This is a genomic window from Paraburkholderia sp. SECH4, assembly GCF_030511745.1.
Taxonomy (GTDB): Bacteria; Pseudomonadota; Gammaproteobacteria; order Burkholderiales; family Burkholderiaceae; genus Paraburkholderia; species Paraburkholderia madseniana.
This window is the reverse complement of record NZ_JALOCP010000007.1, coordinates 170,887-280,392: the sequence shown is the minus strand read 5'-3', so window position 1 is coordinate 280,392 and position 109,506 is coordinate 170,887. Positions and strand designations below refer to the sequence as shown.

The 109,506-nt window shown below is 62.7% G+C and carries 93 protein-coding genes, 2 pseudogenes and 1 riboswitch (1 of these 96 only partly in view); of the genes and pseudogenes, 55 read left to right on the top strand and 40 right to left on the bottom strand.

Translation table 11 applies throughout. The features are described from left to right. Together M0D67_RS13405 and M0D67_RS13400 are read right to left on the bottom strand one after the other, a co-directional pair. Window positions 1-254: transposase (locus M0D67_RS13405; RefSeq protein ID WP_266238910.1), on the bottom strand; the 254-nt coding region annotated here is incomplete at its 3' end. A 229-nt stretch (window positions 255-483) separates the two neighbouring features. Beyond that, window positions 484-690, bottom strand: a pseudogene (locus M0D67_RS13400) (LysR substrate-binding domain-containing protein); the annotation flags it as partial. A 133-nt stretch (window positions 691-823) separates the two neighbouring features. On the opposite strand from M0D67_RS13400, the gene M0D67_RS13395 reads away from it, so the two are divergent. The 6 genes from M0D67_RS13395 (at window position 824) to M0D67_RS13370 (ending at window position 6,128) form a co-directional block, all read left to right on the top strand. Further along, window positions 824-1,072 (top strand): hypothetical protein, encoded by a 249-nt coding sequence (locus M0D67_RS13395; protein ID WP_154560118.1) that lies wholly within the window; start codon window positions 824-826, stop codon window positions 1,070-1,072. A 220-nt stretch (window positions 1,073-1,292) separates the two neighbouring features. Then, complete coding sequence (locus tag M0D67_RS13390; RefSeq protein WP_171926898.1) at window positions 1,293-1,760, top strand: rhodanese-like domain-containing protein; 468 nt, start codon at window positions 1,293-1,295, stop codon at window positions 1,758-1,760. Between the two features lie 42 nt (window positions 1,761-1,802). Beyond that, window positions 1,803-2,780, top strand: a complete 978-nt coding sequence (gene epsC / locus M0D67_RS13385) for a serine O-acetyltransferase EpsC (RefSeq protein WP_168435667.1) — start codon at window positions 1,803-1,805, stop codon at window positions 2,778-2,780. After that, a complete protein-coding gene (locus M0D67_RS13380) occupies window positions 2,777-3,052 on the top strand; it encodes a helix-turn-helix domain-containing protein (RefSeq protein ID WP_154560116.1) in 276 nt (91 codons plus the stop codon). The genes epsC and M0D67_RS13380 overlap by 4 nt, the downstream gene beginning before the upstream one ends. A 108-nt stretch (window positions 3,053-3,160) precedes the next feature. Then, window positions 3,161-4,093 (top strand): family 2A encapsulin nanocompartment shell protein, encoded by a 933-nt coding sequence (locus M0D67_RS13375; RefSeq protein ID WP_054040017.1) that lies wholly within the window; start codon window positions 3,161-3,163, stop codon window positions 4,091-4,093. Next, the gene (locus M0D67_RS13370) at window positions 4,068-6,128 is read left to right on the top strand and encodes a family 2A encapsulin nanocompartment cargo protein cysteine desulfurase (RefSeq protein ID WP_266238909.1); all 2,061 of its coding nucleotides are present in this window, start codon (window positions 4,068-4,070) and stop codon (window positions 6,126-6,128) included. Before M0D67_RS13375 ends, M0D67_RS13370 begins: the two co-directional genes overlap by 26 nt. A gap of 49 nt (window positions 6,129-6,177) precedes the next feature. Here the strand turns inward: M0D67_RS13370 and M0D67_RS13365 are convergent, their stop codons facing one another. Genes M0D67_RS13365 through M0D67_RS13345 form a run of 5 tightly spaced genes read right to left on the bottom strand, consistent with a single transcriptional unit; the run spans window position 6,178 to window position 10,251 of the window. Beyond that, window positions 6,178-6,456 carry a DUF971 domain-containing protein gene (locus tag M0D67_RS13365; RefSeq protein WP_154560113.1) on the bottom strand — a complete coding sequence of 93 codons (279 nt, stop codon included), beginning with the start codon at window positions 6,454-6,456 and terminating at the stop codon, window positions 6,178-6,180. Continuing rightward, window positions 6,456-7,457 carry a HEAT repeat domain-containing protein gene (locus M0D67_RS13360; RefSeq protein ID WP_171926896.1) on the bottom strand — a complete coding sequence of 334 codons (1,002 nt, stop codon included), beginning with the start codon at window positions 7,455-7,457 and terminating at the stop codon, window positions 6,456-6,458. The genes M0D67_RS13365 and M0D67_RS13360 overlap by 1 nt, the downstream gene beginning before the upstream one ends. A gap of 29 nt (window positions 7,458-7,486) precedes the next feature. Further along, on the bottom strand, window positions 7,487-7,732 hold the full coding sequence (locus M0D67_RS13355) for a ferredoxin family protein (protein WP_030102639.1): 246 nt from the start codon (window positions 7,730-7,732) through the stop codon (window positions 7,487-7,489). A gap of 9 nt (window positions 7,733-7,741) precedes the next feature. Next, entirely contained in the window at window positions 7,742-9,475 is a 1,734-nt protein-coding gene (locus tag M0D67_RS13350) for a fumarate reductase/succinate dehydrogenase flavoprotein subunit (RefSeq protein WP_154560111.1), read from the bottom strand. Further along, the gene (locus tag M0D67_RS13345; protein ID WP_171926895.1) at window positions 9,472-10,251 is read right to left on the bottom strand and encodes a GntR family transcriptional regulator; all 780 of its coding nucleotides are present in this window, start codon (window positions 10,249-10,251) and stop codon (window positions 9,472-9,474) included. The genes M0D67_RS13350 and M0D67_RS13345 overlap by 4 nt, the downstream gene beginning before the upstream one ends. A 241-nt stretch (window positions 10,252-10,492) precedes the next feature. Here M0D67_RS13345 and M0D67_RS13340 point away from each other — a divergent pair, with 241 nt between their 5' ends. Further along, window positions 10,493-11,821 carry an LLM class flavin-dependent oxidoreductase gene (locus tag M0D67_RS13340; RefSeq protein WP_266238908.1) on the top strand — a complete coding sequence of 443 codons (1,329 nt, stop codon included), beginning with the start codon at window positions 10,493-10,495 and terminating at the stop codon, window positions 11,819-11,821. 110 nt (window positions 11,822-11,931) lie between these two features. On the opposite strand, the gene M0D67_RS13335 is transcribed toward M0D67_RS13340, so the two are convergent. Further along, the gene (locus M0D67_RS13335) at window positions 11,932-13,287 is read right to left on the bottom strand and encodes an LLM class flavin-dependent oxidoreductase (RefSeq protein ID WP_171926893.1); all 1,356 of its coding nucleotides are present in this window, start codon (window positions 13,285-13,287) and stop codon (window positions 11,932-11,934) included. A 368-nt stretch (window positions 13,288-13,655) separates the two neighbouring features. On the opposite strand from M0D67_RS13335, the gene M0D67_RS13330 reads away from it, so the two are divergent. The 9 genes from M0D67_RS13330 to M0D67_RS13290 all read left to right on the top strand — a co-directional run bounded on the left by M0D67_RS13330 (window position 13,656) and on the right by M0D67_RS13290 (window position 25,632). After that, window positions 13,656-15,194, top strand: coding sequence for a sugar ABC transporter ATP-binding protein (locus M0D67_RS13330; RefSeq protein ID WP_266238907.1), 1,539 nt, complete (start codon window positions 13,656-13,658; stop codon window positions 15,192-15,194). Between the two features lie 83 nt (window positions 15,195-15,277). Then, complete coding sequence (locus M0D67_RS13325; protein WP_233464823.1) at window positions 15,278-16,249, top strand: ABC transporter permease; 972 nt, start codon at window positions 15,278-15,280, stop codon at window positions 16,247-16,249. A gap of 122 nt (window positions 16,250-16,371) precedes the next feature. Beyond that, complete coding sequence (locus M0D67_RS13320; protein WP_171926891.1) at window positions 16,372-17,610, top strand: SfnB family sulfur acquisition oxidoreductase; 1,239 nt, start codon at window positions 16,372-16,374, stop codon at window positions 17,608-17,610. A 31-nt stretch (window positions 17,611-17,641) separates the two neighbouring features. Then, complete coding sequence (locus tag M0D67_RS13315) at window positions 17,642-19,024, top strand: LLM class flavin-dependent oxidoreductase (RefSeq protein WP_154560104.1); 1,383 nt, start codon at window positions 17,642-17,644, stop codon at window positions 19,022-19,024. A gap of 119 nt (window positions 19,025-19,143) precedes the next feature. Continuing rightward, a complete protein-coding gene (locus M0D67_RS13310; protein WP_266238913.1) occupies window positions 19,144-20,142 on the top strand; it encodes a substrate-binding domain-containing protein in 999 nt (332 codons plus the stop codon). A 141-nt stretch (window positions 20,143-20,283) separates the two neighbouring features. Beyond that, window positions 20,284-21,642: an LLM class flavin-dependent oxidoreductase gene (locus M0D67_RS13305; RefSeq protein ID WP_154560102.1), complete on the top strand. Its 1,359-nt coding sequence runs from the start codon at window positions 20,284-20,286 to the stop codon at window positions 21,640-21,642. 200 nt (window positions 21,643-21,842) lie between these two features. Continuing rightward, a complete protein-coding gene (locus M0D67_RS13300; protein ID WP_266238906.1) occupies window positions 21,843-22,682 on the top strand; it encodes a CmcJ/NvfI family oxidoreductase in 840 nt (279 codons plus the stop codon). Window positions 22,683-22,933: 251 nt separating this feature from the next. Next, a complete protein-coding gene (locus M0D67_RS13295) occupies window positions 22,934-24,307 on the top strand; it encodes an MmgE/PrpD family protein (RefSeq protein WP_171926887.1) in 1,374 nt (457 codons plus the stop codon). Beyond that, complete coding sequence (locus M0D67_RS13290) at window positions 24,304-25,632, top strand: LLM class flavin-dependent oxidoreductase (RefSeq protein ID WP_171926886.1); 1,329 nt, start codon at window positions 24,304-24,306, stop codon at window positions 25,630-25,632. Before M0D67_RS13295 ends, M0D67_RS13290 begins: the two co-directional genes overlap by 4 nt. 109 nt (window positions 25,633-25,741) lie before the next feature. Here M0D67_RS13290 and M0D67_RS13285 read toward each other — a convergent pair whose 3' ends face one another. The 6 genes from M0D67_RS13285 to M0D67_RS13260 all read right to left on the bottom strand — a co-directional run bounded on the left by M0D67_RS13285 (window position 25,742) and on the right by M0D67_RS13260 (window position 31,301). Beyond that, entirely contained in the window at window positions 25,742-26,596 is an 855-nt protein-coding gene (locus M0D67_RS13285; RefSeq protein WP_154560098.1) for an amino acid ABC transporter ATP-binding protein, read from the bottom strand. Next, a complete protein-coding gene (locus M0D67_RS13280) occupies window positions 26,583-27,389 on the bottom strand; it encodes an amino acid ABC transporter permease (protein ID WP_154560097.1) in 807 nt (268 codons plus the stop codon). The genes M0D67_RS13285 and M0D67_RS13280 overlap by 14 nt, the downstream gene beginning before the upstream one ends. Further along, window positions 27,379-28,140 (bottom strand): amino acid ABC transporter permease, encoded by a 762-nt coding sequence (locus tag M0D67_RS13275; protein ID WP_171926884.1) that lies wholly within the window; start codon window positions 28,138-28,140, stop codon window positions 27,379-27,381. Before M0D67_RS13275 ends, M0D67_RS13280 begins: the two co-directional genes overlap by 11 nt. Next, window positions 28,137-28,982 carry a transporter substrate-binding domain-containing protein gene (locus M0D67_RS13270; RefSeq protein ID WP_154560095.1) on the bottom strand — a complete coding sequence of 282 codons (846 nt, stop codon included), beginning with the start codon at window positions 28,980-28,982 and terminating at the stop codon, window positions 28,137-28,139. The genes M0D67_RS13275 and M0D67_RS13270 overlap by 4 nt, the downstream gene beginning before the upstream one ends. Window positions 28,983-29,351: 369 nt before the next feature. After that, a complete protein-coding gene (groL, locus tag M0D67_RS13265; RefSeq protein WP_154560094.1) occupies window positions 29,352-30,992 on the bottom strand; it encodes a chaperonin GroEL in 1,641 nt (546 codons plus the stop codon). Window positions 30,993-31,010: 18 nt separating this feature from the next. Continuing rightward, on the bottom strand, window positions 31,011-31,301 hold the full coding sequence (locus M0D67_RS13260) for a co-chaperone GroES (protein WP_007177123.1): 291 nt from the start codon (window positions 31,299-31,301) through the stop codon (window positions 31,011-31,013). Between the two features lie 290 nt (window positions 31,302-31,591). On the opposite strand from M0D67_RS13260, the gene M0D67_RS13255 reads away from it, so the two are divergent. Together M0D67_RS13255 and M0D67_RS13250 are read left to right on the top strand one after the other, a co-directional pair. Continuing rightward, entirely contained in the window at window positions 31,592-32,809 is a 1,218-nt protein-coding gene (locus M0D67_RS13255; RefSeq protein ID WP_171926883.1) for an acyl-CoA dehydrogenase family protein, read from the top strand. A gap of 55 nt (window positions 32,810-32,864) precedes the next feature. Beyond that, window positions 32,865-33,209 carry a DUF3088 domain-containing protein gene (locus M0D67_RS13250; RefSeq protein WP_266238905.1) on the top strand — a complete coding sequence of 115 codons (345 nt, stop codon included), beginning with the start codon at window positions 32,865-32,867 and terminating at the stop codon, window positions 33,207-33,209. Between the two features lie 147 nt (window positions 33,210-33,356). On the opposite strand, the gene M0D67_RS13245 is transcribed toward M0D67_RS13250, so the two are convergent. From M0D67_RS13245 to M0D67_RS13220, 6 genes are all read right to left on the bottom strand, one after another. Beyond that, window positions 33,357-34,304, bottom strand: a complete 948-nt coding sequence (locus M0D67_RS13245) for a TauD/TfdA family dioxygenase (RefSeq protein ID WP_154560091.1) — start codon at window positions 34,302-34,304, stop codon at window positions 33,357-33,359. Between the two features lie 31 nt (window positions 34,305-34,335). After that, complete coding sequence (locus M0D67_RS13240) at window positions 34,336-35,712, bottom strand: LLM class flavin-dependent oxidoreductase (protein WP_266238904.1); 1,377 nt, start codon at window positions 35,710-35,712, stop codon at window positions 34,336-34,338. Window positions 35,713-35,758: 46 nt separating this feature from the next. Then, entirely contained in the window at window positions 35,759-36,625 is an 867-nt protein-coding gene (locus M0D67_RS13235) for an ABC transporter ATP-binding protein (RefSeq protein WP_154560089.1), read from the bottom strand. Between the two features lie 71 nt (window positions 36,626-36,696). Continuing rightward, the gene (locus M0D67_RS13230) at window positions 36,697-37,581 is read right to left on the bottom strand and encodes an ABC transporter permease (RefSeq protein ID WP_171926880.1); all 885 of its coding nucleotides are present in this window, start codon (window positions 37,579-37,581) and stop codon (window positions 36,697-36,699) included. Between the two features lie 48 nt (window positions 37,582-37,629). Continuing rightward, window positions 37,630-38,484 carry an ABC transporter permease gene (locus tag M0D67_RS13225; RefSeq protein WP_171926879.1) on the bottom strand — a complete coding sequence of 285 codons (855 nt, stop codon included), beginning with the start codon at window positions 38,482-38,484 and terminating at the stop codon, window positions 37,630-37,632. 16 nt (window positions 38,485-38,500) lie between these two features. Continuing rightward, on the bottom strand, window positions 38,501-39,568 hold the full coding sequence (locus tag M0D67_RS13220) for an ABC transporter substrate-binding protein (protein WP_171926878.1): 1,068 nt from the start codon (window positions 39,566-39,568) through the stop codon (window positions 38,501-38,503). A gap of 277 nt (window positions 39,569-39,845) precedes the next feature. On the opposite strand from M0D67_RS13220, the gene M0D67_RS13215 reads away from it, so the two are divergent. The 7 genes from M0D67_RS13215 (at window position 39,846) to M0D67_RS13185 (ending at window position 47,917) form a co-directional block, all read left to right on the top strand. Next, window positions 39,846-41,336 carry an MFS transporter gene (locus M0D67_RS13215; RefSeq protein WP_171926877.1) on the top strand — a complete coding sequence of 497 codons (1,491 nt, stop codon included), beginning with the start codon at window positions 39,846-39,848 and terminating at the stop codon, window positions 41,334-41,336. A gap of 142 nt (window positions 41,337-41,478) precedes the next feature. Continuing rightward, window positions 41,479-42,927 carry a SidA/IucD/PvdA family monooxygenase gene (locus M0D67_RS13210; protein WP_171926876.1) on the top strand — a complete coding sequence of 483 codons (1,449 nt, stop codon included), beginning with the start codon at window positions 41,479-41,481 and terminating at the stop codon, window positions 42,925-42,927. Window positions 42,928-42,987: 60 nt separating this feature from the next. Next, window positions 42,988-44,046 carry an ABC transporter permease gene (locus tag M0D67_RS13205; protein WP_171926875.1) on the top strand — a complete coding sequence of 353 codons (1,059 nt, stop codon included), beginning with the start codon at window positions 42,988-42,990 and terminating at the stop codon, window positions 44,044-44,046. Further along, window positions 44,040-44,870, top strand: a complete 831-nt coding sequence (locus tag M0D67_RS13200) for an ABC transporter ATP-binding protein (protein WP_154560082.1) — start codon at window positions 44,040-44,042, stop codon at window positions 44,868-44,870. Before M0D67_RS13205 ends, M0D67_RS13200 begins: the two co-directional genes overlap by 7 nt. Window positions 44,871-44,911: 41 nt before the next feature. Next, entirely contained in the window at window positions 44,912-45,949 is a 1,038-nt protein-coding gene (locus tag M0D67_RS13195; protein WP_154560081.1) for an ABC transporter substrate-binding protein, read from the top strand. A 116-nt stretch (window positions 45,950-46,065) separates the two neighbouring features. Continuing rightward, window positions 46,066-47,334, top strand: a complete 1,269-nt coding sequence (gene soxC / locus M0D67_RS13190; protein WP_171926874.1) for a sulfite dehydrogenase — start codon at window positions 46,066-46,068, stop codon at window positions 47,332-47,334. After that, the gene (locus M0D67_RS13185; RefSeq protein WP_154560079.1) at window positions 47,327-47,917 is read left to right on the top strand and encodes a c-type cytochrome; all 591 of its coding nucleotides are present in this window, start codon (window positions 47,327-47,329) and stop codon (window positions 47,915-47,917) included. Before soxC ends, M0D67_RS13185 begins: the two co-directional genes overlap by 8 nt. Window positions 47,918-48,011: 94 nt before the next feature. Here M0D67_RS13185 and M0D67_RS13180 read toward each other — a convergent pair whose 3' ends face one another. Further along, window positions 48,012-49,160, bottom strand: a complete 1,149-nt coding sequence (locus tag M0D67_RS13180; RefSeq protein ID WP_154560078.1) for an acyltransferase — start codon at window positions 49,158-49,160, stop codon at window positions 48,012-48,014. Window positions 49,161-49,421: 261 nt separating this feature from the next. Here M0D67_RS13180 and M0D67_RS13175 point away from each other — a divergent pair, with 261 nt between their 5' ends. Beyond that, window positions 49,422-49,841 (top strand): DUF1801 domain-containing protein, encoded by a 420-nt coding sequence (locus M0D67_RS13175; RefSeq protein WP_171926873.1) that lies wholly within the window; start codon window positions 49,422-49,424, stop codon window positions 49,839-49,841. A 63-nt stretch (window positions 49,842-49,904) separates the two neighbouring features. Here M0D67_RS13175 and crcB read toward each other — a convergent pair whose 3' ends face one another. After that, a complete protein-coding gene (gene crcB, locus M0D67_RS13170; protein ID WP_154560076.1) occupies window positions 49,905-50,285 on the bottom strand; it encodes a fluoride efflux transporter CrcB in 381 nt (126 codons plus the stop codon). A gap of 80 nt (window positions 50,286-50,365) precedes the next feature. Beyond that, window positions 50,366-50,428, bottom strand: a riboswitch (Fluoride riboswitch). 152 nt (window positions 50,429-50,580) lie between these two features. Between crcB and M0D67_RS13165 the strand changes: the two genes are divergently transcribed. Continuing rightward, a complete protein-coding gene (locus tag M0D67_RS13165) occupies window positions 50,581-50,928 on the top strand; it encodes a DUF190 domain-containing protein (protein WP_154560075.1) in 348 nt (115 codons plus the stop codon). Window positions 50,929-51,334: 406 nt separating this feature from the next. Then, a complete protein-coding gene (locus M0D67_RS13160; RefSeq protein ID WP_266238903.1) occupies window positions 51,335-53,098 on the top strand; it encodes an ATP-binding protein in 1,764 nt (587 codons plus the stop codon). Here the strand turns inward: M0D67_RS13160 and M0D67_RS13155 are convergent. Together M0D67_RS13155 and M0D67_RS13150 are read right to left on the bottom strand one after the other, a co-directional pair. Then, window positions 53,085-53,411 (bottom strand): hypothetical protein, encoded by a 327-nt coding sequence (locus tag M0D67_RS13155; RefSeq protein ID WP_054034668.1) that lies wholly within the window; start codon window positions 53,409-53,411, stop codon window positions 53,085-53,087. The two genes, M0D67_RS13160 and M0D67_RS13155, sit on opposite strands and share 14 nt — an antisense overlap. Before the next feature lie 128 nt (window positions 53,412-53,539). Next, window positions 53,540-54,121: a DJ-1/PfpI family protein gene (locus tag M0D67_RS13150; protein ID WP_154560073.1), complete on the bottom strand. Its 582-nt coding sequence runs from the start codon at window positions 54,119-54,121 to the stop codon at window positions 53,540-53,542. A gap of 279 nt (window positions 54,122-54,400) precedes the next feature. Between M0D67_RS13150 and M0D67_RS13145 the strand changes: the two genes are divergently transcribed. The 4 genes from M0D67_RS13145 to M0D67_RS13130 all read left to right on the top strand — a co-directional run bounded on the left by M0D67_RS13145 (window position 54,401) and on the right by M0D67_RS13130 (window position 59,071). Further along, the gene (locus M0D67_RS13145; RefSeq protein ID WP_171926871.1) at window positions 54,401-54,874 is read left to right on the top strand and encodes a hypothetical protein; all 474 of its coding nucleotides are present in this window, start codon (window positions 54,401-54,403) and stop codon (window positions 54,872-54,874) included. Window positions 54,875-54,973: 99 nt separating this feature from the next. Further along, entirely contained in the window at window positions 54,974-55,429 is a 456-nt protein-coding gene (locus M0D67_RS13140) for an Rrf2 family transcriptional regulator (protein ID WP_168435666.1), read from the top strand. A 181-nt stretch (window positions 55,430-55,610) separates the two neighbouring features. Next, window positions 55,611-56,258: an NAD(P)-dependent oxidoreductase gene (locus M0D67_RS13135; protein WP_171926870.1), complete on the top strand. Its 648-nt coding sequence runs from the start codon at window positions 55,611-55,613 to the stop codon at window positions 56,256-56,258. A gap of 200 nt (window positions 56,259-56,458) precedes the next feature. Next, window positions 56,459-59,071 carry a mechanosensitive ion channel family protein gene (locus M0D67_RS13130; protein WP_171926869.1) on the top strand — a complete coding sequence of 871 codons (2,613 nt, stop codon included), beginning with the start codon at window positions 56,459-56,461 and terminating at the stop codon, window positions 59,069-59,071. Window positions 59,072-59,154: 83 nt separating this feature from the next. On the opposite strand, the gene M0D67_RS13125 is transcribed toward M0D67_RS13130, so the two are convergent. Further along, entirely contained in the window at window positions 59,155-59,664 is a 510-nt protein-coding gene (locus M0D67_RS13125) for a cysteine dioxygenase family protein (RefSeq protein ID WP_233464831.1), read from the bottom strand. A 273-nt stretch (window positions 59,665-59,937) separates the two neighbouring features. On the opposite strand from M0D67_RS13125, the gene M0D67_RS13120 reads away from it, so the two are divergent. Together M0D67_RS13120 and M0D67_RS13115 are read left to right on the top strand one after the other, a co-directional pair. Next, entirely contained in the window at window positions 59,938-60,420 is a 483-nt protein-coding gene (locus M0D67_RS13120; RefSeq protein WP_054034665.1) for an Lrp/AsnC family transcriptional regulator, read from the top strand. An 86-nt stretch (window positions 60,421-60,506) separates the two neighbouring features. After that, window positions 60,507-60,725 (top strand): hypothetical protein, encoded by a 219-nt coding sequence (locus M0D67_RS13115; protein WP_154560069.1) that lies wholly within the window; start codon window positions 60,507-60,509, stop codon window positions 60,723-60,725. Window positions 60,726-60,740: 15 nt separating this feature from the next. On the opposite strand, the gene M0D67_RS13110 is transcribed toward M0D67_RS13115, so the two are convergent. Further along, entirely contained in the window at window positions 60,741-63,254 is a 2,514-nt protein-coding gene (locus M0D67_RS13110) for an FUSC family protein (RefSeq protein ID WP_171926868.1), read from the bottom strand. Between the two features lie 216 nt (window positions 63,255-63,470). Here M0D67_RS13110 and recC point away from each other — a divergent pair, with 216 nt between their 5' ends. Genes recC through M0D67_RS13095 form a run of 3 tightly spaced genes read left to right on the top strand, consistent with a single transcriptional unit; the run spans window position 63,471 to window position 72,567 of the window. Further along, window positions 63,471-66,845 carry an exodeoxyribonuclease V subunit gamma gene (gene recC / locus M0D67_RS13105; RefSeq protein WP_171926867.1) on the top strand — a complete coding sequence of 1,125 codons (3,375 nt, stop codon included), beginning with the start codon at window positions 63,471-63,473 and terminating at the stop codon, window positions 66,843-66,845. Further along, on the top strand, window positions 66,842-70,534 hold the full coding sequence (recB, locus tag M0D67_RS13100) for an exodeoxyribonuclease V subunit beta (protein ID WP_171926866.1): 3,693 nt from the start codon (window positions 66,842-66,844) through the stop codon (window positions 70,532-70,534). The genes recC and recB overlap by 4 nt, the downstream gene beginning before the upstream one ends. Continuing rightward, window positions 70,531-72,567: an AAA family ATPase gene (locus M0D67_RS13095; RefSeq protein WP_266238902.1), complete on the top strand. Its 2,037-nt coding sequence runs from the start codon at window positions 70,531-70,533 to the stop codon at window positions 72,565-72,567. Before recB ends, M0D67_RS13095 begins: the two co-directional genes overlap by 4 nt. 51 nt (window positions 72,568-72,618) lie before the next feature. Here the strand turns inward: M0D67_RS13095 and M0D67_RS13090 are convergent, their stop codons facing one another. Next, window positions 72,619-73,260, bottom strand: a complete 642-nt coding sequence (locus M0D67_RS13090; RefSeq protein ID WP_171926864.1) for a VC0807 family protein — start codon at window positions 73,258-73,260, stop codon at window positions 72,619-72,621. A gap of 150 nt (window positions 73,261-73,410) precedes the next feature. Between M0D67_RS13090 and arfB the strand changes: the two genes are divergently transcribed. Beyond that, a complete protein-coding gene (gene arfB, locus M0D67_RS13085) occupies window positions 73,411-73,815 on the top strand; it encodes an alternative ribosome rescue aminoacyl-tRNA hydrolase ArfB (protein ID WP_054034662.1) in 405 nt (134 codons plus the stop codon). Window positions 73,816-73,929: 114 nt separating this feature from the next. On the opposite strand, the gene M0D67_RS13080 is transcribed toward arfB, so the two are convergent. Beyond that, complete coding sequence (locus M0D67_RS13080) at window positions 73,930-75,225, bottom strand: EAL domain-containing protein (RefSeq protein WP_171926863.1); 1,296 nt, start codon at window positions 75,223-75,225, stop codon at window positions 73,930-73,932. A 563-nt stretch (window positions 75,226-75,788) separates the two neighbouring features. Here M0D67_RS13080 and M0D67_RS13075 point away from each other — a divergent pair. Continuing rightward, entirely contained in the window at window positions 75,789-76,079 is a 291-nt protein-coding gene (locus tag M0D67_RS13075; protein WP_154565246.1) for a putative quinol monooxygenase, read from the top strand. 139 nt (window positions 76,080-76,218) lie between these two features. Here M0D67_RS13075 and M0D67_RS13070 read toward each other — a convergent pair whose 3' ends face one another. From M0D67_RS13070 to M0D67_RS13060, 3 genes are all read right to left on the bottom strand, one after another. Further along, window positions 76,219-76,476: a hypothetical protein gene (locus M0D67_RS13070; protein WP_007182306.1), complete on the bottom strand. Its 258-nt coding sequence runs from the start codon at window positions 76,474-76,476 to the stop codon at window positions 76,219-76,221. Window positions 76,477-76,690: 214 nt separating this feature from the next. Continuing rightward, window positions 76,691-76,933 (bottom strand): hypothetical protein, encoded by a 243-nt coding sequence (locus M0D67_RS13065; RefSeq protein ID WP_093632441.1) that lies wholly within the window; start codon window positions 76,931-76,933, stop codon window positions 76,691-76,693. A gap of 245 nt (window positions 76,934-77,178) precedes the next feature. Next, the gene (locus tag M0D67_RS13060) at window positions 77,179-77,967 is read right to left on the bottom strand and encodes a YdcF family protein (RefSeq protein WP_154565245.1); all 789 of its coding nucleotides are present in this window, start codon (window positions 77,965-77,967) and stop codon (window positions 77,179-77,181) included. A 197-nt stretch (window positions 77,968-78,164) separates the two neighbouring features. Here M0D67_RS13060 and M0D67_RS13055 point away from each other — a divergent pair, with 197 nt between their 5' ends. Beyond that, a complete protein-coding gene (locus M0D67_RS13055) occupies window positions 78,165-78,488 on the top strand; it encodes a hypothetical protein (RefSeq protein WP_097392170.1) in 324 nt (107 codons plus the stop codon). 356 nt (window positions 78,489-78,844) lie between these two features. On the opposite strand, the gene M0D67_RS13050 is transcribed toward M0D67_RS13055, so the two are convergent. Together M0D67_RS13050 and M0D67_RS13045 are read right to left on the bottom strand one after the other, a co-directional pair. Then, window positions 78,845-79,099, bottom strand: a complete 255-nt coding sequence (locus tag M0D67_RS13050) for a hypothetical protein (RefSeq protein ID WP_154565244.1) — start codon at window positions 79,097-79,099, stop codon at window positions 78,845-78,847. Between the two features lie 318 nt (window positions 79,100-79,417). Then, a pseudogene (locus M0D67_RS13045) lies at window positions 79,418-79,804 on the bottom strand (transposase); the annotation flags it as partial. Window positions 79,805-80,213: 409 nt separating this feature from the next. On the opposite strand from M0D67_RS13045, the gene M0D67_RS13040 reads away from it, so the two are divergent. The 4 genes from M0D67_RS13040 (at window position 80,214) to rluB (ending at window position 85,905) form a co-directional block, all read left to right on the top strand. Further along, window positions 80,214-81,116 carry a LysR family transcriptional regulator gene (locus M0D67_RS13040; RefSeq protein WP_154565243.1) on the top strand — a complete coding sequence of 301 codons (903 nt, stop codon included), beginning with the start codon at window positions 80,214-80,216 and terminating at the stop codon, window positions 81,114-81,116. A 223-nt stretch (window positions 81,117-81,339) separates the two neighbouring features. Beyond that, a complete protein-coding gene (locus M0D67_RS13035) occupies window positions 81,340-82,563 on the top strand; it encodes a pyridoxal phosphate-dependent aminotransferase (RefSeq protein WP_171926862.1) in 1,224 nt (407 codons plus the stop codon). Between the two features lie 374 nt (window positions 82,564-82,937). Beyond that, window positions 82,938-83,936: an SMC-Scp complex subunit ScpB gene (scpB, locus tag M0D67_RS13030; RefSeq protein WP_154565241.1), complete on the top strand. Its 999-nt coding sequence runs from the start codon at window positions 82,938-82,940 to the stop codon at window positions 83,934-83,936. Between the two features lie 64 nt (window positions 83,937-84,000). Next, window positions 84,001-85,905 carry a 23S rRNA pseudouridine(2605) synthase RluB gene (rluB, locus tag M0D67_RS13025; RefSeq protein ID WP_171926861.1) on the top strand — a complete coding sequence of 635 codons (1,905 nt, stop codon included), beginning with the start codon at window positions 84,001-84,003 and terminating at the stop codon, window positions 85,903-85,905. On the opposite strand, the gene M0D67_RS13020 is transcribed toward rluB, so the two are convergent. After that, the gene (locus tag M0D67_RS13020) at window positions 85,902-86,240 is read right to left on the bottom strand and encodes a hypothetical protein (protein ID WP_154565239.1); all 339 of its coding nucleotides are present in this window, start codon (window positions 86,238-86,240) and stop codon (window positions 85,902-85,904) included. The two genes, rluB and M0D67_RS13020, sit on opposite strands and share 4 nt — an antisense overlap. 186 nt (window positions 86,241-86,426) lie before the next feature. Between M0D67_RS13020 and rimP the strand changes: the two genes are divergently transcribed. From rimP to truB, 5 genes are all read left to right on the top strand, one after another. Continuing rightward, a complete protein-coding gene (gene rimP, locus M0D67_RS13015; RefSeq protein ID WP_028199738.1) occupies window positions 86,427-86,885 on the top strand; it encodes a ribosome maturation factor RimP in 459 nt (152 codons plus the stop codon). Continuing rightward, entirely contained in the window at window positions 86,882-88,357 is a 1,476-nt protein-coding gene (gene nusA / locus M0D67_RS13010) for a transcription termination factor NusA (protein ID WP_054034655.1), read from the top strand. Before rimP ends, nusA begins: the two co-directional genes overlap by 4 nt. 94 nt (window positions 88,358-88,451) lie before the next feature. Beyond that, window positions 88,452-91,415: a translation initiation factor IF-2 gene (gene infB / locus M0D67_RS13005; protein WP_154565238.1), complete on the top strand. Its 2,964-nt coding sequence runs from the start codon at window positions 88,452-88,454 to the stop codon at window positions 91,413-91,415. A gap of 204 nt (window positions 91,416-91,619) precedes the next feature. Further along, window positions 91,620-91,985: a 30S ribosome-binding factor RbfA gene (gene rbfA / locus M0D67_RS13000; RefSeq protein ID WP_028199735.1), complete on the top strand. Its 366-nt coding sequence runs from the start codon at window positions 91,620-91,622 to the stop codon at window positions 91,983-91,985. Between the two features lie 92 nt (window positions 91,986-92,077). Beyond that, window positions 92,078-93,013 (top strand): tRNA pseudouridine(55) synthase TruB, encoded by a 936-nt coding sequence (gene truB, locus M0D67_RS12995; protein WP_154565237.1) that lies wholly within the window; start codon window positions 92,078-92,080, stop codon window positions 93,011-93,013. Between the two features lie 121 nt (window positions 93,014-93,134). Here truB and M0D67_RS12990 read toward each other — a convergent pair whose 3' ends face one another. From M0D67_RS12990 to M0D67_RS12975, 4 genes are all read right to left on the bottom strand, one after another. Continuing rightward, entirely contained in the window at window positions 93,135-94,697 is a 1,563-nt protein-coding gene (locus tag M0D67_RS12990) for a DHA2 family efflux MFS transporter permease subunit (RefSeq protein WP_154565236.1), read from the bottom strand. Between the two features lie 31 nt (window positions 94,698-94,728). Further along, window positions 94,729-96,000, bottom strand: a complete 1,272-nt coding sequence (locus tag M0D67_RS12985; RefSeq protein WP_171926860.1) for an EmrA/EmrK family multidrug efflux transporter periplasmic adaptor subunit — start codon at window positions 95,998-96,000, stop codon at window positions 94,729-94,731. 76 nt (window positions 96,001-96,076) lie between these two features. Further along, the gene (locus tag M0D67_RS12980) at window positions 96,077-97,600 is read right to left on the bottom strand and encodes an efflux transporter outer membrane subunit (RefSeq protein WP_154565235.1); all 1,524 of its coding nucleotides are present in this window, start codon (window positions 97,598-97,600) and stop codon (window positions 96,077-96,079) included. 49 nt (window positions 97,601-97,649) lie between these two features. Then, window positions 97,650-98,165 carry a MarR family winged helix-turn-helix transcriptional regulator gene (locus M0D67_RS12975; protein ID WP_154565234.1) on the bottom strand — a complete coding sequence of 172 codons (516 nt, stop codon included), beginning with the start codon at window positions 98,163-98,165 and terminating at the stop codon, window positions 97,650-97,652. A gap of 318 nt (window positions 98,166-98,483) precedes the next feature. On the opposite strand from M0D67_RS12975, the gene typA reads away from it, so the two are divergent. From typA to M0D67_RS12945, 6 genes are all read left to right on the top strand, one after another. Further along, window positions 98,484-100,310, top strand: coding sequence for a translational GTPase TypA (gene typA, locus M0D67_RS12970; protein ID WP_154565233.1), 1,827 nt, complete (start codon window positions 98,484-98,486; stop codon window positions 100,308-100,310). Between the two features lie 382 nt (window positions 100,311-100,692). Then, window positions 100,693-103,554 carry a 2-oxoglutarate dehydrogenase E1 component gene (locus tag M0D67_RS12965; RefSeq protein WP_154565232.1) on the top strand — a complete coding sequence of 954 codons (2,862 nt, stop codon included), beginning with the start codon at window positions 100,693-100,695 and terminating at the stop codon, window positions 103,552-103,554. A 152-nt stretch (window positions 103,555-103,706) separates the two neighbouring features. After that, on the top strand, window positions 103,707-104,996 hold the full coding sequence (gene odhB / locus M0D67_RS12960) for a 2-oxoglutarate dehydrogenase complex dihydrolipoyllysine-residue succinyltransferase (protein WP_154565231.1): 1,290 nt from the start codon (window positions 103,707-103,709) through the stop codon (window positions 104,994-104,996). 139 nt (window positions 104,997-105,135) lie between these two features. Next, window positions 105,136-106,566, top strand: coding sequence for a dihydrolipoyl dehydrogenase (gene lpdA, locus M0D67_RS12955; protein ID WP_154565230.1), 1,431 nt, complete (start codon window positions 105,136-105,138; stop codon window positions 106,564-106,566). Window positions 106,567-106,654: 88 nt separating this feature from the next. Beyond that, the gene (zapE, locus tag M0D67_RS12950; RefSeq protein ID WP_171926859.1) at window positions 106,655-107,752 is read left to right on the top strand and encodes a cell division protein ZapE; all 1,098 of its coding nucleotides are present in this window, start codon (window positions 106,655-106,657) and stop codon (window positions 107,750-107,752) included. 162 nt (window positions 107,753-107,914) lie between these two features. Further along, on the top strand, window positions 107,915-108,364 hold the full coding sequence (locus M0D67_RS12945) for a transposase (RefSeq protein WP_171926858.1): 450 nt from the start codon (window positions 107,915-107,917) through the stop codon (window positions 108,362-108,364). A 160-nt stretch (window positions 108,365-108,524) separates the two neighbouring features. Here the strand turns inward: M0D67_RS12945 and M0D67_RS12940 are convergent, their stop codons facing one another. Both M0D67_RS12940 and M0D67_RS12935 read right to left on the bottom strand, forming a co-directional pair. Further along, window positions 108,525-109,010 carry a DUF2147 domain-containing protein gene (locus M0D67_RS12940; RefSeq protein ID WP_171926857.1) on the bottom strand — a complete coding sequence of 162 codons (486 nt, stop codon included), beginning with the start codon at window positions 109,008-109,010 and terminating at the stop codon, window positions 108,525-108,527. A gap of 245 nt (window positions 109,011-109,255) precedes the next feature. Beyond that, on the bottom strand, window positions 109,256-109,506 hold the final stretch of the coding sequence (locus M0D67_RS12935) for a ShlB/FhaC/HecB family hemolysin secretion/activation protein (protein ID WP_154565226.1). It continues 1,459 nt past the right edge of the window; the window shows 251 of its 1,710 coding nt (coding positions 1,460-1,710); its start codon lies off the right edge, out of view; the stop codon is at window positions 109,256-109,258.

Genomic DNA, 109,506 nt, shown 5'->3' with positions numbered 1-109,506 from the left:
TGAGAGAGTATGTCGCGCTCCATCTTCAGTTGCCGGACTTCACGACGCAACCGTGTGAGCTCCTGCCGTTCGGCTGTGGTCAGACCGTCATGCCGCACGCCTGTGTCGCGATCAGCCTGCGCCACCCAGTTGTAGATGGTCTGTGCAGTCGGCTCGAACTCCTTTTCCAGTTCCTCCGGCCTGCGTCCAGCCTTCACCAGCTCGACCATTTGCGCCCGGAATTCCGCCGGGTACGGGGTACGATGCTTGCCCATAATCGGCACCTCCTTCTCCAAAGGATAGATGTCCGTTTTTCTGGGTCAACTTCAGTTCTGGTCGCCTCAGTGCATTGGTATCGCCAAAGGCACGACGCATATGCCGTGCCCGACGATACATCGCGGAGTTTGCCATGAACCGCGTCGATGCTTTACCGGCAAGGCGCGATGGAGCGTCGCAGCCGTTAAGAACCTATTGTCCTACAGATCGGCCCCGATAATCGAGTCGTCAGCGTTCGCGATAGTGCCCGGCCATATGGTCGACGAAAGCTCGCACCTTGGGCGCGACATACCGCGTTTGCGGGTAAAGGGCGTAATAGTGGCGCATGCCGAGAGAGTAGCCGGGCAGCAGGTGGACGAGGCGGCCGCGAGCCAGATCGGTCTGAACGGTATGCCGCGTGAACGCGGCGATGCCCACACCTGCCAGCGCAGCGGAGTAAAGCGCGGAGCCGTCAAGGTCTGGCTACGGTCCGATCCGTTCTCCGAAAACCATTCCACAAAAGCTTGTTTGCGATTCCGTATCCAAGTCGCTAGATTCATTAGTATCGCAATGAATCGACGGAGGTCGCATGGTCACACTTTCAGCGACGCTAATCTGGAGCGGACTGCGGCATCCCGTGCGAAGCCTGCAGAAGCAATTGTCAAAACGCGCGCCTGTTACGTCTGAGCAATCCTCCGACGTGAGCGCTGCCGCGACCTATACGTCCCCATCGCCCGAACGACTCGAACGCATTGCGGCTTACGCGCGCTGCGGCTATTTCCATATGGAATACACCGCTGGCATGTTTGTCGTGCCGCTCGAGATCCCACGGGAATAACGCGCGTGCCGGCGGTGGCGCGGCAAATCCGCGGCGCACGGACATAGCCTGGTTGCTTCAAGCCGGAGCATCCGAACCGATGCTTCTTTAGAAATGACAATTAATTGGTTCGGCTTCGGCTGGCTCTCTTTCATAGTGTCTCCTGATGGCTATAGGCGGTTGCAATCGCAGATGGCTTTGACCAGCGCGTACTGATTCGCGCCATATCGAAGGAGACGTCATGACGCTTGAACTCGCAGAACGACCCACCCACGCGCTGCTTGAAGCCGCCCGTTCGAGAGCCGCGGAAGCCGGTTTGCCCTATGCCGGTGGCCTGTCGCCACAGGATGCGTGGGCACTCGTCCAGGCCGGCGACGCCGTGCTGGTGGACGTGCGCACCGCCGAAGAACGCAAATTCGTCGGACTAGTACCGGACAGCCTGCATGTCGCGTGGGCGACGGGCACGAGCCTGACGCGCAATCCGCGCTTCGTGCGTGAACTGGAAGCGAAAGCCGGCAAGGACGCCGTCGTGCTGCTGCTGTGCCGCAGCGGCAACCGCTCGGCACTGGCCGCCGAGGCCGCGGCGAAAGCCGGCTTCACGCAGGTATTCAATGTTCTGGAAGGCTTTGAAGGGGAGCTGGACGGCGCGCAACGGCGCGGCGCCAGCAATGGTTGGCGCTTTCATGGGCTGCCATGGATTCAGGACTGACAGCCTGATCGTTCGCACTGCACTTTACGGGGAGTAACCGCTGTGGCTGTGTTTGATGTCGATGAGATTGTTCACGCGCTTCAGACGGTCCGCCAGCAATGGCGCGAAGTGCAGAAGCGCTCGCTCGAGCCGGGCGGGCGTGAATTGCCGGGGCGCGAAGCGCTCTCGGAGATTATTGAAACGCTGAAGGGCGTGCTTTTTCCGATGCGGCTCGGACCGCCCGATCTGCGTCAGGAAAGCGAAAATTTCTACGTCGGCCATGCGCTCGACGCCGCGCTGCATGCATTGCTGAGTCAGGCGCGTCTGGAGTTTCACTACCGCAGCCGCCATCAACCGCCGCCCGCCGCCACGATCGAGGCGCAGGCTGGCGTCGCGGTGCGCGCTTTCGCGGCGCGCTTGCCGGCGATACGCAGCTTGCTCGATAGCGACGTATTAGCCGCGTTTCACGGCGATCCGGCGGCGGGCAGCGTGGATGAAGTCCTGCTGTGCTACCCCGGCGTGCTGGCAATGATCCACCATCGGCTCGCGCATGAGTTGTATGGGTTGGGGCTGCCGCTGCTGGCGCGCATCATCGCCGAGCTCGCGCATGCGCAGACCGGTATCGACATTCATCCTGGGGCGCGGATCGGCGCGGGGTTCTTCATCGATCATGGGACGGGCGTGGTGATCGGCGAAACGGCCATCATCGGCGAACGCGTGCGGGTCTATCAGGCCGTCACGCTGGGCGCGAAGCGTTTTCCGCGCGACGCACAGGGACATCTGGAAAAGGGCCATGCACGGCATCCGATCGTCGAGGACGACGTCGTGATTTACGCGGGCGCCACCATTCTTGGACGCGTCACGCTCGGGCAGGGCGCGGTAATCGGCGGCAATGTGTGGGTCACGCAAGACGTTGCGCCCGGTTCGCACGTGACGCAGGCCGTGTCGCGCAACGAAGGCACCGGCGCCGCCGCGGTCCGCGAGCGGCCGCCGCGCGATCAGGCAGTCGCGGAGCCCGCCACGGCCGGGTCGGCTCGATGAGCGTGCTCGTCAGGGACTTCGGCGCCGCGGTGCGGCGCTTTCGTGAGGCGTCCGGCTGGTCGCAGGAGCAATTGGCCGAGCACGCCGGACTCAACCGGTCTTATGTCGGCGAGATCGAGCGCGGTTCTGCGATCGCGTCGATTGTCACGCTCGACAAGCTGGCCCGTGCTTTCAACGTGCCGGTCGAACGCCTGCTCAGCCATTCGTCCGATGGCGTGAGCGTTGCCGCACGCCCGCATTCCACACTCATCGATCCTGCGTCCGCCCGTTAGACCGCTGCGTTGCCGTCTATAGCATGTTGAACGGCCAGGGGCGTCTTCCCATAATCGCTCTCGTTCATAAGCTTTCCTGTTTTTCTTCTATCAATCCTGGAGCTTCAGATGACAGCAACAGTCGGCGGCCTGACGGCGCTCGGCGATACCGCAGCACGGCAACTAGCCAATGCCACCAAAACCGTTCCGCAACTCGCCACGATCACGCCCCGCTGGCTCACGCATCTGCTGCAATGGCTGCCGGTCGAGGCAGGCATCTATCGTCTGAACCAGGTGAAGAATCCTGAAGCCGTCAAGGCGGCCTGCACCGCGCGTGAAGATGAAAGCATTCTGCCGCGCACATTCGTGCCGTACGAAGAGCAACCGCGCGAGTACTTCCTGAATGCCGTCAGCACGGTGCTCGACGTGCACACGCGGATCTCGGATCTGTACAGCAGCCCGCACGACCAGATCAAGGAACAATTGCGGCTCACGATCGAAACGATCAAGGAGTTGCAGGAAAGCCAACTGATCAACAATCCGGACTACGGCCTGCTCGCGAACGTGGCCGAAGAGCAGCGCGTGTTTCCGCTGACCGGTGCGCCGACGCCCGACGATCTCGACGAGTTGCTGACCAAGGTATGGAAAGAACCGGCGTTCTTCCTGACGCATCCGCTCGCGATTGCCGCCTTCGGTCGTGAATGCACGCGCCGTGGCGTGCCGCCGCCGACGGTCAGCCTGTTCGGCTCGCAGTTCCTGACGTGGCGTGGCATTCCGCTGATTCCGTCGGACAAGGTGCCGGTTGCCGACGGCAAGACCAAGATCCTGCTGCTGCGCGTGGGCGACAAGCGCCAGGGCGTGGTCGGTCTGTTCCAGCCGGGCGTGGCCGGCGAACAGGGTCCGGGTCTGTCGGTCCGCTTCATGGGCATCAACAATCATGCGATCGCGTCGTATCTGATCTCGCTTTATTGCTCGCTCGCGGTGCATTCGCCGGACGCGCTGGCAGTTCTCGATGACGTGGAGATCGGCAAGTACCATGACTACCCAGACACCTACAAGTAAGCCCATGGATAGCGTCCTGCCGCACGATGTGCCGACGGGTCCGCCCGCGGGTTTGCCTGATCCGGCGACGTTAGCGTCGCTGGCCAATGCGTTCTTCTCGGCGCTGCCGGGCAACGCGCCGCAGGTAGGCGGTGCGCCCGACGTGGCCGCCACGCTGCCGTTCACGGCGCCTGTGACCAGCGAGATCAGCAATCCGGCCCCGGCCGGTTCGCCGCTCGCGGGTCCCGGCGGCGCGGGCACTGGCGTGCCTGGTGCAGCGTTGCCGCAGGGGCATGTGCCGGGAGGCAACTTGTTGCCTTCAGCACCTACGCATGCGCTGTCGTTGGGGAATCGCGCGCCTGCGTTGGCTCCCCATGCAGTTGCGCAGAACGGCTTGCCGGATAGCGCGGTGACCGTTGCGCCGGCACTCGATCCGCGCTTTGGCGGGGCGGCGCTGGGCGTGCCTGAAGCACACGGTGCGCAGCGTCCGTCCGCGGGTGGTGCAGCGCCTGCGTCGCCCGTCTCAGCGTCGCCTTATTATTTTCTTGGCGAAACGGCACAAGCCCGGACATCGACAGTTGCGTCGCCGGATATCGTCGTGCCGGGTTGGAACGAAGTCAACGCACAATCGCTCGGACTCCCTGGTGTCGATCAGCCGCTCGCCGAGCAGCGCTTCCCGTACGACAGGCCGGCAGCATCGCATGCGGCGCCGGGCGTCGCACCGGCGCAGCACACCGCCGGTTCGCACTATTTCCTGAATCTGAATGAGGGATCGCAATTTCCCGGGCACTCTTCCGCTAAGACAGATGGCGTGCCGCATGCCGGGCCGTCAGCGCATCCGCCGTTCGATGTGAATGCGATTCGCCGGGACTTTCCGATTCTGCAGGAACGCGTGAATGGCCGTCAGCTCGTGTGGTTCGACAATGCCGCGACCACGCACAAACCGCAGGCGGTGATCGATCGGCTCGCGTATTTCTACGCACATGAGAACTCGAACATCCATCGGGCTGCCCATGCGCTGGCCGGCCGCGCCACGGATGCGTACGAAGCCGCACGCAGCAAGGTGCAGCGTTTCATTGGCGCGGCATCGCCGGAGGAAATCATCTTCGTGCGCGGCACCACCGAAGCGATCAACCTGATCGCGAAGACGTGGGGCGTGAAGCATGTCGGCGAGGGTGATGAGATCATCGTCTCGCATCTGGAGCATCACGCCAACATCGTGCCGTGGCAGCAGCTTGCCGCACAAACCGGTGCCAAGCTGCGCGTGATTCCGGTCGACGACAGTGGTCAGGTTCTGCTCGACGAATATCGGCGGCTGCTCAATGACCGAACGAAGATTGTGTCGGTCACGCAGGTGTCGAATGCGTTGGGCACGGTGGTGCCGGTCAAGGAGATCGTCGAGCTGGCGCATCGGGCAGGGGCGAAGGCGTTGGTCGACGGTGCTCAGTCTGTGTCGCACATGCGGGTAGACGTGCAGGCGCTCGACGCGGATTTCTTCGTGTTCTCGGGTCACAAGGTGTTCGGTCCGACCGGCATCGGCGTGGTCTACGGCAAGCGCGCGATTCTGGAGGATATGCCGCCCTGGCAGGGTGGCGGCAACATGATCGCGGACGTCACCTTCGAGCGCACCGTATTCCAGCCTCCGCCGAATCGTTTCGAAGCGGGCACGGGCAATATCGCCGATGCGGTAGGACTGGGTGCTGCGATCGATTACGTTCAGCGCGTGGGCATCGAGAATATCGCGCGCTATGAACACGATCTGCTGGCCTATGCGACGAGCGTGCTGCAGCCCGTGCCCGGTGTGCGCCTGATTGGCACGGCGCGCGACAAGGCCAGCGTGCTGTCCTTTGTGTTGAAGGGCTACGAGACCGAGGAAGTAGGGCAGGCGCTGAACGAAGAGGGCATCGCCGTGCGCTCGGGGCATCATTGCGCGCAGCCGATCTTGCGGCGCTTTGGCGTGGAAGCCACGGTGAGGCCGTCGCTTGCGTTCTACAACACCTGCGATGAAGTCGATGCGCTGGTGTCGGTTGTGCGTCGGCTGTCTTCGCGACGCTAATGAAAAGCGGCGGCCGTTTATTGCGGTCGCCGCTTTCCTACGCCTGCATTCAGGCAATTCCCGCCAGATAATCCCACGGATAAATTCCCTGCGCGTGTCCGTCGCTGAACACGATCTGCACGCCGTAGCCCATCGGCTGCACGTCGACAATCGCGAGGCGCGGCTCGATTCGCGCCACCTGGCCCGAACGCGTCAAGCGACGGCATGTCGAGCAAGGGCACCGCTCCCTCAGCGTGGCGTTGTCGATCCACTGCGTTTGGCCATCGCGCCACGTCAGGGACAGTCGCCCCGTCGCGGCATGAATCGTCACGTGTTCGGGCGCGTTCATCAGTGCGCCTTTTCAATCTGCGCCAACGCTATACGTGCGGCCTTGCGTACTTCCGGGTCGGGATCGGTCGCGGTTGCGTGCAAGGCCGGCAACGAGGCTGTGTCGCCCAGTTCGCCAAGCGACAATGCCGCTTCCTTGCGCAGATTGCTGATCGCATGCGTGAGCAGCGCGGCGACCGCCGTGCTCGCGGTAGCGTTTGCATTGCCGAGTTTGCCTAACGCGCGGACTGCCTGCAGACGGACTTGCCAGTAGTCGTCGTCGAGCGCCGCGATCAATGCACCCTGTGCGCTCGGCGCGCGCAGTTTGCCGAGTGTGGCCGCCGCTTCTTCACGGACCTGCCACGCGGCATCGCACAACGCGCTCAGCAACGCGGCGATGGTTTCGTCCGTCGCCGCGGCGCCAATGCCCAACGCGCCGATTGCCGCGCGTCGCACGGTGGCGCTCGCATCCTGCGCGGCGATGGCGGTAAGAGGGCCAAGCGCGCGCTCGCTCTTCAACCAGCCGAGCACGCCCACGGCTTCGAGCCGCACACCATCTTCGCTAGCGCTCAGTGCGGCCAGCGCGGGTTCCAACGCACCCGCATAGCGTAATTCGCGCAGGCCGCGAAGCGCAGCCTGGCGCACGAACGGATCGTCATGCGTGGTCCACGGCGCGAGCAGTGGCCCGGATTCAGGGTCCTTCAGATTGGACAGACTCTGCGCGGCTGCGTCGCGGACATCTTCAGCACGATCTGCCAGCGCTTCGCACAGCGCCGTTACCGCGTCGGCGCGCTCCCATGCACCGAGCACCTCGGCGGCTTGCGCCCGAACGTCCGATGATGTGTCGGTGCGTAACGCAGCGACAATCGGTCCGAGCAAGGCTTCGTCTTCGAGGTCGGCGAGCGCAAGGAGAGCGATGCGGCGCACGGCGGCGTCCGCGGACGCGAGGCGCGGCAGGAGTGCTGCGGCCTCCGGATCGAGGGAATCAGGGTCGAACGTCAGCGGAAGCGAAATATCAGTCATGAGTTGAGTGGTGTCTTGAGGATTCGCTACTAGCGCAGCAGATAAGGAATGTCGACCCTGACCGCATCGGTCGGGCAATCCTTCTCGCACGGCATGCAGTACCAGCATTCGTCGAACTTCATGTACGCCTTGCCTTTAGTCAGGTCGATCGCGAGCAGGTCGAGCGGGCATACATCCACGCAGACCGTGCAGCCTTTGTCGGCGATGCATTTGTCTTCGTCGATCGTGACCGGCGCTGCGCTGCGCTGGAAAATGTTGTGCGGTGTCGTAGACATGGTGGCTCCTCAGGTGTCCGCCAGCGCGGGCTCGCCGATGCGCAGGTTCTGATAGGCGTGACTCTCGTGGCTGTCGAGCGGCACCACGTACGGCTCGACAGCGCGTTTTTCGCTGACCATGCGGCCCGCTGCATCTTTCTTCAGATGCGTGTGGCAGAACCACTCCGCGTCATTACGCTGCGGATAATCGACGCGATGGTGGTACAGCCCCCAGCGGCTTTCCGTGCGATACAGCGACGCGTGGGCCGCCATTTCGGCGCAGTCGCGAATCGCCCGTACTTCCGCGGCGCGCATCAGTTCGTGCGGATTGTCGGCTTTGATCTGGTCGATGTCGGTGGCGATTTCAGCGAAACGTTGCAGGCCGATTTCCATCTTGCGCGTGACCTTCGGCGGCTGAAGATAGTCGTTCACCATGCGGCGCAGCTTGTATTCGACTTGCGCCGGCGCAAGCCCTGTCTCGCGTTCGAGCGGCGCATAGATTCGCGCCCGTTCGGCTTCGATCTGCTCGGTATCGAGCGCCGCATGCTCACGGCCGTCGACGTATTGCGCCGCGTTTTGCCCCGCGAACCAGCCGTAGGTGAATGCGCCGAGCATGTAGTTGTGCGGTACCGCGGCCATGTCGCCGGCGGCGTAGAGACCGGCGACCGTGGTTTCCGCGCGCTCGTTCACGTAGACGCCGGATGCGCTATGGCCGCTGCAAAAACCGATCTCCGAGATGTGCATCTCGATCATCTGCTGCCGGTAATCGGTGCCGCGTCCCGCATGAAATCGTCCCCGGCTCGGGCGCTCATTCGTGTGCAGAATCTGCTCGATGGTTTGAATGGTTTCTTCGGCGAGATGGTCGAGCTTCAGAAACACCGGTCCGTTACCGCTTTGGAGTTCCTGATAGAACTCCCACATCATCTGGCCGCTCCAGTAATCGCATTCGATGAAACGTTCACCCTTGCCGTTCGCGGTGAAGCCGCCGAGCGGGCCCGTCACATAGGCGCATGCGGGGCCGTTGTAGTCCTTGATCAGCGGGTTGATCTGGAAGCACTCGAGGTTCGCTAGCGCTGCGCCCGCGTGATAGGCCATCGCGTAACCATCGCCGGCGTTGGTGGGGTTCTCGTAGGTTCCCATCAGGTAGCCCGAGGACGGCAAACCGAGCCGTCCCGCCGCCCCACAACTGAGAATGACAGCCTTCGCGCGCACCACATAGAAATCCGCCGTACGACAATCGAAGCCCAGTACGCCGCAAGCGCGCCCTTGCGCATCGGTCAGAACACGCGTGACGACGATGCGATTGGTGATCGCAATGCGTGCGCGTTTGAGCTGCCGGTAGAGCACTTTCTTGATGTCATGGCCTTCCGGCATCGGCAGAACATAGGAGCCAATGTGATGCACTTTCTTGACCGCATAGTCACCTGTGCCGTCTTTTTCGAACTTCACGCCCCAGCGGTCGAGTTCTTCGATGGTCTCGAAACTATGCCGGGCGTAGGCGTAGACGGCTGACTGATCAACGATGCCGTCGTTGGCGATGGTGATTTCCTTCGTGTACTGCTCGGGCGTGGCGTGGCCTGGGATGACGGCGTTATTCAACCCGTCCATGCCCATCGAAATCGCGCCGCTGCGTTTGACGTTGGCCTTTTCCAGCAGCAGGACCTTCAGATTCGGATTCTGTTCTTTTGCTTTGACGGCAGCCATCGGACCGGCGGTGCCACCTCCCACGACGACCAGGTCGTACTCGATCACGTGCGTATTCATTTCGTGTTCCTTTTGGTCTTCTTCTCTTTCTGCCTGTCGATGCGAAAGCGGTACTGAAACGCGTCGCCGCGAAAATAGAGGTATTCGTAATCGATCGGTGTGCCGTCCGCGCTATGCGTCAGACGTTCGATGCGAAGCACCGGGCTGCCTTCTTCAACGTTCAGGGCTTCGACGATTTCATCGTCGGCGAGAATCGCGTCGATGGAGACGTCGGCGTGGCCGAGCGGCACCGCGCAGTCGTTCTCGAGAATCAGGAAGATGTCGCGCGTGACGAGATCGGCGCCGGCCAGGCGTTTGCCCAACGCTTCCGGCACCCACGTGATTTCGAGCGACACCGGCTCGCGATTGAGCATCCGCACGCGACGGATTTCGGCGACCTTCGTGCCTTCGGGCAGTTGAAGCCGGCTCGCGATGTGCGCGGTGGCGGGAATGAAGCGGATATGTTTGAGCTGGTTGACGATCTCATAGCCCATCGACGACATCGCTTCGGCGAAACCTTGCAACGCACTGACGTTCTGGAAGGCCTTCGGCTTGGAGACAAAGGTGCCCTTGCCGTGCAGTTTGAAAACGAGGCCTTCCTTTTGCAGATCGCCGAGCGCTTGCCGCACGGTGATACGGCTGACGTTGAACCTAGTGCACAGGTCGTTCTCAGACGGCATCTGCGAATGGGCCGCATACGTGCCGTCGAGAATGCGCGAGCGCAAAGCAGTCTTTATCTGCTCGTAGAGCGGCGGGGCGGAGAGAGGCAGCACGTTGGCCGGGTCGGGTTTCTGCATGATCTGTGGGTTGTCTGTACTTGTTATGACAAGTTGCATCACAGTCTAGTGAGGGAGCCTTGAGGGGCGAACGAAGATTTTGTGCTTTGTATTTCTGCGGAACAGCTTTTGGTGTGCCCGTTAGTGCCGGAGCCCCGGCGCATCGCGTTCGGCGGGCGGGTACCGAGTGGTGGGCGGTGGCAAGCAGCGTTGGCGAAGGACGATTAAACTGGCCCGACCTGTTTGCGATGGAGCTTGCTACATGTCACGTCAGCTTCGCCTCGGCGCTTTCATGCGTCCCACGACAATTCACACCGGCGCATGGCGCTATCCCGGCGCCTACCCCGACGCCAATTTCAATTTTGCGCACCTGAAGCGTTTCGCCCAGACGCTCGAGCGTGGCCGCTTCGACGCGTTCTTCATGGCGGATCACCTCGCGGTTCTCAACATGCCGCTCGACGCGCTCAAGCATAGCCACACGGTCACGTCGTTCGAACCGCTGACGCTGCTGCCCGCGCTGGCGGCGGTCACGGAACGGCTCGGGCTTATCGCCACGGCGTCCACTACGTTCGACGCGCCTTATCACGTCGCGAGGCGCTTTGCCTCGCTCGACCATATCAGCGGTGGCCGCGCGGGATGGAATCTCGTGACGACGTCGAACCCCGATGCCGCGCTCAATTTCGGTCTCGACGAGCATGTCGAACACGACGAGCGGTACCGGCGCGCCCGCGAGTTCTTCGACGTGGTGACCGGGCTCTGGGACAGTTGGGCCGATGATGCTTTTATCCGCGATACGGAAACCGGCACCTTCTTCGATCCGGAGAAACTGCATGTGCTGAACTACAAGAGCGAGAACTTCTCGGTGCGCGGCCCGTTGAATATTGCGCGCCCCGTTCAGGGATGGCCCGTCATCGTGCAGGCAGGTTCATCGGAAGCGGGGCGCCAGATTGCCGCTGAAACCGCCGAGGTGGTGTTTACCGCGCAAACCCTGCTGGCTGACGGCAAGCGCTTCTATGCCGATGTGAAGGGCCGGATGGAAAAGCTCGGACGTGAGCGCGATCACATGAAGATACTGCCGGCCGCCTTCGTGGTTGTCGGCGATACCCTGGAAGAGGCGGAGGAGATTCGGGCGCGGCTCGACACGTTCGTGCACTACGAGAGCGGCATCGCTTCGTTGTCGATTGCATTGGGGCATGACGTATCCGGTTTCGATCCGGACGGCCCGCTGCCCGAGATTCCCGAGACCAATGCGAGCCGGACCGCGCGGCAGCGGGTGGTTGAATGGGCGCAGCGCGACGGGCTGACGATTCGTCAACTCGCTCAACGCATCGGCGGATACTCGGGGCTCGAGATGGTGGGCACGGCGACAATGATCGTCGATCAGATGGAGCAATGGCTGGTGGAAGAGGGCTCAGACGGTTTCAACGTGATGTTCCCGTATCTGCCGGGCGGTCTTGACGACTTTGTTGACAAGGTCATTCCCGAGTTGCAGAAGCGCGGGTTGTTCCGGCGCGAATACGAAGGCGCGACGCTGCGCGAGAATCTGGGCTTGCCTCGGCCTGAGAACCGCTTTTTCGCTCGGGTGAAATAACCGGACTACAAATTGGCTTACTTCACGGCGCGTTTACGCGCCGAGGTAACGTCCGGAATCTCAATCGCGTGTTCGCCGGTCCGAGTATGCAGCGTGTTGAAAAAGAGCGCTTACGCGGTAGTGGCCGCTTCCCGTGGATGCAGATGGCGGCTGACAGGCCGTCGCAACCTGAAGTGTTCGCGCAGGGTGCGACCCTCGTAGTCAGTACGGAAAAGACCACGTCGCTGCAGAAGCGGAATCACGCCGTCGGCGAAGTCCTGCAAGCCACCCGGCAGAACATCCGGCATCAGATTGAAACCGTCGGCAGCGCCGCCTTTGAACCAGTGTTCGATATCGTCGGCAATCTGTTCCGGCGTGCCGACGACAACACGATGTCCGCCACCGCCCGCAAGCGCGCGGATCAACTGACGCGCCGTGTATCCATGGGTCCGCGCTTGTGCGAGCGTGGCGTTGAAGAACGTGTGATTGCCATTGCCGCTGCCGGGCAATGAGAGATCGTCCGGCAGGCGCTCGTCGAGTTTCAACCGGTCGACGCTAATGCCCAATATGCCGGCCAGCCGAGTGAGGCTATAGCTCCACGGAATCAGGTCGACCAGATCATCGCGACGGCGCAGGGCCTCGGCTTCGGTTGCGCCGATGATGGTGGTGAGACCGGGTAGCACGCGAATTGCGTTGTTGCCACGTCCCCATGCCGCAGCGCGAGATTTCAGTTCGCGCGCATAGGCGGCTGCTTCGTCGAACGACTGCGATGCCGAGAACACGGCTTCCGCGTGCCGGGCCGCGAGTTCGCGTCCGTCGGCTGAGCCGCCGGCCTGAATCAGCACCGGATGACCCTGTGCACTACGCGGCAAGTTGAACGGACCATCGACACTGAAGTATTTGCCGCGGTGATCGATGCGATGCACCTTCGTGGTGTCGATGAAGCGGCCGCTCGCCTTGTCGCCGATAAAGGCGTCGTCTTCCCAGCTATCCCACAGCGCCTTCACCACCTCGGTGAATTCGGCTGCGCGCTCGTAGCGTTGCGCGTGATCGGGCACCGCCTCACGGCCGAAATTGCGGGCTGAGCCGAGATCGGCGGTCGTCACGATGTTCCAGCCGGCCCGGCCCGCACTGAGCTGATCGAGCGTGGCAAAGCGGCGCGCGATGTTGTACGGCTCGTTATAACTCGTCGACGCCGTGCCGATTACGCCGATATGGGTTGTGGCTGCAGCAATGCCGGCGAGCAATACGGTCGGCTCCAGCGCGGTGATCGGGCGGAAGTCGATCTGATCGGCAATCGAGGCGTTATCGGCGAGAAACACGGCATCGAATTTCGCCGCCTCGGCAATTTGCGCGACGCGAACGTAGTGGGCGATATCGACGAAGGCGCGCGGATCGGCTTCGGGCGTACGCCATGCGGAAGGGACAAAGCCGGAGTGGAGGATGTTGACGTTCAGATGAAGCTGGCGCGGCGGGTCGGTTCTCATGGTCTTTTCGAATGCGGAAGCAGCCAGCAACGAACGGACGAACGCTCTGACCGATTTGCCCATTGTCGAATAGCGAATCGCTTGAGACCACGAATGAATTCTGACATCGATATGCCGGTGAAGACTAAGCGTACGGCAATGTCTCTCTCTGGTGACGGTTCACCATGCGCGACGCTTTGCATATCAGAACAAATTGGTTTTCCGCGAGTCCCGCTCAGGCAGACAATCGTTCCTGGGTGACGGTATGCAATGCGTCGCCATTGCCGGAGCATGTCGCGGCTGCAGTGGGTCCGCTTGGCCGGACCCGCCGGAGAAACAATGAAACGTCTGCCCTTGCTCAATTCGGGTATATGAAGGCTCCCATTAACTTGACCCGCCCACCGCTTCCCGATCGTACGGAAAAGCTTCCGCGTTCGAGCGAGCCGATCCTGACTGCCTCTGCGCTCACGAAGCGCTTTGGTGCAACCGTCGCGCTATCCAACCTCGATTTCTCGATCCATCCCGGCGAAGTCGTCGCGTTGATGGGCGCCAACGGCGCGGGCAAGTCGACACTCGTCAAGATCTTAAGCGGCGTGTATGCGCCCGACGGCGGGACCTTGACGCTGCTGGACAAGCCGTATCGACCTACGTCACCCCAAGCGGCTAAACAACTCGGCATTGCCACGGTGCACCAGTCGATTGCCGACGCGGTCGTACCGGCGCTCTCGATCGCGGACAACCTGCTGCTCGACCGCTTGTGCGATCCAGCGTCGCCATGGCGTGTGCCGCCCGCGGCGCGCCGTGAGGCTGCGAGGCCGCTTGCCGAGCGGGTCGGGCTGGATGTCGATCTGTCCGCACCGCTCGGGTCGCTCTCGCTCGCGAGTCAGCAGCTCGTGACGCTGGCGCGCGCACTGGCTTCGCGTCCCAAGCTGCTGATTCTCGATGAGCCCACTGCCAGTCTTTCTGTCGCAGAAGCGGAACGGCTGTTCCTGCGGCTCGAGCCATTGCGTGAGGAGGGTGTCGCTATCCTGCTGGTTTCGCATCGGCTGGGTGATCTGCGGCGCATGGCGGACCGGGTAGCGATCGTGCGCGACGGACATCTCGTTGCCGATCTGCACCCGCCAATCGATTTTGACGCTGCCGTCGAGACGATGATTGGACGGCCTCTGCCGCAAGGCCGAACTCAGAACGCGAAATACGCAGCTTCGCTCGAACCCTGTTTCAGCGTGCGCGATTTTCAATTGACGCCGGCCAGCCGCTCATTCGATCTCGACGTCCAGCGCGGCGAGATCGTAGCGATAGCGGGGCCGGTGGGTGGTGGCAAATCGCGCTTCGCGAGAGCGATCTTCGGTGCGACCCACGCAAGTAGTGGTCAGATGGTGCTCGACGGCAAGCCATGGTGTCCGCGTTCGCCAGCCGATTCAATTCGCGCCGGCGTGTTCCTCGCCGGCGAGGATCGTTGGCGCACGTCGTTGTTTCCCGACAGCGTGCCGTTCGCATCGATTGCGGGGACGCTCAGCTTTCCGTTTCTGTCGAACTGGTTCAGGCGCGGCGTGGTACGCGAGGCCGCAGAGCGCGGTGCCGCGATCGAAGCGATCAGAACCTTCGGCATTCGTTGCACCGGCCCCGACGATCGCCTGACGCGCCTGTCCGGCGGCAATCAGCAGAAAGTCGTTCTCGCGCGCTGGCATGTCGAACGCGCGCGCTTGTTGCTGCTCGACGAACCGTTTCAGGGCGTCGACGCCGGCGCGCGCGCCGACATCGTCGATACCTTGCGGCGACATGCCCACGAACGCGCGACGATTGTGTTCGTCAGCGATCTCGAAGAGGCGTTGGAGATTGCCGATCGCGTCGTGCGTTTCGATCGTGCGACGCTCGAGCGCCCAACTGTTCAACCAATCCATGACGCGAGCTCTGAACTTCATTAATGAAACCCCTCACACCTTCTATTACCGGCCAAGTGAAATCCGGCCGACGGGCGCAGTCAGCATGGCGTAGTTTGCGCGATCACATGGAGCGTACCGGCATCCTGCTCGTGCTGGCGATTCTGATTGCCGTGTTCGCCATCAGGGAACCCGCCTTCCTGAACATCGACAATCTGTTCAGCATCCTTCAGGCAGTATCGATTGTGGCATTGCTCGGCATTGGCGTGACGATCACGTTGGCGGCGGGCGGCTTCGATCTCTCAGTGGGCAGCGTGGCCGCTTCGGCTCAGATGGCGGCGAGCTATGTGCTGATCGTCTGGCATGGCAGCGCGCTGGCGGCCGTGGCCGCATGCGTCGCACTCGGCATCACAGCCGGTTTGTTCAACGGCTTGCTGATCACGCGGCTGCGCGTGCCGGACCAACTGGCGACGCTCGGCACTCTGTTCCTGCTGGCCGGTCTGCAACTGATTCCGACGGGCGGCCGCTCGCTCGCAACCGGTACCGTGTTGCCCGATGGCACGGAGGCGAGCGGGATATTCTCCGATGCGTTTCTGGCATTGGGGCGTCTGCGTCTTTTCGATGTCGTGCCGCTGCCCGTCCTGATTCTCATTGCGTTGACGGTGCTCGCCTGCATCGTGATGGAGACGACGCGCTGGGGCCGCGTGATCTATGCGATCGGCGGCAATGAAACGGCCGCGCGGCTGGCGGGTGCACCTACGGCGCGCTACCGGATCGCAGCTTATGTAGCCTCAGGGGCGATTGCGTCGTTGGGCGGCGTGCTGATCGCCGCGCGGGTCGGGCGAGGCGACGTCAGCGCCGGACACTCCCTGCTGCTCGATGCCGTGGCGGCTGCGCTAATGGGTTATGCGGTGTGGGGCGCGAAGCGACCCAACGTGTTCGGCACCGTAGTGGGAGCGGTGTTCGTCGGCGTGCTACTCAACGGCCTGACCATGCTGAATGCGCCGTACTACATGCAGGATTTCATCAAGGGTGTGTTGCTGGTCCTTGCGCTGGCGTTTACGTTCAGTGTTGGACGGCCTGCGGACTCACGCGGCTGAGGCCACCGGGTCGCCGAAATGTCGTTTGCCATCCGAAGGAATATCGATTGCCGAATCGTTCAGTTTGCGCATGCGGTGTCCGCTGATAGATTGAGCGCACAGTCATTCAAGCGGAGATTCCCATGGCAGAGATTGGCGAAGCGGCTTCATCGAATACCCGCGACGAGAGTAGACACGCGGTCCGTGTGATCGCCGATGATGCGCAGGCCATCGCGGTGGCGCACGAGCTTGCCGGTCGCCTCGCGCAAGGCGCGGCCGAGCGCGATACCGAACGCCGCTTGCCGCACGAGGAGATCGAGTGGTTCTCGCAATCCGGGCTGTGGGCCATCACGGTGCCGAAGGCTTACGGCGGAGCGGGCGTGTCGTTCGTCACCTTGACGGAAGTCATCAAGATCATTGCAGCAGCGGATCCGTCGCTGGGGCAGCTACCGCAGAATCACTTCGGTCTGGTCGATGTGATCGCGCTAACTGGAACGGAAGAGCAGAAGAAGTACTTCTTCGCGCAGGTGCTGGGCGGCAAGCGTTTCGGTAACGGCTTTTCGGAGAAGGGCACAAAAAACGTGCTCGATCTGAAGACGAGCGTGAAGTGGGACGGGAGCGACTACGTCGTACAGGGCACCAAATTCTATTCGACCGGCGCGCTATTCGCCGACTTCGTCCCCGTACTGGGGCTCGATAGCGAACGCAAAGGCTGGCTCGCCTATATTCCGAAGGGCACACCGGGGCTGACCGTGATCGACGACTGGTCGGGCTTCGGTCAACGCACTACGGCAAGCGGCACAGTCGTGTTGGAAAGCGTACGCGTGCCGTCCTCGCACGTGTTGCCGGCGCATCGCGTGTCCGATTTTCCAACGCTCAACGGTCCGATTTCGCAGATCATCCAGGCCGCCATCGATGCAGGCATCGCGAAGGCGGCGCTCGACGACACGCTGACGTTCGTGCGCTCGCGCTCGCGGCCGTGGATCGACAGCGGGGTCGAGCGCGCGAGTGACGATCCGCTGACCGTGCGGGAGATCGGTCATTTGCATATCCAGTTGCACGCCGCCGAGGCCTTGCTCGAACGGGCCGCGCGCGTGATCGACGAGATCGCCGCGAAGGCCGAAACGACCGAAGACGACGTGGCGCGCGCATCGGTTGCCGTGGGCGAAGCGAAAGTGTTGACGACGGAAATCGCCTTGCTGGCTGGCGAAAAACTGTTTGAACTCGCCGGTACGCAGTCGACGCTCGGCGAACACAATCTCGACAGGCACTGGCGCAACGCGCGTGTGCATACCCTGCATGATCCGGTGCGCTGGAAGTATCACCTGGTCGGTAACTACTATCTGAACGGCGTCAAGCCGGCACGCCACCCCTGGAATTGACGCCAGGCGCACTCCTTAACCGAACCCGATCATGGCCAGAGAAATCCGCCTTAACGCATTCGACATGAACTGCGTGGGGCATCAGTCGCCAGGCTTATGGGCGCATCCACGCGACACGTCGTGGCGTTACAAGCAACTCGATTACTGGACCGACCTCGCGAAACTGCTCGAGCGTGGCAAGTTCGACGGTCTTTTCATTGCTGACGTGCTGGGCATCTACGACGTTTTCAACGGCAACGGGGAAGCCGCGATTCGCCAGGCCGCGCAAGTCCCGGTCAACGATCCTGTTCTGCTCGTCTCGGCGATGGCGAACGTGACCGAACATCTCGGCTTCGGCGTGACCTGCTCGCTCTCGTATGAGCACCCGTATCCGTTCGCGCGGCGCATGTCGACGCTCGACCACCTGACCAACGGCCGGGTTGGCTGGAACATCGTCACTTCGTATCTGGACAGCGCCGCACGCAATGTCGGCTTGCCGGCTCAGGCCAATCACGACGAGCGCTATTCGCTTGCCGAGGAATATCTCGAGGTCTGCTACAAGCTGTGGGAAGCGTCGTGGGAAGACGATGCCGTGGTGCGCGATGCCGCGCGAAAGATCTTCACCGAACCGTCGAAGGTTCATCCCATCAACCACCGTGGGCAGTATTTCGACGTGCCGGGCATTCACCTTTGCGAGCCGTCGCCTCAGCGCACGCCCGTGCTCTACCAGGCGGGCGCTTCGAAGCGTGGCAAGGACTTTGCCGCGCAGCACGCCGAGTGCATTTTTATCGCTGCGCCGTCGCGCACGATCCTGAAGAATTTCGTCGCCGATATCCGGGCACGCGTGAAGTCATTTGGCCGAGACCCGCACGACGTGCTGATTTTCAATCTGCACACGGTGATCACGGGCAAGACATCGGCGGATGCACACACGAAGCACGCCGACTATCGCCGCTACACGAGCGACGAGGGCGCGCTCGCGCTGATGTCGGGGTGGACCGGCATCGATCTGTCGAAGTATGACCTCGACGAACCGCTGCGCTATATCGAGAGCAATGCGGTGCAATCGGCCGTGGAGGCTTTATCGAGCGCGGATCCGACACGAGTGTGGACCGTGCGTGAGATTGCGAAGTGGGGCGGTATTGGGGGACTCGGACCGCTTTCAGTGGGAAGTCCGCAGGAGATCGCCGACGAGTTGCAGTCGTGGGTCGAGGAGACCGACGTCGACGGATTCAACCTTGCGTATGCATTGACCCACGAGAGCTTCGCGGATTTCGTCGACCTGGTCGTGCCGGAACTGCAACGACGAGGCGTCTACAAGACCGATTACACCAACGGCACGCTGCGCGAAAAGTTACATGGCGGTGGTCCGCGACTGGCGGAACCGCATCCCGGCGCGGCCTACCGCACGCACACGCCGGCCCATGCTGGATAGAACCCCGCTTACTCAAAAAACGTCGACTAACAGGTTGGAGATCATTGATGAAATCGTTTCTTCGTCGCAAGCTGGATGTGAGCCTTACGTTCCGCACACTCGCCCTGGCGGCGGCCACGATGCTGGCCGGCGCCGTAGTGCACGCGGCTCCGCTCAAAGGTGCGCCCGCACCGTTCGACAAGGGTGGCGTGAAGATCGCGCTCGTCAACTATCTGTCGACGGGTGATTTCTTCCAGGCCTATGAAGCCGGTGCGCAAAAGCAGGCCAAAGCGCTCGGCATCGATCTACGCATTTACGCAGGCCGTCAGGATGCGGCCGAACAACGTGAACAGATCCAGCAGGCGATCAGCCTGGGCGTATCGGCGATTATCGTGAATCACGGCTTGCCCGAATCGCTTAAGGACGTCGTGCAGCGTGCCTTGGATAAAGGCATCAAGGTCGTCGCGTTCGATGTCGACCTAGGCAATCCGAAGGTACCGCAGATCGAGCAGAGCGATCGCGATCTGGCAGCGTTGCTGCTCGATCAGGCGGTGAAAGATAACGGCGATACCTTTGCCGCCGGCTATGTATACGTAGCGGGTTTCGCGCCCCTCGACCGGCGCGATGCCGTATGGCGTGACTTTAAGGCCGCCCATCCGAAGGTTCAGGAGAAGGCGCGCTGGGGTACGGTGGACAATCCGATCGCGCAGTCGGTGGCCAACCAGGCTGCTGCAGCCTATCGTGCTCATCCGGAGATTCGTGTGGTGTTCGCGCCTTACGACGAATTCGCACGCGGCGCGAAGCTCGCTGCGGACGAGGCGAACCTGTCGTCGAAACTGCGTATTTACAGCGCCGATATTTCGACCTCCGATATCGAGGCGATTCGCGCGCCGAATAGCGCGTGGGTGGCGACCGCGGCGACGAATCCGGCGGTGGTCGGTGCGGTGTCCGTACGGGCCGCGGCATTGCTTCTCGCGGGGCAAGCGCCCGAGCACCGGATTGTCGTCAAGCCGACGCTGATCACACGCGACGATCTGGTGAAGAACAACATCAGGACGATCGCCGAACTCGGCGATAAATTCCCGGCATTCCGTTCGAGCGACGCCGCCACGGCAGCGTGGATTCCGGCGGCGGAGTGAACCTCGTTAAGGGCCGCACGGGGTTGTCGTGCGCAATCGCGTCGCGAGCACGTCAAATACGAGGCTGGGCTTCGCAACGCGGCCGCCCAGCCGGCGAGCTCGACGCGAGATCTCGCCGTCAATCATCTCCTTTGGACTTCCATGAGCAAACGTAGCGGACACCTGCGCCTCGGCGCTTTCCTTTACCCTGCCGGACACCACATTGCGGCGTGGCGGCATCCCGAGGCACAAGCGGACGCCGGCGTTAACTTCCGTCACTATGTCCGACTCGCGCAAGCGGCCGAGGCCGCGAAGTTCGATCTGATCTTTCTCGCCGACGGCGTGGGGACACGCGGCGACAACGTCGACTTTCTGAGCCGCACGGCGCACAGCTACGTGGCTCAGTTCGAGCCGATCACGTTGCTGTCGGCGCTGGCGGCCGTGACTGAGCGCATCGGTCTGGTCGGCACCGCCTCGACGAGTTTCAACGAGCCGTATCACATTGCCCGCAAGTTCGCGTCGCTCGATCACATCAGCGGGGGGCGTGCGGGTTGGAATCTGGTCACCTCGTCGAGCGAGCATGAAGCGAAGAACTTCAACCGTGACAAGCATTTCGACCACGCCGAGCGTTATGCACGCGCCGCTGAGTTCGCGGAAGTCACAGGAGGTCTGTGGGACAGTTGGGAAGACGACGCGTTCGTCCGCAACAAAGCCGAAGGGCGTTTCTTCGACCCCGCCAAACGGCATGTGCTGGATCACAAGGGACGTTTCTTTCAGGTCAAGGGACCGCTGAACGTTGCGCGTTCTCCGCAGGGGCATCCGGTCGTCGTGCAGGCCGGGTCGTCCGAAGCAGGCCGGGACCTCGCAGCGAAGACCGCCGAAGTGATTTTCACGGCGCAGCAAACGCTGCAGGACGCGGCGGACTTTTACGCGGACGTGAAGGGACGCATGGCGGCTTACGGTCGTCATCCGGACGATCTGAAGATCATGCCGGGCGTATTTCCGATTGTCGGCCGCACCGAAGGCGAGGCGAGAGAGAAGTTTGAGCAACTGCAGTCGCTCGTTGATCCGAAGGTCGGACTTGCGCTCGTATCCGGGCTGACCGGTGGGTTTGATCTCTCGGACTATCCACTCGACGGGCCGATCCCTGAGCTGCCCGAAACGAATGCGAGCAAGAGCCGTCAGGTGTTGACGATCGAACTGGCTCGTCGCGAGAACCTCACGATCCGCCAGCTCTATTTGCGGGTCGCGGGCGCGCGCGGCCATTGGCAACTCGTCGGCACGCCGGCGCAGATCGTCGATCAACTCGAAGAGCGCTTTGTGAATCACGCCGCCGACGGTTTCAACGTGATGCCGCCCGTGCTGCCGGAGGGTTTGACCGATTTCGTCGAACTGGTATTGCCGGAGTTGCGGCGACGCGGGTTGTTCCGCGAAGACTATGAAGGACGCACGCTGCGCGAGAACCTGGGATTGCGGCGGCCGGAAAACCGCCATTTTTCTGTACATCAATCCGGCGCATAACTTTCCACAATTCGTTATTTCCTCCCTGCGTGGCCGTCGCCTACGCTGAAACCATAGATGCATGCGCCTGCCGCCGCCACGCGTTGCGTGCTGCGGCCATAGCCTACTGGTATCTCCATCGGCAGAGGCGCAGCGCGTGGTCGCAGGCAATCGATTTGCGGCCGTTCAACGAATCGTTTTAACGCGATGAGGATGCGAACATGAGCGATATCGTCATCGATGCACCGGTGTCTGCCGCGACGGTCGAGGCAGAGTTGAACTACCTCGAGTTCACCGGCGAGAAACCGGTGTCGTACCAATACGACCCACCGCCGGGCGTTCCGAAGCGCAGTGGCGTGTACCGGCCGCATCGGGTGAGCATTTCAAATGCCCGCGTCGCGCCGCCGCCTGGCGCGTTGTCGCTCGATCGTAACGGCTTCGAACTGCATCGGCACGCTAGCGCGCTGAACGATTTCTCCGATCCGGCAAAGATCGAATCTGTCTACTATCGTGAAGCGGAGCAGTTGCTGAAACAGGCCACCGGCGCTCGCCGGGTGGTCGTGTTCGATCACACGCTGCGTGACGGCAATCCTGAGCGCAGCAATGGTGTAAGGGAGCCGGTCAAGTACATACATAACGACCAGACTTTTGTGTCGGGGCCGCGTCGGGTGCGCGATCATCTGCCGACAGGTGAAGCGGAGCGGTTGCTGCAAGGCCGTGTGGCAATCGTGAACTTGTGGCGTCCGATTGGAGAAACGGTGCAATCGTCGCCGCTCGCGCTATGCGATTCGCGCAGTATCACGCTCAACGATCTGGTGGCATCGGACCTGGTTTATCCCGACAAGGTCGGCGAGACGTATGCGTTGGTCTTCAATCCGCGGCACCGCTGGTACTACTTTCCGCATATGTCACCCGATGAATTCCTGTTGCTGAAGATTTACGATTCGGCGGGCGACGGCATTGCGCGTCTCACGGCCCACACGGCATTCGACGATCCCACGTCGCAGGCCGATGCGCCGCCGCGCCGGAGCATCGAATTGCGCACGCTGTTGTTCTTTTGAGCGCCGGCGTTGAGCGCACCGGCATGCCGTGAAATGCAGGGCAGCCGATAGCGGGACGTGTCTGCTGCAGCATCGCAGAATCTGCAATATCGAAAGCGTGAATTCTTGTTTGTTTGTGACGCAACGTTTGGTTAGCATGCGGCGTTTGGGTCGTTGCCTTACCTCTTTGGTCGACACAGCTTTTGTTTTTCGTCGAACGAGGTAAGCGTAACGCTTGCCCGGTGCGTATTCACAGCTCTCACGCCTTCGACATGTCAAGCCTCCATGCATCCGACGCCGGCCAGCAGGCCACCGGCGTGACACGACGGCTGGCCGCCGCGATCGCTCAGGCGTCGCCGTCCCGCGACGCCGACGCCATTGCCGCCGCAAGACGCGGCATCCTCGACTTTCTCGCCGCCGCCTTTGCCGGTGCGAGCGACAGCGGCTATCAAAAACTCCTGTCAGTCAGCGCCAACGACTCGCGCGGCGAAGCATCGATGATCGGCAGCAGCGCCCGTGCGTCGGCGCAGCAGGCTGCGTTGCTCAACGGTTACGCGGGGCACGCACTCGATTACGACGACGTGCACAGCAGCGTAAGAGGCCATCCTGCGACGGTATTGCTGCCTGCGCTGTTCGCGCTGGCACAAACACGCGGCAGCAGCGCGCTCGACTTGCTCGATGCCTACGTCGTTGGCGTCGAAACGATGGCGCGGCTCGGTCTCGCGCTCGGCAGCCGACACTACGAGCAGGGCTTTCATAACACCGCGACATTGGGCGCACTTGGCGCGGCAGCCGCTGCGTCTTATCTGTTGAAGCTTGATGCCGGTGCCGTAGAGAACGCACTGGGTCTCGCCGCCACGCAGTCAGCCGGCCTACGCCTGCAGTTCGGCAGCGAAGCGAAACCCTTGCATGCCGGGCTCGCCGCGCGCGCCGGTTTATTCGCCGCCGAACTCGCGGCAGCGGGGCTGCAGGGCTCGCCGGAGGCACTGGATGGACCGGTCGGCTTTTTCGCCGTGTTCAGCGGCGGCGCCGCGCAACCCGAACGCGTGCTCGACGGTTGGGGCGCACCCTGGCAAATCGCAGTCCCGGGTCTGTACTTCAAGCCGTGGGCGTGCTGCACGGCGACGCACTACGCCGTGCATGCCGCATTGACGTTGCGCGACACATACCGTCTCACGCCGGACGACATTGCCGAGGTAGCGGTGATATTTCCGCCCGGCGGCGACACACCGCTTTCCAGACATTTGCCCTCGACCGGTCTCGAAGCGCGTTTCAGCGTCGCCTACGCAGTCGCGGCCGCGCTGACGGATGGTTCGCCCAGCGTGGCTACGTTCGCCGATGTGCCCGTGCGCGAGGACCTGATTGCACTCGCGCGGCGCGTGGCAAGCCGTCACGATGAAACCGCCGCGCGCGCGTCGACCGATCCGGCCACGCGTTTCTCGACCGTCGAGATCGCATTGCGCAAAGGGACGGTACTGAGCCATAAGACCGACCGTCTCTACAGCGCGGAGGATCTGGCCGCGAAGTTCGCGGACGCCACCGGTCATGACGAACGCCTCGCTTTCATCCCCGCGCATATCGACACGATGCAAAGCACCGCGGACCTCGCTTCCCTTTTCAATGTCTTCGCACAGATCCACGTATGAGCACGAATAACAGCAGTACCCGCAGGCAGATGCGTCTCGGGCTCTTCATTCAGGGCGCGGGACACCACGTCGCCGGCTGGCGGCACCCTGACGCGCAGGCGGGCAGCGAGAATCTCGCGCTGATGCAGCGCATCACGCAAACCGCCGAACGTGCCAAGTTCGACATGGTCTTTCTTGCCGATGGCCTCACCAGCGGCCCCGATGCGCATCCGTCGATGGCGATGCGGCTCGAGCCGCTGTGCCTGCTGTCGGCGCTCGCTATGGGCACGCGCCACATCGGTCTCGCCGCTACCGCGTCGACCACGTATAGCGAGCCGTATCACGTCGCGCGCGCGTTTGCATCGCTGGATCATCTGAGTAGCGGGCGGGCGGCCTGGAACGTCGTAACGACTTCGTACGACCGCACGGCCGCGAATTTCACACGTGGCAATCACCCGGATCACGCGCTGCGCTATGAAATGGCGGGTGAGTTCGTCGACGTCGTCAAGGGACTATGGGACAGTTGGGATGACGACGCGGTGCTCAAGGACAAGGCGCGTGGCGTCTACTTCGATCCTGCCAAGGTCCATACGCTGGATCACAAGGGGCAGTTCTTCGTCGTCAAAGGTCCATTGAATGCGTCGCGGCCGCCACAGGGGCATCCCGTAGTGATTCAGGCCGGCTCGTCCGGACCGGGGCAGGACCTGGCCGCGCGCACGGCGGAAGTGGTGTTTACCGCGCAGCAGACTATTGAAGAAGCGCAGGTCTTCTATCGCGATCTGAAAGGCCGCTTGCCGAAATTTGGCCGTGAGGGCCAGCAGTTGCACGTGATGCCGGGCGTGTTTCCTGTTATCGGCAGGACGGAGCAGGAAGCGAAAGACAAATACGCACAGTTGCAGGAATGGACCGATACATCGGGTGCGCTGTCACTGTTGTCCGACCGGTTGGGGCACGACGTGTCGAAGTATCCGCTCGATGGTCCTCTGCCGGAGTTGCCGGAATCCGATCAACTCAAAAGCCGTGCCAAACTACTGACCGATCTCGCACGCCGCGAGAATCTGACTTTGCGCGAGCTGTATTACCTGGTGGCCGGCGCGCGTGGGCACCGCATCGTATGGGGTACGCCTGTGCAGGTGGCGGATGCGCTCGAAGAGTGGTTCACGGGCGAAGCGGCCGACGGCTTCAATATCATGCCTCCGTATTTCCCGGGCGGTCTCGACGACTTTGTCGAACTCGTCGTGCCGGAGTTGCAGCGGCGTGGGTTATTCCGCACCGAATATAGCGGTACGACCTTGCGCGATCACCTCGGTTTGCAGCGGCCTGTTAGCCGCTATGCGGGGCAGTGAGATACAAGCAGTAAAACGCGGAAAACAAAACGCGGCGTCTGCTCAGCAGACGCCGCGTTTTTTTCAAGCTTGCATCCCGACCCGCGCCGTACTCGCAGGTCCAGATCGTCTAGATCGCGAAGTAACGCAGATCCAGTGCCAGCGGTGCGCGGGGCGGCGCCGCATGGGCAGTCTCCGGCGCGGACGGTGTATGCGCCAGAAACTCACGCGCACGCGGACTGACTGGCGCGCGGAACAGCGCGTTAGCCGGACCGTGTTCGACAATCACACCGGCCTCGGTGAAGTACACCGCATCGCTCACTTCCTCGGCAAAGCGCATCTCGTGCGTGACGAGCACGCAGGTCATGCCATCCCTCACCAGATCGCGAATCACGGTCAGCACTTCGCCCACGGTCTCCGGGTCCAGCGCCGAGGTCACCTCGTCGAAGAGGATCAGATCCGGCTGCATCGCTAGCGCGCGTGCAATCGCCACGCGCTGTTGCTGACCGCCCGACAGTTCACCCGGATACGCATGCGCCTTGTTCTCAAGACGGACCTTCTTCAGCAGATCGTAAGCGGTGCGAGTGGCGTCGGCTTTGTCGCGCCCCAGGATGCGCACCGGCGCGACAAGCAGATTGTCCAGTACGCTCAGATGCGGAAACAGGTTGTATTGCTGGAACACGAAACCAACGCGCTTGCGTAGTTCGATCTCGTCGCGTTCAGAGGCGAGCTGGTCGACACGGGTACCGTCGACTTCGATCTCGCCGTACTGGGGACGCAATAGCCCGGTAATGCAGCGCAAAATCGTCGACTTGCCCGACCCGGATGGTCCGATGATCGACACGGCCTGCCCGCGGAACACGTCGAGGTCGATGCCCTTGAGCACCGGCGTCGCGCCGAATGACAAATGCACGTCGCGCAACCGGACCAGTGGGCGCGGGCCCGCAGCGGCTGCGGGAGCGAGCGAGACATCAGCTGAAAGCATAGCGTTTCTCAAGAAGGCGGGTGAAGCGCGCGATCGGGTAGCAGTAAGCGAAGAACAAGCCGAGCACGGTGAAATAGACGAGGACCGTGAAGTCCGCACGCGCCACGGTATTGCTCGCCACCTGCGCGGTGTCCAGCAGATCGTGCACACCCACCAGCGACGCGAGCGCGGTCGCCATCGTGATGCTGGCGTACAGGTTCATCCACGGCGGCAGCATCCGCTTCACGCATTGCGGCAGGATGATCCAACGGAACACCTGGGTTCGGCTGAACGCAAGCGAACGTGCCGCGTCCCACTGTGCATGAGGGATCGACTGGATCGCACCGCGGAAGATCTCGGCGAAGTTGGCGCTGGCCGGCAGCGCGAGTCCGAGCGTGACCTTGAACCAGTCAGGAAACGGCACGATGTGTTGACCGAGCGCGATTTCGAATGGGAACACGTAGGTCGAAAAATAGATCAGCACGAGCAATGGGGCATTTCGAAACACCTGCACATAGCTGCGGACAATCAGACGGACGCCCCGGATCGGCGACAGCAGCAAGGGGCCGAGCGCAAGACCGGCGAGTGTGCCGAGTGCAATGGCAAGCAGGCTGATTTCGATGTTGACCCACAGAGATTTGCCGAGCGCCGGCGCCCACGTGATGAGTGCGGCGAGTGCGGGATAGCTTGCGCCATGCGCGATCTCGTGTTCGGCGAGCGCCAGCAGGGCGGCGACACCGACCACGCTGGCAAGGGCAAAGAGGGAACGGTACCGCCCGTCCCGCGCGGGCACGATGATGGATTCAGTGGCCATAGCCTGGCATCCTCAGACGGACTTCGAGCCAGCGTCCTGCGCGATTGATCGCAAAGGTCAGTGCACCGAAGAACAGCAGGATCAGGATCATCAACTCGAGCACGTTGTCGCGCTGTGTCCAGATCATGATCGATGCATACGTGACGTCGCCGACGGCGATTGCGGAAGCGACGGTGGTCATCTTCACCAGGTCGACCATGTTGTTGACGAGCGCAGGCAGGGCGAAGCGCAGCGCGAGCGGCAACTGCACGCTCCAAAGGCGTTGGCGGCGGCTGAAACCGAGCGACTGGGCTGCTTCGAGCGTGGTGCGCGGCACCGCTTCGATACCGGCGCGCAGGGCTTCGGCATGAAACGCGCCCTTGTGCAGCGAGATGACGATCGCGCTCCAGATGAACGGCGTCAGCGGATTGCCGCCCAGATTGCGCAGTGCCTCGCTGAGCAGCATGTTGATCACCAGAAAGGCGCAGAAAAGCTGCACGAGCGTCGGCGTATTGCGCGTGATCTCGACGAACACGCGAGCGGGGCGCGCGAGCGCCGGACGCTGGGAAGTGACTAGCGCCGCCAACACCACACCGGCGCCAAGACTGCCGAGCGCCGTAACAAGCGAGAGTTCCAGCGTGACCAGCATGCCATGCAGGAACGACGCGAGTTCGTCAGGCGCGAGAACGAAACTGTAGTTCAGCCCGATCCTGCTGATCGCATCAACCACGCTCGCGGCGGCGTGCGAGAGCACTTGAGTCGACTCGCTCATGCACCTTGCGCCTTGTACTTCGCATGCAGATCGAGCACGGCTTGCGAGGGCTGCATGCCGTTCTTGTGCTCGACGTCGATCAGCCAGCCGCTGCGATGCCAGTCCTGCACGATTTTTTCGAGCGCGCTCTGCGTATCCGTTTCACCCTTGCGAACCCAGATTACAGACGGCGATGGAATCAGCTCGTTAGATACGGGAATCGTATAGTCCTTCCAGTCCGGATTGCGCGCGACGAGCAGGCGCAGCGTAGGGGCAACGTGAACCGCGGCGACGCAGTTATTGCCGCGCAATGCGAGCAGCGACTCCGGTTGGCCGCGAAACGCCTTCACCTGTGCGCCATATTCTTCGGCGAGCGGCTTCGTATAGTTGCTGCCCTGCGAGACGCAGACGGGCTTGCCGCGCACGTCGTTCCAGGTCTTGATGCCGCTGTCCTTGCGGGTAATCAGCGCACCGCCGATTTCCTCGAACGGGGTGGGCGGATAGGAGAAAAGCTCGGCGCGCTCCTTGGTGACTTCCATGTTGGCGATCAGGGCATCGACCTTGCCTTGCTGCAGGAACTGCACGCGATTCGACGGTTGGACCGGCGTCAATTCCACGTCGACGCCGAGGCGTTTCGCGACGTCGTTCGCGAGATCGATATTAAAGCCGAGCGGTTTCTGTGTGGCGGGGTCCAGCGAGCCGAACGGCGGCCCGGACAGGATCACGCCGATGACGATCTTGTGCCGCTGATGAATCCGATCGAGTGTCGTATCGGCGTGGGCGGCACTGGCGCCCAATGCTGCGAAAAGCGTTACGGCGCGCAATGCGCGCTGGAGGGTGGGGCGGGTCGGTCGGCTGAACATGAAAGATAGGCGGAAGTCAGGTTGGATCCTGATATCGCTCCGGCCGATCGGTGTGACTTCGTTGCTATGAGGCCACCAGGACTTGCCGGAGGAGAAATACAGGACGCGATTCGGGACTGCCTATTCTCGGCATGTGTGACGCCGGAAAGAACCAAGGATTTTTCATACCGTTATCTGATTCGCGCATTTATGCAGACGCGAGCGTCGTTGAAACGGAGAAATGGATGTTGTGGCGGATTTGACCGGCTATGCACCGGTTGTGTGTGCCGCGCTATATCCGGCTGACACGTTTGCTCCTGTTGCAGCACGCCGGCATGCTGTGGAAAGCATGCCGGCGTGCTTGTGCGGCTAGCGCGTTGACGCTCAGAATCAGAAATCCAGTCCCGGCCCACCTGCGCCCGGACCGCCAGGCTGGCCGGCTGCCGGCGCATCCTTCGGTGCTTCGTGAACGGTGGCATCGGTGGTCAGCAGCAGACCCGCAACCGAGGCCGCGTTTTGCAGCGCCGTACGCGTGACCTTGGTCGGATCGAGCACGCCCGATTCCACGAGGTCGCCGTATTGGCCGGTCTGTGCGTTGTAGCCGAAGTTGCCCGTACCGTCGGCCACTTTCGCGACCACTACGCTGGCTTCTTCACCGGCGTTCGTCACGATCTGGCGCAGCGGTTCTTCGAGCGCGCGCAGCACGATCTTGATGCCCGCATCCTGATCGGCGTTCACACCTCTGAGTCCGCTGATGGCCTGCTTCACGCGGATCAACGCGACGCCGCCGCCCGGCACGATACCTTCTTCGACCGCAGCGCGCGTGGCGTGCAGCGCGTCGTCGACACGGTCTTTCTTTTCTTTGACTTCGATCTCGGTCGCGCCGCCCACCTTGATGACCGCCACGCCGCCCGCCAGCTTCGCCACACGTTCCTGCAGTTTTTCCCGGTCGTACTCGGAGCTTGCTTCCTCGATCTGCGTGCGGATCTGCTTCACACGCGCTTCGATGTTCTTGCTGTCGCCGGCGCCGTCGATAACCGTGGTGTTCTCCTTGCCCACCTCGATGCGCTTGGCTTGACCGAGTTCCGCAAGCGTCGCTTTCTCGAGCGACAGCCCGGTTTCTTCGGCGATCACCTGGCCGCCGGTCAGAATCGCGATGTCTTCAAGCAGGGCCTTGCGGCGGTCGCCGAAGCCCGGCGCCTTGACCGCGACGGTCTTCAGAATGCCGCGAATGTTGTTGACCACGAGCGTAGCCAGCGCTTCGCCCTCGACGTCTTCCGCAATGATCAGCAGCGGGCGCCCGGCTTTGGCGACCTGTTCCAGAATCGGCAGCAGATCGCGGATATTCGATACCTTCTTGTCGTGCAGCAGCACGAACGGGTTATCGAGCACGGCAACCTGTTTGTCCTGATCGTTGATGAAATAGGGCGACAGGTAGCCGCGGTCGAATTGCAGGCCTTCCACCACGTCGAGTTCATCGTCGAGCGACTTGCCGTCTTCCACGGTAATGACGCCTTCCTTGCCGACCCGGTCGATCGCTTCGGCGATACGCTGGCCAATCGACTCTTCGCCGTTGGCCGAGATCGTTGCGACCTGAGCGATTTCCTTGCTGGTCGTGGTCGGCTTGCTGATCTTCTTCAGCTCGTCGATCGCGGCGATCACGGCCTTGTCGATGCCGCGTTTCAGGTCCAACGGGTTGAGGCCTGCCGCGACGTATTTCTGGCCTTCACGCACGATGGCTTGCGCGAGCACGGTCGCGGTGGTGGTGCCGTCGCCGGCGGCGTCGCTGGTGCGCGAGGCAACTTCCTTCACGAGTTGCGCGCCGATGTTCTGCACGCGGTCCGGCAATTCGATTTCCTTGGCGACCGAGACGCCGTCTTTCGTCACCACCGGCGAGCCGAAGCTGCGTTCCAGCACCACGTTGCGGCCCTTCGGACCGAGCGTGACCTTGACCGCGTTGGCCAGAATGTTGACGCCTTCTACGAGCTTCGAGCGGGCGACGTCGCTAAAAATGATTTCTTTTGCTGCCATGGTTTGATGCTCCGTTCGTTATTGCGTGACGACTGCGACGACATCTTCTTCGCGCAGCACGAGCAATTCGTTGCCGTCGACTTTGACCGACTGGCCGGCGTACTTGCCGAACAGCACACGTTCGCCGACTTTCAGGTCAGGCTCGATGCGTTTGCCGTCACTATCGCGCTTGCCCGGCCCAATGGCGATCACTTCGCCCTGGTCCGGCTTTTCGGCGGCGCTTTCGGGAATGACGATGCCTGAAGCAGTTTTGGTTTCCTGGTCGAGACGCTTGACGATCAAGCGGTCATGCAAGGGACGTAGACTCATGGTTCGACTTCCGCGATTGAAATTTGGCACTCGTCGTTGGTGAGTGCTGACCGGAATCGAGTATAGAAAGATGCCGTGCGACGCTCCAATAACGGATTCATCGATCCTTATCGGCGAATGGCATTTCAGAAACGCGCATATCCATAGCTTGATTCGCTGGTTTTGCAAGGTGGGCCGCGTCCCTATACTGATCCGTCGAATCGGCACGTCCCATCGGGATGCCGATACACGCTCACAGGACAAACAGCCGGATCAAGCCTGATCCGCGCGCTTATACAAGGAATGACGGCATGCAGGTCTCTCAGGAAAGCACGGCACGTGCGCGGCTTCAGGCGGCGCTCACCGCGTTGCCGGCGCTCGCTAAAGCGATCGGCGAAGATGCCGCGCAACGCGAGGTGCGGCGCGAGTTGCCGTTCGACCGCTTCGCATTGTTTCGCGAATCGGGGCTCGGCGTGCTCCGTTTTCCGGTTGAATGGGGCGGCCTCGGCGGTTCGCTGGAAGACCTCTTCCATGTGATCGCCACGCTGGCTGCGGAAGAGTCGAATGTCGCGCATGCATTGCGGATTCATTTCGATCTGACCGAACAGTTGGTGCTGTCACCGCGCTCCGCCTTCAACGACACGCAGATCGAACGCGTACGGGAAGGGGCGATCTTCGGCGGCGCGTCGACGGAGCTTGGCACATCCAGGCCCGGTGAAATCGTCACCAGGCTGGTGCGCGACGGTGAGCACTTTCGCGTAACGGGCAAAAAATATTACTCGACCGGCACGGCGTTTTCCGACTATGCGCGCGTCAATGTGCAGGACGAGAACGATGAGAAGGTGTCGATTGTCATCCCGGTCTCACGTGAGGGCCTGCAGGTGCTCGACGATTGGGACGGGATGGGGCAGCGCATGACGGCGAGCGGCAGTCTCGTGCTCGACAACGTGCAGGTATTTGCCCATGAAATCGCAACACGCGGCTATACGAGTCTCGCAGGCCGCCATGGCAGCGCGGTGCGGCAATTGCATCTGGTAACGGTCGCGGCAGGTATCGTGCGCAACATTCTTGCGGATGCACGGCGCTACGTGACGCAATACGGGCGCCCGGTGCTGCATAGCCCGGCACCCTCGGCGCGCGAGGACGGTTTCGTGCAGCAGGTGGTAGGCGACCTCGCGGCGCACAGCCTCTCGATCGACGCGCTGGTCGTGCAAAACGCACGCGCCCTGGACCGCTCGGCAAAAGCAATCCGTAGCGGCGCAGCCAATGCGGAAGACCTCGTGCTGGAAGGGTCCTTGGCTACCGCCAAAACGCAACTGGTGGTCAGCAAGCTGGCGCTCTATGCGGGCGAGCGCCTGTTTGAAATCGGCGGGGCATCGGCCACGGGGCGAGCGCACAATTTCGACCGTCACTGGCGCAATCTGCGCACGATCTTCAGCCACAACCCGTTACTGCATAAAGCACGCGTGATCGGCGATTACGAGTTGAACGGCGTGACCACGCATCTGACTGAAGGGCGCGTTTTCTGAAATTCCTGGAAAAAACGCTGCGATCCATTTACCCATCATCCAATGACTGAATGCCATGAGCCGAGATCTGCTTTTGCTGTTGGAACCGGGCTTTACCGATCCGAACCACCCTGGTGAGCGCTTTATCTGTCCGGATGGCGCGCCTATCGAAGGTTTGCTGGCGAGCGACCCTGCGCTTAACGCACGCCTGGACATTCGCCGTCTGCCGTTTCCGCGTCCGCGCGCGGCGGTCGTGGAGGCGCTCGATGCCGAGCACCAGAGTCTGCCGGTGTTGATTTTCGGCGACGATCAGCCTGCGCCGGCAGATGCCCAGACGCTGGGCGAGAAGCGCTTCGAAACGGATACGCGCCGGACCCTCGACCTGCTTGCGCAGCGTCACGGTTTCCCCAAGGTGCATTGACGCAGCGGCTGCAAGCCGGCTTGGCGCAGTAACGGCAGTACGCGCTCACCTAATAAATTGAGGTCAGGCCGGAAATCGAAGAAACTCAGCTGCACGCCGTCGACGCAGATGAGGGCGCAGCCAGAGTTGAGTAAGTCACCGCGAGCCTCAGTTCAACGCGACTGCCGCCGCGGCGCTCACCGGCGAGCCTTCGATCGCGACCGACTGCGCACCGTCCGGGCCAACCGGCACATCGCCCACCAGCGTCGTGCGATACAACTGCCGGTCGAAGTCGAGATCGAAAATATCTGTGGGGGCGAGGTGAGCGGTCGCGCGGTTGTCCCAGAACGCTACGCTGCCGGCCTCCCATTTGAAGCGAACGGTGAACTCCGGCCGCGTCACGTGTTCCCAGAGAAGTTCGAGCAGCACCTGGCTTTCGCGCGGCGTCACGCCGACGATCGACTTCAGGAAGCTAGGGCTGACATAGAGCGCCCGCTCGCCCGTTTCCGGATGCACTCTGACGAGCGGATGCTCGGTAACGAGAATGCGTTGTTCGACGGCTTTGACGAATGCTTCCGTTCCGCTTGCGCCGGCTGGCGGCGTAAAGCGATGCAGTCCGCGCAGGCCATCGACGAACGTGCGCAACGGCGCGGAAAGCTTCTGATACGCGGCCACCAGGTTGGTCCACTGCGTATCGCCGCCGTAAGGCGGAATCGTCACGCCGCGCAGGATCGACGCCCAGGGCGGATTGACCGCGGCCGTCACATCCGTGTGCCAGCCGGTCCAGGGGCGCTGCAGCGCTTGCCCCTCAAAACGCGTTGCCTTGCGGTACTTCGAGATCGAATAGATTTCCGGATGGCCGTCGACATGGCCGAACACCGGATGTCCCAAAGTTAACTCGCCAAACTGTGCCGAGAAAGCGACGTGCTGTTCGTGCGTCAGGAACTGCTCGCGAAAGAACACGACGCGCCACTTAAGAAGCGCCGCGCGAATGTCCGCGATCTGACGTGTATCCAGTTTCTGTGTGAGATCGACACCGTGGATTTCTGCGCCGATATGCGCTGAAAGCGGGTTGACCTGAATCGACTGTACTTCCTGCAATGCGGCTGCGCTCATGCGAGGCTCCTGGCGAAGAGAACGTGTTGCGTCAATATCCCGCTACGGCGGGTAGCTGTTTTGTCTCGGCGGTATAGCGGTTTGCAGGTCGCGGCAGCCCGAGATTCTCGCGTAGCGTGCGGCCCTCGTATTCAGTGCGGAAAAGTCCGCGCCGTTGCAACTCCGGCACCACCAGTTCGGCGAATTCCGTCAACCCGCCCGGTAACCACGGCGACATGATGTTGAAGCCATCCACGCCTTCTTCTTCAAACCACTGTTGCAACTGGTCCGCGATGCTTTGCGGCGTGCCGACCACCTGCTGATGGCCGCGAGCGCCGGCAATGCGTAGATACAGATCGCGGATCGTCAGGTTTTCGCGCCGCGCGAGATCGAACAGCAAGCGTTGACGGCTCTTGCCACCGTTGGTTTCCGGCAACTCGGGCAACGGCCCGTCGACGGGATACTGGGAAAGGTCTACACCGCCCGACATATTCGACAACAGCGCCAGACCGACCGTCGGATGAATCAGGTCCTGCAGCGCGGCGAACTTCGCGTCGGCCTCTTCCTGCGTGCGGCCGACAATCGGAAAAATGCCCGGCATGATCTTCAGATGATCCGGCGAGCGGCCGTATTTCGCGAGGCGGCCTTTGACATCGCGATAGAACGACTGCGCTTCATCGAGTGTTTGATGCGCGACGAAGATCACCTCCGCGGTTTGCGCGGCGAGCTCACGTCCCGCTTCCGATGCGCCGGCCTGGACGACGACCGGCCATCCCTGCGGCGAACGCGCGACGTTTAGCGGTCCGCGCACCTTGAAGTGCTTGCCTTTGTGACCGAGCACGTGCAGTTTGTCCGGATCGAAATAGACGCCGCTTTCCTTGTCGCGGATAAACGCGTCGTCTTCCCAACTATCCCAGAGGCCTGCGACCACATCATAGAACTCGCGCGCGCGTTCATAGCGGACCGCGTGCTCCGGATGGCGTTCGAAATTGAAATTGAGCGCTTCGGATTCGGTGCTCGATGTGACGAGATTCCAGCCCGAGCGTCCGCCGCTCAGATGATCGAGCGAAACGAATTTGCGCGCGAGGTTGTACGGCTCGTTGAACGTGGTGGAGACCGTGGCGATCAGGCCCACGTGTTTCGTCACGACCGAAAGCGCGGACAGCAGCGTCAACGGCTCGAAATGATCGGCGCGCGCCGTGCGGGATAGCGAGGGTAGATTCGTGTCGCGTACGCTCACGCTGTCGGCGAAAAATATCGTGTCGAATTTGGCGCGTTCGGCGATCTGCGCCAGTTCCGCGTAGTGTGCGAAGTCGAGTCCGCCACTCGCGTGTGCATCCGGATGCCGCCATGCGGCGATATGGTGGCCTGTCTCCATCAGGAAGGCGCCTAGTTTGATCTGCCGCTTCTGGCGATTTTCACCGCTCATCGTTCTCTCCGCGAAGGGTTTGTGTGTATGGGGGATGCCGCGGGTGTCACCACGCGAGCCGCCATTCGGTGATCGGTGGATTCGCTACTGGAATGCGCGTGCCGCCGTGTGGCGTGTCATCGTCGTGAGGCTCATGGCGCGCGGCGTCGTACTCGGCGAAGTCGGCCAGCACTTCGTCGCGCAAATGAATGAAGCGGGGATCGTTACGCTCGCGTGGACGCGGCAGAGCGACATCGACAATCCGTTTGATGCGGCCCGGCCGCGGCGCCATGGTGACGACGCGGTCGCCGAGGTAGAGCGCTTCGTCGACGTCGTGCGTGACGAGAATCATCGTGATGCGTTCGTGTTCCCAGATGCGTTGCAACTCGTTTTGCAGGCGGCCGCGCGTGAGCGCATCGAGCGCGCCGAACGGTTCGTCGAGCAGGAGCACGCGCGGGCGGTTCACGAGACCGCGTGCGATCGCCACACGCTGCGCCATGCCGCCCGATAACTGATGCGGATACGCATTCTCGAAGCCGTTCAGGCCGACGAGCGCGATATGCTGCGCGACCGCATCGCGCTTTTCTCGTGCCGACAGCGGCGCGTTACGCAACGCGGCGAGAATGTTTTGCGACGCCGTGAGCCACGGAAACAGGCGGTGATCCTGAAACACGATGCCGCGCTCGAGCGAGGTATCGCGCACCTTTTCTCCGGCAACGACGATGTCGCCGCTGTAATCGGTGTCCAGTCCCGCGATCAGCCGCAGCAAGGTCGATTTTCCGCAACCGCTCGAACCGAGCACGCTGACAAATTCGCCGGGGCGCACCCGCAGGCTGATGTCGTCGAGCACCGCAAGCGATGTGCCGCCTTGCTGCGTATAGCGCTTGCTGACGTGGAGAATGTCGATGCTGTCGGAAAGCGTGGAGGAAGTCATGTGCGGACCTTGATCTGTAATCTGTGTTCAGTGCAAATTCAGTGCATAGCCGGTGAATATCGGCTGCGTGCTTATCGAGCGGCCGCCTGTGAACGGCGCGCAAAGATCGCTCGCTCCACCGCGCGCGCCAGCGCGTTCAACGCCCAACCGGTCACACCGACCACGATCACGCCGAACAGCACCAGATCCATGCGGAACTGCTCACTGCCGTCGATCAGCGTATTGCCGATCCCGCTGCCTGCCACCAGCAGATATTCCGCGCCAAGGGTGGCGAGCCACGAATAGATCAGCGCGAGATAGAGTCCGGTGAAAATCGACGGCAACGCGGCCGGCAGAATGACAGCGCGGATCAATTGCCAGCGCGAATAGCGAAAAGCGCGCGCGACTTCGATGTAGGCGCGCGGCACGGCGTGAATACCGTCACATGTATGCGCGGCGACCGGCAGCAACGCGGCGAGCGAGAGGAACACGACTTTCGCTGCGTCGCCGAGACCGAACCACACGGAAATCAGCGGAATCCATGCAAACAGGGAGATCTGCTTGAACGTGTCGAAGCTCGGGCCAATCATGCGTGTGGCGAGCCGCGAGAAGCCGAGCACACTGCCAAGCAACAGGCCGCCAAGCGTGCCGATCACGAAACCGCTCGCTTCACGCGCGAGCGAGGCGGAAAGGGCCTTGAAAAGCGCGCCGCTGACGATTTGCTGCCAGGCGGTGGCCATCACCTGCGCGGGGCTGACCAGCAAGCCGCTCTTGACGACGTGTGCTTCCGAGATCGCCCACCAGATCGCAATGGCGACGATGGGCAAGACGGCGCCGCGCCAGTCGACGCGTGTGAGCAGGGGCCGGCGCGCACGCGCCGCGCGCTGGAAGGAGGCGGGCACGTTACTACCGCAGTCACAGGACGCATCGGCTGACTGTTTCGATCCGGCAGGCCGCTTAAAGAGAGCAAGACTCATCGTGGATACCTCATATGCGGTGCGTGGCAGCAATCGGCGCCATTACCATTACTCGCGAAACGCCGACGGTTGACCGCGCCGCAAACGCGCTTCGAGCGCGTCGAGCGAACGATTCATCGCGTAACCGATGGCCCCGACCACGACCACCGAGGCCATCACCAGGTCGAGCTGGAACAGTTGCCGGCCGTAGACGATCAGATAGCCGAGCCCTTCGGAAGAGGCCACCAGTTCGACCACCACCAGTGCGAGCCAGGCCTTGGTGAACGCGAGCCGCACGCCGGTGGCGAGCGTCGGCACGGCAGCGGGCAGGACGAGATAGACGATCCGTTGCCAGCGGTTGTATTCGAAGACGCGCGCGACTTCATCGAGCGAGGCGGGTGTCTGGCGGAATCCTTGCAGCGTGCTCAATGTCACGGGAACAAGCGCGGCATGTGCGATCAGGATGTATTTGAGCGGCTCGCCGACACCGACGAGCAGCAGTAGAAACGGCAGCCAGCCGAGCACCGGGATCTGCACGAGCGCATTGAAGCTCGGCAACACGTAGGCCTCGAAAGTGCGCGACAGGCCGAGCGCCGCGCCGAGCACATAACCGACCAAGGTGCCCGCAACGAAGCCGAGCAGCACGCGCTGGAGACTGATGAGCGTATTGCTTGCGAGATCGCCGTTGCGTGTCAACTCGACAAAGGTGTCGAACACCCGCTCAGGTGGCGGCAAAATCTGCGGCGCGATCCAGCCGCGCTCGCAACCGGTCGCCCATAAGGCGAGCAGGACGACTGGCAATACCCACGGCGCGAGATGCCAGGCGAGTGCGCGCAGGCGCGCATTGCGATAGAGCGGCGCGCGCGGCGCCGCGGCGGCGTGGCCGAGCCGTTCGCTATCGACCGGAAATGCGGTTTCGCTCATCGTGATCGCTCCCGTTTTAGCTGAGCGGCTTGCCGGCAGCGTCGTAGCGAGTCCAGTAGTGGTCGAGTTTTTGCGCGCGCAGCGCGTTGTCGAGATATTTCGTCTCGAACCAGCCGTCGACCTGGACGGGTTGGCGGATCAGTTTGAGTTTCAGCGCATCCGCCGCGACCGCTTTATAGCGCGCGACGACAAACGGGTCGATCAACGGCGAATTGCGGTCTTTCAGACTTTGATTCGCGAACTCGGCCTGCCATGAGGAATAGGGCACGCCGCTTTTGGCCCACAGCTTGAAGAGCGCGTCGCGGTTCGCCTCATCCGACGACCATTGCGCGCCCTGAACGAACACGTTGACGACGCGTTGCACGACATCCGGATGCGCGTTATCGAAATCGTCGAGTACCAGCAGATGCGCTTGACGCGTGAATTGCGGCCCATCGTTCTGCGATTCGTAGACGATTTTCGCGAGGCCCTGGTCGCGCAGCTTGTACAGGTGGTAGTCGTTGACCGACGCGTCGATCCCCTTGGACGCCAGCGCGGCGAGCGAGCTGGCGGTGTCGAGATTGATCACGCGCAGGTCGCGCTCTTCGAGCTGATTGGCGGCGAGCGCGTTGTCGGCGACCAGTTGCAGATTGGTGCCGCGAAAGATGGAGACGCGGCGGCCTTTGAGGTCCTTGATCGAACGCACGTCCGAATCCGTGGGTACGGCGATCTTGATACCGGTACGCACGCCCGAGGCGAGCAGGAGGTGAGTCTTCAGGCCGTTGGCGCGGGCGAGTACTGCAGGCAGATCGCCCTGAAAGGCGAAGTCGAGTGACTTGTCGGCAATCGCTTCATTCACGGCCGGGCCGGCGCCTTTGAAGAACAGCCATTCGACCTTGATGCCGTCGGCGGCGAATTCCTTTTCGAGCGACTGCTGCAATTGCACGGTCGCCGCGGGGGTGCCGCCGAAGGTAGGCGGGTCGCCCGTGCCCTGCTGCGCAACGCCGATCCGGATCACGGCGGGTTTGTCAGCATAGGCGTGAACCGCGGCAAGCGACAGGGTTGCCACGGCAACGAAAGATTTCAGCAGACGGAAATAGCGCATGCGGCGATACCGATGGATGGAAGAGAATGGAGTGCAAATGCTCAGATGGGCAGAGAGCTGGCACTACACGTTAGATTCGCGTGCCTTCGAATCCAACCAATCATTGCTGATAAGAAAATCTGCAGTAGTTCGAACCACGTTGCCTAAAAGGGTCCGTGCGGCACTGGCGCGGTGCAAGTGCGTGATTCCCGATTTGCATAGTTAAATTCGTCGTTTTGCGTGCGTGGATTGCATGGCTACCATGCGACGCTTCAGCCATTCATGCGAACGCGAGATCATGTCCACTGTTGCTTTTCCATCTACCGTCGCCGACCCGCAAGCGCCTGCGGGTAACACAGCGTCTCCCACTGTCATCCGTAGCGCACAGGATGTTTCGCGCATCGTCAATGCGGGCGCTGCAAAGGGCAGTAACGCACGTATCGTGATTGCGATCGCCCTGGGTGGAGTCTTTCTCGATGCTTACGACCTGACGTCGCTTGCTTACGGGATCAAGGACATCGCGCGCCAGTTTTCGCTGTCGCCGGTTCAGGTGGGATTCGTCTCGTCGGCGATCACGTTCGGCGCGATCCTCGGCGCGCTGTTCGGCGGGTATCTGACTGATCGCATCGGCCGTTATCGCGTGTTCATGGCCGATATGCTCTTCTTCGTGGTGGCGGCGATCGCAGCCGGTCTTGCGCCGAATGCGTGGGTGCTCGGCGGGGCGCGCTTTCTGATGGGCTTCGGCGTGGGGCTCGATCTGCCGGTGGCGATGGCGTTTCTCGCCGAGTTCTCGCGGGTGGCGGGCAAGGGCAACAAGGCGGCCAGTGTCGCCGCGTGGTGCCCCGCATGGTACGCGGCCACGAGCACCTGCTATCTGCTGATTCTCGGGCTGTACGCGATTCTGCCCGAGCATCAGCTTGGTTGGTTATGGCGTCTGACGCTCGCGTTCGGTGCGGTACCGGCCATCGTGATTATTCTCGTGCGCAGCCGCTATATCAGCGAATCGCCTGTTTGGGCAGCGAATCAGGGCGATCTCGAGGAGGCCGCGCGCATTCTGAAGCGCTCGTATGGCGTCGACGCAGTGGTTGAACGAAGCGCGACGCCGGTCAAGGCGCCGCGTGCGGCATCGTGGCGCAACTATGGGGTCCTGTTCAACGCCACTTACCGGCGCCGCACGATTCTTGCCGCGGTGATCGGCAGTGCTTCATCGTTCGGTTACAACGCGATCATTTTCGGCTTGCCGGTGATCATTACCAGCTTCTTTCATCAGGGGCCGCTTACGACGATCATCGCGGCGCTCTCGCTGAATCTGGCATTTGCGTTTGTGGGTGGGCTGATCGGCGTGCGCACCGCACCGACCGTCGGCGCGTGGAAGATGACCGTGCTCGGACACTCGCTGCAGTTCGCCTCGCTTATTGGGCTCGCGCTGATCGGCAAACCGGGCAGCGGCGCGCTTGTGGTGGTCGCGATCCTGTTGCTCGGCGGCTATCTGTTCGGGCAAGGTTTCGGACCAGGCTCCCATTCGATGACCTATGCGTCGCTGAGCTATCCGACCTCGCTGCGCGGAATCGGCGTGGGTTTCAACCAGACCTTGGTGCGTTCCGCGTCGACGGTCTCGCTGTTTCTGTTCCCGGTTCTGGCTGCGGCGTTCGGTACGAAGGTCTTCTGGCTGATCGCCATTGCGCCGCTGAGCTCGCTGCTCGTGCTGCTGGCGATCCGTTGGGAGCCGTCGGGGTACGACATCGACGCCGAGGACTACGCGGATTCAGGGGTGACGTCACGAGCGTAGGGTGCCTCGAAACAAATAAGCAAAGCGAAATTTGTTGGTTTGGGTAAGCCTGCGGCGCCGCGATACTTGATCGTCCGATGCTCACGCCATTCGATTTCGACGCATCCGTCTGCTGTTCAACTCCCAGACCGAAACCGACACCATGACGCAATCCAATCACCCTGATCAGCCTGCGCTCGACACACTGCGGCTGATTGGTCCCGCACCCGCGAACTGGGTCCCGCCGCGCGATGGCATCGACCATAACGTGGTGGTTGTCGGCGGTGGACAGACCGGCGCGGCGTTCGCTTTCGCCTTGCGGCGCGCCGGCATCGGTCAGGTCAGCGTGATCGACGCCGCTGCCGATGAAGGCCAAGCGGGCGTCTGGTTGAATCGCGCCCGCATGAACAAGCTGCGCACCCCTAAATCATTGGTGGGCCCCGAGGCGGGTCTGCCGGGGCTGAGCTTTCAGGCATGGTATGAAGCGCGCTTCGGCGCCGCTTCGTATGCGGAGATCGACCGGATTCCTCGCACGCGTTGGGCAGAATATCTCGCGTGGTACCGGCATTTCCTCGAAATTCCGATTCGCTACGGCACACGGCTTACGCGAATCGAACCTACGGGTGGGCATTTTCGTTTGCATCTGGAAGTACGCGATGGCGCCACGGTGCGCAATATCGTGGAGACGGCACGCAAGATCGTCCTCGGCAACGGCGTTGCGGGTAACGGCGGGCCGAACATTCCTGCTGTGCTGAAGAGCCTTCCGCCGACACTTCGTGCTCACACCTCCGAGGCGATCGATTTCGCTGCGCTGCGCGGCAAATCCGTGGCGGTGATCGGCGGCGCGGCGTCCGCATTCGATGCGGCAGGCACGGCGCTCGAAGCCGGCGCAGGGCAGGTGCATCTGTTCGTGCGGCGTGAGTGGATCGCGTCGGTGCCGGTGACTCGCACACGCGCCTATCCCGGCGCGTACGACAACTATTTCCATCTGCCTGACGCGATTCGCTGGTCGCAGGCGCGACGCTTCCGCGTTGCCGGTTCGACGCCGCCAGTCGACGCCCTGGAGCGCGTCACACGCTTTCCGAACTTTCATCTACATCTCGGCGCGCCGTGGGCACATGCAAGCGTCAGAGACGAGCGCGTGGAGACCGACGTGGCGGGTGAGTCGTTCGCATTCGATTTCGTCATTGCCGGCACGGGCTATGTGATCGATCCGGCGTTGCGGCCGGAGTTGGCACAGATCGCCGGGCATATCCGCCTGTGGCGCGATCAATACGTGCCCGCCGCAGGCGATAGCGACGACGCGCTGGGCGCGCATCCGTATCTCGGCGCCGCGCTCGAATACCTCGAGAAGGTCGAGGGCGAAGCGCCTTATCTGAAGCATATCCACGTCTACAACCCGGCGGCCTTCGTCAGTTTCGGATTGCCGGTCGGTGACGTGCCGAGCATGAAGCGCGATATTCCCGCCGTGGTGCAGCGAATCAGCCGCGATCTGTTTCTCGCCGATCTGGACGCGCATGAAGCACGGATTCACGGCGACATCGCCGCGGATTTCGACGATTCAGTCTACGCACAGAGCGTCTGGCAGCGCGACAGGGTCGACGTCGCGTGAGGTGGACCCGAGCAAGCGCATGGTCACGATAATTCAATAAGGCGAGAGGCAGGAGCCGCTATGTCCACGCAGTTCGAATCGATCACGACAGGAACGCCGGCCATCGGCACGGACGTCGTTGACATCAACCGCGCCGTAACACGGCGTGGGCTCTCACGCAGTGTTCTGATTGCGGGCCTCGCTGCCATAGCGTGGTTCGGCAGCGCGGCGCTGACCGAATGGTGGCCGAGTGCCGACGACTGGCCGTATACGAAAGAATTCGTCGCGTTGAAGCTGGTGCTCGCGGCATTTGCTGTTGCGACGACCGTCGCGGGATGGCGCAATCCGTCCACTCAGGCGACGACGCCCACGCGCACCAGCGCATGGCTTGGGGCAATGCCATGGTTGCTCGCGCTGGCGCTCGGCGTGAGCGCATGGGAAGCGATCACCGCACAACTCGAGTGGCTGCCGCGGCCCTTTTTCGCGCCACCGCAAGCGCTGATCGGCGTCTACGCCGAAGACTACCCGCGGCTTGGTTCGAGCGTCGTTCATTCGTTTGGACTACTCGCCTATGGCTACGTGTTAGGCGCGGCTGCTGGCTTCGTGACTGGCGTGAGCATTGGCTGGTCGCAGGCCGTGAGCTACTGGGTTCATCCGGTCCTGCGCCTGATCGGGCCACTGCCGGCTACCGCGTGGTTGCCGCTGGCGTTCTTCTTCTTTCCGTCGAGCTTCAGCGCGAGTGTGTTCCTGATCGCGCTGGCGACCGCTTTCCCGGTCGCAGTGCTGACCTGGTCGGGCGTAGCCGGCGTCAACTCGGCCTATTACGACATCGCGCGCACGCTCGGCGCGCGGCCCGCTTTCCTGATTCTGCGCGTGGCGATTCCGGCGGCGCTGCCGTCGGTCTTCGTCGGTTTGTTCATGGGTCTTGGCGCATCGTTTTCGGTGTTGATCGTCGCGGAAATGATGGGCGTGAAAGCGGGGCTTGGCTGGTATCTGCAATGGGCCCAAGGCTGGGCAGCCTACTCGAATATGTATGCCGCGCTGCTCGTAATGGCGCTGATGTGCTCCGGTCTGATCACCTTGCTGTTTCGTGTGCGTGATCGCCTGCTGGCCTGGCAAAAGGGATTGCTCAAATGGTAGCCGTACCCGAAGTGTTGAATCAGTCGGCCGCTGCTCGGCCGGTCCGCGACGGCGCGCGCATTGACGTGCGCCACGTCAGTCATCAATTCGCGCTGCGTGGCGCCGCGTTGCCGGTGCTGCACGACGTCAGCTTTACGGTCGAGCCGGGCGAGTTCGTCGCGCTGCTCGGCCCGAGTGGTTGCGGCAAGTCCACCTTGCTGCGGCTGGTCGCTGGACTCGATACGCCGACGCAGGGCAGCGTGCAGGCAGATGGAGCTGCAATTGTCGGTCCCGATCCGTCGCGTGTGGTGGTGTTTCAGGACCCGACCTTGTACCCATGGCGCACAGTGCGCGGCAATGTCGGGGTCGGTCCGCAGGCGCAGCGCGAACGCTTCGCGCGACGCAGCGGTCCGCAAGAGAAGCAGGCGCAGCAACGGATCGACGCCGCACTGGAGTTAGTCGGCCTTAGTGAATTCGCTGAAGCGTTTCCGCATCAATTATCGGGTGGCATGGCGCAGCGCGTGGCGCTGGCCCGCGCGCTCGTCAACGATCCGGCGCTGCTGGTGCTGGACGAGCCGTTCGGCAAGCTCGACTCCCTCACACGTATCCGCATGCAAGGTGAACTCGCGCGGCTCTGGCTGGACGCCCGCTTTTCCGTGTTGCTGGTGACGCACGACGTCGAAGAGGCGCTCCTGCTCGCCGACCGCGTGATCGTTTTCAGCGAGCGGCCGGCGCGTGTGGTCGCCGAAGTGCGTAACGACGCGCCGTATCCGCGCCATCGCGACGATCCGAAACTGGTGGCGCTGCGCCGCGAGGTGCTCGCCCAGCTCGGACTCGACACCTGAACGAATAGAACAATCGATAACGACCAGAGGAACAGTCAACCATGAATCCCTACGATGAATCTCCGCTGAGTCCGGCCCGCCGCGCGTGGTTGCGCAAGACGGCCTGGACCGCGGGCGCGGCGGCGCTCGGTGGTGCGTCGCTGATACCGGGAACGCTCGCGTTTGCTCAAACGCCGCAGGCTCCGCTTAAGCCCCTCAAGCTTTCCTGGAACGCGGGCGCGATCTGTACCGCGCCTGTTGCCGTTGCTGTGAAGCAGGGCTTTTTCGAGCGACACGGTTTACAGGTGGAACTCGTGAATTTTTCAGGGTCGACCGATCAGTTGCTCGAAGCAATCGCGACGGGCAAGTCCGATGCGGGTGTCGGCATGGCGCTGCGTTGGATCAAGCCGCTGGAGCAGGGCTTCGATGTGAAACTGACGGCCGGGATTCACGGCGGGTGCATGCGTTTGCTGGCCACGCGCGCGTCGGGCATCGTCGATGTGGCGGGACTGAAGGGGCGTACGATCGGCGTGAGCGATATGGCGAGTCCGACCAAGAATTTCTTCGCCATCGTGTTGAAGAAGATCGGCGTCGATCCGGAGCGCGATGTGAACTGGCGCCAGTATCCGGCGAACCTGCTCGGCGAAGCGCTGAAGAAGGGCGAAGTGCAGGCGATCGCGGATGGCGACCCGACGATCTGGTCGATCCGCGAATCCGACCACCTGTATGAGGTGTCGAACAATCTGTGCGGTGAATATCAGACGCGTTCGTGCTGCGTGCTCGGCGTGCGCGGTACGCTGGTGCGAAAGGATCGCGCCACCGCGCAGGCGTTGACGCAGGCGCTGCTCGAAGCGACGGAGTGGACTGCGAATCATCCTGCGGATGCCGCCGCGATTTTCTCGGTCTATACGCCGTCCGCCGATGTGAGCCAGTTGGCGGCGATGCTCAAGAGCCATACCGATCGCCACCATCCGGTTGGGGATGCGTTCAAGAAGGAGATCTCGCTTTATGCCGACGATCTGAAGGCGGTCGGCGTGCTTAACAGCGGGACTGATTCCAACCGTCTCGCGGATCGGGTGTTCTCGAACGTGCTGGCTTAACGGCGCCCCGTATCCGTCTGATATGCCGTCTGCGTCGATCGATAGTCGAATTTATCGTTTGGCCATGGCGGAAGGCATCGTTACGCTAATCGGCTTGCCTATGATGCGCCGACGCCATGATGAATCCGCACAACTCCCCGCCGTCGCGCGGCCGCCGTCGACTGCTGGGTCGCCTGGCGGCCGGCGGCCTGGTCGCTTCTCAAGCTGCTACCGCAAGTGAATTGCTCAAGCCGCTCGCGGTCGCGCAATCGAGCCGCGTGCCCGGTGCGCCCGTTCTCGAACATCCATACGGTGTGCCGTCACCGTATGAGGCGAATGTCGTGCGGCGGAGTGCGCACGCGTGGCCACTGCCCGGCGCGGCTTCGTCGATGACGCCGCTCGCCGATCTGCACGGCACGCTCACACCCAACGGCCTGGTCTACGAACGTCATCACGGCGGCGTGCCCGACATCGACCCCGATCAGCATCGGCTGGCCATTCACGGCCTTGTACGCACGCCGAAACTGTTCACGATGGACGATCTGCTGCGCCTGCCGTCCGAATCGCGGATTCATTTTCTCGAATGCTCCGGTAATACCGGCAATGAATGGAATGGCCCGAGCGGCATGCCGGTGCAACTCACGCATGGTTTGTTGTCGTGCTGCGAATGGACCGGGGTGCGTTTGTCGACTTTGCTCGAAGAGGTGGGCGGTGTGACGGCGTCCGGCAACACAAGCGGCGGCGGCTGGTTGCTGGCCGAAGGCGCGGACGCCGCTGCGATGACGCGCAGCTTGCCGCTCGAACGGATACTCGATCGCGCTCTCGTGGTCTATGCGCAAAACGGCGAACGCTTGCGCCCCGAGAGCGGCTATCCGTTGCGTCTGATCGTTCCCGGCTTCGAGGGGAATACGAACGTCAAGTGGCTGCGCCGGCTGAAGGTGGTCGACGCGCCGTTGCAAACGCGCGAGGAAACGTCGAAGTACACCAGCCTGCTCGCGAACGGCACCGCGCGTCAGTTTGCGTTCGAGATGGACGCGAAGTCGGTGATCACGCGGCCGTCGCCGGGACATCGTCTCACCACGCACGGCTATTACCCGATCACCGGTCTGGCCTGGTCCGGACGCGGGACGATCCGCAAGGTGGAGGTGTCGACCGACGGCGGCGCGACGTGGCGTCCCGCGCGTCTGGACGGTGCGATCCTGGATCGTGCGCTGACGCGCTTTCAGGCGGACTGGCGTTGGGATGGCGGCGCTGCCGTGATTCTTTCGCGCGCCACCGATTCGACCGGCTATGTGCAACCGACCCGTGCCGAACTCGTCGCCGCGCGCGGCCTGAATTCGCAGTATCACTACAACGCGATCCAGCAATGGCGAGTGGATGCAAGCGGCGAGGTGCGTAATGCGTGATGGCCGCCGTTTGAGAGGTATGCCGGCGCGAACGGCACGGACCGCGCTGGCTGTGCTGGTGTCGCTCTCGGCGCTGGCATCGTGCTCATCGATCGCGCCGGGTGACCAGAGCGCCAGGTCGATCCACGAGATCGGCACGCCGCTCACGGATCAGGACCTCGCCGCCTGGAACATCGACATCGCGCCGGATGGCCGCGGCCTGCCTGCGGGCAGCGGCGACGTCGCCACTGGCGCGCACATATTCGCCGCGAAATGCGCGGCGTGCCACGGCGCGCATGGCGAGGGCGGTCTCGGCGATCAACTGGTCGGCGGGCAGGGCACACTGACCAGCGCGAAGCCGAAGCGCACCGTGGGCAGCTACTGGCCCTATGCGACGACGCTGTTCGACTATATCCGCCGCGCGATGCCTTACAACGCGCCCGAATCGCTTTCCGCCGACGAGGTGTACGCGCTCAGCGCATTTCTGCTCAACCAGAACGGCATCGTGCCGGCGAATACGCGGCTCGACGCAGCCTCGTTGCCGCGTGTGGCGATGCCCAATCGTGGCGGTTTCGTGGCTGATCCGCGTCCGGGGCAGCTATGAGGCGCTCGCGCTGATCGGATGGTCCGGGAGCGGGCCCGAAGCGACGCTAACTGATATTGCCGGCTCGCTCATGCAGTCGTTTTATGCAGTGGCGTCAAGCGGCTGGTGCAGCAGGCGCATTCGGCGTGTATTTCCGCAGCCGCTGGGAAATCAGATGCGAAGGCTTTTCGATCATCCGGTAAAACGCATAACTGATGGCGAATGCCAACGCCACCTGTACGAACCATGCGAATCGGGACGTCTCGTCGAATCGGGTCATTTCCAGCAGGGCGAGCGCCATCTTGTGGCAAAGATAGAGGCTATAGGACCACGCGCCAAAAGTAGCCAGTCTGGACCAGACGCCGCTTCTGGACGGCGTGGCAGTCTCCGCCGCGATCCAGACTGCCGCCAGGAACTGAAATAGCGGAAGCGTGATATCGGGCGTAATCAACGGCACAACGGCCGGTTTGAGATTCGATTCGGACAGCAAAATCATAATGGCCGCCCCGGCCGCGACAATTACCACTCTCAGCGCAACCAGGTGATTCGCGAGAAAACGGGTGCTTCGATCAAGGCCGCGCTTGATCATCAGGGTAAGCGGCGAATATGCGCCACGGATGTGGAACTGCTCCGCGTTGCGCTGAGTCTCCGCGATCAGGCAGCCGAAGATCCATCCAGCCGCATACAGTAAAGCCGTACCCGGAACGCCATACGTCTCAATGACGCAGCCGTGGCAAACCGGGTGCCCGATCAGACGAACCACGGCCACCATCACGCCTGCCGCAACCGCGCAGCCAACGATCATTTCGCCGATGTAGCGAAAGCGGGCGCGCAGGAGCGGATAAGCGGCGTAATACACCATCTCGCAGTAGAGCGACCACAGTACGGATTCCAGATAGTCCTGTCCGGTCGGCAAAGGTTGAACGAGGCACAGCAGGATGACCAGCGGTAATCCAATGCGGATGAATCTGGATGCGTAATAGTTGATCGGCTTTAGCGTCACATCCTTTTGATATGCGTTGTGGATGCAATAGCCGGAAATGACAAAGAAGACGATGACGGCGGCAGGGCCCGCGAACAGCGCTGTCGAGCCGGACCACAATGCGCCGCCGAGGATGGCGAGTTGATGAGACAGAAGTTCTTTAAACGCGGGGGGCTTGAAGTGATACATCAGGACCCAGAAAGCCGCGAGGAATCGAATCGCGTCGATCTTTAGCGACTTATTCAGATTCGCGGACGCTGACAAATTCAAGGTGATCGCCATTTTTGCCCCTTCTTCTATTCAGGCTGCGGCGATCTTACGTCTGTCATCAACAACAAAAATCGAAAAAAATGGGGAAATAAATGTCCCACCAGGCCTCAGTAAAATGCAATGCCGGACGATTGTTTTTGTCAGCGTCAGGGGCGGGTTTACAGCAATAGTTTGCGGCACTGACACAGGTTCTAGCTCGAATAGATTGATGCGGGCACAATTCAAAGCTAGGCTCTTTCGAAACCGAACAATAATTCGAGGCATAAGGATCCAATGACTCCATCGGAAAGCATTGACCAATTGATCGCAGGCATCACGGACTGGCGTGGCAAAACGTTCGCCAGCATCCGCAAGACCATCCTCGAAGCCGACCCGGAGATCATCGAGGAATGGAAGTGGATGGGAAGCCCGGTGTGGTCCCGCGACGGGATGATCGCCGTCGCCAACGCTCACAAAGGGAAGGTGAAGCTGACCTTTGCCCACGGGGCGAATCTCGCCGATCCTGACAAGCTTTTCAACGCGGGCCTCGACGGCAACGCGAGACGGGCGATCGATTTTTTCGAGGGCGATAAGGTCAACGGACCCGCTTTAAAGAAACTCGTGCGTGCCGCTATCGAGTACAACCAGACCAAATTGAAGAAAAATGCGCCTGCGAGTACTCGAGCTAAAGCACATAAAGCTAAAGAGGCGTGATGCGATAGCGCTATCTGGGGGAAGCGCTTAGGCCGATTAATCTGATTGGAATATGTGTAGCGTTCAGCGCGACAGCAACGAAACGGTTGCGATGCCCAGGATCGTCATGACGAGCGAAGCCGCCACGTGAATGACGATCTCGCCTGCCGCCCAGCCGAGCCGGCCGTCCTGCAAGCGCTGCACGACTTCCGCTGAGAACGTCGAGAAGGTCGACAGGCCGCCCATCAAGCCCGTGATGATGAAGAGCCGCCATTCGGGCGCGATCTGCGGTGCCCGTGCGAACCCCGCGACCGCGACGCCGATGACATAGCCGGCGATCACGTTAGCGGCGAAGGTGCCGAGCGGCATACCCGTGAACAGGCCGTTCAAACGGATACCGAGAAACCAGCGGAACAGTGAGCCGAGCGCGCCGCCAATGCCGACCGCGAGAATGGACAAATACATGCAAAAGTACTCTGACGTAGCCAAAAGGTCGACAAACCGGGCTCGAGCGGGTGGCGTGATGCCGCGTCCGCAATCGTCCGGGCGAAGCAGGCATCATCAGCCATTGAGGGCGGTTAATGGAGAATGCCATCTCCAGCGCGCCAGTCTAGCATTGGCAGGGCATTGGGGACAGGTGAGAGCCATCGCGGCGCGCATGTGCACTCTGCGTGGTTTGGGGCGTGATCTAGAATGAATCGAGGGCCTGCGAGCATCTGCCGTGGGCCACTGCAACGCCGCAACTGCGCGGGAGGCCGACATGACGAAGGGCTACCAGCTCACGTTCTATACGGAGAAGAACCGGCGCCACGGCCATCAATCGGTCGTGGAATGTCTGCTGTCGATCGCGAAGCTCGTCGGCATTCATGGCGCGACCGTCGTAGCGGCGTCCGAAGGGGTCGGCCACGCAGGCGCACGGCACGCAGCGCGCTTCTTCGAACTGGCGGATCAACCGCAGATGGTGATCTTCGCGGTCACCGAAGGGGAGGCGGAAGCCTTGCTCGAGGCGGTGCGAGCGGGCAGCGTCCCGGTGTTCTACACGCGTTGCCCGATCGAATTCGGCCTGATCGGCGAGCATGGGGACGTGAAACATCCGGCACGCCGCTGACCCTGGTTTGCAGTTAATTTGCGGTCAATTAGCGGTTAAGCCATCAGCCGACGCTTGCATGCTCCGGCGTCGCCGAAATGCAAATCCGCACCGGGATGGGATTCGCACCGATCGCTCCCGATCCGGTAGTGCACCATCCTTTGCACCTCGGACAACGATGAAAGCAAAATGTAAGTGCGCAACGGTTTCATACTGGTCCTAACGTTCCAAATCGGGGCACAGCATTCGATTTGATTTACGTTTAATTCAAAAGCCTGACGTTTTATGCGGATTCGTTGTGCCCGGGTTCGTATTTGGCGGCACAAGCCTGGTCGGTGGCGCGCCGTCTTTGTCTTCCTGCGCAAACGCCGACATAATGTGCCGTCCCGCGCACGATCTGCCGGCCATCGACTTCCAATGCGCACGCATGAGACTGACCACTAAAGGCCTGTTGCTGATCGCAATTCCGGCCGTCTTCGAACTGGCGTTGCTGTCTGGACTCGTCATGGCGCAGGCCGACGCGACGCAAGCCGAACGGTGGGCCATCCATAGCGAAGACGTGCTGCGCCAGACCATCGCGATTCTCGATCCGGTGCTGAGTGAGTCCGTGGCGCTGCGCGGCGCGGTGCTCGCCAACGATACCCGCTTTACGACGCCGGTCACCTTGTGGGTCGACGTCGACCGTCGCATCGATCAACTGGCCGAGCTGGTTGCCGACAACCCGGCGCAAGTCGAGCGCGTGGTGCAGGTGCGCCAGGCCGTGCAGGGGTATCGGCAATGGTCGGACCGCGTTCAGGACATGCTGCATTCGGGGCGGCGGCGTGATCTGCTCGATCGCTTCCGCGAGCTGGCCTCGGCCGACGTGCTCGATCGCTTCCGTCAGCAGGTGGTGGCTTTCCAGGCTGAAGAGCGGCGCCTCGACACATTGCGCTCGAATGCCGCCGACGCCGCGCGTGAACGGCAACAGACGCTGATCGTCGCGGCCGTGTTCGGCTCCTTGCTATTCGTCGCGCTGGCCGTGTGGCTGTTCACGCGCGGCGTGCGCGGCCGGCTTGCGGTGCTGTCCGATAACGCCGGGCGCCTCGCGGGCAACGAGCCGCTGGCGCCGATCAGCCCGGGGCGCGATGAAATCGCCCGGCTCGATCTGACCTTGCATGAAACCAGCCGGCGCCTGCTCGAAGCCGAGCGCATCCAGGCGCGTTTCCAGTCCGATCTGGCGCGGCGCACCAGCGAACTGGCGCGCATCAACGAGACCTTGCGGCAACAGACTCAGGAAAACGAAATGTTCATCTATAGCGTGTCGCACGACCTGCGTGCGCCGCTGGTGAATCTGCAAGGCTTCTCGAAAGAACTGATTCGCGCGTGTGATGAGCTGCGCGTGGCCTTGCGCCAGTCGTCGCTCGCGGCAGAACCGCGGCAGCGCATCGAAAGGGTGGTCGGCGAGGATATCGGCGAGGCGCTGCATTTCCTGCAGACCGCCGTGCTGCGGGCATCTCATATCATCGACGCGCTATTGCGGCTGTCGCGTGTCGGCCGTGTGGAGTACCGGCGGCAAAAGGTCGAAGTGCGCGATATCGTGCCGCGCGTGGTCGATGCCATGCAAGGGTCGATCCGGGCGCGCCGGGCGCATGTCATCGTCGAGGATTTGCCGGCGGTGTGGGGCGACCCGACCGCGCTCGAACAGGTGTTCGCGAATCTGATCGGCAATGCGGTCAATTATCTGGATCCCGCGCGCGAAGGCCGGATCGAAATTGGTACGACGCCGGCACCGCCCGGTGTGCATTCGCTACGGATTTTCTACGTGCGGGACAATGGCCTGGGCATTCCGGCGGTCGCGTTGCCGCGGCTTTTCAATGCCTTTCAGCGGCTGCACGGCAATGTGGCGGCGGGTGAGGGCATCGGCCTCGCGCTCGTGCGGCGCGTGGTGGAACGGCACGGCGGACGCGTGTGGGCGGAGTCGAAAGAGGGCATTGGCACGACGTTTTACCTGTCGCTGCCTGAAGCCGACGTGCGGACGGCGCAACTGGCGGTTGAAACGCATGCGGCGCTGGCGGACGGGGTTCACGCGGTTCGTGCTGTGCGCGAGGGCCTCGGCGATCGTGATGGCCTCGCCCCGCGCGGCGGCGCGCCGGCGCATGCCGCCAATGCCGCCAATGCCGCCAATGCCGCGCCCGGTATCAGTACGCGGTAAAGAGCCGGCGCGGCTTGAGGAGTTTGCTGCCGCGTATCGACCAGTAGCAGCCGCAGACGAGCAGGATCGCCACGCCGGTCAGCGCCTCGCGCGGCGCCGGGTGCAGGCCGGGCAGGCCGTCCAGGGCGAACAGGCCGTGCGCGACGATCAACAGCGCCGCCCACAGCGAACACGCCGCTTGCACCAGCATGCGTGTGCCAGTCAGACGCCGCGCGCGGTTTTCTCGCGACCAGTTGGCCGGCGTACGCGCGCAGAAAAAAGCAATCGCCATCAACGTGACGGCGAGCATGACGATCCAGTCAGTCAGTTCCATCGAAAGGGGCTCCCAAGTCAACCGGCGACTATAGGAAAACCTTGCGTTGCGAACTATCGGACGAGTCTCAAATATGGGTGTGTTTTGCGAGCGCGCAGTGCCGCGAGGGCAAGGCGCTCGCTTGAGGATCAGAGTTCGATCCGGGTGCCGAGCAGCACGAGGAACTGACGCAGCCACTCAGGGTGAGCGGGCCATGCGGGGGCAGTGACGAAATTGGCGTCGGTGATCGCCGCATCGACCGGAATGTCGACGTACTCGCCGCCGGCCAGCTTCACTTCGGGTGCGCAGGCCGGGTAGGCGGAAATGCGCTTGCCGCGAATCACGTCGGCGGCAGCCAGCAGTTGCGCGGCGTGGCAGATCGCGGCGATCGGCTTGCCTGCTTCGGCGAACTGCCGCACGAGCTCGATCACCTTGTGGTTGAGTCGCAGGTATTCCGGCGCGCGGCCGCCTGCGATTGCCAGCGCGTCGTATTGACGCGGATCGGCGTCCTCGAACGTTGCATTGAGCGTGAATTGATGGCCGGGTTTTTCGGTGTAGGTCTGGTCGCCTTCGAAATCATGAATCGCGGTCTTGATCTTGTCGCCCGCTTTCTTGTTCGGGCAGACGGCGTCGACTACGTGGCCGACTGCCTGCAGTGCCTGAAACGGCACCATCGTTTCGTAATCCTCGGCGAAGTCGCCGGTCAGGAACAGAATCTTCTTTGCTGCCATCGCATGCCTCCTATTGATCAACGGAACACATCGAACGCTCAGGCAGTCTACTCCAACACGTTTGACAGAACCGCGACGGAGTACGCAATGAAGTATTTCGAATGGCGCGTACTGCACGCTGACGATGCGGCGGCGCTGGCGCAATTGTTTCGAGCCGCAGCCAGGCAGCTTCGAGTCCGCGGGCTTCCGGGTGCTCGTCGAGGAGACCGTGCCGCGCAACGGCGTATCATGGGCCCGTTTTCGCATGCGGAAGCCGCTCGATGCGGCTCACACTTAAATATGACTTTATCCATTCGTTCGCCGTTGTTGCGCCGCGTCGCGGTTGTTGCCCTCGTGTTCGGCGGCCTCACGGCTTGTCAGAAGAACGATGCGTCGGCGCAGGTCGCCGGCAAGCTCAACGATGCGGCGCAAGCCGCCGGTCAGAAGCTCGATCAGGCGGCCAGCTACGTGGGCCAACAAGTCGATGCGACCAAGGCCGCCGCGCAGCAGAACCTCTCATCGGCGTCCGCGCCGTCGATCACGATCGATCCGGCCTCGCTGGCGTCGAGCGCGCAAGCCAACCTGCAAGGCGCGGCGAGCGCGACCAATGCGCAACTCGGCAAGGCGGCGGCGCTGACCGGCCAGGGTCTCGAGACGGCGGGGCGCAAGCTGCAGGAATGGTCGGCGCAAAGTTCGGCGTCGTCGGCGGGCTTTTCTGCTTCGGCGTCGGCATCGAGCGATTCCAGCGATGCGCAAAAGCAGATGGACAAGTGAGATGGCGGCCGGTGCGTCCGGCCGTTCGTTTGTCCGTTTGACAGTCGGATTAAATGTAATTACTATGGTTACACATAGTCGTCGCCGGGCAGGTTTGCTGTGAATACGAGTAGCCGGTTTGCATTTGCAGTGCATGTGCTCGCGCTGCTGTCGTTGCAGGAGGGCGTGCCGCTCTCGTCGGAGATGATCGCGGGCAGCGTGAATACGAATCCTGCGTTGATCCGGCGTTTGCTGAGCATGCTGGCCGATGCGGGTCTCACGACCTCGCAACTCGGCGCGGGCGGCGGCGCGCTGCTCGCCAAGGCGCCTGACGAGATCACCCTGCTTCAGGTGTATCGCGCGGTAGACGATGCGCAATTGTTCGCCATGCATCGCGAGGAGCCGAACCCGGCGTGCATGGTGGGGCGGCATATCCAGGTCGTGCTGCGCGGCATTATCGACGAAGCGCAGCAGGCCATGGAAGCGTCGCTCGGTGCACGCACGCTGGCTGATGCCACTGCCGACCTGATGCGCGCTGAACGGGCGCTAGAGCGCAAGCGGCGTTCGCATGGGTGATGCAGCGACGAGGGTGGCAACGAGGGTGGCAAAGAAAGTAGCAACGAGGCGGTATCGAAGGGCGCGCACGGTGTAATCGGAACCTGCGCACCTGAGAACGGACGGGGGCTTACGCCCCTCTTTTTTCCACTTTATATGTAATCAATCCAGTTACAGATAAACTAATGACAGGAGCATTGAAATGAGCAAACAGTTGAAGATCGCGTTGTTCGGCGCCACCGGCACGATTGGTTCGCGGATCGCCGCGGAAGCTGCCCGCCGCGGGCATCAGGTGACGGCGCTGGCGCGCAATCCGGCGCGCGTGCCGACCGACGTGGCGAATCTCAAAGCCGTGCAGGCCGATCTGCTCGACGCCGCGAGCGTCGGCGCCGCGGTGCGTGGCCACGACGTGGTGGCAAGCGCATATGCGCCGCCGCACGACGATCCCGCGGCGGTGTCCAAGGCGACCCATGCGCTCGTCGACGGCGTACGCGCGGCGGGCTTGAAGCGCCTCGTGGCGGTGGGCGGCGCGGGTTCGCTCGAAGTGGCGCCGGGCAAGCAGTTGGTCGACACGGACGGTTTCCCGGACGCCTATAAAGCGGTCGCACTGGCCCATCGCGATGCACTCAATTACTACCGCGGCGTTACCGACCTCGACTGGACGTTCTTCGCGCCGGCCGCGCTGATTGCGCCGGGCGAGCGCACCGGTACGTTCCGCACGGGCGCGAACACGCTTCTGGCCGACGCCGAGGGCAATAGCCGCATTTCCGCGGAAGACTATGCGATCGCCTTCGTCGACGAATTGGAGCAGGGCCGTTTCGTCCGTCAGATCGCGACGGTCGCTTATTGAGTCTTGACGGAGTGCCGGACCGCGCGCGGCTCCTGTCGTGCCTGGTCCGTTGCGCGCGCCCTGGCGGCAGTTCGAGGGGGTGAAGGCAGCCCGCCGTTCCTCGAACTTGCGCAAGCGTCCTAACATTCGGTTACGCATGTTCGGGCGCTGGTGGTGAAACTGCGGCTACACTGGCGTCTCCCGTTTTCTTACGGATCGCCATGCAGTCATGCCCATTGCGGCGTGAGTCCCGGGCCGCGCCGTCTAACGGCGGGCAACTGGCGACTCGCGCCGTCTTTCATTTTCCTTCCAGTCGTATCGGGCGCGGCATTCGTGCTCATGTCGCGGCGTGGTTCGGCGCGTGGGCGGCCACGGTCTGCCTCGTACTGACCCTCGGCATCGGATGGATGCCTGCGACCGCCCAGGCCGCCGGTGCCGGCACGCCGGTCATTCCGGCCTTGCAGAGCCTGATCAATAGCGCGACGGCAACGCCGGCGTCTGCCGCCTCGGGTGCCTCGGCCGCGGAAGCGGCCTCCGCGCCGTCGCCCGCGAGCCAGGCGGAACTGACGCGCTCGCTCGACAGCGTGATCACCACGCTCGACAACGACAAGCAGCGCACCGCGCTCGTCGCCCAGCTCAAAAAGCTGCGTGACGTGTCGCAAAACGCTGCGCCAGCCGCGCCCGCGTCCGCGACCGCCCAAACGAGTGCTGGCTTGCTCGGAGCGATCGCGTCGGGCATCGCGTCATTCGAATCCAATGTGCATCAGGGCCGCACGCCGGTGCGCTATTGGGGCGGGAGATTCAACGCGGCCGGCAACGAGCTCTACACGATCATTTCGGGCCAGGGGCAAGAAGGCTTCGGGCGCATCGTCTTTGCGATGATTGCCATGCTGGCCGGCTGGGGCGCGTGCGCCGGCGCGCTGATCTACGTGCAGCACCGGCTATACCGGCGCTTCGGTATCCTCATGGGGCTCAAACCGAATCCCACCACGCGCGAGCTGCTGATCTTCGCGCTGCGCCGGGTCGGCCCGTGGATCATCGCCTTTCTCGCCGCGTTGCTGTTCGTGCGCGCGATGCCCGATGCGCTCGGCCGCACGCTCGGCCTGGTGGTCGCCTATGCGATCGTTGCGGGTGCGGTGTTCTCGGCGATCTGTCTGATCATGTTTTCGCTGTTCGGCTCAGGGCATCGGCGGGTTGCGGTGCACCTGCTGATCGAACACGCGCGGCGCGTGCTGTTCGTGGTGGGCATATGCGCTGCCCTCGGCGATGCGGCGGTCAATTACGACGTCGAGCATCAGCTCGGATCAAATCTCGCCGCGCTGATTTCGACGGCCGCCAACATGACGGCCGCCGTGCTCACCGGCTATTTCGCGCTGGCATTCCGCCGGCCGATCGCGCATCTGATTCGCAACCGGCCTTACGAGCAGCGCCACGATCACAGGGCCGCGACCGACGCGTTCGACGTGCTCGCCTCGCTCTGGCACTTGCCGGTGCTGGTGCTCGCCGGCGCGTCGGTGGTCGCCACGCTCGGCGGCTCGGGCTCCAGCGAAAACGTACTGCAGATTTCGGTGGTCACCGCACTGTTGCTGGTGTTCGCATTTTTCCTTTCGGCCATCGTGCTTCGTGTGACGCGCCCGCGAAGCCACCGCGCGCGGCGCCGCTCGCCTTATCTGTCGCGCCTGCTGCGCTTTTGCGGCACGCTGCTGACGCTGTTCATCTGGCTGTTCTTCTTTGAGCTGGCGGCACGTTTATGGGGCGTATCGCTCGCGGAAGTCGTGGAGAAAAACGTTGCAGCGCGCGGGATTGCGCACGCGGTGACCGCGATCATTGCGACCGTGTTCATTTCATGGCTGCTGTGGATTCTGGTCGACACGGCAATTACCGAGGCTCTCAATCCGGGTGGTCCGCGCAACAAGTCGCGCAATCCGAGCATGCGGGCGCGCACGATGCTGCCGCTGCTGCGCAACGTGCTGCTGGTGACGATCATGACGATTGCCGGCATCGTCACCGCGGCGAACCTGGGCATCAATGTGACGCCGCTCCTGGCCGGCGCCGGTGTGATCGGCCTCGCGATCGGTTTCGGCGCGCAGTCGCTCGTGACCGACCTGATCACGGGGCTGTTCATCATCATCGAAGATACGATCTCGGTCGGCGACTGGATCGACGTCGACGGCGGCCATGCGGGCACCGTCGAGCATCTGTCGATCCGCACCGTCCGCCTGCGCGACGGGCAAGGCGCGATCCACGCGATTCCGTTCTCGCAGATCAAGATCGTCAAGAACCTGTCGCGCGACTTCGCCTATGCGGTGTTCGAAGTGCGCATGTCGTTCTCGACTGATGTAGATCAGATCACGCAACTGATTCGCGAAGTCGGCGCCGATCTGATGGCCGACTTCCGCTACCGGCGCGAAATGCTCGGACCGATCGAGGTGTGGGGGCTCGACCGCTTCGATCCGAACTGGATGGTCGTGAAAGGGCAGATCAAGACGCGGCCGTTGCAGCAATGGAGCGTGGCGCGCGCCTTCAATCTGAGGCTCAAACGCAAGATGGACGAAGCCGGCATCGAGATTCCGGTGCCGCAGATGCGGGTGTACACGTCGTCGAAGGATAGCGAGGGACAGCCTTTGCCGGACGATGAACTGCCTGAGGTCGGCCCGCATGGGCATGGGCACGCGCATGCCGAGGCGGCGGCTGCCACGCGGACCGCGCACGCTGCGATGGCGGTGGCGCGCGATGTGTCGCACGAACCGCGTCCGGCGCCGCCGCCGACCGGGCAGACCGCGCCGATTCCGCCGCAGATTCCGACGGCCGGAGAAGCGGGTGGTAAAAACTGATTGGGCTGGATGCGAGGCGAGGCTAGCGGACCTTGGCACGGTCCGCGTCCGCCGTTCGCGTCTTTAGGCAGAGCCTACTGGTTTCAGACGAGCGCCGGCGCGTCGGCTGCGCGCACGATGTCGTTGACGTGCGTGGCGATCTGCGCGCCTGCGACACCGTAGATATGCAGCGAGACGGCAGGCGCGTCGCTGCAATTACCCAGCCGGTGAATGCCGCCCTTGCCGCCGCGTACAAACGACACAGCTCCGGCATTGCGCGCCTGGGTACGCGTGGCGCTTGCGCAGTGCTGCGCGCCATTCCATTCGAAGACCGTTTCGCTCAGCGTGCCGTCGAGCACCGCGTAGCCGCACCACGTGTGGTGCGCATGCACCGGGCTTGCCTGGTGCGGCAGCCACACCAGCGCGGCGATCGCATAGCGGCCGTGCGGATCGGCGGCCAGCAGATGACGGCGGTAATTTTCAGTGGAGCCTTCGCGTTGCGCCGAGGTGAGCAAATCGGGATTCGCCGCGGCTTCGGCCAGCGCGATGCGCATGCTGCGCGCGAAGAAGGTCGAATCGGACGGTTCGGGAAATTTTACGCAGGCTTCGAACATGGCGTCGAGTGCGTCGCACAGGTGCGTAAGCGGCGCGGTGCGGTGCGCGCGCGAGGGCGTTTCATTCGCTCCGGCAAACTGTGCGGCATGGGCTGAGGAACGGGCGGCGGGTGTTGAACGGAGGTCTTGGCTCATGATCGCGGCGCAGCGGCATGGCTGCTTATCGGCTATTTTTGGATAGACATATTTATACCGGTTTGCCCGGAGAAAGAGTTTCCATATAATTCCCCCTGAAGTCTTAAAAGTAGAATAATTTCCTATGGGGGTGTGAAGATGGGAATGGATATCATCGATCGGAAGCTTCTTGAGCTGCTGCAGGAAGACGCAACCATGCCGATCGCCGAACTGGCGCAGCGCGTGAATCTGTCGCAAACGCCGTGCTGGAAGCGGCTGCAGCGTCTGAAAGAGACGGGTGTGATTCGCGCTCAGGTGGCGCTGTGCGATGCGCGCAAGTTAGGCGTGGGTACCACCGTATTCGTCGCGGTGCGCACCAACCAGCATACCGAGGCCTGGGCGCAGACCTTTACGCGCGCGGTGCGGGAGATTCCGGAGGTGGTGGAGGTGTACCGGATGAGCGGCGAAACCGATTACCTGCTGCGCGTGGTGGTGTCCGATATCGACGACTACGATCGCGTCTACAAGCTGTTGATCGCCGCGGTGCCGCTGTACGACGTGAGTTCGAGTTTCGCGATGGAACAGATCAAGTATTCGACGGCGCTGCCGGTGCGGCCTTCGGCGGTGGTGGAGGGGCGCTGACTGCAAGCCGTGTGCAAGCTCAGTGGGCGTAGAATGCCGCCTTCCCAGACACTATCCGCGACTGCCTCGCGAACCGAGCCCGCCTCATGAACAAACCGCCGCGCAAGAAGAACCCGACCTTTGGCATTGCTGTTTTCATCGTGGTCGCGGTACTGCTGGTGATCGCCACGCTCTTCTATAACGCCATCACGGAAAAGCGCGAATTCGATCGCCAGAACGCGCCGGCGCCGACGATTTCATCGGACGCGGTGGCTGCGGCTGCTGCGGCTACCGCAGCGAAGCCCGCAAGCGGCGCCGCGCAATAAGGCGACCCGAGCGTTTCACTCGTCCGGCAGGCGAATGACGCTCGCATCCTTGCGAATCTGCGCCGACGCCGTCAGCATCTGCTTGCATTGATGGGCGAGCAATTTCATGTCATGCACGGCATCCGCCGAGTGGTCCGGCGATTTCTCCGTCCCGACCACCATCGCATCCAGCTCACGCGACAATTGTTTGATCTGCTCGGCCTGATCGGCGGGCGGGGCGCTGCCGGCTTCGGCTTCGGTCAGATTGTCGCGGACCGCGCTTAGGGCACGTTGCAAGGGCTGTAGCGAGACGTTGTCGGCCCGCTGCGCGGAGGTGCGCAGCAACGGCGCCGCCACCGTGATCTGCGAGGCGAGCACGTGGCTGCGCACCAGCAGGTCGTTCAATTCCGGCACGAACTTCTGCGCGGATTTTGGTTCGAGCATCATGCGCTGGAACGCCTGGCCCAGATTGGCGAATGCCACGTGGACGTTCTTGCGCGCGAGCCGGTAGCGATAGTCGCGATCGAGCGCTGTTGCAGCGGCTGCGGCGGCAGGGGATGCCCCGCCGACCGGCTTGGCGGTCGGGTTGCTGATCGTGGTGGTGCCGGCGCCGGTTGCACTGGTGATCGCGCCGGGGCTTGCGCCAAAGCTGCTTGCATCTGTGGTTGCACCAGCACTTGCGCCGGCTTTGGGAGCAGCGTTGCCGCCCGCATTCGCTCCGGCGTTTGCCATCGCAAGCGCGGGCGTGCCAAGCTCGATCGCCGGATCCGCCATTGCCGCGGCGGGCGCAAACGCGCCGGCCTCCGTCACCGTAGCGACCACCGCGGCGGCCGGCTTGCCGCTCCACCACCAGCTCGCTTCCAGGTATTGCCGCGTCGCATTGATCATGTTGTTGACGAGCTTGCCCATCAACCGGTATTCCCAGTAGGGGAACAGGTGGCTCGCCGCAATGGCGATCGCGCAGCCCACCACCGTATCGATTGCGCGTTCGCCGATGATGCGCATGCTGCCCGGCGCGAGCAGATGGAACATGAGCAGCACATACGAGGACGTGAACACGACGCTTGCGGTGTAATTGAACAGCAACAGGCTGTAGCTCATCACCATCGAGGCGAACATCACCACCAGCAGGATGTGCGGCTCCTTGACGAAAATCATCAACGCGATGCTCGCCGCACAGCCGATCAGCGTGCCGACTATCCGCTGCCCGTTGCGCTGCTTGGTCAGCGAATAGCCGGGCTTCAGGATGATGACGGTGGTCATCACGATCCAGTATGCGTTGGTGAGCGGCAGCAGACGCCCTAGCCAGAAACCTACGGCGACCGCGATCGTCACGCGTAGCGCATGGCGGAAGCTCGGCGAGGCCATCGTCAGATTCGAGAAGATCTGCCCGAATGGCACACGGCGGCTCGATACGAAGCGGGAGAGCGCCTTGTCGAGCCGCAGTTCGGTCTCGGTCGCGCTCGGATCGCTCGACAGGCTTTGGTGCATCCTGTCGATCAGGCGCGTAGCACTCCAGATACGCCGGAAGGTGGACGATACCGCCGAATAAGCCTCAGGATTTTTGGCAGCCAGGTCCTGCTTGCGCATCAGTTCGATCTCGAACTCGATGGCGCGCAATTCGGCCTTTACATTGATGCGCGTACGCGGCGGCTGGTTTTGCAGCACCGCGAGTCCGATTTCTTCGAGATCGGCCGCGGATTTGCGAATCAGATCGCGGTAGAACACCAGCAGGTCGGAGCCACCAAACGTGCTGCGCACCAGCGAGTAGTCCACATGCGTGCCGACAAACAGCTCGTGCAGATCGACGGTATTGATGAACAGATTGAACAGCATTGCCCGGCGCGGTTCGAGCCGGCCGGCTTTCAGCTTGGGCAGATTGCGCAACACGATATCGCGTGCGGCATCCTGACGTTCGACGGCGGTGATCTGCTTGTCGACCAGATTGCGATAGCACTCGTCGAGATCGTTATTGAGATCGTAGAAGGCGGCGCGCGCGAGCAGATAGTCCGCGCACGCGAACACGCTTTCGGCAAGCGCCTGCTGTTCGATGCGGTGCATCATCCAGCGGCTCACGAAGGTCGACCAGTACGTGTACCAGAGACCCCCTACCAGAATCCACGATGCATTGACGAGCGCCTGCATCGGCGTGAAATGCTCTTCCAGCGTCATGATCATCATGAACAGCGTGGCGAAGCTGATCTGCGGCCAGCGGTTGCCGTACACGACGATCAACGAGAGCACGAAGGTGAGCGGCACGACCGTGCACCACAGCGCCACCGGGTTGACCGTGGCGATGCCGGTGGCGAGCGCGGACAGGAAGCCGATCACCGTGCACGCCAGCATCTCGTTGTGCTTGTACTTGAGCGGGCCCGGCATATCGACCACACAGGCGCCGAGTGCGCCGGTCGCGATCGTGAAGCCGAGTTCGCGGTCGTGAAATACGATCAAACACAATATGGCCGGTAATGACACGCCGACTGCGATGCGCAGGCCGCCATAGAAGTACTGGCTGTAGAGGAATTTTTTTATTTCAACCGAATAGCGCATCGACTGCCTGGATTCTTCCGTTCACTGAGAAAACGCGGTTGAAGGGGTCGACCCGGAGGCAGGCCCAAACTGCCGTCGAGTCTAACTGATTTTGAGCCTGATCTGACCTCGTCCGTTCGGCCAGGTTCTGCCCTGGGAGCGCGTTTGTTATGCTGTCGCTTCAATGTCTGCCGCGGCCCGGGTGTTCCGCTCGCGTCGCCTGCTTTCCCAGGATCCATGCTCCAACTCTTCTACTCGAACCGCTACGAAACCCTTGTCGGCGCGCTGCTCGACGACTTGGCGCAAGCGCCGTCCGATCCCTGGACCGCGCAGCCCGTGATCGTCCCGAGCGCGGCGGTGCGGCGCCGGCTCGAGCTCGACATCGCCGCGCGCCAGGGTATCTGCGCGAATGTCAATTTTGGTTACCTCGCGCAGTGGCTGTGGGCGCAAATCGGCGGCGTGATCGAAGTACCCAAGCATTCGCCGTTCGCGCCGGACCGGCTCGTCTGGCGCTGCTACCGGTTGCTGGGAGAGGCGGATGAAGCACTGCCGTGGAATGCTTCGCCACGTCTGCGCACTTATCTCGATGCGGCGGATGCGTCGATGCGCTACGAACTGGCGCGGCGTGTGGCCACGGTGCTCGACCACTATCTGACCTATCGCCCGGAATGGCTGCTGCAATGGCAGAAGGGCGGTTCGATCTTCGCGAGTGGCGCGGCGGACGACAAGGGTCCGCGTCTCGTTGGCGCGAGTGAAGCGGCGCGTGAGGACGAGCGTTGGCAAGCCGCGCTGTGGCGTGCCGTGCTTGCCGAAGTGGCCGGCGACGCGCAAACGCCCGCAGCCGCCTTGCCGCCCGCTTATCGCTTTCTCGAGGAAATCGGCACGCTTGATCTCGAAGCCATCTCGAACGCGCAGTGGCCTGAAGCGGTCAGCGTGTTCGCGCTGCCGACCATGCCGCCGCTGCACGTCGCCTTGTTGCGCGCGTTGTCGCGCTGGGTCGACGTGCGTCTGTATGTGATGAACCCGTGCCGCGAATTCTGGTTCGACGTCGTCAGTGCGGGCCGTGTCGAAGCGCTCGATGTCGCCGGCCAGCTCGATTATCAGGAAGTGGGTCATCCGCTCCTGGCCGAGTGGGGGCGCCAGACCCAGGCGCAACTGCATATGCTCCATGAGTTGACCGAGAGCGCCGCATCCGGCGAGACGGGCGACTTCACCGAGAATCCGGAACCGAGCTGGCTCGCTGCCGTGCAGAACGGCATCCTCGATCTGCGGGCGGAAACGGACACGGACGAATTGCCGATCGAAAACGGCATTGAAGTCCATGTGTGCCACAGCCTGTCGCGGCAGCTCGAAGTGCTGCACGACCGCCTGCTCGGCTGGTTCGATGAGTTCGACGATCTGCAACCGTCCGACGTGCTGGTTGCGGTGTCCGATCTCGCGGCCGCCGGGCCATTGATCGATGCGGTATTCGGCACCGCGCCGCCTGGCGATACTCGCCGCATTCCGTACCGGATCACCGGCTTGCCGCCTTCGCAGGCCAATCCGGTCGCGCGTTTGCTGCTCGATTGGCTGGCCTTGCCTGAGCGTAGCGTGGGTGCGCCGGATCTGATCGAATGGCTGCGGGTCGATGCGATCGCCGCGCGCTACGGGATCGATGCCAGTGCGCTCGAAGCCGCGCAGGAATGGCTCGCGGCAGCCGGTGCGCGTCGCGGGCTGGTGCCTGTCGAGCCGACGGGCGAGCACGTGCCTGTCGCGCGTCATACGTTCGCCGACGCGCTGACCCGTCTGTACCTCGGCTACGCGATGCCGGACGGCGGCGAACCGGTCGATGCCTGGTTGCCCGTTGAAGGCGCTGATGGCTCGGACGCCGAGCTTCTCGGCCGCCTGTCGCGTTTCGTCGACGATATCGAGACCTTCGCGCAGCGCTGCTCGATCGACCAGACACCTGCCGAATGGACGCAACTGCTGCTCGAAACTCTTGCGCAGTGCTTCGACAGCGGCGTGGCGTTTGCCGATTCGCTGGCGGCAGTGCGCGACGCCATCGACAAGATGGGCGACGCGATGCAAGCGGGCGCAGAAGATGTTGTGCTGCCGGCCGCGGTGGTGTGCGGCGCGCTCACCGAGGCGCTCGACGACCCGGCGCGCGGCGGCGTGCCTTGGGGCAGCGTGACGTTTTCGTCGCTGACCAGCTTGCGCGGTTTGCCGTATCGCATCGTCTGCCTGCTCGGCATGGATGACGGCGTGTTGCCGAGTCTCGCCCGTGCCGACGAATTCGACCTGATGGCCGCGTTCGGTAAAGCCGGTGACCGGCAGCGCCGCGACGACGAACGCAATCTGTTCCTCGATCTGCTGCTGGCTGCGCGCGACCGGCTGTTCATCGCCTACACGGGCCGCAGCATTCGCGACAATGCGCCGTTGCCGCCGGCCGCGCTGGTCGACGAATTGCTCGACCACCTCGCGCAGGTGTCGGCGGGCGAAGGGGCGAGTCCCGCGGAAATCGAAGCCGCACGGCATGCGTTCATCATCGATCATCCGCTGCAGGCGTTCGCGTCGGATTATTTCTCGTCGCAGCATGGCCTCTTCACTTACGACGTGGATCGCGCGGAACTGGCCAGTTTGCTGGCCGCGCCGCAGCATCCAGCCGCCGCGCCGTTCTTCGATCAACCCTTGCCGCCCGAAGAGACGGCCTCGGTCGCATTCGACGAATTCGTGCGCTTCTGGCGTCATCCGGCGCGGGCGTTGTTGCGCGACCGTCTGGGCATCGTGTTGTCGGATGCGCGAGGGGAGTTGCTCGACACCGAACCGTTCGAACTCGATTGGGCCGGACGGGACGCCCTGGCGGAGCGGCTCCTTCCGGTACTGCTGGACAGCGATACCGAAGACGGCAGCATGTTCGAACGCGTGCGCCGCGTCGCCGCGGCCAGTCCCGAACTGCCGGGTGGCGCGACCGGCGCGGTATGGCGCTCGCGCGAACTCGGCGCGCTGCGACAGCTCGCGGACAGCGTGCGCCGCGAAGTTGCGTCGGGTGTCGAACGGTTACCGTTCGTGCTCGATATCGCGCCGCGCTGGCCTCACAGCGCCGACATCGCCGATACGCTCTTCGGCACTCATGACGCGGCGCTCCGCAAAGCGGCCGAAACACCGCTGCAACTGCATGGCACCTTGAATTTGCTGACCGAAACAGGACAAGTGATTTTCCGCTACGCCAAGCCTACTGCGCGCGACTATCTATCGGCGTGGCTTGCGCATCTGGTGTATTGCGCGGCGCAGCCGAACGGTCCACGCCGTACGGTTTGGCATGGCAGCGGCGAGAGCTTCGAGCTCACGCCGGTCGCCGCGCCGCTCGATGAACTGGCGCCGCTAGCCGCATTGTTCAGAGCCGGGCGCATGCTGCCGCTGCGCTTTTTCCCGAAGAGCGCATGGGTGAAGGTCAGCGAGAGCGATTCCGCGGCGCAGGGCGTATGGATCAACGATCGGGTGCGCGGCGAATCAGATGACCCCGCCTTGCGCATCGCGCTGCGCGGTACGCCGCTTTCGCTCGACGAACCGTTCGGCAGTTTCGCCTCGATCGTGTTCAAACCGCTCGTGCAGCATCTGCGGAGCGCGTCATGAGCGGCGCCGTTCACCATCACGCGCTGGTCGCGGAAGAACTCGACGTCTTCGCCTGTTCGCTCGACGGCGTCAATCAGATCGAGGCGTCGGCGGGAACCGGCAAGACCTGGAACATCTGCGCGTTGTACGTGCGGCTGCTGCTCGAAAAGAACCTGAACGCGGATCAGATTCTTGTCGTGACCTTTACGAAGGCGGCGACCGCGGAGTTGCACGAGCGGATTCGCGGGCGGCTCGCGGAACTGGACCGGGCTATCGATACGGACGACGACGGCGGCGATCCGTTCATCCAGCGTCTCTTTGAAACGACGCTGGCGGCGGAGCGCGGCATCGATCGCGAGACGGCGTTGAAAGTCGTACGCCGCGCATTGCGCACGTTCGATCAGGCCGCGATTCACACCATCCACGCGTTCTGTCAGCGTGCGTTGCAGGAGGCGCCGTTCGCCGCGGCCATGCCTTTCGCCTTCGAAATGGAAGCCGACGACGCTGCCTTGCGTTTCGAAATGGCGGCCGATTTCTGGCGCGAGCAGGTGGAACCGGTGGCTTATGCGCATCCTGCGTTTGCCGCATGGCTGGTGGCCAAACGCGCTGGTCCCGCATCGCTCGATGAGCAACTCGCGCGGCGCCTGAAGAAGCCGTTGGCGCAGTTGCGCTGGGGCAAGGTCGATTCAGGTGGAAACAATGCCGATCCGCAAGCGGGTTTCGATGCTGCCTGCGCGATGTGGCAGGCGGAGCGTGACTCGATCGTCAGTCTGCTTGGACAAGCGCAAGACCGTCTGAGCAAGACCTCGCACAAGCCCGAACTCGTGAGCGCGGCGATTGCCGCGTGGACCGAATATTTCGCTCAGGGCGATTGCCATGCGCCGCCGCCAAAGGCGGCCTTGAAGCTGACGGCTTCGGCGTTGAAGAAGGCGACCAAGGTTAAGTTCGAACCGCCCGAGCATCCGTTCTTCGAGCACGCCGAAGCGCTGTCTGCCGCCGTGATCGCGGCCGAAGCCGCACAACGCGCGCGCTGGCTTTCGCTCGTCGAAACCTGGCTCGACTACGCGCCCTCCGAACTGATAGCGCGCAAACGCACACGCCGGGTGGTGTCGTTCGACGATCTGCTGTCCAACCTGTATCGCGCGCTCGCGGCCAACCCCTGGCTCGCCGAGGCTTTGCGCACGCGTTATCCGGCCGCGCTGATCGACGAGTTTCAGGATACCGATCCGTTGCAGTTCGCGATCTTCAGCCGCATCTTCGCGCCGGCTGGTCCGCTGTTTCTGGTCGGCGATCCGAAGCAGGCGATCTACAGTTTCCGCGCGGCGGATCTGCATACCTATCTGGCGGCGCGCGAGGCGGCATCAGCGTGCTACACGCTCGCGGTCAATCAGCGTTCGACCGCGCCGATCGTCGAGGCCTGCAACCGGCTGTTCGAAGCCAATCCACAGGCGTTCGTGCTCGACGGTCTCGACTATCAGCCGGTGCGGGCTGGTGAGCGGCGTCGTCTGCCGTTCTCCGAACCCGAAGCAAACGCTGGGGACTTCCGCATCTGGACTTTGCCGCAAGGCGACGCCGCGTTGACCAAACGCGAAGCGCAGCGCGCGGCGAGCGAAGCCTGCGCCGCTGAGATTGTGCGGCTGTTGCGTGGCGCACGCGAAGGGTCGGTGACGATCGGCGATGCGCCGCTTGCGCCAGGCAATATCGCGGTGCTCGTGCAAACGCACAAGCAGGGCAGCCTGATCAAGCGGGTGCTGGCGTCGTGGGGCGTTGGCAGCGTGGAACTGGCGCAGGCTTCGGTGTTTGCCACGCTCGACGCCGAGCAGATTGAACGCGTGCTGGCCGCGGTCGATACGCCGGGCGATCTGCGCCGGCTGCGCGCCGCGCTCGCTACTGATTGGCTTGGCCTCGACGCCGCCGCGCTGTGGCGCCTCGAGCAGGTCGCCGACGCACCGGCACCGGCCGACGATCCCGCACATGCCGCGGACGCGATGGGTTGGGTCGAGCGTTTCTCGCGCTATCGCACGCTATGGCACGAGCGCGGCTTTGCCTTGATGTGGCGCACGCTGATGCGCGAGCTGCGCGTCGCACAGCGGTTGGTGGCCGGACCGGACGGCGAGCGCCGTCTGACGAATGTGAATCATCTGGCCGAACTCGTGCAGGCGCGTGCCGCCACGCAGCCCGGCATCGCGCCGACGTTGCGTTGGCTTGCCGCGCAACGCACGCAAGGTGGCGGCGAAGATGCGCAATTGCGGCTCGAGTCGGATCGCAATCTTGTGCAGATCGTCACCGTACACAAATCGAAAGGGCTGGAATATGCGGTCGTGTTCTGTCCGTTTCTGAACGACGGTGCGCTGCGCGAGCCGCCGTCCTCCGGTTTGCCCGATGCACGCGAGTATCACGACGAAACGGGCGGCGCGGTGCTCCACTACGGTTGCGATGACGAGGAAGCCGAACGCGCGTCACGTTACGCGGCGCGCGAACAGGCCGCGGAACGGGCACGGCTTGTCTATGTGGCGCTGACGCGCGCGGTGTACCGCTGCTATCTGGTTGCAGGTACTTATCTGTCGTCGCGCTCTACCAAGGAGTCGCGGCGCAGCGTGCTGAACTGGCTGGTGGGTGGCAGCGGTCACAGCTTCGACGATTGGCTCACCGACCCACCCGACGAAGCCGCGTTGTCATCATCGTGGCAGGCGTTGGCGGGCGGTCCGATCACGTTGCAGGCATTGCCGAAAGTGGAGCGCCGTGCGCCCTTGGAAAGCCTCCAGGACAGCGGCGCGCGGATGCAGGCGCGCGCCAATCGGCGGCCGTTGCGCGATCAGTGGCGCATGGCCAGCTTCAGCGGCCTGATCGCCGCCGGCAGCAAAGCCGAGGAGGCGCATACGCCGGTGGAAGAGGTGCGCCCCGATCACGACGAGATCGCCGACGCGCTTGCGCCAACGCCGTTAGCGGTGCCGCAAGCGCCGTCCTACGCTGAGGACGACATTCTCGCGTTTCCACGCGGCGCGGCGGCGGGCGAGTGTCTGCATCGCATGTTCGAGCTCGCGGATTTCACCGATTCGAAGACATGGCCGGATGCCATCCGGGGCGCGTTGCGCGAGCGTCCGGCGCCGGCAGTGCCCGAACTCGCGGCACGCTTGCCGGCCATGATGCATAACCTGATCGCGGACGTAGTGACTACCGAGCTCGTGCCCGGCATGGCGCTCGCCAGGTTGAATCCGCAGCGCCGTCTGAACGAACTCGAATTTCTGTTTGCCGCGCCTTCGCTCGATTTTCCGGCGCTGCGCGAGCTGCTGATCGAACACGGGTATCCCGACGTTGCGCTGGAACCCGGCGTGTTGCGCGGTTTCGTCAAAGGATTTATCGACATGATCGTCGAGCACGACGGACGCTTCTGGATCGTCGACTGGAAGTCGAACCATCTGGGCGACACCGCCGCCGACTACGCCGCGGCACCGCTCGAAGCGGCCATGGCGAGCCACGCGTATCACCTGCAGGCGCTCCTCTATACGGTGGCGCTGCATCGCTATCTGAAAACGCGGGTGCGCGACTATGCGTACGACACGCACATCGGCGGCTATCTCTATCTGTTCGTGCGCGGTGTTCGTCCGCAGTGGCGCGATGCGGATGGAGCGGCGGGCGTTCACATGCGGCGGCCTGCATTCGAACTGGTGGCGCTGCTCGACGCGGCGATGATCGGAGGTGTCGCATGAGCACGTTCGAGCGGAACTCTTCTGCGCCGCCGGAGCTTGACGACATCGGGGTGAATTTGCCCGCGCCCGCCGATTTCAGCACCGCGCTTGCCGAAGGGTTCGCGCGCCGCATCGGCACCTTGGCGCGGCGCGGCGGCGCGTCGGGCGAGGCGGTGAAGTGGGCGGCGCGGGCCGCCTTCGCCGCGAGCCGTGCGACTGCCGAGGGGCACGTGTGCCTGCCGCTTGCCGTGCTGGCGCGCCGCTTCGATGCATCGAGCGCGGATGTGCGAGCGGCGCTGTTCGCAAGCGGCATGGTTAGCGACGGCTCGCAAAGCGCGGCGGCGTTGCGCCCGCTGGTGATCGATGGGCAAGAGCGGCTGTATCTTGCGCGCTACTACGACTATGAGCGGCGTCTCGCACGCTCGCTGGTTGCGCATGCGGGTGCAAATGCAGGCGCCAGTGCAGGCGTAGACGCGAACGCTACCGCTCAAACGTTGCACGAGCGTCTGCTGCGCTATTTCGGCCCGCCGCAGGACGACGAAGTCGACTGGCAACGTGTCGCCGCAGTCATGGCGCTGTCCGGGCGGTTGACCATCGTCAGCGGCGGCCCAGGTACCGGCAAGACGACTACGGTGGTTGGCGTGCTTGCCTGTTTGCTGGATGCGCGGGCCGATCTGCGAATTGCATTGGCGGCGCCCACCGGCAAAGCCGCGCAACGCATGCAGGAAGCCTTGCTCGCACGTGCCGGCGATTTGCCGCCCGAACTCGCCGCGCGTTTGCCGCAGACGTCGTACACCTTGCATCGGCTGCTTGGTTCAGGGCCGGGTGGGCGCTTCCGGCATCATCGCGACAACCCGCTGCCTTACGACGTCGTCGTGATCGACGAGGCGTCGATGATCGACGTTGCGATGGCGGCGCAGTTGCTCGATGCCATTGCGCCGCAGACGCGTCTCGTGATGCTGGGTGACAAGGACCAGCTCGCTGCCGTCGAGGCTGGTGCGGTGTTCGCCGAGCTCAGCGCGCGGCCTGCTTTTACGCAGAACGGACTGCAGCGGATTGCTGAGGCGCTGGGCATTGAGGCGGCGCGGTTGTCGGAAGCATTGCCGGATTTGTCGAGCGGCTTCGACGAAGGGCCTGACGATTTTTTCGCGCAAACGGGTGCGCCAGACGATTTCGATACTCCGCCTGACGACTTGTTCGTCTCAGCACTACCTTCGTCCCCCCCAAACCCGCTCGCCGACTGCGTCGTCTGGCTCGAGCGCAACTATCGATTCGGCCTCGAATCACCGATCGGCCGTTTGTCGCTCGCGATTCGCAACGGTGCGGCCGGCGCGGCGCTCGAAGTCCTGCGCATCGACCCGGCCGAACCCTGTGCAGCGGCGCTGTACGAAGATACGCATGCGACGCTTGCCGATCGCACCGTCGTGCGGCTCGCCGCAGGTTTTGCGCCGTACGCGGATGCGCTCGCCGAAGCCCTAGCCGCCGATACACCGGACCCATTGCCGCTCTTCGACGCACTGAACCGCTTTCGAATTCTGTGCGCGACCCGCTCCGGGCCCCGCGGGGTCGATCAGGTGAATGCCGCAATGGCCGCACAGGTGCGGCGCGCGGCGGGTGTGACGCTGGCCGTAGGTGCGCAGTGGTTCGCCGGACGCCCCGTTATGGTGACGCGCAACGACTACGCGCTCGGACTGTTCAACGGCGACATCGGCATTGCGCTGCCGGGTGCGGGCGGTGCGTTGCGCGTGTATTTCCGTACCGGCGACGGCGGTCTGCGTGCCGTGTCGCCTGCTGCACTGCCGCCGCACGATACGGCATTCGCGCTCACGGTTCATAAGTCGCAAGGCTCGGAGTTCCAGCATGCGGTGTTGATGTTGCCGTCGGTGTTCAGCCGCGTGCTGTCGCGTGAACTCGTGTACACGGCAATTACCCGCGCGCGTGAGCGTGTCGAAGTGATTGGCGCGCGCGCCGTGCTGGCGCAGGCCATCGCGACGCCGACGCAGCGTGATTCGGGCTTGGCCGCGCGAATTGCGGAGGCGTGGCGCGTCGCCTAGCGGGATGACGTGGGCAACGCGCGTATTCGCTCGCGGGCCCGGCCAAACCCCTCATCCCGCGATCCCGCCCGGTTGCACGCGCGCTTCGACCCGGCTGCGCATGGTCTTGCGATACCACAGCGTCCATAGCGTCAAGGCGCCGTAAATGCCGTAGCCGATGAACGGCGAGACCACCAGAAAGCGTTCGATCGGCCAGGTGAGCGCCATCCAGGCGCGCAGCGCCGTTTCACCGGTCAGGCCGACGCCCCATACGAGCGTCATGAGCCGCATTGCACTGACGAGAGCAGGCCGCTCGCGCCACAAGGTTTCGAAGCGCTCGGCGCCGCCTTCCATTTCACGGGCGACGGTGGCGCGCGCGAGATAGAAGATCAGCGGACGGCGCACCGGCAACGACAGCAGAAACACCACGCCCACCGCGCCGGACACCAGCGATTCCCGCAGCAACAGCATGCGGGGGCTGCCGCCCAGCGCCATCGCCGCGACCGACAGCACGATGCCCGCCACGACCATGACGCTGAGCGCGTCGACGCGTCGAAAGCGCACCAGTTCGATCAGGCTCCAGACGATCGGCGGCACGGCGGACGCGATCAGCGCGCCGGTCTCGCCCAGGTGCGGCAGCGCGAAACGGTAGGCAAGCCATGGCAGCAGAAAGTTGACGGCCAGTTCCAGCACAAAACCCGGACGGAGTTTCATATGAATTTACGCTGTAAGCGAAAACGGCAGTATCGGTGAACCGGCTGTGTCGATGCAAATAGTTTTTCGCATCGGCGGCCGTTGCCGATAGTCCGTAGTCGGTAATCGACTGTGCCCTGGGTACACTTGCGTCTCTAGCTCAATCCCATCATGACATCCCGTTATCCGATCCCGCCGAACGAAATCGAATTGACCGCAGTGCGCGCGCAAGGAGCGGGCGGGCAGAACGTCAACAAGGTCTCGAGTGCCATCCATCTGCGCTTCGACGTGCACGCTTCGTCGTTACCGGAAGTGCTGAAAATGCGCCTGCTCGCGCTGTCCGATCATCGGCTTACGCGCGACGGGGTGGTGATTATCAAGGCGCAGCAGCATCGCACTCAGGAGATGAACCGCGCGGCGGCGCTCGCGCGGCTCGACGAGCTGATCGAAAGCGTCAGCGTGACGCGTAAGCCGCGTGTCGCGACCCGGCCGACGCGCGCGTCGAACCGGCGCCGCCTCGACAGCAAGGCCAAGCGCAGTGAGATCAAATCCGGCCGCGGGCGGGTGGAGGATTGACGGAATTAAAGGCGGCGGGGTCGAGGCGCCAAATCCCGGAAGAGCGACAAAAGTGCCCTCAGAGGCACCCGAGGAGTCTCACGATAACGCGCGCCAGCCAACGGTCGCTCAGGCTCAGCGTTTGCCCCCGCGTCCGCCAGAACGCGTATCGGGCGGCGACGTCGTCGGCACAAAATCGACGCAAAGCACATGCGTGCCGTCGCGCTCGAATGCGATTGCCGCGGTATAGCAGTCCTGGCCGTCCGCGAGCGAGTAGTGCGGCCCCATCATGGCGACGCGCCCTGGCGCGGCGAGCGCATGCTTGAAATACGCGCGCCGCGACCAGTTGCTGCGCGTATCGGTGTAGAGCGGCGCGAGCCGCAGCGGAGGTGGCGGCAGCGAGGCGGCCGAGACCGACGCTTGCGTCTGTTCGCCTTGACCGTCGGTGACGAACACGCGGCGGGCTTCGGGCAGATGCCACACCTTTTGCGCCGCCTGCCGCAGATCGCCGGTGGCTTTGAATGTGTCGGCAGCGGCGAGCACGGATTCGGCGAATCCTTCGAAACCGAGCCGCTGGTGGCCGGCATGGGCCTGTTCATAGGCGGCGAACTTGCTCCACATCGACTCGATCAGCGCCGGCACCCGGGCACACGCAGCCTGCACCGAACCCTTCGGCTGGCCGAGCCAGAAACCTTGCACGAAATCGACGTCGGCCTGCATCAGAATCATCAACTCTTCGTCGGTTTCGACGCCTTCGGCCAGTACCAGCGTACCGGACTGGTGGAGCATCGCGATCAGGTGGCTGATCATCGAATCGTCGCCTTCACGCTTGCCCGCGCGCGCGACCAGCGAGCGGTCGAGTTTCACGATGTCGGGGCGAAACCGCCACACGCGGTCGAAGTTCGAAAAACCGGTGCCGAAGTCGTCGATCGCGATCAGGAAGTCGCGCGGCTGCGATGCCGCGAGCATGCTGGCGACGGCGGATTCATCGTCGGCGGGTTGTTCGAGTACTTCGATGACGATGCGTTCCTGCGGCAGGCCGAAGTGCGCCGAGAGCTCATCGATGAAGGTGCGCTGCGGCCAGCCGGTTTCGAACACCTGTGGGCGCGTATTCAGAAACAGCCACCCGGTGCTGATGCCCTGTTCCATGAAATTCGCCACGTGCAGGCAGCGGGCGATGCGGTCGAGTTCACGTGCGTCGGCGGCCGAGCGCGTGCCGGAGAAAAGCACTTCCGGCGATACCGGCAAGCCGACCGGATCGAACGCGCGCAGCAGGCCCTCGTAGCCGACCACGCACTGATGCGTGACCGACAGCACCGGCTGGAACACGCTGTGCAGGGTCAGCGCGCGCCATGTCGCGGTCCAGCCGGACTCGTCCCGGACCAGGTGCGGGAGCAGGCCGCTAAGGGTCAATTCTCTGACGGTCGGCATAAGGGCGGGCATAAGGGCGGGCATAGTGACGTCGCGGCAAGCGGGTGACGGGGCGCGCAGACAGATTTGACGCGCAACGGATGCACAGCCCAGGCGCCGGCAGGGTCAGGCGGGCACAGCCCGGGAACGCGGAGAGCAATGCCAGCCATGCTGGGCTCCGGCGGGATTAGTCAAAACCAGTCTAGCAGTTCGAACTTCGCGTGAATGTGCGGGTTATCACAGACGCGGGATGTGGCCGGGCGCCCGGCAAACCGGCCGTGGTACAGCGGCCGGCCCCGGTCTCGTGGGCGTCTCGCGTGGGTTTCGCGTTCGTTTGCCGCGCGCAGGATCGATCGTTCGAATGAAATCAATCACGCGTATGAAGCCGAGGGTAGCAGGGCGGTGAGTGGCCGCCCGCCAAACTCCAGGCAAGGACGGTGCTCAGACATTTTGCGTCCGCGGAAGGCTTTGCATCAGGGTCATCCTGCCGTGGCCGCAGGAGCCTGCTCGGGGCGCGTGAGCGCCTGCAGGTTTGGCGGGCGGCGGGTATGCTGCTGCTTTTCCTGAACAAACGGAGCACAGGCATGGCGGAAATCGCAGTGGTCGCAATCTCGGTGGCAAAGCCGGGCTATGAAGAGCAATTGCGCGAAGCGCTCGAAGGCATCGTCGGGCCGACACGCAAGGAGCTGGGTGCGCTTCAATACGATCTGCATCGTGACGTGCAGGAGCCGCGCCGGTTCGTGTTTGTCGAGCGTTGGGAAAGCCAGGAAGCGCTGGCGGCGCATGCAAAATCCGCGCACATTGCGGCTTATAAGAAAGCGGTGGCGGATTGGGTCGAACACGCGGAAATTCGCGTCGTGTCGAAGATCGCGTAAGCGTTGAAGGGGCGAACAGCGGGGACGAAAAGCGGGGGCGAACAACGGAGGGAACTCCGAAGGTCGAACCCTGAAGCCCGAACAACGGCGAGTGAGCTGCCAGGCCGGGCACGGCCTGTGCGGTGCTCGCCGTTTATCTTTAGTGCGTGGCTTGCGGGACGTCGAGGATCAGGATGATGGTCCAGTCGGCATCGCCATCGTGGTGATACTGGCGTTCCGCGACAATGAACGGTTGCTGCTTGCCGTCCGGGCCAAGAAACAGCACGTCGCCTTCCATCGGCAGGCACTCGACGGGCGGCAGCGCGAGGAACGCTTCCTGACCGCCGCGCGGCATCAGTTTTTCGATTTTGCGAGATGCTGCTTCAGTCCATTCGATATCTAGCTGGATGTTGCTCATGCTGTCCTCCGCACCAAGGTGCGCACAGGTTAGGGGGATTCCGGCCGGGTGACGGTCGCTGGGCGCCGGTCGGTGCGCGACTTTAGCATAACGTCGGCCGGGCGCAGCAGGCCTGCAACAAGTTCATTAGACAACAAAAAAGCCGAAGCCGGCGGTGCCGGCTTCGGCTTTTCACCTTCGCGGCGAGGCCGCAGGTGATGCTGTCAAACTGCGCTCACGAACTGGCGGCTTCGGCCTTGGCGGCCTTCTTATGATGGTGCGGGGCCATCTTGTGATGTTTCTCCGGCATAGGCGCGCTTTCCATTGCTTGCTGGCGGTTTTGCAAATCTTGCGCGCGCTGCTCGACGTCGGCGGCCTTGGCCGGATCGGTGCTCATCATGACGCCGTTGTCCTGCGCATAGGCCGCGCCTGTTACGGCACTGAGGGAAACCAGGATCGCCAGGGACACTTTCTTCATTGTTACCTCCGCAGAGTGGTAATGGACCCGAATATTTGCCTGTCCAATCGGAAAGACAATGCATTCTAGCCAGCAATATCCGCTCCAGCGGACGTTTTGTAACTACAGTGACAATTAGTTACACCTTGTTACGTTCGGGCCACAGTCACTGTCGATGACGATCTCGCTTCAAACTCGACAATGCGTTGCCGATACAAAGAATATTCGCATCTCTAAATAAATTGCTTCGTTGGGAAGCGTGAGATTCAGAACCATCCGATTGCACGATAGACGTGAAATTGAGCGATTCCAATCAGTTCGTGCAGCGCAATCTCCGCATTCACCAGATTGTCATAGCGCGGCAGTACACCGGGATCTGCGTGCAGCGCGCTCGAGATCAGCGGCTGTGGCGTGAGGCCGAAACGATGGAAGTCGAGTAAGGCACGCGGCATCTGATAGGCGGAGGTGACGAGTATGAGGGAATCGTAACGTGACCGGTCGAGGATGGCAGAGACGTTGCGCGCGTTTTCGTAAGTCGTGCGGCTGCTGTTTTCCAGCACGATGTCCGCACGCGGCACCTGTTGGCGCAGCAAGTAGGGCAGATAGGTGTCCGCTTCGGTTGCGCTATGTCGCTGCGGATTGCCGCCGCTCACGATAACCTGACACGTGGCGGCCGTACGCTTGCAGGCTGCGTAGTTTTCCGCGCTCACGGCGATGCGCGCGAGCACGTCACGCGGTGGCACGAGTACATCGTCATTGTCGTAAATGGTGCCGCCGCCGAGCATGATTATCGCGGTGCGCGGCGCGAAGCGGGCGGGCGTGTCGGTCCGCCGATGCGGCTGTGCCAATTCCAGCAATGGAGCTGTGAGCCAGCCGGCGGCGAGCAGCCAGAACAGGGCGATCGCGCCAATGGCGAGAGGCCGGCGGGCGCGTTTCCAAAGCACGATTGCTGCAAAAAAAAGCGCTAATAAAGTGAATAGAATCAATTTAAATGGGGTAACGTATGACTTTCGGGACAAATTTATGGGCCTGCTATCGCGCCGCAGCGGTTGCATCGTCGGCCCGTAGACAGAACGCTAACATGGCGTTCAGACGGGGGTTCCGAAAACGAGACCAAGGCAGCACCTGGCGGAATTCGACCGCATGAAAGCGGCCAGTTTCCAGCCAAGGGCGGGTGCTATGCGCGTCACTGGTGGCGCGGTGATGTGTTGGGCATAGATGTGTCATAGCTGCACTTTAAGAAAGAAGTGAGATGACCACGTATTCCAACGAAGCGGTACTTGAAGCGCTGCGGCGGGCGCAATATCGCCAGGTCCCATGGGCCAGACGACCGGGTGTCTTCCAATATCTTCGCGCGCTAGGCTTGATGGACACTGTTCGGCAGCGCACCGTCGCACCGGCTCCGGGTTTTCACGCGCCGGTCGATATTGCCGTGCTCACCGAGCGCGGCAGGGCCGAGTTCGCGAGGCTTGCGCACGACGAACGCCTGTTGAGCTGGACCGCACAGCGAATGAACGACTACGTCGTCGCGACAGCCGAAGCGCGGCCCACAGCCGCTCTCGAAGCCCGGCCTTAAGGGCGGCGGGCAGGCGCTGGCGCTGTATTTCCCGGCCGCTCCACGCGGCTGGCGGTGATTTTATTGCTTCGCTTTATTGCCCAGCTTATGCGCCTCTGCACAGTGGGCGCCGCCCGCCCGTTGACGCAAAAAAAGCCCGTATCGCGAGGATACGGGCGTACCGGAATTACTACTGCCACGCTGTGCTAATGGCGTTGAATCAGACTGGCGCGGCGCCTCGTGGTTCCCTGACCGTTCAATTCGCCATACAGCGTGTTGTCTCGCAGTGACGATGGACGCCGGCTATAGCGAACAACAGCGTTGATCCCGTGTGATTTGACACAAGCCGAGCCTGTCAGCGGCGCGGCGGCGCATGCCTACCGGCGCCGCGCAGGGTCTTCGCGCGGCGGTTCAGGCCGCGTGCGTACATTGCTCGCGATATCGCCGCGCAAGTCGCCACGCGGCGCAGGCGGCGTGAAGTCGCGGCTGCGTGGTCCGCTTTGCTGCCAGGCTTCAACGGTGGCCGTGTGATCCGGCGGCCAGTTCCAGCCTTGGGGGCGCTGCTGTGCGAGCGCCGGTGCGGCCATTGATGAAACGACAATGCCGCACAGAAGCAGTGACATTGGTTTCATGCTGAGCTCCCGTCAAGCCGATCGACTCAAGGCCTGTTTGCATACACATAAGGTATGCCGAGTGGCGAAAGCACGCTGTAAGCAATAGTAAATGGATGTTTCACCGGCAATCATCGCGCCGCTTCAGCCGTCTGAAGCGACTCGATGATGAACTCGGAGAAACCGGAAGGGACGACTCAGTTGGGCGCGCCGAGGAGCGGTGCCCATTGTTGTCGGTCGGGCGTCGATATACGGCGCACGGCGGGCGCACGGCGGCCCAGATACACGCCGGGCGCCCGCAGGCGCCCGGAGGCAAAACAATTCGCGTCAGGCCATCTTGACCGGCGCGCGCCACGATTCCGGATTGGTCCAGAATGCGCCACGCAGACGGTCGCGGCTCGGCGGTGCCGGCGGTTTCGCCGCGGTCGCGCCAATGCGGCCGCGCAGCGAAATTTCACGGCCGCTCGTGCCGAGTCGCTTAACTATTTCGGCGAGCGTACCATCGGCTTGCCATTCGTCGAAGCGACGGCGGCAAGTCGGCGGCGACGGATAGCGGCCCGGCAGTTTGGACCAGCCTTCTCCAGTCGACAGCACCCAAAGCACGGCATTGACTACTGCGCGCGCTTCCACGCGTGGTCGACCACGACGTTCGCTCCGTGCTGGCTCCGCACAGAACAACGCCTCGACCAGCGCCCACTCGTTGTCTCTCAAATCGTCGAACAGCATCATGTTTCACCTCAGCGAAGCTAACTCCGGTGCGCTGCCCCGCGCCGCGCACTCTCCATGCACTCGATAGGCGAGTGCCAAGGGGGGTCGGGCTTGCCACGATCTGCTATTCAGTCAGTAGTCATGGCGCCGACCCTGTGTGCATGTAAATGCAGGAAGTGTGCCAAGTTGAATCCAACTACCTGAAAGGCCTGTGACAGCGGGCCAGCGCGGGCGCTAGCTAGGGGCGTATAAGAATCCAAAAAACCCATCTCGCAAATCGGGACAATCACCAATCTTGTGCAATCAAGCCCGACCAGCGTGCGTTTGCGCCTTATTGCTGCGCTGCAGCGATCGCACTAAATGCGACTGTGGTGCGACATTTCGCCATACAATGCGCATCAAACTTGGTTATTGATGAGGCTGGTAAATGAATGTGACGCTGCGTCAGCTAAGGGTTTTCATTGAGGTCGCCCGTTTGCAGAGCTTTAGCCGGGCCGGCGATGAAATCGGTCTGACGCAATCGGCGGTCAGTCGCTGCGTACGCGAACTGGAGGGGGAGATCGGTCTGAAGTTGATCGACCGCACCACGCGTGAGGTGCAGCTCACGGATGTCGGCGGCAATCTGGTGTCGAGTGTGTCACGCCTGCTGACGGATCTGGACGACGCATTGCGCGAGATCCGCGAAATCGGCGAGCAGCGCCGTGGACGGGTGGTGGTGGCCGCAAGCCCGACGATCGCCTGCCGGTTGATGCCCGGCGTGGTGGCGTCGTGCGGGCGGCAGTTTCCCTACATCACATTGGGCCTGCGCGACGACGTGCAAAGCGACGTGGTGCGCAAGGTGAAGTCGGGCGAAGTCGATTTCGGCGTGATCATCGGTCCGTTTTCCGCTGACGACCTGCTGAGCGAATCGCTGATGACAGATTCGTTTTGCGTCGTTTCGCGCGACGACCACCCCTTGGCGGCACAGAGGCAGGTGGCATGGACGGACCTCGAAGGCCAGCAGCTCGTCATGCTCGATTACGCGTCAGGCAGCCGGCCGATCATTGATGCCGTGATGCAGGAGTACGGCGTAAGCGCCACCGTGGTGCAGGAGCTGGGGCATTCCGCGACCGTTTTTGGGCTGGTCGAGGCGGGCGTGGGCGTGAGCGTGCTGCCCTGGCTGGCCTTGCCGCTGCCGGCGGGCGCCTCGCTGGTGGCGCGGCCGCTCGTGCCGCGCGCCGAGCGCACCGTCGAACTGGTGCGGCGGCGCGACCGCTCGCTGTCGCCGGCGGCGGAGGCGGTGTGGAGTCTGATTCGTCAATTGCCGGCGCGGGCTGAGGATTTGGGCTGATGACGCGGGCTTGGGCCGTTTGTTCAGCGAGATGAGATTTGTCGCGATCCGCGGAGCGGTCACCGCCTTGAGCCTAGCCCGATAGTCGGGGCGACTGGTGCGGTCGGCTTTCTGATCGTGCCTGGCGAGTCAGCGACTTCGCCGTCCCGAAAACAGGCGGCGCGCTAAACTGACGCCTTTTCCCAAGCGTCAGCCCTTACCTATCACCTGTCTGGAAGCCTCGATGAGCGAAACGGATCTGCCTGTGCCCTCCGTCCCCAACGCGCGCGATGCCGTGCGCGCACTGCGTCCTTCGCAGATCCGAGAAGTCGCTAACGCCGGTTTCGGCGTTGCGGACGTGTTGCCGTTCTGGTTCGGCGAGTCCGATCGGGTGACCCCGGCCTTCATCCGCGACGCCGCAAGCGCAGCGTTAGCCGCGGGCGCCACCTTCTATACGCATAACCTGGGCATTGCGCCGTTGCGCGCGGCGCTCGCGGACTACGTCAGCGCGTTGCACGGGACGACCTCGTCCGATCATATTGCGGTGACGAGCGCCGGCGTCAATGCGCTGATGCTGGCCGCGCAATTGGTGGTGGGGGCGGGCGACCGTGTCGTCGCGGTCACGCCGCTGTGGCCGAATCTGGTCGAGATTCCCAAGATTCTGGGCGCGCATGTAGAAACCGTCGCGCTGGGCTACGGTGAGCGCGGCTGGCAACTCGATCTCGAGCAGTTGCTGGCGGCGCTGACGCCGGACACAAAGATGCTGCTGATCAACTCGCCGAACAATCCAACCGGCTGGGTGATGAGCCGCGAAGAGCAGCGCGCCGTGCTGGCGCATTGCCGCCGCCACGGTATCTGGATCGTCGCTGACGAAGTTTACGAGCGTCTTTATTACGCGGACGCCAAAGCTGGCGCCTACAGCCCCCATTCACGCACGGCGCCGTCGTTTCTCGATCTGGCCACGCGCGACGAGCGCGTGATCTGCGTGAATTCGTTTTCCAAGGCGTGGCTGATGACCGGCTGGCGGCTCGGCTGGATCGTCGCGCCGGCCTCGCTGATGGACGATCTGGGCAAGCTGGTCGAATACAACACCTCGTGTGCACCGGCTTTCGTCCAGCAGGCGGGCATCGCGGCCGTCCAGCAGGGCGAGCGCTTCACGCAGGAACTGGTGCTCGACCTGAAGGCGTCGCGCGACCATCTGGTGCGGGCGCTGTCCACGGTGCCGGGCGTCGACGTTAAGGCGCCGCTCGGGGCGATGTATGTGTTTTTCTCGATGCCGGGGGCCTCGCGCAGTCTCGAACTATGCAAGGCCATGGTGCGCGAAGTGGGCCTGGGCGTGGCACCCGGCAGCGCGTTTGGTCCGCAAGGCGAGGGGTTTGTGCGCTGGTGCTATGCCTGCGACACGGCGCGGCTGGACGCGGGTGTCGAGCGTCTGAAGCGTTTCCTGGCGCAGCACGGCACGCATTGAGGTGCGGCGGAACGGGCGCTTGGCGTGGGTGAAGGGCACAACCAAGGGCCCAACTAAGGGCCGATTTCAGTCCGATTCTCGTGCATTTCCGCCTGGTTTTCCGCGAAAGCACGCAGCTTGGGGCGCCGCTGAAAAATGCGCCGGGGATTTCGTCTTTACGCACTGGTTGTTTTTGCGTAATATGGCGCTCAGTCACGCGATTCCTTTCAGGAATATCGCTGCTCCGTCCGGCTGGGTTTGGCTCGATTGCCTGTTTCGCCTCCCCCCGGTGCGTGCTCCCATCAATATGACCGATCAGAATCGGGCGAGCGCGTCTTCAGTTCCACATCGTCTGTTTGATCCGGTTCTTTGACCACAGGGTCTGACCTAGCTGCATGAATACCCAAGAGGCGAAGATCGTCCTCGAGACTGCCTTGATCTGCGCGCAGGAGCCGTTAAAGCTCGTCGATTTGCGCAAGCTCTTTGCCGACGGCGTGTCGGCAGACACTGTTCGGAATTTGCTCGAAGACCTGAAGCAGGATTGGTCTGGGCGCGGTGTGGAGCTGGTCGGGCTGGCGTCGGGCTGGCGATTTCAAAGCAAGCCCGCGATGCGCTCGTACCTGGATCGTTTGCATCCTGAGAAGCCGCCGAAATATTCGCGCGCGGTGCTCGAGACGCTCGCGATCATTGCGTACAGGCAACCGGTCACGCGCGGCGATATCGAAGAGATTCGCGGCGTCACGGTGAATACGCAGGTCGTCAAGCAACTCGAGGATCGCGGCTGGATCGAGGTGATCGGCCATCGTGATGTGCCGGGCCGCCCAGCGCTGTACGCGACGACGCGGCAATTTCTCGACGACCTCGGTTTGAAGGCGCTCGACGAATTGCCGCCCCTCGCGGATCCGTCGGCGCAGTTGAACGCGGATCTGCTCGGTCAGCATGCGATCGAATTTTCCGAGGCCGCGACTGTACAGGCGTTGGCTTCGGGTGAAGAGAGCCCGCTCGAAGCGCCGTCGGAATCTGCCGTCGGCGAGGCAGGTGCTGAAGCAGGCGAGGCAGTTGAACTTGCCGACGCAAGGCATGATCCGGCGGATGCCGCGCCGGCGCCCGAGTCGCATCAGGACGCTGCTGCAGCTCCGAACAGGCAAGAACATGTCGAAGCAGCGAACTTTGAACCGCAGGCCGGCGTCGCCGAGCCTGCACTGAATCACGATCCGGTCTCCCAGGCCGATCCGGCAATACCCGCGCACGACTCGGGCGTACTCCGCGATACGGAGCACGCCGCCGAGCCGAACCCGACCACGGCGGCGCACGGCGATCTTGAGGATCGCCGCGATGCCGCACAGGACGCAGGCATTCTGACCGACGACGAACCCGAGTCGCGCAGCGCCTGACGTAACCGAACTTTTTTTGCCGCGCCCGCAATGGGCGCGCGCGACCTGACATTTTGAGGTTGTTTTGACACATACCCACGACACCGATTCGTCCGAATCCGAGCGCGCCGTGCCGTCGGCACGCGCCGACGAAGCGCGTACCACGCAAGCGTCGGCAGGCGAGGGCGAGCGCCCGGAGCGCCCGGCGCCGGCCACGGAAGCAGACGGTGAAGACCGTCCGCGCCGCGGCCTGCGTCGCGGACCGCGTAGCCTGATCGCGCGGCGCCGCGCCGGAGCGAAGACGAAGGGCGCCGAAGGCGCGCCCGCGCAAGTAGCTCCGGTCGTCACCGAAACGCCGCCGGACGGCGAGGTGGTCGCGCAAGTGCGCATGCCGCGCAAGGATGGTGGCGCCAAGGGCCAGGGCCCGCGCCGCAATGCAGGCGGCGCGAAGCGCGAGGGTGGTCAGCGTGAAGGTGCGCCCCGCGAGGGCGGCCCTCGCGAAGGCGGGCGCGGCGAGCGTCAGCCGCGCGAAGGCGGTCAGCGTCAGAATCGCCGTGGCGCCGAAGCGCCGGTGGAAATCGCAGCCGAAGCGAACCCGGACGATCTGTTCTCGTACGTCACGTCGCCCGCATTCGATGCGGACAACAGCGCCACCGGCGGCGTACGCGCCCCGATGCTGCGCCGTGGCAAGCCGGCCGCGCCCAAGCGCGTCCTGGCTGCGGACGACGACGCGCCGAAGCTGCACAAAGTGCTGGCCGAAGCCGGCATGGGCTCGCGCCGCGACATGGAAGAACTGATCGTCGCCGGCCGCGTGTCGGTGAACGGCGAGCCGGCTCACATCGGCCAGCGCATCATGCCGACCGACCAGGTCCGCATCAACGGCAAGCCGGTCAAGCGCAAGCTGGCCAACAAGCCGCCGCGCGTCCTGCTGTATCACAAACCGACTGGCGAAATCGTCAGCCACGCCGATCCGGAAGGCCGCCCGTCGGTGTTCGACAAGCTGCCGCCGATGAAAACCGCCAAGTGGCTCGCGGTCGGCCGCCTCGACTTCAACACCGAAGGTCTGCTGATGCTGACCACCTCGGGCGATCTGGCGAACCGTTTCATGCATCCGCGTTACAGCGTCGAGCGTGAATATGCGGTGCGCGTGGTGGGCGAGCTGGCGGAAGGCATGCGTCAGAAGCTGTTGCACGGCGTCGAGCTGGAAGACGGCCCGGCGAATTTCCTGCGCATCCGCGATGGCGGCGGCGAAGGCACCAATCATTGGTATCACGTCGCGCTCGCCGAAGGCCGTAATCGGGAAGTGCGCCGCATGTTCGAAGCAGCCGGCCTGATGGTCAGCCGCCTGATCCGCACGCGTCATGGCCCGATCTCGCTGCCGAAGGGCCTGAAGCGCGGTCGCTGGGAAGAACTCGAAGACAATCAGGTGCGCGCGCTGATGGCGTCGGTCGGTCTGAAGGCGCCGTCGGAAGAAAAGGGCGGCCGCAGAGAGGCACCGGAGCGCAAGCAGCCGGATCCGATGCAAACGTCGATGGGCTTCATTAGCCGCGAACCGGTACTGATGTCGCATGGCCGTTTCGACCAACAGCAGCCGCGCGGTCAAGGCCGTCGCGGTGCGGCGGGTGGCGGCTTCGGCGGTGGTTCGGGTGGTGGTTTTGGCGGTGGTAGCGGTGGCGGTTACGGCAACCGCGGCGCTGGCCGCAGCGCCGGCGGCTTCAGCGGCCCGATGGGCGGCGGCGGTGCGCCTGGTCCGCGTGGCGGCCGTGACGTCGATGGCAATCGCGCGCCGTCGGGTAATGGCAATCGTGCGGCTGGCGGCGGTAAGCGCGCTGGCGGCCCTGGCGGTGGCAATCCGGGCGGCGGCAGCCGCGGGCCAGCCGGCAATCGCGGCGGTAACGCCAACCGCGCCGGTGGCGGTGGCAACCCCAACGCGGCGGGTGGTGCCAATCGTGGTGGTGGAGCGCCGCGCGGCCGTTCGCGTGGCCGTTAAACGGCAAGCAACTTAAGCATGACGGTTGGCTGCTGATCGTTCATCAACGATTTACGCTTCGCCACCGTCAGAATCAATCGACGAGCGCCGCGGGTTTCATCTGATGCATAAAACCGCGGCGTGCGCATAAGTAGGGGCAGAGTTTCCTCGCCCTGCTTGTCCGGCGCAGGTCCGGGGTGGCGCAAGCCGCCTTGCAAAAGGCCAGGCGCGCCGCCATATCGTTGAAAGATTCCCATGAAATCAAGCGGAAATGCGCTTCGTACGGCGTTCTGCGGTTTGCGTTTGTCCCGAAAAATGGCTACAATCGCGGAGTCGCTGGGCGTGCGGCTTTTCATGTGCGGCTCAGGTGCGACCACCGGTAATAAGATGATGGGCGTTTAGCCCATTTTTTTTTGCCGCGCAGTTCTAAGTGGTTCGGCATCTCGGGTAGCACGAACGTGCGCCGGCTTGGCGCGCGGCCCGCATTGGTGTTTGCAGACAAACCCGGCAGGTCTCGCCGCGCGAACATCTTAGAGGGCACTGTGCAACTGACGGAACTGATTGAAACCACGGTCGTGGGACTCGGCTACGAGCTCGTCGATCTCGAGCGCACCGGGCGCGGCATGTTGTGTATTTATATCGACCAGCCGGCCGGCATCGCGATCGAAGACTGCGAGAAAGTCACGCGTCAGCTCCAGCACGTTCTGACGGTCGAAAATATCGATTACGAGCGGCTTGAAGTGTCGTCGCCGGGTCTCGACCGCCCGCTGAAAAAACTGGCGGATTTTGAACGCTTCGCAGGCAGCGAAGTGGTAATCACATTGAAAAAGCCATTGGACGGACGGAAATCGTACCGGGGCATTCTGCATGCTCCGCAAGGCGAGACGATCGGTCTGGAATTTGAAGGGAAGGAAGGCGCCGCGATGCTCGATTTCACCGTCGCGGATATCGATAAGGCACGCCTCGTTCCGAAAGTTGACTTTAGGAGCCGCAAACAATGAGTCGCGAAGTGTTGATGCTGGTGGATGCGCTGGCACGCGAGAAGAACGTCGATAAAGACGTGGTATTTGCCGCGCTCGAGGCGGCCCTCGCTTCGGCCTCCAAGAAACTCTTCGAAGAAGACGCGGACATCCGCGTCCAGATCGACCGTGAAAGCGGCGAGCACGAAACGTTTCGCCGCTGGAAAGTGGTGCCGGACGAAGCTGGCCTGCAGGAGCCGGATCAGGAAATCCTGCTGTTCGAAGCACGCGAACAGAAGCCGGAAATCCAGCTCGACGAATACATCGAAGAACCGGTGCCGTCGATCGAATTCGGCCGTATCGGCGCACAGGCTGCCAAGCAGGTGATCCTGCAGAAGGTGCGCGACGCGGAACGCGAGCAGATCCTGAACGACTTCCTCGAGCGCGGCGAGCACATCATGACCGGCTCGGTGAAGCGCCTGGATAAGGGCAACTTCATCGTCGAAACCGGCCGTGTCGAAGCGCTGCTGCGCCGCGACCAGTTGATTCCGAAGGAAAATCTGCGCGTGGGCGACCGCGTGCGCGCCTATATCGCCAAGGTCGATCGCACCGCTCGCGGTCCGCAGATCGAACTGTCGCGTACGGCGCCCGAATTCCTGATGAAGCTGTTCGAAATGGAAGTGCCGGAAATCGAACAGGGCCTGCTGGAAATCAAGGCGGCGGCCCGCGATCCGGGCGTGCGCGCCAAGATCGGCGTGATCGCTTACGACAAGCGCATCGACCCGATCGGCACCTGCGTCGGTATCCGCGGTTCGCGTGTCCAGGCCGTGCGTAACGAGCTTGGTGGCGAAAACGTCGACATCGTGCTATGGTCGGAAGATCCCGCACAGTTTGTGATCGGCGCGCTCGCGCCGGCAGCCGTCCAGTCGATCGTCGTCGATGAAGAAAAGCATTCGATGGACGTCGTCGTAGACGAAAACGAACTGGCGGTCGCGATCGGCCGCAGCGGCCAGAACGTGCGTCTTGCCAGCGAACTCACCGGCTGGCAGATCAACATCATGACGCCGGACGAATCTGCGCAAAAGCAGAATCAGGAGCGCGGTGTACTGCGTGACCTGTTCATGGCGCGTCTCGATGTCGACGAAGAAGTGGCCGACATCCTGATCGACGAAGGCTTTACGAGCCTCGAAGAGATCGCTTATGTGCCGCTCAACGAGATGCTCGAAATCGAAGCATTCGACGAAGACACCGTTCACGAACTGCGTAATCGCTCGCGCGATGCGTTGTTGACGTTGGCGATCGCGAATGAAGAAAAGGTCGAGAATGTTGCACTCGACCTGAAGAGCCTGGACGGCATGGATGCCGACCTGCTCGCCAAGCTTGCCGAACATCAGATCCAGACGCGCGACGAACTCGCCGAGCTGGCTGTGGATGAACTGGTCGAGATGACCGGAATGGAAGAGGATGCCGCTAAGGCGTTGATCATGAAAGCACGTGAACATTGGTTCCAGTGAGAAATGACCATGGCGCACTAAATTGAACGCGGCCGTTAGGCCGCATGACAAGATGCTAACCGCAAGGAATCGGTCCTTGCATTAAGAGGAATGAATGGCGAGTAACAACGTAGCCCAATTTGCCGCGGAACTGAAAATGCCTGCAGGCGTGCTCCTTGAGCAGCTTCAGGCAGCAGGCGTCACTAAAGCGAGCGAAGACGACAGCTTGTCCGAAACGGACAAGGCGCGTCTGCTCGACCACTTGCGCAAGTCTCACGGCTCGACTGATGCGGACAAGCGCAAGATCACGCTGACGAAACGGCATACGTCGGAGATCAAGCAATCCGACGCGACGGGCAAAGCTCGCACCATTCAGGTCGAGGTGCGTAAGAAGCGCACTTTCGTCCGCCGCGACGAATCTGCCGCTGAAGGCGGGGATGCATCGAATCATGTGGCCGAAGCTGATGTAGACGATCTGGAACTCCAGCGTCGTGAAGAGGAAGCACGTCACGAAGCCGAGCTGCTCGAAAAGCAGGCTCAGGAGTTGAAGGCACGTCAGGAACAGCTCGAACGCGAAGAAGCCGAACGTCAGGCGCGCGAGCAGGCGGCTGAAGCCGAGCGTCGTCGTGCGGAAGAAGAAGCGGCGAAGAAGCGCGCGGCGGCTGCGGCCGAAGCGGCGGCTCGCGAACAGGCTCAAGCTGCCCAGCCGGCGCAGGCTGCCAAGGCGGCGGCGAAGGCTGAACCGGTCGCGGCCAAGGCTGCGGAACCGGCGGTTGCCAAGGAAAGCGAGCAGGACGACGAGCGTGCTGCGGCAGAACGCGCGGCACAACGCGAAGCAGCGAAGAAAGCGGAAGACGCAGCGCGTCAGGCCGCCGAGAAAACGCGCGCCGAGCAGGAAGAAGTCAGCAAGCGCCGTGCGGCGGCAGAAGCCGAAGCGCGTGCGATTCGCGAAATGATGAACACGCCGCGCAAGGCGCAGGTCAAGGCGCCGGAACCGGCACCGAAGCCCGCTGAGCCGGCCAAGCCCGTGGAAGCCAAGGGCACGCTGCACAAGCCGGCGCGTCCGGCGGGTGAAGCACCGGCACGTCCGGCAGCCAAGAAACCGGCTGCTGCGGCTCCGGCTGCAACGACCACGCCGTCGGCTGGCGACAAGAAAAAGCCGGGCGGTGGCAAGGGCGGCTGGCAGGACGACGCAGCGAAGCGCCGTGGCATCAAGACGCGTGGCGATACGAGCGGCGGTGTCGATCGTGGCTGGCGCGGTGGCCCGAAGGGGCGCGGCAAGCATCAGGATCAGAACACCACGTTCCAGGCGCCGACCGAACCGATCGTGCGTGAAGTGCACGTGCCGGAAACCATCACGGTCGCCGATCTGGCGCACAAGATGGCGGTGAAGGCCTCGGAAGTCATCAAGTCGATGATGAAGCTCGGCCAGATGGTCACGATCAACCAGATGCTGGACCAGGAAACGGCGATGATCATCGTCGAGGAACTGGGCCACCACGCGGTTGCGGCCAAGCTGGACGATCCGGAAGCCATGCTGGTCGAAGGCGAAATCACGGACGCAGAAGCACTGCCGCGTCCGCCGGTCGTCACGGTCATGGGTCACGTCGACCACGGCAAGACCTCGCTGCTCGACTACATCCGCCGCGCCAAGGTTGCAGCGGGTGAAGCGGGCGGGATTACGCAGCACATCGGTGCGTATCACGTCGAAACGCCGCGCGGTGTCATCACGTTCCTCGATACGCCGGGCCACGAAGCATTTACGGCCATGCGTGCTCGCGGTGCGAAGGCAACCGACATCGTGATTCTGGTGGTGGCAGCCGACGACGGCGTGATGCCGCAAACGAAGGAAGCCATTGCCCACGCGAAGGCAGGCGGCGTGCCGCTCGTCGTCGCGATCAACAAGATCGACAAGCCGGATGCGAATCCGGAGCGCGTCAAGCAGGAACTCGTCGCGGAAGGCGTCGTGCCGGAAGAATACGGTGGCGATTCGCCGTTCGTGTCGGTGTCGGCTAAAACCGGCGCAGGCATCGACGACCTGCTCGAAAACGTGCTGCTGCAAGCCGAAGTGCTGGAACTGAAGGCACCGGTCGAAGCGCCGGCCAAGGGTCTCGTTATTGAAGCGAAACTCGATAAGGGTAAGGGGCCGGTTGCAACGATCCTGGTCCAGTCGGGTACGCTGAACCGCGGCGACGTGGTGCTGGCAGGTAGCGCTTACGGTCGCGTGCGAGCCATGCTCGACGAAACCGGCAAGCCGACCAAGTCGGCAGGCCCGTCGATCCCGGTCGAGATTCAAGGTCTGTCGGAAGTCCCGCAAGCTGGCGAAGAAGTCATCGTCATGCCGGACGACCGCAAGGCGCGTGAAGTCGCGTTGTTCCGTCAAGGCAAGTTCCGCGACGTCAAGCTGGCCAAGCAACAGGCCGCGAAGCTCGAGAACATGCTGGAACAGATGGGCGAAGGCGAAGTGGCGTACATGCCGCTCATCGTCAAGGCCGACGTGCAAGGTTCGCAGGAAGCGCTGGTGCAGTCGCTGCTGAAGCTGTCGACCGACGAAGTTCGTGTGCAGATCGTGCACGGCGCAGTCGGTGGCATCAGCGAGTCGGACGTCAACCTGGCTACGGCTTCGAAGGCGGTCATCATCGGCTTCAACACCCGTGCGGATGCACAGGCGCGCAAGCTGGCGGAAAGCAACGGCGTCGATATTCGCTACTACAACATCATCTATGACGCCGTGGATGAAGTGAAGGCTGCGATGTCGGGCATGCTGGCACCGGAGAAGCGCGAAGTCGTGACAGGTACGGTCGAAGTGCGTCAGGTCTTCAAGGTACCGAAGATCGGTGCGGTGGCCGGCTGTATGGTCACGGACGGTTTCGTCAAGCGTTCCTCGTCGGTGCGCGTGCTGCGCAACAACGTCGTCATCTTCACGGGCGAGCTCGATTCGCTCAAGCGCTTCAAGGACGACGTGAAGGAAGTCCGTCAGGGCTTCGAGTGCGGTATGTCGATCAAGAACTTCAACGATATCGTCGAAGGCGATCAGTTCGAAGTCTTCGAGGTTACCGAAGTCGCGCGTACGCTGTAATTCACGCGGCATTGGCTCAACGGGCGGAGCGGGCTTAAGCGCCCGCTCCGCCCGTTGCCTTTGGGCCTCGCGCATTTTGTCGCGCATTGCGCCCCGCGGTGGCTTGAAGTTGCTATCAAGCCGCTCATTGCCGTCCGGGCAATTACCACCTCGGTTCGCGCGAACAACTTTTTTGGATCCGTCAGAACGGATCACACAAACACCATGCCTAAAAAACGTTCTTCTCCCAATCGCAACGTGCAGATCGCCGATCAGATCCAGCGCGACCTGTCCGAGCTGCTGCGCGAGGTCAAGGATCCGCGCATCGGCCTCGTCACCATTCAAAGTGTCGAGCTGACGCCCGACTACGCGCACGCGAAGGTCTACTTCACGACGCTGACCGGCGACCCGCAGCAGACGCTCGAAGCGCTCCAGCACGCGGCCGGCCATCTGCACAATCAGTTGTTCAAGCGCCTGCACATTCATACCGTGCCGACGCTGCATTTCCATTACGACCAGACGATCGAACGGGCCGTCGAAATGTCCCGTCTGATCGACGAGGCGAACGCCAATCGCGCGAAAGAAGACTGAGCGCGTTGTTATCCGCGTTCCGGGCTGCACTGCTTCAGTAGCAGTTCATTTAGCGCTGTTTCCGTACATTTCGAAGACCCTGTCTTTCTGACATGACCGCACCTCAACGCCCCCGCGTGCCACGTCGCGCGCTCGACGGCGTGCTGCTGCTCGACAAGCCGCTCGGCCTGTCGAGCAACGACGCGCTGATTCGCGCGAAGCGTCTCTACCTGGCCAAAAAGGCGGGCCACACCGGCACGCTCGATCCACTCGCCACAGGTCTTTTGCCGCTGTGTTTCGGCGAAGCGACCAAGTTTTCGCAAGACCTGCTCGAAGCCGACAAGACCTATGAGGCGACCATGCGCCTCGGTATTCGCACGACCACCGGAGACGCCGAAGGCGAAGCAATCGACACGCGCGACGTGACGTGCGATCAGGCCGCGGTAGAGGCGGCCATGCAGAAATTTCTCGGCGACATCGTCCAGGTCCCACCGATGTATTCGGCGCTCAAGCGCGACGGCAAGCCGCTATACGAATACGCGCGCGCCGGCCAGACGGTGGAGCGGGAAGGGCGTCAGGTGACGATTCACGCGCTCGACATGCTCGCCTGTGCGTTGCCCGACGTGACGTTTCGCGTGACGTGCAGCAAAGGCACGTATGTGCGCACGCTCGCCGAGGATATCGGCGAAGCGCTTGGTTGTGGTGCGCATCTGGTCGCGCTGCGGCGTACCGGCGTCGGCGCGCTGACGCTGGAGAATTCGGTGACGCTCGACGCGCTGTCCGATGCGACGGAGAGCGAGCGTGATACGTGGCTGCAACCGGTCGATGCATTGCTGTCGACGTTCCCGCTTGTCACACTGGACGAAGACGCGACCCGTCGCTTCCTGCACGGGCAGCGGCTGAAGCTCTCCGAGTTGACCATTGCCGGCGACGCGGTGAATGCGCCGCGCGTACGCGTGTATGCAGCGGACGGGCGTTTGCTTGGTGTCGCGAAGCAAGGCGAGGGTGTGCTGGCGCCGGAACGGCTTGTGGTCACAGCAGCGAGCTAGCGCGGAAGGTCAGCGCCGCCTCGTCAGCAGCAACAAAAAAGGCGGGACCGCTCACCAGCGGTCCCGCCTTTTTTCCATACAGCCCGCGTCTTAGCCCGCGTCGCGGACTAAGACCAGAACCTCAATGCGCCGCCGCAGCTGCCGCACCCGCATCACCACCGGCGCGTTCCGGCTTTGCCATCCAGATCAGCGCGATCAGCGCGACAAAGATCCCTGCCGATACAAAGAACAGATCGTTCACGCCCAACTGCGCGGCCTGCTGCGTAGCCATCGAATTGAACAGACCATATGCCTGCGGCTGACTGAAGCCCGCGGCACCCATCTGCCGGATCGACTGATCGAACACCGGGTTGTACGCGCTCGCCTGTTCGGCCAGTTGCGCATGATGCATGATGGTGCGGTGATCCCACGCGGTTTGGAAAATCGACGTGCCAATACCGCCGCACATGATCCGCACGAAATTCGACAAGCCCGACGCAGCCGGAATCCGGTTTCCCGGCAAACCCGACAGCGTAATCGACACCAGCGGGATGAAGAACCCGGCCATGCCGATCCCCTGAATCAACGTGGGCATGAGCAGCGAATAAGTATCGACGCCCGTCGTATAACGTGAGCGCATCCAGAAACACAGCGCGAACACGAGGAACGACAAGGTCGCGATGTAGCGCGGATCGGTACGCGGCAAGATCTTGCCGGTGATCGGCGACAGCAGCACGGCGAACACGCCGACCGGCGCCATCACGAGACCCGCTTCGGTGGCGGTGTAGCCGATATCGGTCTGCAGCCACAACGGCAACAACACGAGGTTGCCGAAGTAGAGCCCGTAGCCGATCGACAACGCAATCGTGCCGCTCGTGAAATTGCGCCGGCTGAAGAGCGACAGGTCGACCACGGGATGCTCGGCCGTCAATTCCCACACAATGAAGAACGCGAGCGAAATCACCGCGACCAGCGCAAGTACGACGATGGTGGTCGACGAGAACCAGTCGAGGTCCTTGCCCTTATCGAGCATCACCTGCAGCGAGCCGACCCAGAGGATCAGCAGGCCGAGACCGACGCCGTCGATCGGCGCCTTTTTGACGACCGAATCGCGGTTACGGAAGATCGTCCACGTCGCCACCGCGGCGATCGCGCCGACCGGAATGTTGACGTAGAAAATCCACGGCCACGAGATGTTGTCCGAGATCCAGCCGCCAAGAATCGGGCCGGCCACCGGCGCGATCAATGTGGTCATCGCCCACATCGATAAAGCCATCGGCGCCTTGGCGCGTGGGTAGCTCGCGAGCAGCAGCGTTTGCGATAGCGGAATCATCGGGCCGGCCACGGCGCCTTGCAGCACGCGCGAGGCCAGCAGGAACGGCAGGGTGGGGGCGAGACCGCACATCCACGACGAGATCACGAACAGGATGATCGACGCCATGAACAGGCGCACCTGGCCGATACGGTCGGTGAGCCAGCCGGTCAGCGGCACGGAGATCGCGTTCGCCACCGCGAACGACGTGATCACCCATGTGCCCTGGTCGGACGACACACCGAGGTCGCCCGAAATGGACGGGATCGACACGTTCGCAATCGACGTGTCGAGCACGTTCATGAACACGGCGAGCGACACCGCGATGGTGCCGATCACCAGTTGCGCGCCCTCGAGCGGCGGATGAGGGACTTGCGCCTGAGCCTGAGCCATTAATAAAACCTTCTATGAATCGTCGCGCCGCTTACATCAGCTTCGCGGCGGGCTTGGCAGCGCCGCCGGCTTGCGCCGACTTCTGCGAGCCGCCGTTCGGACCTGCATTCTCCGAAATGATGCGGGCGATTTCCGCATCCGCCTCATCGCCGTACTTGTCGAACACATTGGTCTGATAGACCGTGTTCGGCGCCTGGCCGAGCTGACCACCCTGGTCGTCCTTGATGCTCACGTCGGCTTGCATCGACAGGCCGATACGCAGCGGATGCTTTTCAAGTTCCTGCGGGTCGAGCGCGATCCGTACCGGCAGACGCTGGACCACCTTGATCCAGTTGCCGGTTGCGTTCTGCGCGGGCAGTAGCGAGAACGCCGAACCCGTACCCGCCGAGAAGCCGACCACCTTGCCGTGGTACACCACCGACGAACCGTACACGTCGGCCGTCAACTCGACCGGCTGGCCGATGCGCATGTGCTTCAGTTGCACTTCCTTGAAGTTCGCATCGACCCACACGCCGCCCAACGGCACGATAGCCATCAGCGGGGTGCCCGGCGAGACGCGCTGGCCGACCTGCACCGAGCGCTTCGCGACGTAGCCCGTGACCGGCGCCGGCAGGTTGTTACGGGCGTTGGCCAGATACGCGTCGCGCACCTTCGCGGCGGCAGCCTGCACGTTCGGGTGATTGGCGATCGTGGTGTTGGCGGTCAGCGCGCGGTTCGACGCCAGTTGTTGCTGGGCGGCGTCGACTGAGGCTTGCGCGCTCTTCACGGCATCGCGGGCGTGCGAGATTTCTTCGGCCGACACGGCGCCGGTTTGTGCGACCGTCAGGCGGCGCTTCAAGTCGTCCTGTGCGCGCGACAGATCGGACTGGCGCTGGGCAACTTGCGCCTGGTACTGGTTGTCGTCGGCGAACAGGCCGCGCACCTGGCGCACCGTCTGCGCGAGATTCGCTTCGGCTTGTTCGAGCGCGACGCGAGCGTCGGCCGGATCGAGCACGACGAGCGGGTCGCCGGCCTTCACAGTTTGCGTGTCGTCCGCGTTCACGGCGACAACCGTGCCGGTGACTTGCGGCGTGATCTGCACGACGTTGCCGTTCACGTACGCGTCGTCGGTGTCTTCATGGAAGCGTGCGTCGAGGAAGTAGTACAGGCCGTAGGCGACCGCGGCGATCAGGATCACGATGACGAGCAGCGTCATCATGCGCTTGCGTTTGCCGCTGTTCGCCGGCGGTTGTACCGGTTGCGTCGGCTGCGGGGCCGGCTGAGTCGGCTGTGTAGTAGCCGCGGGCTGTTGGGTGGTGCTCATTGATGTGCTCCGGGTTCTCTCAAGCGTCGTCGTTTATTCGGATGTTTATGCGAGTGTGGGTCGCGTCGATGTGGCTTCAGTTTGCAGCGGCGGTCGCAGCGGTGGCCGATGCCGCGGCGGCCGATGCCGGGGCATCGGTCGGCACCACGAGGCCCGTTTGCGTTGCGTCGAAACCGCCACCGAGCGCCTTGATGAGGCCGATCTGCAGATCGCGGCGGCGCATCTTGAGGCCCGTTACCGTCTGTTCGGCGGCAAGGCGGTTCTGGTCGGCGGTCAGCACCTGCAACTGCGGCGACAAACCGGCCTTGTAGCGGATCACCGCGAGCTGATAGGCCTTGGTCGACGCGTCGAGCGCGCGCTGTGCATCGCCCGATTGCTGGTCGATCGAACGGATCGACGACACTTGCGTCGCGACATCCGAGAGCGCATTGATCAGCGTCTGGTTGTAGTCCGCCACATCGAGGTCGAAGTCTGCGTAGCGGCCCTTCAACTGCGAGCGCAGCGCGCCGGCGTCGAAGATGGGCAGGTGAATCGCCGGACCGAATTGCATCTGACGGCTGCCCGACTTCAGGAAACGGCCCCAGCCGAACGCATCGAAACCGAAACCGGCGGCGAGGTTGACGTCCGGGAAGAATTCGGCCTTCGCTTCCTTCACGTCGTGCATCGCGGCTTCGACCTGCCAGCGCGCGGCGACGATATCCGCGCGGCGCGCCACGAGGTCGGCGGGCAGGTTGTTCGGCAGCGCTACGGTATCGCCGGTGGTCAGGGCCGGTTTGGCGATCTGCAGGCCACGATCCGGACCCTTGCCGAGCAGCGCGCCCAACTGATAGCGCGCCACGGTGATCTGGCCGTCGAGATCGGTCAGGTTCGCCTGGCTGGTCGCGATGTTGCCGTTCGCGGTTTCCCGTTCGACGTTGGTGTCGAGCCCCGCGGTTACGCGGCCGTTGGTGATGCGGCTGATGTCCTGGCGGTTGGCGATTTCGCGCGCGGCGATGTCGCGGAATGCGTACAACTGGGCGAGCTGGTTATAGGTGCTCGCCACGGAGGAGGCAAGCGTTACGCGCGCCTGCTGCATGTCGGCTTCAGCGGCTTTTTCCTGCGACACGGCCTGACCGAGGCGCTGGCGGTTCTTGCCCCACAGGTCCAGATCCCACGACGCGCTCGCCAGCACGTTGTTCTCGCTATACCAGGTGCCGCCGTACGGCGGCGGGTAGAGCGCATTCGCCGAGAACAGCTCGCGAGTCCACGAGTAGCTGCCGTTGACCTTCGGGTACAGCGCCGAGCGCGAGCTTTCAATATAAGACGAAGCCTTGGCGAGGCGTGCCTGCGCCTGCGCGATCGAGGGGCTGCCTTCCAGCGCTTCCGCGATCAGCTTCGGCAGTTGCGGGTCGCCGAACTGGTTGGCCCAGTCGAGCGACGGCCACTGGCCGCCCTGGCCGGACAGGCTCTGGCTGGACTCGTACTGAGCCGGCGACGAGATCTGCTTGTCGCTCTTCATGCCGAAGTAGTTCGCGCACCCCGTGAGGGCGAGCGCCGTCACCGCGGCGGCGACAGCGGCCCGGCTCGAAAGTGCGGGCGCGGACAGGGAAAGGGATTTCATCGCTCGACTCTTTGAGTGGAATGTAATGATGGACACTGCAAGCAATTTATTACGATTTGCTGTCAAAATTGCTTGCTGCATCACGGGTTAGTCCCGTTTGTTCGCCGGAATTGATGAGTACGCGGCGCAGCATGCTCTTCAGAAAACCCACTTCTTCGGGGGTAAAGCCGCCCAGCAGGTCGTCCAGCACGCCGTTGAAAATGGCCGGCATTTTGGCCGCGATCGCGTGGCCTTCCGGTGTCAGCGCGAGTCGCACGACCCGCCGGTCTTCGTTGCTGCGCACTCTTGTCAGCAGGCCGCGTTTTTCCAGCCGGTCCACCAGACGCGTGACGGCGCTTGCGTCGATGCCGTATTCGCGCGCCAGTTCGGCCGCCAGCAGGCACTTGCCGCTCGCCACCATGAACAGGATGCTGCCTTGCTGGCTGGTGATGCCCAACTCGGCCATGCTGCGCTGCGTGACCAGGTTCGACATGGTCGATTTCACCCGCGAGAGCAAATAGCCGACGCTTTCGCCCAGCTGATACTCGCTGATCTCTGAGCCGGGTGTTGAGGACGGATCCGTCATGATTCTCGTGCGAATGCAATGGTTGACTAGGCAGGATTATAGACAGCGGTTGATTGACGCGGCAAGCGTTATTACAGCTTAGGCAAGGAACTTTTACGGCTCAAGGCACAATGCGCGTGGATTTGCGTAGGATTTCGCCGAAGTCGTGTGGGTCTGTTTCTTACGCAGCGCTGCGTGGAAAACGATGGGACTATCAGGGAATACCAGAAAGCTTCATTTGGGCGTGCTATAATGTTGGGTTCCCAAAAGTGCGCTTTGGGCTTTGTTGGCTTCGTACACAATGCTGCTGCTGGCGCACTCAACTGTCTCCAGGTTCCTATGACTCGCGCCCTACGCAATATCGCCATCATTGCCCACGTCGACCACGGCAAGACCACGCTCGTCGACCAGCTCCTCCGCCAAACCGCTACCTTCCGCGACAACCAGGCGGTTGTCGAGCGCGTGATGGACTCGAACGACATCGAAAAGGAACGTGGCATCACGATTCTTTCGAAGAACTGCGCGGTCGAGTACGAAGGCACGCACATCAACATCGTCGACACCCCGGGCCACGCCGACTTCGGCGGTGAAGTGGAGCGTGTGCTGTCGATGGTCGACTCGGTGCTGCTGCTGGTCGACGCGGTCGAAGGCCCGATGCCGCAAACGCGCTTCGTGACCAAGAAGGCGCTGGCGCTCGGTCTCAAGCCGATCGTCGTGATCAACAAGGTCGACCGCCCGGGCGCGCGGATCGACTGGGTGATCAACCAGACGTTCGATCTGTTCGACAAGCTGGGTGCAACTGACGAACAACTCGATTTCCCGATCGTCTACGCATCGGGTCTGAATGGCTACGCCGGCCTGACGCCGGACGTGCGCGAAGGCGACATGCGTCCGCTGTTCGAAGCCGTGCTGGAACACGTGCCGGTCCGCCCGGCTGATCCGTCGGCGCCGCTGCAACTGCAGATCACGTCGCTGGATTATTCGTCGTACGTCGGCCGCATCGGCGTTGGCCGCATTACGCGTGGCACGATCAAGCCGGGCATGTCCGTCGCCGTGCGTTCGGGCCCTGACGGCGCGATCCTGAACCGCAAGATCAATCAGGTCCTGTCGTTCAAGGGTCTCGAACGCGTGCAGGTCGACTCGGCTGAAGCCGGCGACATCGTGCTGATCAACGGTATCGAAGAAATCGGTATCGGCGTGACCATCTGCGCACCGGAGCAGCCGGACGCGCTGCCGATGATCACCGTCGACGAACCGACCCTGACGATGAACTTCCTCGTCAATTCGTCGCCGCTGGCCGGCCGCGAAGGCAAGTTCGTCACGAGTCGTCAGATTCGCGACCGCCTGATGAAGGAACTGAACCACAACGTGGCGCTGCGCGTGAAAGAAACGGGCGACGAAACCACGTTCGAAGTGGCAGGCCGCGGCGAGCTGCACCTGACCATCCTGGTTGAAAACATGCGCCGTGAAGGCTACGAGCTGGCCGTGTCGCGTCCGCGCGTGGTGATGACGGAAGTCGACGGCGTGAAGCATGAGCCGTACGAAAACCTGACGGTCGACATGGAAGACGGCCACCAGGGTGGCGTGATGGAAGAGCTGGGCCGCCGCAAGGGCGAAATGCTCGACATGGCATCGGACGGCCGTGGCCGTACGCGTCTCGAGTATCGTATCTCGGCGCGTGGGCTGATCGGTTTCCAGGGCGAATTCTTGACGCTGACGCGCGGTACGGGCCTGATGAGCCACACGTTCGACTCGTATCAGCCGGTCAGGGAGGGTGGTGTCGGCGAGCGTCGTAACGGCGTGCTGATTTCGCAGGACGACGGCGCGGCAGTGGCGTACGCACTGTGGAAGCTGCAGGATCGCGGCCGTATGTTCGTGTCGCCGGGCGAGCCGCTGTACGAAGGCATGATCATTGGCATTCACAGCCGTGACAACGACCTGGTCGTGAACCCGATCAAGGGCAAGCAACTGACCAACGTGCGTTCGTCGGGTACGGACGAAGCGGTGCGCCTCGTGCCGCCGATCCAGATGTCGCTGGAATACGCGGTTGAATTCATCGACGACGACGAACTGGTCGAGGTCACGCCGAAATCCATCCGTCTGCGCAAGCGTTACCTGAAGGAGCACGAGCGCCGCAGCGCCAGCCGTAAGGGCGCAGTGGACTAAATCAGCATCGGCCCTAATCCTGGGTAAGCAGCATGCTGTCAGGCAAAAGCCACCTCCGGGTGGCTTTGCCATTTCTGGCGCCCAATTCGCGTTGCACGCAATTGCTCACGGTTGGCTGTCTGTTTGTCGTGTTTGTCCCCGTTTTTTGCAGAAGTCTGTTGCGAGGCTTGCAAAACCGGCCGGAAGCCCGCCGTAAAAGGCTTGAGCGGCAATCCGTCTGCTATCTGCACTATCCGTTCTGTGATATGCTCCCCGGGTGCAAAGTTTTAGGTCCTTCCAAGCAAGACTTGATTCGCGCAATCCGCTAAACGGTCAGGCCGTGTCGCGGAAGGTTCTGTAACCCGCTATTTCTCGAGAAACTCGAAGAAAGGTGAGCGTAAAAATGATGAAGCAATTCCAGTCGAACTCTTATCTGTTCGGCGGCAATGCTCCGTACGTAGAAGAAATGTACGAAGCGTATCTCGATAATCCGGCGTCAGTGCCCGAGAACTGGCGCAGCTATTTCGACGCGTTGCAGAACGTCCCTGCATCGGATGGCAGCAATGCCAACGACGTGGCCCATGGCCCGATCGTCGAATCGTTTGCGCAACGGGCCAAGGCTAACGCCTTCATCCCGCGCACGGCGGCCGGCGGCGAAGATCTCGCTACCTCCCGCAAGCAAGTCTATGTGCAGTCCCTCATCGGCGCATATCGCTTCCTCGGCTCGCAATGGGCCAATCTCGATCCCCTGAAGCGCCGCGAACGTCCCGCTATCCCCGAACTTGAACCCGCGTTCTACGACTTCACCGAAGCCGACATGGACCAGGAGTTCAGCGCCACGAATCTGTATTTCGGGTTCGAGCGTGCTTCGCTGCGCGAGATCGTCAAGGCCCTGCGTGACACGTACTGCGGCACGATCGGCGCCGAGTACATGTACATCAGCGATCCGGAACAGAAGCGCTGGTGGAAAGAGAAGCTCGAGTCGATCCGTTCGACGCCGAACTTCTCCAATGAAAAGAAAAAGCACATCCTGAATCGCCTGACGGCCGCTGAAGGCCTCGAGCGCTTCCTGCACACCAAGTACGTCGGCCAGAAACGCTTCTCGCTCGAAGGCGGCGAAAGCTTCATCGCCTCGATGGACGAAGTCGTGCGTCATGGCGGCGCCAACGGCGTACAGGAAATCGTCATCGGCATGGCCCACCGTGGCCGTCTGAACGTGCTGGTCAATACGCTCGGCAAGATGCCGGCTGACCTGTTTGCCGAATTCGAAGGCAAGCACGTCGACGACCTGCCGGCCGGCGACGTGAAGTACCACAAGGGTTTCTCGTCGGACGTTTCGACCGAAGGCGGCCCGGTTCACCTGTCGCTCGCGTTCAACCCGTCGCACCTTGAAATCGTCAACCCGGTGGTCGAAGGTTCGGCGAAGGCACGTATGGATCGCCGCGGCGACGACAGCGGCCTGCAAGTGCTGCCGGTGCAGATCCACGGCGACGCGGCCTTCGCTGGCCAGGGCGTCGTGATGGAAACGCTGAACCTCGCGCAAACGCGCGGTTACGGCACGCACGGCACGCTGCACATCGTCATCAACAACCAGATCGGTTTCACGACGTCGGACCCGCGCGACTCGCGCTCCACGTTGTACTGCTCGGACGTCGTCAAGATGATCGAGGCGCCGGTGCTGCACGTGAACGGTGACGATCCTGAGGCGGTCGTGCTGGCTACGCAGTTGGCTATCGACTTCCGGATGCAGTTCCACAAGGACGTGGTTGTCGACATCGTCTGCTTCCGCAAGCTGGGTCACAACGAGCAGGACACGCCGGCGGTTACGCAGCCGTTGATGTACAAGACGATTGCGAAGCACCCGGGCACGCGCGCGCTGTACGCTGAAAAGCTGGTGCAACAGGGCGTGATCACGGCGGCAGAAGGCGACGAATTCGTCAAGGCCTACCGCAAGGCGATGGACGAAGGCCATCACACGATCGACCCGGTGCTCTCGAACTACAAGAGCAAGTACGCGGTGGATTGGGTTCCGTTCCTGAACCGCAAGTGGACCGACGCAGCCGACACGGCAGTGCCGTTGGCTGAACTGAAGCGCCTCGCTGAGCGCGTCACCACGATCCCGGAAAACTTCAAGGTTCACCCGCTGGTCGAGCGCGTCATCAACGACCGTCGCGCGATGGGCCGTGGTGAAGCGAAGCTTGACTGGGGCATGGGCGAACACCTGGCATTCGCATCGCTGGTCGCATCGGGCTACGCAGTGCGCCTGACCGGTCAGGACTCGGGCCGTGGCACGTTCACGCACCGTCACGCGGTGCTGCACGATCAGAACCGCGAACGCTGGAACGACGGCACGTATGTGCCGCTGCAGAACATCGCCGAAGGTCAGGCGAAGTTCACAGTGATCGACTCGGTGCTGTCGGAAGAAGCGGTGCTGGGCTTCGAATACGGTTACTCGACCGCTGAACCGAATACGTTCGTCGCGTGGGAAGCGCAGTTCGGCGACTTCGTGAACGGCGCGCAAGTCGTGATCGACCAGTTCATCTCGTCGGGCGAAGTGAAGTGGGGCCGCGTGTCGGGTCTCACGATGCTGCTGCCGCACGGCTACGAAGGTCAAGGTCCGGAGCACTCGTCGGCACGTATCGAACGTTTCCTGCAACTGTGTGCAGACCACAACATGCAGGTCGTTCAACCGACCACGCCGGCGCAGATTTTCCACCTGTTGCGCCGTCAGATGATCCGCCTGTTCCGCAAGCCGCTGATCGTCGCTACGCCGAAGTCGCTGCTGCGCCACAAGGAAGCCGTGTCGGATCTGTCCGAACTGGCGAAGGGCGCGTTCCAGCCGATCCTCGGCGAAATCGACGATGCGATCGAGCCGAAGAAGGTCAAGCGCGTGGTGGCCTGCTCGGGTCGCGTGTACTACGACCTGCTGGCACATCGCCGTGAATCGAAGTCGAACGACGTCGCGATCATCCGTATCGAACAGCTCTATCCGTTCGCGCATAAGCAGTTCGAAGCGGAAATGAAGAAGTACGACAACGCGACCGAAGTGGTCTGGGTGCAGGACGAGCCGCAGAATCAAGGCCCGTGGTTCTACATCGAGCACCACCTGAAGGAAGGCATGAAGGACGGGCAGAAGCTGGCATACAGCGGACGTCCGGCTTCGGCTTCGCCGGCAGTCGGCTACTACGCGAAGCACTACGAGCAGCAGAAGGCGCTGATCGAAGGCGCTTTCGGCCGCCTCAAGAGCGCGTCGATCGCTAAATAAGGAAAACAGACGAACCGGGAAAGCGCGTTGCGCTTTCCCGTGCCGCGTTCAGTCACCCCATGGTGGTTCGTTCCCGGCAGGTATGGTTCGCAGGCGGTCGTCGAGTACATAGATCGCGCGCCGTCACCCGATACGTATTCAGGATATTCATAATGGCTATTGTTGAAGTCAAGGTTCCCCAGCTCTCCGAGTCGGTTTCGGAAGCCACGATGCTGCAGTGGAAGAAGAAGCCCGGCGAGGCTGTTGCTCAAGACGAAATTCTCATCGAAATCGAGACCGACAAGGTCGTGCTCGAAGTGCCGGCGCCCTCCGCCGGCGTGCTCGCACAAGTGATCTCGAACGACGGCGACATCGTCGTTGCGGATCAGGTGATCGCCAAGATCGACACCGAAGGCACGGCAGGCGCCGCTGCTGTCGAAGCCGAAGTGAAGCCGGCTCCGGTTGCCGCACCGGCACCGGCTGCTGCACCGGCCGCTCAGGCTGCATCCGCAACGGGTGCGAACACCGCTGCTTCGCCGGCTGCCGGCAAGCTGATGGCCGAGAAGGGTCTGGGCGCGGGCGACGTCGCCGGCACGGGCCGCGACGGCCGCATCACCAAGGGTGACGTGCTGACTGCGGGTCAAGCCGCACCGGCACCGGCTGCCAAGGCCGCGGCACCGGCACCGGCTGCCGCACCGAAGGCTGCCAAGCCGTCGCTGCCGGACGTTAAGGCACCGGCATCGGCCGACCAATGGCTGAAAGACCGCCCGGAACAACGCGTTCCGATGTCGCGTCTGCGTGCGCGTATCGCCGAGCGTCTGCTCGAGTCGCAGCAAACCAACGCCATCCTCACCACGTTCAACGAAGTGAACATGGCGCCGGTGATGGACCTGCGCAACAAGTACAAAGACAAGTTCGAAAAGGAACATGGCGTGAAGCTGGGCTTCATGTCGTTCTTCGTGAAGGCGGCTGTTCACGCGCTGAAGAAATTCCCGCTCGTGAACGCGTCGATCGACGGTAACGACATCGTCTATCACGGCTATTTCGACATCGGTATCGCGGTCGGTTCGCCGCGTGGCCTGGTGGTGCCGATCCTGCGCAACGCAGATCAACTGAGCCTCGCCGAAATCGAAAAGAAGATTGCTGAATTCGGCCAGAAGGCCAAGGACGGCAAGCTGTCGATCGAAGAAATGACGGGCGGTACGTTCTCGATCTCGAACGGTGGTGTGTTCGGTTCGATGCTGTCGACCCCGATTATCAACCCGCCGCAATCCGCCATTCTGGGCGTGCACGCCACCAAGGAACGCGCTGTGGTCGAAAACGGCCAGATCGTGATCCGTCCGATGAACTATCTGGCGCTGTCGTATGACCACCGGATCATCGACGGTCGCGAAGCGGTGCTGTCGCTGGTCGCCATGAAGGATGCGCTGGAAGACCCGGCGCGCCTGCTGCTCGACCTGTAAGCACTGGCTCGGCTGGCGTCGGCTTGTCATCGCACAAGTCGGCGCCATATAAGCAGCACGTCTTTAGCATTCCGCAGTACTCGAACGACGCGCGCCACGAAGCGTGGCCGCGCGTCGCTCCGTCATCAAAAGGATTGTCATGTCCAAAGAATTTGACGTCGTTGTGATCGGCGCCGGCCCCGGCGGTTATATCGCCGCTATCCGTGCAGCGCAGCTCGGCAAGACGGTCGCATGTATCGAAAAATGGAAGAACCCGGCCGGCGCACTGAAGCTCGGCGGCACGTGCCTGAACGTGGGTTGCATTCCGTCGAAGGCGCTGCTCGCGTCGTCGGAAGAATTTGAAAACGCGCAGCACCACCTAGCCGATCACGGTATCAACGTGTCGGACGTGAAGCTCGACATCACGAAGATGCTCGCCCGCAAGGAAGGCATCGTCGAGAAGATGACCAAGGGTATCGAGTTCCTGTTCCGCAAGAACAAGATCACGTGGCTCAAGGGCCATGGCAAGTTCACCGGCAAGACGGACGCCGGCGTGCAGATCGAAGTCAGCGGCGAAGGCGAAACCGAAGTCGTGACGGCGAAGAACGTCATCATCGCCACGGGTTCGAAGGCGCGTCATCTGCCGAACGTTCCGGTCGACAACAAGATCGTCGCCGACAACGAAGGCGCACTGACGTTCGACTCCGTGCCGAAGAAGCTCGCCGTGATCGGCGCAGGCGTGATCGGTCTGGAGCTCGGCTCGGTGTGGCGCCGTCTGGGCGCTGACGTGACCGTGCTCGAAGCGCTGCCGGAATTCCTCGGCGCGGCTGACCAGGCGCTCGCCAAGGAAGCCGCCAAGCAATTCAAGAAGCAAGGTCTGGACATCCACGTCGGCGTGAAGGTCGGCGAAATCAAGACCACTGACAACAGCGTCACGATCAATTACACGGACAAGGACGGCAACGCGCAAACGCTCGAAGCCGACCGCCTGATCGTGTCGATCGGCCGCGTGCCGAACACCGACAACCTCGGTCTCGAAGCCATCGGCCTGAAGGCGAACGAGCGCGGTTTCATCGACGTCGACGACCACTGCGCAACGGCTGTGCCGAACGTGTACGCGATCGGCGACGTGGTGCGTGGCCCGATGCTCGCGCACAAGGCTGAAGACGAAGGCGTGATGGTCGCTGAAATCATCGACGGTCAGAAGCCGCATATCGACTACAACTGCATTCCGTGGGTGATCTACACCGAACCGGAAATCGCGTGGGTCGGCAAGACCGAACAGCAACTGAAGGCCGAAGGCCGCGAAGTCAAGACGGGCCAGTTCCCGTTCATGGCAAACGGCCGCGCGCTGGGCATCAACAAGGCGGATGGTTTCGTCAAGATGATCGCCGACGCGAAGACCGACGAGCTGCTGGGCGTGCACATCATCTCGGCAAACGCATCGGACCTGATCGCGGAAGCCGTGGTGGCGATGGAATTCAAGGCGGCGTCGGAAGACATCGGCCGCATTTGCCATCCGCACCCGTCGCTCTCGGAAGTCATGCGCGAAGCGGCTCTGGCCGTGGACAAGCGCGCGCTGAACATGTAATCGCGCACGCCTGACTGAACGCAACTCTGGCATCACCACGAAGGCGGGCGGGTTCACTCCCTCCCGCCTTTCTTTTTGCAGCAACACAATGAACGTCACCGAATACTACGAAAAAGAACTGCAGACGCGGGGTTATCAATCGGACCCGGCGCAACGCGCGGCGGTTGACCGTCTGCAGCGGTGTTATGACGAGTGGGTCGAGTACAAATCGCGCCGCTCGAACGCGTTCAAAAAACTGATCATCCACCCGGATCTGCCACGTGGCGTGTACCTGTGGGGCGGCGTAGGGCGGGGCAAGAGCTTCCTGATGGACAGCTTCTACATGATCGTGCCGGTGCAGCGCAAAACGCGGCTGCATTTCCACGAGTTCATGCGCGAGGTGCATCGCGAACTGGAAGAGCTGAAAGGTACAGCCGATCCGCTCGACGAACTCGCGCGCCGTATCGCCAGGCGCTACCGGCTGATCTGTTTCGACGAATTCCACGTCTCGGATATCGCCGACGCGATGATCCTCTACCGCCTGCTCGACAAGCTGTTCGAGAACGGCGTGCAATTCGTGATGACGTCCAACTACGATCCGGACACGCTCTATCCGGACGGTCTGCATCGCGACCGCATGCTGCCGGCAATCGAACTGATCAAGTCGAAGCTCGACGTGATTAACGTCGACGCGGGGATCGACTACCGTAAGCGCACGCTGGCTCAGGTCGAGGTGTATCACACGCCGCTTGGCGCTGCTTCGGATAAAGCATTGCGCGACGCGTTTTCGCGCCTTGCAGCAGTTCCTGATGAGAGCCCTATCTTGCGCATTGAAAAGCGCGAGCTGAAGGCGCTGCGACGCGCTGACGGCGTCGTGTGGTTCGATTTCGCGACGCTCTGCGGCGGCCCACGCTCGCAGAACGATTACCTCGAGCTGGCGAGCCGCTTTCACGCTGTGATCCTGTCCGGCGTGCCGCAGATGTCGGTGCGCATGGCTTCGGAGGCGCGCCGCTTCACCTGGCTGATCGACGTGTTCTACGATCACAAGGTCAAGCTGCTGATGTCGGCAGCGGTGCCGCCCGATCAGTTGTATGTCGACGGTCCGATGGCCAACGAATTCACGCGCACAGTCTCGCGCATCGTCGAAATGCAATCGAAAGAATATCTCGACACGCCGCGCCGGATCGTCGATACGTCGCTGACTTAAGCCGCCGCGTGACGCGGGCGCGGATGCTTTTGCGATAGATCACGGTCCGCTTGTCGAAGCGGCGGAGTCCGAAGTCGTATTTTCAAGATTCGGATTGGTCTTATGTTCCGTCCGCGGAGGACTGGATATCTTATTTGTCATGGTTCTGACAAAGGAGAAGCCATGAATCCGTACCGTGATATCAATGATGAAGAATGGCAACGTGTTGCACCGTTGCTCCCTGAACTGCGTCCGCGTTCCGAACTGCGTGGCCGGCCGCTCGCCAACACGCGCTCCGTGCTCAACGGCGTGCTGTGGGTGATGTATAGCGGCGCGACCTGGTCCGCCATGCCGCGCAAATATCCGTCGTATCAGACCTGCCATCGCCGCTTCAAGGCATGGTACGAGTCCGGAGTACTCAAGCGCATCATGGACCAGTTGTTTGGCGCATCGAGCGAAGAACTCTGCAAGCTGATGGAAGCGCGCATGCGCACGCATGTGGGCGCGGAACAGAAGAGCGTTGACGCAGAAAAGGTGCCCGCAGCAGTGCCCCCGGCGTACAGCCCGGCATCGGTCAAGCCGTTACCGTCTTCGCCGTTCGCATATACGTCGCCCTTCAAGCACGCTGCATGACAACTTCAACCAGCCAGACGCAAACAAAAAAACGGCCGGACGATAGCGATCGTCGGCCGTTTTTTCTGGTTCCATTCTGGCAGCAGATGCGGCCCTAATGGAACATCAGCTTCGCGCGTCAGGCATTGGCGCCTGAACGACGCGCTCGTTATTGCTGGCGTTACTGTTGGCGAATCCAGGTTTGCGAGCGGCCCAGCAGCGAAACGCCAATGTAGCCACGCACCACCAGCTTGTTCCCACCGTCTTCAAGGTGCATCTTGCACTTGTAGACCTTTCCGTTTTCCGGGTCGAGAATCTGCCCTTGATCCCAGCCGTCGCCGTCCTTTTTCATATCGTTGATGATCGTCATGCCGAGAATCAACTGGTCCTTGCGCGCGTCCGTACATTCAGTGCAGCGGCGATCCGGTTTATCGTTCGCACCGAGTCCCTTGATCACCTTGCCACTCAGCGAGCCGCTGCTGTCCTGTGCAATTTGCACGAGCGCCTTGGGCTGGCCGGTGCTGTCGTCAATGGTTTGCCACGTGCCGACCGGAGAATCGACCTGCGCCATTGCCGTGACGGCGCTGACGAGCAGCACGCCGGCGAGGGCGGCATGTTTGGCTGTGCGAAGCGCGATTGCGTGCGCGTGTTGAGTGAATTGCATCATTGTCTTCCTCCTTGATTAAAGACGGCGCGATCATGGTCGCGCGGCGTTATTGGCATCTCGGGCGGTCTTCAGTTGCCGACTGCCGTGATGCCTGGTATTGCCTCTCAGATTCCACTTCGACCACATCGGCGTGCGCCCCCCGCGACCTGGGAGCCGCGGGTCGCACACCGTCAGCGCAGAATACGTGAAAGTGCGCGTGTCGTTTGATAGTGGAACCTCTAATCAGGACGCGGCACTTTCGAACTTCAGTTCAGCTGATACGAGAACGTCGCGTTGATGCGTGGGCTGCGCGACGCGCTTTCCACCGGCGCATCGCCGATCGGTTTGGCCACCGACAAATCCAGGCTGTAGTACTTCGCGTCCGAGATCCGGAAGCCGAACGCAATCGACGACAGCTTCGACGGCGAGGGCGTGCCCGCATGCAGATACACGCGGGCCATGTCGAACGAGACATACGGTGTGAAGGTGCGCAGATAGGTGAAACCCGGCGTGAACG

What these genes read in the sequence shown, in the direction of transcription:
- M0D67_RS13395 (WP_154560118.1), top strand. Translation starts at nt 824, where the DNA reads ATGGTCACACTTTCAGCGACGCTAATCTGGAGCGGACTGCGGCATCCC.
- M0D67_RS13390 (WP_171926898.1), top strand. Translation starts at nt 1,293, where the DNA reads ATGACGCTTGAACTCGCAGAACGACCCACCCACGCGCTGCTTGAAGCC.
- M0D67_RS13380 (WP_154560116.1), top strand. Translation starts at nt 2,777, where the DNA reads ATGAGCGTGCTCGTCAGGGACTTCGGCGCCGCGGTGCGGCGCTTTCGT.
- M0D67_RS13375 (WP_054040017.1), top strand. Translation starts at nt 3,161, where the DNA reads ATGACAGCAACAGTCGGCGGCCTGACGGCGCTCGGCGATACCGCAGCA.
- M0D67_RS13370 (WP_266238909.1), top strand. Translation starts at nt 4,068, where the DNA reads ATGACTACCCAGACACCTACAAGTAAGCCCATGGATAGCGTCCTGCCG.
- M0D67_RS13365 (WP_154560113.1), bottom strand. Translation starts at nt 6,456, where the DNA reads ATGAACGCGCCCGAACACGTGACGATTCATGCCGCGACGGGGCGACTG.
- M0D67_RS13360 (WP_171926896.1), bottom strand. Translation starts at nt 7,457, where the DNA reads ATGACTGATATTTCGCTTCCGCTGACGTTCGACCCTGATTCCCTCGAT.
- M0D67_RS13355 (WP_030102639.1), bottom strand. Translation starts at nt 7,732, where the DNA reads ATGTCTACGACACCGCACAACATTTTCCAGCGCAGCGCAGCGCCGGTC.
- M0D67_RS13350 (WP_154560111.1), bottom strand. Translation starts at nt 9,475, where the DNA reads ATGAATACGCACGTGATCGAGTACGACCTGGTCGTCGTGGGAGGTGGC.
- M0D67_RS13345 (WP_171926895.1), bottom strand. Translation starts at nt 10,251, where the DNA reads ATGCAGAAACCCGACCCGGCCAACGTGCTGCCTCTCTCCGCCCCGCCG.
- M0D67_RS13340 (WP_266238908.1), top strand. Translation starts at nt 10,493, where the DNA reads ATGTCACGTCAGCTTCGCCTCGGCGCTTTCATGCGTCCCACGACAATT.
- M0D67_RS13335 (WP_171926893.1), bottom strand. Translation starts at nt 13,287, where the DNA reads ATGAGAACCGACCCGCCGCGCCAGCTTCATCTGAACGTCAACATCCTC.
- M0D67_RS13325 (WP_233464823.1), top strand. Translation starts at nt 15,278, where the DNA reads ATGGAGCGTACCGGCATCCTGCTCGTGCTGGCGATTCTGATTGCCGTG.
- M0D67_RS13320 (WP_171926891.1), top strand. Translation starts at nt 16,372, where the DNA reads ATGGCAGAGATTGGCGAAGCGGCTTCATCGAATACCCGCGACGAGAGT.
- M0D67_RS13315 (WP_154560104.1), top strand. Translation starts at nt 17,642, where the DNA reads ATGGCCAGAGAAATCCGCCTTAACGCATTCGACATGAACTGCGTGGGG.
- M0D67_RS13310 (WP_266238913.1), top strand. Translation starts at nt 19,144, where the DNA reads ATGCTGGCCGGCGCCGTAGTGCACGCGGCTCCGCTCAAAGGTGCGCCC.
- M0D67_RS13305 (WP_154560102.1), top strand. Translation starts at nt 20,284, where the DNA reads ATGAGCAAACGTAGCGGACACCTGCGCCTCGGCGCTTTCCTTTACCCT.
- M0D67_RS13300 (WP_266238906.1), top strand. Translation starts at nt 21,843, where the DNA reads ATGAGCGATATCGTCATCGATGCACCGGTGTCTGCCGCGACGGTCGAG.
- M0D67_RS13295 (WP_171926887.1), top strand. Translation starts at nt 22,934, where the DNA reads ATGTCAAGCCTCCATGCATCCGACGCCGGCCAGCAGGCCACCGGCGTG.
- M0D67_RS13290 (WP_171926886.1), top strand. Translation starts at nt 24,304, where the DNA reads ATGAGCACGAATAACAGCAGTACCCGCAGGCAGATGCGTCTCGGGCTC.
- M0D67_RS13285 (WP_154560098.1), bottom strand. Translation starts at nt 26,596, where the DNA reads ATGCTTTCAGCTGATGTCTCGCTCGCTCCCGCAGCCGCTGCGGGCCCG.
- M0D67_RS13280 (WP_154560097.1), bottom strand. Translation starts at nt 27,389, where the DNA reads ATGGCCACTGAATCCATCATCGTGCCCGCGCGGGACGGGCGGTACCGT.
- M0D67_RS13275 (WP_171926884.1), bottom strand. Translation starts at nt 28,140, where the DNA reads ATGAGCGAGTCGACTCAAGTGCTCTCGCACGCCGCCGCGAGCGTGGTT.
- M0D67_RS13270 (WP_154560095.1), bottom strand. Translation starts at nt 28,982, where the DNA reads ATGTTCAGCCGACCGACCCGCCCCACCCTCCAGCGCGCATTGCGCGCC.
- groL (WP_154560094.1), bottom strand. Translation starts at nt 30,992, where the DNA reads ATGGCAGCAAAAGAAATCATTTTTAGCGACGTCGCCCGCTCGAAGCTC.
- M0D67_RS13260 (WP_007177123.1), bottom strand. Translation starts at nt 31,301, where the DNA reads ATGAGTCTACGTCCCTTGCATGACCGCTTGATCGTCAAGCGTCTCGAC.
- M0D67_RS13255 (WP_171926883.1), top strand. Translation starts at nt 31,592, where the DNA reads ATGCAGGTCTCTCAGGAAAGCACGGCACGTGCGCGGCTTCAGGCGGCG.
- M0D67_RS13250 (WP_266238905.1), top strand. Translation starts at nt 32,865, where the DNA reads ATGAGCCGAGATCTGCTTTTGCTGTTGGAACCGGGCTTTACCGATCCG.
- M0D67_RS13245 (WP_154560091.1), bottom strand. Translation starts at nt 34,304, where the DNA reads ATGAGCGCAGCCGCATTGCAGGAAGTACAGTCGATTCAGGTCAACCCG.
- M0D67_RS13240 (WP_266238904.1), bottom strand. Translation starts at nt 35,712, where the DNA reads ATGAGCGGTGAAAATCGCCAGAAGCGGCAGATCAAACTAGGCGCCTTC.
- M0D67_RS13235 (WP_154560089.1), bottom strand. Translation starts at nt 36,625, where the DNA reads ATGACTTCCTCCACGCTTTCCGACAGCATCGACATTCTCCACGTCAGC.
- M0D67_RS13230 (WP_171926880.1), bottom strand. Translation starts at nt 37,581, where the DNA reads ATGAGTCTTGCTCTCTTTAAGCGGCCTGCCGGATCGAAACAGTCAGCC.
- M0D67_RS13225 (WP_171926879.1), bottom strand. Translation starts at nt 38,484, where the DNA reads ATGAGCGAAACCGCATTTCCGGTCGATAGCGAACGGCTCGGCCACGCC.
- M0D67_RS13220 (WP_171926878.1), bottom strand. Translation starts at nt 39,568, where the DNA reads ATGCGCTATTTCCGTCTGCTGAAATCTTTCGTTGCCGTGGCAACCCTG.
- M0D67_RS13215 (WP_171926877.1), top strand. Translation starts at nt 39,846, where the DNA reads ATGTCCACTGTTGCTTTTCCATCTACCGTCGCCGACCCGCAAGCGCCT.
- M0D67_RS13210 (WP_171926876.1), top strand. Translation starts at nt 41,479, where the DNA reads ATGACGCAATCCAATCACCCTGATCAGCCTGCGCTCGACACACTGCGG.
- M0D67_RS13205 (WP_171926875.1), top strand. Translation starts at nt 42,988, where the DNA reads ATGTCCACGCAGTTCGAATCGATCACGACAGGAACGCCGGCCATCGGC.
- M0D67_RS13200 (WP_154560082.1), top strand. Translation starts at nt 44,040, where the DNA reads ATGGTAGCCGTACCCGAAGTGTTGAATCAGTCGGCCGCTGCTCGGCCG.
- M0D67_RS13195 (WP_154560081.1), top strand. Translation starts at nt 44,912, where the DNA reads ATGAATCCCTACGATGAATCTCCGCTGAGTCCGGCCCGCCGCGCGTGG.
- soxC (WP_171926874.1), top strand. Translation starts at nt 46,066, where the DNA reads ATGATGAATCCGCACAACTCCCCGCCGTCGCGCGGCCGCCGTCGACTG.
- M0D67_RS13185 (WP_154560079.1), top strand. Translation starts at nt 47,327, where the DNA reads ATGCGTGATGGCCGCCGTTTGAGAGGTATGCCGGCGCGAACGGCACGG.
- M0D67_RS13180 (WP_154560078.1), bottom strand. Translation starts at nt 49,160, where the DNA reads ATGGCGATCACCTTGAATTTGTCAGCGTCCGCGAATCTGAATAAGTCG.
- M0D67_RS13175 (WP_171926873.1), top strand. Translation starts at nt 49,422, where the DNA reads ATGACTCCATCGGAAAGCATTGACCAATTGATCGCAGGCATCACGGAC.
- crcB (WP_154560076.1), bottom strand. Translation starts at nt 50,285, where the DNA reads ATGTATTTGTCCATTCTCGCGGTCGGCATTGGCGGCGCGCTCGGCTCA.
- M0D67_RS13165 (WP_154560075.1), top strand. Translation starts at nt 50,581, where the DNA reads ATGACGAAGGGCTACCAGCTCACGTTCTATACGGAGAAGAACCGGCGC.
- M0D67_RS13160 (WP_266238903.1), top strand. Translation starts at nt 51,335, where the DNA reads ATGAGACTGACCACTAAAGGCCTGTTGCTGATCGCAATTCCGGCCGTC.
- M0D67_RS13155 (WP_054034668.1), bottom strand. Translation starts at nt 53,411, where the DNA reads ATGGAACTGACTGACTGGATCGTCATGCTCGCCGTCACGTTGATGGCG.
- M0D67_RS13150 (WP_154560073.1), bottom strand. Translation starts at nt 54,121, where the DNA reads ATGGCAGCAAAGAAGATTCTGTTCCTGACCGGCGACTTCGCCGAGGAT.
- M0D67_RS13145 (WP_171926871.1), top strand. Translation starts at nt 54,401, where the DNA reads ATGACTTTATCCATTCGTTCGCCGTTGTTGCGCCGCGTCGCGGTTGTT.
- M0D67_RS13135 (WP_171926870.1), top strand. Translation starts at nt 55,611, where the DNA reads ATGAGCAAACAGTTGAAGATCGCGTTGTTCGGCGCCACCGGCACGATT.
- M0D67_RS13130 (WP_171926869.1), top strand. Translation starts at nt 56,459, where the DNA reads ATGCAGTCATGCCCATTGCGGCGTGAGTCCCGGGCCGCGCCGTCTAAC.
- M0D67_RS13125 (WP_233464831.1), bottom strand. Translation starts at nt 59,664, where the DNA reads ATGTTCGAAGCCTGCGTAAAATTTCCCGAACCGTCCGATTCGACCTTC.
- M0D67_RS13120 (WP_054034665.1), top strand. Translation starts at nt 59,938, where the DNA reads ATGGGAATGGATATCATCGATCGGAAGCTTCTTGAGCTGCTGCAGGAA.
- M0D67_RS13115 (WP_154560069.1), top strand. Translation starts at nt 60,507, where the DNA reads ATGAACAAACCGCCGCGCAAGAAGAACCCGACCTTTGGCATTGCTGTT.
- M0D67_RS13110 (WP_171926868.1), bottom strand. Translation starts at nt 63,254, where the DNA reads ATGCGCTATTCGGTTGAAATAAAAAAATTCCTCTACAGCCAGTACTTC.
- recC (WP_171926867.1), top strand. Translation starts at nt 63,471, where the DNA reads ATGCTCCAACTCTTCTACTCGAACCGCTACGAAACCCTTGTCGGCGCG.
- recB (WP_171926866.1), top strand. Translation starts at nt 66,842, where the DNA reads ATGAGCGGCGCCGTTCACCATCACGCGCTGGTCGCGGAAGAACTCGAC.
- M0D67_RS13095 (WP_266238902.1), top strand. Translation starts at nt 70,531, where the DNA reads ATGAGCACGTTCGAGCGGAACTCTTCTGCGCCGCCGGAGCTTGACGAC.
- M0D67_RS13090 (WP_171926864.1), bottom strand. Translation starts at nt 73,260, where the DNA reads ATGAAACTCCGTCCGGGTTTTGTGCTGGAACTGGCCGTCAACTTTCTG.
- arfB (WP_054034662.1), top strand. Translation starts at nt 73,411, where the DNA reads ATGACATCCCGTTATCCGATCCCGCCGAACGAAATCGAATTGACCGCA.
- M0D67_RS13080 (WP_171926863.1), bottom strand. Translation starts at nt 75,225, where the DNA reads ATGCCGACCGTCAGAGAATTGACCCTTAGCGGCCTGCTCCCGCACCTG.
- M0D67_RS13075 (WP_154565246.1), top strand. Translation starts at nt 75,789, where the DNA reads ATGGCGGAAATCGCAGTGGTCGCAATCTCGGTGGCAAAGCCGGGCTAT.
- M0D67_RS13070 (WP_007182306.1), bottom strand. Translation starts at nt 76,476, where the DNA reads ATGAGCAACATCCAGCTAGATATCGAATGGACTGAAGCAGCATCTCGC.
- M0D67_RS13065 (WP_093632441.1), bottom strand. Translation starts at nt 76,933, where the DNA reads ATGAAGAAAGTGTCCCTGGCGATCCTGGTTTCCCTCAGTGCCGTAACA.
- M0D67_RS13060 (WP_154565245.1), bottom strand. Translation starts at nt 77,967, where the DNA reads ATGCAACCGCTGCGGCGCGATAGCAGGCCCATAAATTTGTCCCGAAAG.
- M0D67_RS13055 (WP_097392170.1), top strand. Translation starts at nt 78,165, where the DNA reads ATGACCACGTATTCCAACGAAGCGGTACTTGAAGCGCTGCGGCGGGCG.
- M0D67_RS13050 (WP_154565244.1), bottom strand. Translation starts at nt 79,099, where the DNA reads ATGAAACCAATGTCACTGCTTCTGTGCGGCATTGTCGTTTCATCAATG.
- M0D67_RS13040 (WP_154565243.1), top strand. Translation starts at nt 80,214, where the DNA reads ATGAATGTGACGCTGCGTCAGCTAAGGGTTTTCATTGAGGTCGCCCGT.
- M0D67_RS13035 (WP_171926862.1), top strand. Translation starts at nt 81,340, where the DNA reads ATGAGCGAAACGGATCTGCCTGTGCCCTCCGTCCCCAACGCGCGCGAT.
- scpB (WP_154565241.1), top strand. Translation starts at nt 82,938, where the DNA reads ATGAATACCCAAGAGGCGAAGATCGTCCTCGAGACTGCCTTGATCTGC.
- M0D67_RS13020 (WP_154565239.1), bottom strand. Translation starts at nt 86,240, where the DNA reads ATGAAAAGCCGCACGCCCAGCGACTCCGCGATTGTAGCCATTTTTCGG.
- nusA (WP_054034655.1), top strand. Translation starts at nt 86,882, where the DNA reads ATGAGTCGCGAAGTGTTGATGCTGGTGGATGCGCTGGCACGCGAGAAG.
- infB (WP_154565238.1), top strand. Translation starts at nt 88,452, where the DNA reads ATGGCGAGTAACAACGTAGCCCAATTTGCCGCGGAACTGAAAATGCCT.
- rbfA (WP_028199735.1), top strand. Translation starts at nt 91,620, where the DNA reads ATGCCTAAAAAACGTTCTTCTCCCAATCGCAACGTGCAGATCGCCGAT.
- truB (WP_154565237.1), top strand. Translation starts at nt 92,078, where the DNA reads ATGACCGCACCTCAACGCCCCCGCGTGCCACGTCGCGCGCTCGACGGC.
- M0D67_RS12990 (WP_154565236.1), bottom strand. Translation starts at nt 94,697, where the DNA reads ATGGCTCAGGCTCAGGCGCAAGTCCCTCATCCGCCGCTCGAGGGCGCG.
- M0D67_RS12985 (WP_171926860.1), bottom strand. Translation starts at nt 96,000, where the DNA reads ATGAGCACCACCCAACAGCCCGCGGCTACTACACAGCCGACTCAGCCG.
- M0D67_RS12980 (WP_154565235.1), bottom strand. Translation starts at nt 97,600, where the DNA reads ATGAAATCCCTTTCCCTGTCCGCGCCCGCACTTTCGAGCCGGGCCGCT.
- M0D67_RS12975 (WP_154565234.1), bottom strand. Translation starts at nt 98,165, where the DNA reads ATGACGGATCCGTCCTCAACACCCGGCTCAGAGATCAGCGAGTATCAG.
- typA (WP_154565233.1), top strand. Translation starts at nt 98,484, where the DNA reads ATGACTCGCGCCCTACGCAATATCGCCATCATTGCCCACGTCGACCAC.
- M0D67_RS12965 (WP_154565232.1), top strand. Translation starts at nt 100,693, where the DNA reads ATGATGAAGCAATTCCAGTCGAACTCTTATCTGTTCGGCGGCAATGCT.
- odhB (WP_154565231.1), top strand. Translation starts at nt 103,707, where the DNA reads ATGGCTATTGTTGAAGTCAAGGTTCCCCAGCTCTCCGAGTCGGTTTCG.
- lpdA (WP_154565230.1), top strand. Translation starts at nt 105,136, where the DNA reads ATGTCCAAAGAATTTGACGTCGTTGTGATCGGCGCCGGCCCCGGCGGT.
- zapE (WP_171926859.1), top strand. Translation starts at nt 106,655, where the DNA reads ATGAACGTCACCGAATACTACGAAAAAGAACTGCAGACGCGGGGTTAT.
- M0D67_RS12945 (WP_171926858.1), top strand. Translation starts at nt 107,915, where the DNA reads ATGAATCCGTACCGTGATATCAATGATGAAGAATGGCAACGTGTTGCA.
- M0D67_RS12940 (WP_171926857.1), bottom strand. Translation starts at nt 109,010, where the DNA reads ATGATGCAATTCACTCAACACGCGCACGCAATCGCGCTTCGCACAGCC.